Annotated in this window: 83 protein-coding genes; 64 read left to right on the top strand and 19 right to left on the bottom strand. The window is 72.8% G+C overall.

Annotation, left to right across the window (positions count from 1 at the left end):
• Positions 1 to 165 precede the first annotated feature (165 nt).
• Positions 166 to 654: a helix-turn-helix domain-containing protein gene (locus tag AB0B33_RS19705; RefSeq protein WP_003096372.1), complete on the bottom strand. Its 489-nt coding sequence runs from the start codon at positions 652 to 654 to the stop codon at positions 166 to 168.
• Positions 655 to 903: 249 nt separating this feature from the next.
• On the opposite strand from AB0B33_RS19705, the gene pyrR reads away from it, so the two are divergent.
• The 15 genes from pyrR (at position 904) to AB0B33_RS19630 (ending at position 17302) form a co-directional block, all read left to right on the top strand.
• Entirely contained in the window at positions 904 to 1506 is a 603-nt protein-coding gene (gene pyrR, locus AB0B33_RS19700) for a bifunctional pyr operon transcriptional regulator/uracil phosphoribosyltransferase PyrR (protein WP_247011650.1), read from the top strand.
• Positions 1503 to 2435 carry an aspartate carbamoyltransferase catalytic subunit gene (locus AB0B33_RS19695; protein WP_360773524.1) on the top strand — a complete coding sequence of 311 codons (933 nt, stop codon included), beginning with the start codon at positions 1503 to 1505 and terminating at the stop codon, positions 2433 to 2435. The genes pyrR and AB0B33_RS19695 overlap by 4 nt, the downstream gene beginning before the upstream one ends.
• Positions 2432 to 3718, top strand: a complete 1287-nt coding sequence (locus AB0B33_RS19690; protein WP_360773522.1) for a dihydroorotase — start codon at positions 2432 to 2434, stop codon at positions 3716 to 3718. Before AB0B33_RS19695 ends, AB0B33_RS19690 begins: the two co-directional genes overlap by 4 nt.
• Positions 3718 to 4212 carry a transporter gene (locus tag AB0B33_RS19685; protein ID WP_360773519.1) on the top strand — a complete coding sequence of 165 codons (495 nt, stop codon included), beginning with the start codon at positions 3718 to 3720 and terminating at the stop codon, positions 4210 to 4212. The genes AB0B33_RS19690 and AB0B33_RS19685 overlap by 1 nt, the downstream gene beginning before the upstream one ends.
• Complete coding sequence (carA, locus tag AB0B33_RS19680) at positions 4209 to 5330, top strand: glutamine-hydrolyzing carbamoyl-phosphate synthase small subunit (protein WP_247011644.1); 1122 nt, start codon at positions 4209 to 4211, stop codon at positions 5328 to 5330. Before AB0B33_RS19685 ends, carA begins: the two co-directional genes overlap by 4 nt.
• Positions 5327 to 6499 (top strand): AAA family ATPase, encoded by a 1173-nt coding sequence (locus tag AB0B33_RS19675; RefSeq protein ID WP_360773516.1) that lies wholly within the window; start codon positions 5327 to 5329, stop codon positions 6497 to 6499. Before carA ends, AB0B33_RS19675 begins: the two co-directional genes overlap by 4 nt.
• Positions 6496 to 7092, top strand: a complete 597-nt coding sequence (locus AB0B33_RS19670; protein ID WP_360773513.1) for a DUF4276 family protein — start codon at positions 6496 to 6498, stop codon at positions 7090 to 7092. Before AB0B33_RS19675 ends, AB0B33_RS19670 begins: the two co-directional genes overlap by 4 nt.
• On the top strand, positions 7092 to 10406 hold the full coding sequence (gene carB, locus AB0B33_RS19665; protein WP_360773511.1) for a carbamoyl-phosphate synthase large subunit: 3315 nt from the start codon (positions 7092 to 7094) through the stop codon (positions 10404 to 10406). Before AB0B33_RS19670 ends, carB begins: the two co-directional genes overlap by 1 nt.
• Positions 10403 to 11251: an orotidine-5'-phosphate decarboxylase gene (gene pyrF, locus AB0B33_RS19660; RefSeq protein ID WP_360773508.1), complete on the top strand. Its 849-nt coding sequence runs from the start codon at positions 10403 to 10405 to the stop codon at positions 11249 to 11251. The genes carB and pyrF overlap by 4 nt, the downstream gene beginning before the upstream one ends.
• A 107-nt stretch (positions 11252 to 11358) precedes the next feature.
• Complete coding sequence (gene mihF / locus AB0B33_RS19655) at positions 11359 to 11676, top strand: integration host factor, actinobacterial type (protein ID WP_013224622.1); 318 nt, start codon at positions 11359 to 11361, stop codon at positions 11674 to 11676.
• Positions 11673 to 12326, top strand: a complete 654-nt coding sequence (gmk, locus tag AB0B33_RS19650) for a guanylate kinase (protein WP_247011633.1) — start codon at positions 11673 to 11675, stop codon at positions 12324 to 12326. The genes mihF and gmk overlap by 4 nt, the downstream gene beginning before the upstream one ends.
• Positions 12323 to 12592, top strand: a complete 270-nt coding sequence (gene rpoZ / locus AB0B33_RS19645; protein ID WP_072480291.1) for a DNA-directed RNA polymerase subunit omega — start codon at positions 12323 to 12325, stop codon at positions 12590 to 12592. Before gmk ends, rpoZ begins: the two co-directional genes overlap by 4 nt.
• On the top strand, positions 12585 to 13805 hold the full coding sequence (gene coaBC, locus AB0B33_RS19640) for a bifunctional phosphopantothenoylcysteine decarboxylase/phosphopantothenate--cysteine ligase CoaBC (protein WP_247011631.1): 1221 nt from the start codon (positions 12585 to 12587) through the stop codon (positions 13803 to 13805). The genes rpoZ and coaBC overlap by 8 nt, the downstream gene beginning before the upstream one ends.
• A 93-nt stretch (positions 13806 to 13898) precedes the next feature.
• Positions 13899 to 15101 (top strand): methionine adenosyltransferase, encoded by a 1203-nt coding sequence (metK, locus tag AB0B33_RS19635; protein WP_247025206.1) that lies wholly within the window; start codon positions 13899 to 13901, stop codon positions 15099 to 15101.
• A gap of 104 nt (positions 15102 to 15205) precedes the next feature.
• A complete protein-coding gene (locus AB0B33_RS19630) occupies positions 15206 to 17302 on the top strand; it encodes a primosomal protein N' (RefSeq protein ID WP_360773503.1) in 2097 nt (698 codons plus the stop codon).
• Between the two features lie 232 nt (positions 17303 to 17534).
• Here the strand turns inward: AB0B33_RS19630 and AB0B33_RS19625 are convergent, their stop codons facing one another.
• The gene (locus tag AB0B33_RS19625) at positions 17535 to 17753 is read right to left on the bottom strand and encodes a hypothetical protein (RefSeq protein WP_360773500.1); all 219 of its coding nucleotides are present in this window, start codon (positions 17751 to 17753) and stop codon (positions 17535 to 17537) included.
• A gap of 107 nt (positions 17754 to 17860) precedes the next feature.
• Between AB0B33_RS19625 and AB0B33_RS19620 the strand changes: the two genes are divergently transcribed.
• From AB0B33_RS19620 to AB0B33_RS19515, 22 genes are all read left to right on the top strand, one after another.
• The gene (locus AB0B33_RS19620; protein WP_360773497.1) at positions 17861 to 18631 is read left to right on the top strand and encodes a response regulator transcription factor; all 771 of its coding nucleotides are present in this window, start codon (positions 17861 to 17863) and stop codon (positions 18629 to 18631) included.
• A 274-nt stretch (positions 18632 to 18905) separates the two neighbouring features.
• Entirely contained in the window at positions 18906 to 20369 is a 1464-nt protein-coding gene (locus tag AB0B33_RS19615; protein ID WP_360773494.1) for an FAD-dependent monooxygenase, read from the top strand.
• 23 nt (positions 20370 to 20392) lie between these two features.
• Positions 20393 to 20719 carry a TcmI family type II polyketide cyclase gene (locus AB0B33_RS19610; protein WP_247011622.1) on the top strand — a complete coding sequence of 109 codons (327 nt, stop codon included), beginning with the start codon at positions 20393 to 20395 and terminating at the stop codon, positions 20717 to 20719.
• Complete coding sequence (locus AB0B33_RS19605; protein ID WP_360773490.1) at positions 20716 to 21984, top strand: beta-ketoacyl-[acyl-carrier-protein] synthase family protein; 1269 nt, start codon at positions 20716 to 20718, stop codon at positions 21982 to 21984. The genes AB0B33_RS19610 and AB0B33_RS19605 overlap by 4 nt, the downstream gene beginning before the upstream one ends.
• A 59-nt stretch (positions 21985 to 22043) precedes the next feature.
• On the top strand, positions 22044 to 23252 hold the full coding sequence (locus AB0B33_RS19600; RefSeq protein ID WP_360773560.1) for a ketosynthase chain-length factor: 1209 nt from the start codon (positions 22044 to 22046) through the stop codon (positions 23250 to 23252).
• A 2-nt stretch (positions 23253 to 23254) separates the two neighbouring features.
• Entirely contained in the window at positions 23255 to 23515 is a 261-nt protein-coding gene (locus AB0B33_RS19595; protein ID WP_360773487.1) for an acyl carrier protein, read from the top strand.
• 31 nt (positions 23516 to 23546) lie between these two features.
• A complete protein-coding gene (locus AB0B33_RS19590; protein WP_247011619.1) occupies positions 23547 to 24332 on the top strand; it encodes an SDR family NAD(P)-dependent oxidoreductase in 786 nt (261 codons plus the stop codon).
• A 27-nt stretch (positions 24333 to 24359) separates the two neighbouring features.
• Positions 24360 to 25289 (top strand): aromatase/cyclase, encoded by a 930-nt coding sequence (locus tag AB0B33_RS19585; protein ID WP_360773484.1) that lies wholly within the window; start codon positions 24360 to 24362, stop codon positions 25287 to 25289.
• Positions 25286 to 27244, top strand: a complete 1959-nt coding sequence (locus tag AB0B33_RS19580; protein ID WP_360773481.1) for an SDR family oxidoreductase — start codon at positions 25286 to 25288, stop codon at positions 27242 to 27244. Before AB0B33_RS19585 ends, AB0B33_RS19580 begins: the two co-directional genes overlap by 4 nt.
• 5 nt (positions 27245 to 27249) lie before the next feature.
• Positions 27250 to 28443: an MFS transporter gene (locus AB0B33_RS19575; RefSeq protein ID WP_360773478.1), complete on the top strand. Its 1194-nt coding sequence runs from the start codon at positions 27250 to 27252 to the stop codon at positions 28441 to 28443.
• Complete coding sequence (locus AB0B33_RS19570) at positions 28440 to 29540, top strand: carboxyl transferase domain-containing protein (protein WP_360773475.1); 1101 nt, start codon at positions 28440 to 28442, stop codon at positions 29538 to 29540. The genes AB0B33_RS19575 and AB0B33_RS19570 overlap by 4 nt, the downstream gene beginning before the upstream one ends.
• Before the next feature lie 35 nt (positions 29541 to 29575).
• Positions 29576 to 30454 carry an NAD(P)H-binding protein gene (locus AB0B33_RS19565; RefSeq protein WP_360773472.1) on the top strand — a complete coding sequence of 293 codons (879 nt, stop codon included), beginning with the start codon at positions 29576 to 29578 and terminating at the stop codon, positions 30452 to 30454.
• A complete protein-coding gene (locus AB0B33_RS19560) occupies positions 30451 to 31098 on the top strand; it encodes a hypothetical protein (protein WP_360773469.1) in 648 nt (215 codons plus the stop codon). Before AB0B33_RS19565 ends, AB0B33_RS19560 begins: the two co-directional genes overlap by 4 nt.
• Position 31099: 1 nt before the next feature.
• Positions 31100 to 32320, top strand: a complete 1221-nt coding sequence (locus tag AB0B33_RS19555) for a cytochrome P450 (protein ID WP_247011611.1) — start codon at positions 31100 to 31102, stop codon at positions 32318 to 32320.
• Positions 32317 to 32538: a ferredoxin gene (locus tag AB0B33_RS19550; RefSeq protein WP_360773465.1), complete on the top strand. Its 222-nt coding sequence runs from the start codon at positions 32317 to 32319 to the stop codon at positions 32536 to 32538. Before AB0B33_RS19555 ends, AB0B33_RS19550 begins: the two co-directional genes overlap by 4 nt.
• On the top strand, positions 32535 to 33296 hold the full coding sequence (locus AB0B33_RS19545) for a methyltransferase domain-containing protein (protein WP_360773462.1): 762 nt from the start codon (positions 32535 to 32537) through the stop codon (positions 33294 to 33296). The genes AB0B33_RS19550 and AB0B33_RS19545 overlap by 4 nt, the downstream gene beginning before the upstream one ends.
• Positions 33293 to 34576 (top strand): nucleotide disphospho-sugar-binding domain-containing protein, encoded by a 1284-nt coding sequence (locus AB0B33_RS19540; RefSeq protein WP_360773459.1) that lies wholly within the window; start codon positions 33293 to 33295, stop codon positions 34574 to 34576. The genes AB0B33_RS19545 and AB0B33_RS19540 overlap by 4 nt, the downstream gene beginning before the upstream one ends.
• Entirely contained in the window at positions 34573 to 35553 is a 981-nt protein-coding gene (locus AB0B33_RS19535) for a Gfo/Idh/MocA family oxidoreductase (RefSeq protein ID WP_360773456.1), read from the top strand. The genes AB0B33_RS19540 and AB0B33_RS19535 overlap by 4 nt, the downstream gene beginning before the upstream one ends.
• A complete protein-coding gene (gene rfbB / locus AB0B33_RS19530) occupies positions 35553 to 36533 on the top strand; it encodes a dTDP-glucose 4,6-dehydratase (RefSeq protein WP_360773453.1) in 981 nt (326 codons plus the stop codon). The genes AB0B33_RS19535 and rfbB overlap by 1 nt, the downstream gene beginning before the upstream one ends.
• Positions 36534 to 36542: 9 nt before the next feature.
• Entirely contained in the window at positions 36543 to 37856 is a 1314-nt protein-coding gene (rfbH, locus tag AB0B33_RS19525; protein ID WP_360773450.1) for a lipopolysaccharide biosynthesis protein RfbH, read from the top strand.
• Positions 37853 to 38740: a glucose-1-phosphate thymidylyltransferase RfbA gene (rfbA, locus tag AB0B33_RS19520; RefSeq protein ID WP_247011604.1), complete on the top strand. Its 888-nt coding sequence runs from the start codon at positions 37853 to 37855 to the stop codon at positions 38738 to 38740. Before rfbH ends, rfbA begins: the two co-directional genes overlap by 4 nt.
• Positions 38741 to 38751: 11 nt before the next feature.
• Positions 38752 to 40071 (top strand): NDP-hexose 2,3-dehydratase family protein, encoded by a 1320-nt coding sequence (locus tag AB0B33_RS19515; RefSeq protein ID WP_360773447.1) that lies wholly within the window; start codon positions 38752 to 38754, stop codon positions 40069 to 40071.
• A 3-nt stretch (positions 40072 to 40074) separates the two neighbouring features.
• Here the strand turns inward: AB0B33_RS19515 and AB0B33_RS19510 are convergent, their stop codons facing one another.
• Positions 40075 to 40719 (bottom strand): TetR family transcriptional regulator, encoded by a 645-nt coding sequence (locus AB0B33_RS19510; protein WP_247011600.1) that lies wholly within the window; start codon positions 40717 to 40719, stop codon positions 40075 to 40077.
• A 102-nt stretch (positions 40720 to 40821) separates the two neighbouring features.
• On the opposite strand from AB0B33_RS19510, the gene AB0B33_RS19505 reads away from it, so the two are divergent.
• The 5 genes from AB0B33_RS19505 (at position 40822) to AB0B33_RS19485 (ending at position 46726) form a co-directional block, all read left to right on the top strand.
• Positions 40822 to 41433 (top strand): NAD(P)H-dependent oxidoreductase, encoded by a 612-nt coding sequence (locus AB0B33_RS19505; protein ID WP_247011598.1) that lies wholly within the window; start codon positions 40822 to 40824, stop codon positions 41431 to 41433.
• A complete protein-coding gene (locus AB0B33_RS19500) occupies positions 41430 to 42878 on the top strand; it encodes a DHA2 family efflux MFS transporter permease subunit (RefSeq protein ID WP_360773442.1) in 1449 nt (482 codons plus the stop codon). Before AB0B33_RS19505 ends, AB0B33_RS19500 begins: the two co-directional genes overlap by 4 nt.
• Complete coding sequence (locus tag AB0B33_RS19495; protein WP_247011594.1) at positions 42875 to 43645, top strand: HisA/HisF-related TIM barrel protein; 771 nt, start codon at positions 42875 to 42877, stop codon at positions 43643 to 43645. Before AB0B33_RS19500 ends, AB0B33_RS19495 begins: the two co-directional genes overlap by 4 nt.
• A 460-nt stretch (positions 43646 to 44105) precedes the next feature.
• Positions 44106 to 45341, top strand: a complete 1236-nt coding sequence (locus AB0B33_RS19490; RefSeq protein ID WP_360773439.1) for an MFS transporter — start codon at positions 44106 to 44108, stop codon at positions 45339 to 45341.
• Entirely contained in the window at positions 45338 to 46726 is a 1389-nt protein-coding gene (locus AB0B33_RS19485; protein WP_360773436.1) for a trehalose-6-phosphate synthase, read from the top strand. The genes AB0B33_RS19490 and AB0B33_RS19485 overlap by 4 nt, the downstream gene beginning before the upstream one ends.
• Before the next feature lie 43 nt (positions 46727 to 46769).
• On the opposite strand, the gene AB0B33_RS19480 is transcribed toward AB0B33_RS19485, so the two are convergent.
• Positions 46770 to 48143 (bottom strand): hypothetical protein, encoded by a 1374-nt coding sequence (locus AB0B33_RS19480; RefSeq protein ID WP_360773434.1) that lies wholly within the window; start codon positions 48141 to 48143, stop codon positions 46770 to 46772.
• A gap of 78 nt (positions 48144 to 48221) precedes the next feature.
• A complete protein-coding gene (locus tag AB0B33_RS19475; protein WP_360773431.1) occupies positions 48222 to 49037 on the bottom strand; it encodes a lysozyme in 816 nt (271 codons plus the stop codon).
• A 204-nt stretch (positions 49038 to 49241) separates the two neighbouring features.
• On the opposite strand from AB0B33_RS19475, the gene ggt reads away from it, so the two are divergent.
• The 4 genes from ggt (at position 49242) to AB0B33_RS19455 (ending at position 53973) form a co-directional block, all read left to right on the top strand.
• A complete protein-coding gene (gene ggt, locus AB0B33_RS19470; protein WP_360773429.1) occupies positions 49242 to 51041 on the top strand; it encodes a gamma-glutamyltransferase in 1800 nt (599 codons plus the stop codon).
• Between the two features lie 90 nt (positions 51042 to 51131).
• The gene (gene fmt / locus AB0B33_RS19465; protein WP_247011580.1) at positions 51132 to 52058 is read left to right on the top strand and encodes a methionyl-tRNA formyltransferase; all 927 of its coding nucleotides are present in this window, start codon (positions 51132 to 51134) and stop codon (positions 52056 to 52058) included.
• A complete protein-coding gene (locus AB0B33_RS19460; RefSeq protein WP_360773425.1) occupies positions 52055 to 53479 on the top strand; it encodes an RsmB/NOP family class I SAM-dependent RNA methyltransferase in 1425 nt (474 codons plus the stop codon). The genes fmt and AB0B33_RS19460 overlap by 4 nt, the downstream gene beginning before the upstream one ends.
• A complete protein-coding gene (locus tag AB0B33_RS19455; protein WP_360773422.1) occupies positions 53476 to 53973 on the top strand; it encodes a flavoprotein in 498 nt (165 codons plus the stop codon). Before AB0B33_RS19460 ends, AB0B33_RS19455 begins: the two co-directional genes overlap by 4 nt.
• Before the next feature lie 146 nt (positions 53974 to 54119).
• Here AB0B33_RS19455 and AB0B33_RS19450 read toward each other — a convergent pair whose 3' ends face one another.
• From AB0B33_RS19450 to AB0B33_RS19435, 4 genes are all read right to left on the bottom strand, one after another.
• Entirely contained in the window at positions 54120 to 55244 is a 1125-nt protein-coding gene (locus tag AB0B33_RS19450) for a serine hydrolase domain-containing protein (protein WP_360773419.1), read from the bottom strand.
• Positions 55245 to 55348: 104 nt separating this feature from the next.
• Positions 55349 to 56743, bottom strand: coding sequence for an alkaline phosphatase (gene phoA / locus AB0B33_RS19445; protein ID WP_360773416.1), 1395 nt, complete (start codon positions 56741 to 56743; stop codon positions 55349 to 55351).
• A 157-nt stretch (positions 56744 to 56900) separates the two neighbouring features.
• The gene (locus AB0B33_RS19440; RefSeq protein ID WP_360773413.1) at positions 56901 to 57560 is read right to left on the bottom strand and encodes a response regulator transcription factor; all 660 of its coding nucleotides are present in this window, start codon (positions 57558 to 57560) and stop codon (positions 56901 to 56903) included.
• Positions 57557 to 58756 carry a histidine kinase gene (locus AB0B33_RS19435; protein ID WP_360773411.1) on the bottom strand — a complete coding sequence of 400 codons (1200 nt, stop codon included), beginning with the start codon at positions 58754 to 58756 and terminating at the stop codon, positions 57557 to 57559. The genes AB0B33_RS19440 and AB0B33_RS19435 overlap by 4 nt, the downstream gene beginning before the upstream one ends.
• A 121-nt stretch (positions 58757 to 58877) precedes the next feature.
• Between AB0B33_RS19435 and rpe the strand changes: the two genes are divergently transcribed.
• From rpe to AB0B33_RS19410, 5 genes are all read left to right on the top strand, one after another.
• Entirely contained in the window at positions 58878 to 59549 is a 672-nt protein-coding gene (gene rpe / locus AB0B33_RS19430) for a ribulose-phosphate 3-epimerase (protein ID WP_360773557.1), read from the top strand.
• A gap of 80 nt (positions 59550 to 59629) precedes the next feature.
• Positions 59630 to 60259 (top strand): riboflavin synthase, encoded by a 630-nt coding sequence (locus AB0B33_RS19425; RefSeq protein WP_360773408.1) that lies wholly within the window; start codon positions 59630 to 59632, stop codon positions 60257 to 60259.
• The gene (locus AB0B33_RS19420) at positions 60256 to 61584 is read left to right on the top strand and encodes a bifunctional 3,4-dihydroxy-2-butanone-4-phosphate synthase/GTP cyclohydrolase II (protein WP_360773405.1); all 1329 of its coding nucleotides are present in this window, start codon (positions 60256 to 60258) and stop codon (positions 61582 to 61584) included. Before AB0B33_RS19425 ends, AB0B33_RS19420 begins: the two co-directional genes overlap by 4 nt.
• The gene (ribH, locus tag AB0B33_RS19415; RefSeq protein ID WP_360773402.1) at positions 61581 to 62087 is read left to right on the top strand and encodes a 6,7-dimethyl-8-ribityllumazine synthase; all 507 of its coding nucleotides are present in this window, start codon (positions 61581 to 61583) and stop codon (positions 62085 to 62087) included. The genes AB0B33_RS19420 and ribH overlap by 4 nt, the downstream gene beginning before the upstream one ends.
• Complete coding sequence (locus tag AB0B33_RS19410) at positions 62084 to 62527, top strand: PH domain-containing protein (RefSeq protein WP_360773400.1); 444 nt, start codon at positions 62084 to 62086, stop codon at positions 62525 to 62527. The genes ribH and AB0B33_RS19410 overlap by 4 nt, the downstream gene beginning before the upstream one ends.
• On the opposite strand, the gene AB0B33_RS19405 is transcribed toward AB0B33_RS19410, so the two are convergent.
• The 3 genes from AB0B33_RS19405 to AB0B33_RS19395 all read right to left on the bottom strand — a co-directional run bounded on the left by AB0B33_RS19405 (position 62524) and on the right by AB0B33_RS19395 (position 64773).
• Complete coding sequence (locus AB0B33_RS19405; RefSeq protein ID WP_360773397.1) at positions 62524 to 63165, bottom strand: precorrin-3B C(17)-methyltransferase; 642 nt, start codon at positions 63163 to 63165, stop codon at positions 62524 to 62526. The genes AB0B33_RS19410 and AB0B33_RS19405 overlap by 4 nt on opposite strands.
• A 42-nt stretch (positions 63166 to 63207) precedes the next feature.
• Positions 63208 to 63984 carry an exodeoxyribonuclease III gene (locus AB0B33_RS19400; RefSeq protein ID WP_360773394.1) on the bottom strand — a complete coding sequence of 259 codons (777 nt, stop codon included), beginning with the start codon at positions 63982 to 63984 and terminating at the stop codon, positions 63208 to 63210.
• A 66-nt stretch (positions 63985 to 64050) separates the two neighbouring features.
• Positions 64051 to 64773: a trypsin-like serine protease gene (locus tag AB0B33_RS19395; RefSeq protein ID WP_360773392.1), complete on the bottom strand. Its 723-nt coding sequence runs from the start codon at positions 64771 to 64773 to the stop codon at positions 64051 to 64053.
• 164 nt (positions 64774 to 64937) lie between these two features.
• Between AB0B33_RS19395 and uvrC the strand changes: the two genes are divergently transcribed.
• Genes uvrC through whiA form a run of 4 tightly spaced genes read left to right on the top strand, consistent with a single transcriptional unit; the run spans position 64938 to position 69779 of the window.
• Positions 64938 to 66893, top strand: coding sequence for an excinuclease ABC subunit UvrC (uvrC, locus tag AB0B33_RS19390; RefSeq protein ID WP_360773389.1), 1956 nt, complete (start codon positions 64938 to 64940; stop codon positions 66891 to 66893).
• 42 nt (positions 66894 to 66935) lie between these two features.
• A complete protein-coding gene (gene rapZ / locus AB0B33_RS19385; protein WP_003101350.1) occupies positions 66936 to 67793 on the top strand; it encodes an RNase adapter RapZ in 858 nt (285 codons plus the stop codon).
• Position 67794: 1 nt separating this feature from the next.
• Entirely contained in the window at positions 67795 to 68787 is a 993-nt protein-coding gene (gene yvcK / locus AB0B33_RS19380) for a uridine diphosphate-N-acetylglucosamine-binding protein YvcK (protein WP_360773386.1), read from the top strand.
• Positions 68787 to 69779, top strand: coding sequence for a DNA-binding protein WhiA (gene whiA / locus AB0B33_RS19375; RefSeq protein WP_247011552.1), 993 nt, complete (start codon positions 68787 to 68789; stop codon positions 69777 to 69779). Before yvcK ends, whiA begins: the two co-directional genes overlap by 1 nt.
• Positions 69780 to 69849: 70 nt before the next feature.
• Here whiA and AB0B33_RS19370 read toward each other — a convergent pair whose 3' ends face one another.
• Positions 69850 to 70368 (bottom strand): hypothetical protein, encoded by a 519-nt coding sequence (locus tag AB0B33_RS19370; RefSeq protein ID WP_360773383.1) that lies wholly within the window; start codon positions 70366 to 70368, stop codon positions 69850 to 69852.
• 137 nt (positions 70369 to 70505) lie between these two features.
• Here AB0B33_RS19370 and AB0B33_RS19365 point away from each other — a divergent pair, with 137 nt between their 5' ends.
• Positions 70506 to 71480, top strand: a complete 975-nt coding sequence (locus AB0B33_RS19365) for a glucosyl-3-phosphoglycerate synthase (protein ID WP_247011550.1) — start codon at positions 70506 to 70508, stop codon at positions 71478 to 71480.
• 3 nt (positions 71481 to 71483) lie between these two features.
• Here the strand turns inward: AB0B33_RS19365 and AB0B33_RS19360 are convergent, their stop codons facing one another.
• Entirely contained in the window at positions 71484 to 72344 is an 861-nt protein-coding gene (locus AB0B33_RS19360; RefSeq protein WP_360773380.1) for a sterol desaturase family protein, read from the bottom strand.
• 70 nt (positions 72345 to 72414) lie between these two features.
• On the opposite strand from AB0B33_RS19360, the gene AB0B33_RS19355 reads away from it, so the two are divergent.
• Positions 72415 to 73023, top strand: a complete 609-nt coding sequence (locus AB0B33_RS19355; RefSeq protein ID WP_360773377.1) for a TetR/AcrR family transcriptional regulator — start codon at positions 72415 to 72417, stop codon at positions 73021 to 73023.
• Between the two features lie 6 nt (positions 73024 to 73029).
• Here the strand turns inward: AB0B33_RS19355 and AB0B33_RS19350 are convergent, their stop codons facing one another.
• A complete protein-coding gene (locus AB0B33_RS19350; protein WP_360773374.1) occupies positions 73030 to 73341 on the bottom strand; it encodes a hypothetical protein in 312 nt (103 codons plus the stop codon).
• Positions 73342 to 73494: 153 nt separating this feature from the next.
• Here AB0B33_RS19350 and AB0B33_RS19345 point away from each other — a divergent pair, with 153 nt between their 5' ends.
• Positions 73495 to 73863: a hypothetical protein gene (locus AB0B33_RS19345; protein ID WP_360773371.1), complete on the top strand. Its 369-nt coding sequence runs from the start codon at positions 73495 to 73497 to the stop codon at positions 73861 to 73863.
• Positions 73864 to 73911: 48 nt separating this feature from the next.
• Here AB0B33_RS19345 and AB0B33_RS19340 read toward each other — a convergent pair whose 3' ends face one another.
• The 3 genes from AB0B33_RS19340 to AB0B33_RS19330 all read right to left on the bottom strand — a co-directional run bounded on the left by AB0B33_RS19340 (position 73912) and on the right by AB0B33_RS19330 (position 78050).
• Positions 73912 to 76476, bottom strand: a complete 2565-nt coding sequence (locus tag AB0B33_RS19340; protein ID WP_360773368.1) for a PQQ-dependent sugar dehydrogenase — start codon at positions 76474 to 76476, stop codon at positions 73912 to 73914.
• A gap of 279 nt (positions 76477 to 76755) precedes the next feature.
• Positions 76756 to 77574 (bottom strand): coproporphyrinogen III oxidase, encoded by an 819-nt coding sequence (locus AB0B33_RS19335; protein ID WP_360773366.1) that lies wholly within the window; start codon positions 77572 to 77574, stop codon positions 76756 to 76758.
• 38 nt (positions 77575 to 77612) lie between these two features.
• A complete protein-coding gene (locus tag AB0B33_RS19330; protein ID WP_360773363.1) occupies positions 77613 to 78050 on the bottom strand; it encodes a PPOX class F420-dependent oxidoreductase in 438 nt (145 codons plus the stop codon).
• Positions 78051 to 78136: 86 nt separating this feature from the next.
• Between AB0B33_RS19330 and AB0B33_RS19325 the strand changes: the two genes are divergently transcribed.
• Genes AB0B33_RS19325 through AB0B33_RS19305 form a run of 5 tightly spaced genes read left to right on the top strand, consistent with a single transcriptional unit; the run spans position 78137 to position 86011 of the window.
• On the top strand, positions 78137 to 79588 hold the full coding sequence (locus tag AB0B33_RS19325; protein WP_360773554.1) for a hypothetical protein: 1452 nt from the start codon (positions 78137 to 78139) through the stop codon (positions 79586 to 79588).
• Complete coding sequence (locus AB0B33_RS19320; protein WP_086860823.1) at positions 79588 to 80388, top strand: hypothetical protein; 801 nt, start codon at positions 79588 to 79590, stop codon at positions 80386 to 80388. Before AB0B33_RS19325 ends, AB0B33_RS19320 begins: the two co-directional genes overlap by 1 nt.
• 10 nt (positions 80389 to 80398) lie before the next feature.
• A complete protein-coding gene (locus AB0B33_RS19315; protein WP_360773360.1) occupies positions 80399 to 84859 on the top strand; it encodes a hypothetical protein in 4461 nt (1486 codons plus the stop codon).
• A gap of 37 nt (positions 84860 to 84896) precedes the next feature.
• Positions 84897 to 85688, top strand: coding sequence for a TIGR03620 family F420-dependent LLM class oxidoreductase (locus AB0B33_RS19310; RefSeq protein ID WP_360773357.1), 792 nt, complete (start codon positions 84897 to 84899; stop codon positions 85686 to 85688).
• On the top strand, positions 85685 to 86011 hold the full coding sequence (locus tag AB0B33_RS19305) for a transcriptional regulator (protein WP_360773355.1): 327 nt from the start codon (positions 85685 to 85687) through the stop codon (positions 86009 to 86011). Before AB0B33_RS19310 ends, AB0B33_RS19305 begins: the two co-directional genes overlap by 4 nt.
• Here the strand turns inward: AB0B33_RS19305 and AB0B33_RS19300 are convergent.
• Positions 85992 to 86636, bottom strand: a complete 645-nt coding sequence (locus AB0B33_RS19300; protein ID WP_360773353.1) for a LysE family translocator — start codon at positions 86634 to 86636, stop codon at positions 85992 to 85994. The two genes, AB0B33_RS19305 and AB0B33_RS19300, sit on opposite strands and share 20 nt — an antisense overlap.
• Positions 86637 to 86708: 72 nt before the next feature.
• Here AB0B33_RS19300 and AB0B33_RS19295 point away from each other — a divergent pair, with 72 nt between their 5' ends.
• Entirely contained in the window at positions 86709 to 87887 is a 1179-nt protein-coding gene (locus AB0B33_RS19295; protein WP_360773351.1) for a winged helix DNA-binding domain-containing protein, read from the top strand.
• Positions 87888 to 88172: the final 285 nt, after the last annotated feature.

Below are 88172 nucleotides of genomic sequence, written 5' to 3'. Positions count from 1 at the left end.
TTTTTTTTTTCGGTGTGTTGTTTGTTGGGGGGGGGGGGGGGCGCGGGGGGGGCGCCGCCCCCCCCCCCCCCCGCGGGGCGTGGGGGCTGCGCCCCCACAAGACACGGCGGAGCGAGGCTCGGCTCGCGCTTTCCGCGAGCAGGGCTCGCCCCCGAACGAGCCTGATCAGTCTTCCTTGGAGGGACGTGCCTCCGGCGGGAGCACGCCCCAGTCGATGAGCTGCTCGGTGAGCTCGCCCGGGGTCATGTCGTAGATGATCGCCAGGGACCGCAGGTCCTCGGTGCGGATCGAAAGCACCTTGCCGTTGTAGTCGCCGCGCTGGCTCTGGATCGTCGCCGCGTAGCGGGCCAGCGGGCCCACCTTTTCGGCCGGCAGCTGCTGCAGGCGTTCGAGGTTGATCACGATCTTGGTGGCGGGCTCGGCACCGGAGGGGACCCGGCCCTCGGGCAGCAGCTCGACCACCGGCACACCGTAGAAGTCGGCCAGCTCGGCCAGCTTCTGCACGGTGACGGCACGGTCGCCACGCTCGTACGAGCCGACGACGACGGCCTTCCAGCGCCCACCGGACTTCTGCTCGACCCCGTGCAGGGACAGGCCCTGCTGCTGGCGGATCCCGCGGAGCTTGGCCCCGAGCGCCTTGGCGTAATCGCCCATCTGGTCGTTCTCCGTTCTTCACCCCCCGACCGGTCGAGGTGACCGGTCCAGGGGACTCGCTGAGTCGAATACTCAGAGTAATGGTTACGCATTGTTGTCACCAGGTCAAGCAGAAGCTTGCCGCGAATCACGCCACACCACCCGGAAGACTGAGCAAAGTGCCTGCTACTGTCGGTGCGAAAGCCCCGACCAGCAGGGGAACAGACGTCCTTTAAGGACCCGTCCGGTGAGGCGGGGAAGGAGTCCGAAGTGTCGTCACGTCCGCGTGGCGCGGCTGGTTCGGCCGGGGAGCGCGAGCTCCTGACGGCCGGCGATGTCGCGCGCACGATCGCCCGAATGGCCCATCAGGTCATCGAAAAGACCGCGAACGGTGCGGAGAGCACTACCCCGCCCGTGTTGCTCGGGATCCCGTCCCGCGGCAGCCCGCTCGCCGTCCGGCTGGCCGACAAGATCGGCGAGTTCTCCGGGGTCCGCCCGCCGACCGGCGCCCTCGACGTCACCCTCTACCGGGACGACCTCCGCCGCCGCCCGCCGCGCGCGCTCGAACAGACGCAGCTGCCCGCCGACGGCATCGACGACCGGGTGGTGATCCTGGTCGACGACGTCCTCTTCTCCGGCCGCACCATCCGCGCCGCGCTCGATGCCCTCCGTGATCACGGCCGCCCCCGCGCGGTGCAGCTGGCCGTGCTGGTCGACCGCGGTCACCGCGAGCTGCCGATCCGCGCCGACTACGTGGGCAAGAACGTGCCGACCGCGCGCACCGAGGGCGTGTCCGTCCTGCTGGCCGAGATCGACGGCCGCGACGCGGTGCTGCTCCGCGCCGCGGCGGAAGCACCGGGAGAAGAGTCTTGAAGCACCTGCTCGCCACCGACGGGCTGGACCCGGCGCTGGCCACCGCCGTGCTCGACACCGCCGACGAGCTGAAGCACACGCTGCTCGGCCGCGAGGTCAAGAAGCTGCCGACGCTGCGCGGCCGCACGGTGATCACCTTGTTCTACGAAAACTCGACGCGCACGCGGGTCTCGTTCGAGATCGCCGGGAAGTGGATGAGCGCCGACGTGATCAACGTCTCCGCGTCCAGCTCCTCGGTCAACAAGGGCGAATCCCTGCGGGACACGGCGTTGACGCTGGCCGCCGCGGGCGCCGACTGCGTGATCGTCCGGCACCCCGCCAGCGGCGCCGCCCAGCGGCTCTCGGAGTGGCTGGCCGAGCCCGGCACGTCGGTGGTCAACGCCGGTGACGGCACCCACGAGCACCCGACGCAGGCGCTGCTCGACGCGGCGACCCTGCGGGAGCGCTTGGGTTCGCTGAAGGACCGCCGGATCGCGATCGTCGGGGACGTCCTGCACAGCCGCGTCGCCCGCTCGAACATCCACCTGCTCTCCGCGCTCGGCGCCGAGGTGGTGCTCGTCGCGCCGCCGACGTTGCTGCCTTACGGCGTGGAAAGCCTTCCGGTGACCGTTTCGCACGACCTGGACGCCGAGTTGCCCGCCGTCGACGCGGTCATGATGCTGCGGGTCCAGGCGGAACGGATGCACGGCGGGTTCTTCCCGAGCGCGCGCGAGTATTCGATCGCCTACGGCCTCTCGGAAAAGCGGCAGAAGCTGCTGCCCGGGCACGCGGTCGTTCTGCACCCCGGCCCGATGCTGCGCGGGATGGAGATCGCGAGCGCGGTCGCCGACTCCCCGGCCTCGGCCATCACCGAACAGGTCCGCAACGGCGTCCACGTGCGCATGGCGGTCCTCTACCACCTGCTGGCCAGTGAAGGAGCCGCCGCGTGAGCACCCTGATCAAGGGCGCCCGCCCCTACGGGGAGGGTGACCCGGTCGACGTCCTGATCGAGGACGGCGTGATCACCGCGATCGGCGCCGCCGACGTCCCCGAAGACGCCGAAATCGTCGAAGCGGGCGGGCAGGTGCTGCTGCCCGGCTTCGTCGACCTGCACACCCACCTGCGCGAACCGGGCCGCGAAGACACCGAGACGATCGAGACCGGCTCGGCCGCGGCGGCGCTCGGCGGCTACACCGCCGTGTTCGCCATGGCCAACACCGACCCGGTCGCCGACAACGCCGTGATCGTCGACCACGTGTGGCGGCGCGGGCAGGAGGTCGGCCTGGTCGACGTCCACCCGGTCGGCGCGGTCACCGTCGGGCTCAAGGGCGAGAAGCTCGCCGAGCTGGGCACGATGGCGAACTCGCAGGCGCGGGTGAAGGTGTTCTCCGACGACGGCCTCTGCGTCGCCGACCCGCTGCTCATGCGCCGGGCGCTGGAGTACTCGACCGCGCTCGACGTCGTCATCGCGCAGCACGCCGAAGAGCCGCGGCTGACCGTCGGCGCCCAGGCGCACGAAGGCGAGCGCGCGGCCCGGCTCGGCTACACCGGCTGGCCCGCCGCGGCGGAAGAGTCCATCGTGGCCCGAGACTGCCTCCTGGCGCGGCACGCGAACGCGCGGCTGCACGTCTGCCACGTGTCCACTTCGGGCACCGCGGACGTGCTGCGCTGGGCCAAGGACCGCGGCACGAAGGTGTCGGCCGAGGTCACGCCGCACCACCTGCTGCTGACCGACGAGCGCCTGGCCACCTACGACCCGGTCAACAAGGTGAACCCGCCGCTGCGCACGGAATCCGACGCGGAGAAGCTGCGGGCGGCGCTGGCCGACGGGACCATCGACTGCGTCGCCACCGACCACGCGCCGCACGCCGTGCAGGACAAGGACACCGAGTGGAGCGCGGCCCGGCCGGGCATGCTCGGGCTGCAGACCGCACTGTCCATCGTGGCCGAGACCATGGTCCGCACCGGGCTGCTCGACTGGCGCGGCGTCGCCCGCGTCATGAGCGAGCGGCCCGCCGAGATCGGGAACCTGGCCGGCCAGGGCCGCCCGATCGAGGTCGGCGAGCCGGCGAACCTGACGCTGGTCGACCCGGACGCCGAGTGGACGGTCCGGGGCGCGGAGCTGGCCAGCATCGCCGCCAACACCCCGTACGAGGGAATGCGGCTCCCCGGTGTGGTGACCGCGACGCTGCTGCGCGGGCGGCTGACGGCGCGGGACGGGAAGGTCTGCTGATGGAACGCCTTTGGCTGGTGCTGGCGATCGCCGCCTTCTTCCTGCTCTGCCTGTGGGGCATGTACGTGGGCTGGCGGCGCAAGGCGCGCGCGCAGAGCGTGCAGGTGCCGCCGTTCCCCGTCATTCCCGAGGAGCCGGGTGACGTCCTGCTGGAGTCCACCGGCGTCTACGTCGCCACGACGTTCGCGGGGGAGTGGCAGAACCGGGTCGTCACCCGCGGCGCGGGCCTGCGCACCGGCGCGGTCCTGCGGCTGCACGACGGCGGCGTCGCGGTCGAACGCGGCGGCGCGCCCGACTTCTGGATCCCGCGCGACGCGGTCACCGGGGTCCGGCGCGACGCGAAGATCGCCGGGAAGGTGATGGGCACGGACGCGCTGCTCGTCCTCACCTGGCGGGCCGGCGAAACCGAGGTCGACACCGGCTTCCGCGGCGACGACCTCGACGACTATCCACAGTGGATCGAACAGCTCAAGATCAAGGGAGGTGCCCAGTGAACGCGCGCGCTCAGGCCGCACTGGTGCTCGAAGACGGCCGGGTGTTCCGCGGCGCTGCCTACGGCGCGCGGGGGCGGACCCTCGGCGAGGCGGTGTTCTGCACCGGCATGACCGGCTACCAGGAGACATTGACCGACCCGTCCTACCACGGGCAGATCGTGGTGCAGACCGCGCCGCAGATCGGCAACACCGGCTGGAACGACGAGGACGACGAGTCCTCGAAGATCTGGGTCAACGGCTACGTCGTGCGCGACCCGGCCCGCACGCCGTCCAACTGGCGCTCGAAGCGCACGCTGGACGAGGAACTGGTCCGTCAGGGCGTGGTCGGCATCGCCGAGGTCGACACTCGCTCGCTGACCCGTCACCTGCGCGAGGCCGGCGCGATGCGCGCCGGGGTCTTCTCCGGCGACGCGCTGGGCACGGTCGACGAGATGGTCGCTTCGGTGCTCGCCGGCCCGAAGATGGCGGGCGCCGACCTGGCCGGCCAGGTCACCACGCCGAAGCCGTACGTGGTCTCGCCGTCCGGAGATGTTCGCTTCCGCGTGGTCGCGCTGGACCTGGGCATCAAGTCCAACACCCCGCGGCAGATGGTCAAGCGCGGCATCGAGGTGCACGTGCTGCCTTCGACGTCGACTTTGGACGAGCTGCTGGCGATCGAGCCGGACGGCGTGTTCCTGTCCAACGGCCCGGGCGACCCGGCCACGACGACGCACGCCACCGAGCTGACCAAGCAGGTCCTGGGCCGCGAGATCCCGCTGTTCGGCATCTGCTTCGGCAACCAGGTCCTCGGCCGCGCCCTCGGCCTCGGGACGTACAAGATGCGCTACGGCCACCGCGGCATCAACATCCCGGTGATCGACGTCGCCACGAAGTCCGTGGCGATCACGGCGCAGAACCACGGCTTCGCCCTCGAAGGCGAGCCGGGGCAGCGCTTCGAGTCACCCTTCGGCGCGGCCCAGGTCAGCCACTACTGCGCGAACGACGGCGCGGTCGAGGGCCTGCGGGCGTTCGACGTCCCGGCGTTCTCGGTCCAGTACCACCCCGAAGCCGCGGCCGGCCCGCACGACGCGGCCCCCCTGTTCGACGATTTCGTTTCGCTCATGGAGAAGCGGTCGTGACCCTCACGACCGGCATCGAGCGGCTCCGGATCCGGAACTACCGGGTGCTCCGGGACGTCGAGCTGCACGGTCTGACGCCGGTGACGGCGCTGCTCGGGCCGAACGGGAGTGGCAAGTCGACGGTCTTCGAGGTGCTGGACTTCCTCGCCGAGTCGTTCCGGGTCGGGTTGCGCTCGACTTGGGACCGGCGCGGTGGTGCTGCCGACATCGTCACCCACGGCGCAGCCGGGCCGGTCGAGATCGAGGTGACCTGTCGCGTCGGAGGTGCGACGGGTGAGTACCGGCTCGTCATCGAGCACGACAACGACGAGTTGGTTGTGGCCGAGGAGAAGCTGGCCTGGTGGCGGGAGGGTGCCGAGGCGCCTTCCGAGACCCTGGATCTTCGGCGTGGGGTCGGAGCGATCACCGGGATCGGTGCTATCGGGGCGCAGCTTTCGCTGGCTACCCCGGACCTGCTGGGCGTGAGTGTGGTCAGCCAGCTCGCCAACACGGCTGAAGTCGGTGAGTTCCACCGGTTCATCGCCGAGATCGGCTTGTCGGACCTGAATCTCGACGCGGTGCGCAACGGCGCGAAGGACGACAGGACGTCAATGCTCAAGCCGGACGGCCGCAACGTGGGAGCTTTCGTCCAACGCCTCCGCGACGGGTACCCCCGGGAGTGGGAGAGCATCCGGGCCTCGTTGCGGCGGTACGTCCCGGGCTTCGACGACATCGAGCCGTTCCAGCAGGGCAACGGCGCCTGGATCGTCCGCCTGCGCGAGCAGGGTTCGGAGGAGCTCGTCCCACCGGACAACATCTCCGACGGAACGCTGCAACTGCTCGGCTATTTGGTCTCGCTCCGGTCCGACACTTCGGTGCTGCTGGTCGAGGAGCCGGAGAAGCAGGTCCACCCGAAACTGCACTACCGGCTCGCCGAAGATGCGCGGCGCGCGGAGGCGGCTGGTCAGGTCATGATCGCCACGCACGCCCCCGAGTTCGTCGATGCTCTGCATCCCGACGAGGTCTGGATGCTGTTCCGTGACGAGTCCGGCTTCGCCCGGGCCAGGCGAGCGGCGGACATCCCTCAGCTGATGGCCATGGTCGACAGCGGAGGCCTGCTGGGAAGTCTCTGGACCGAGGGGTTCTTCGGCCTCGGTGATCCCCTCGACGGGCCGGGGCGGCCCCGGTGATCCACGTCGAGATCCTGGTGGAAGAGCAATCGGCGGAAGCAGCGTTGAAGACGTTGGTTCCGAAGATCGTCGGTGAGGACGTGTCCTTCGCCGTCCGGCGCTTTCAGGGCAAGCAGGACCTGCTCAAGCGGTTGCCCGGAATTCTGCGAGGGTTTGCGGCCCGGATTTCCTGGGAAGCGCTCCGGGTCGTCGTGCTCGTCGACCGGGACACCGAAGACTGCCGGGAACTCAAGCGCCACCTCGTCGAGGTGGGCGAGGAGGCGGGACTTCCGTCCGAGTTCATTCTGCACCGCGTGGTGATCGACGAACTGGAGTCCTGGTTCCTCGGCGACGTCCCTGCTCTGTGCGCGGCATACGACAAAGTGCCGAAGGACCTGGGCAAACAAGCACGCTACCGCGATCCCGACGACACCGGTAAGGCGTCACGCGCTCTGGAGGATCTTCTGCGATCCAAGGGATACCTCCGGGATCGCCTGCCGAAGGTGGCAGCGGCCGAAGCGATCGCGCCCCACATGGACATCGAGAACAACCGATCCAAAAGCTTTCAGGTCTTCCGCGACGGCTTGCGGCGCCTGGTGAAAGAAGGAAACTGATGCCGAAGAGGACGGACATCCAGCACGTGCTGGTGATCGGCTCCGGGCCGATCGTGATCGGGCAGGCCGCGGAGTTCGACTACTCCGGGACCCAGGCCTGCCGGGTGCTGCGCAGCGAAGGCCTGCGCGTTTCCCTGGTGAACTCGAACCCGGCCACCATCATGACCGACCCCGAGTTCGCCGACGCCACCTACATCGAGCCGGTGACGCCGGACTTCGTCGAGAAGGTCATCGCGGCGGAACGCCCGGACGCGATCCTGGCCACCCTCGGCGGGCAGACGGCGCTCAACTGCGCGGTCGCGCTGCACGAGCGCGGGGTGCTCGACAAGTACGGCGTCGAGCTGATCGGGGCCGACATCGACGCCATCCAGCGTGGTGAGGACCGGCAGAAGTTCAAGGACATCGTGCGCACCATCGGCGCCGAGGTCCCGCGCTCCCGCGTCTGCCACGACATGGACGAGGTCCGCGACACCGTCAAGGAGCTGGGGCTCCCCGTGGTGATCCGGCCGAGCTTCACCATGGGCGGGCTCGGGTCCGGCATGGCGCACACGCCCGAAGACCTCGAGCGGCTCGCCTCCACCGGGCTCACCGAATCCCCGGTCACCGAGGTGCTCATCGAGGAGAGCGTGCTCGGCTGGAAGGAGTACGAGCTCGAGCTGATGCGCGACAAGCACGACAACGTCGTGGTCGTTTGCTCGATCGAAAACGTCGACGCGATGGGCGTGCACACCGGCGACTCGGTCACCGTGGCGCCGACCATGACGCTCACCGACCGCGAGTACCAGGTGATGCGCGACGTCGGCATCGCCGTGCTGCGCGAGGTCGGCGTCGACACCGGTGGCTGCAACATCCAGTTCGCGATCAACCCCGAAGACGGCCGGATGGTCGTCATCGAGATGAACCCGCGGGTGTCGCGGAGCAGCGCCCTCGCCTCCAAGGCCACCGGCTTCCCGATCGCCAAGATCGCCGCGAAGCTCGCCATCGGCTACACCCTCGACGAGATCCAGAACGACATCACCGGCGAGACCCCGGCGGCGTTCGAGCCCACTTTGGACTACGTCGTCGTGAAGATCCCGCGGTTCGCCTTCGAGAAGTTCCCGGGCGCGGACCCGACGCTGACCACGACGATGAAGAGCGTCGGCGAGGCGATGTCGTTCGGGCGCAGCTTCCCCGAGGCGCTCGGCAAGGCGATGCGGTCGATCGAGACCAAGGCAACCGGCTTCTGGACGCTGCCCGACCCCGAAGGCGCCACCGTGGAGTCCACTTTGGACTCGCTGCGCACGCCGCACGAAGGCCGGCTGTACGAAGTGGAACGCGCGCTGCGGCTGGGTGCCAGCGTCCAGCAGGTGCACGAAGCGAGCGGCATCGACCCGTGGTTCGTCGACCAGATCGCCCTCATCGGCGAGGTCGGCGCCGAGGTGCGCGACGCACCCGTCCTCGACGGCGACCTGCTGCGCCGCGCCAAGCGCACCGGGCTGTCGGACCGCCAGATCGCCGCGCTGCGGCCGGAACTGGCCGGCGAGGACGGCGTCCGCGCGCTGCGGCACCGCCTCGGCGTGCGGCCGGTGTTCAAGACCGTCGACACCTGCGCGGCCGAGTTCGCCGCCAAGACGCCGTACCACTACTCGGCCTACGAGTCCGACCCCGACGCACCGTCCGAAGTGGCCGCGCAGAGCGACAAGCCGAAGGTGCTCATCCTCGGCTCGGGCCCGAACCGGATCGGCCAGGGCATCGAGTTCGACTACTCCTGCGTGCACGCGGCGATCGCGTTGCGGGAGGCCGGGTTCGAGGCCGTCATGGTCAACTGCAACCCGGAAACCGTGTCCACCGACTACGACACCTCGGACCGGCTGTACTTCGAGCCGCTGTCCTTCGAGGACGTCCTCGAGGTCGTGCACGCCGAGCAGGCGTCCGGCACGGTCGCCGGCGTCATCGTCCAGCTCGGCGGGCAGACCCCGCTGGGGCTGGCGAAGAAGCTCGCCGACGCCGGTGTCCCGGTGGTCGGGACGCCGCCCGAGGCCATCCACCTGGCCGAGGACCGCGGCGCGTTCGGCGAGGTGCTCACCGACGCCGGCCTGCCCGCGCCGCGCTACGGCACGGCGACGTCCTTCGAGGGCGCCAAGCGGATCGCCGACGAGATCGGCTACCCGGTGCTCGTCCGGCCGTCGTACGTCCTCGGCGGGCGCGGCATGGAGATCGTCTACGACGAGGAGACCCTGGCCGGCTACATCGGCCGCGCCACGGAGATCACCCCCGAGCACCCGGTGCTCGTCGACCGCTTCCTCGACGACGCCATCGAAATCGACGTCGACGCGCTGTTCGACGGCGAGGAGCTCTACCTCGGCGGCGTCATGGAGCACATCGAGGAAGCCGGGATCCACTCCGGTGACTCTTCGTGCGCGCTGCCGCCGATCACGCTCGGGCACACCGACCTGCAGGCCGTCCGCCGCTCCACCGAGGCGATCGCCCGGGGCGTCGGCGTCCGCGGGCTCCTGAACGTCCAGTACGCGCTCAAGGACGACGTTCTTTACGTCCTGGAGGCCAACCCGCGCGCGTCGCGGACGGTGCCGTTCGTGTCCAAGGCGACGGCGGTGCCGCTGGCGAAGGCGGCCGCGCTCGTCATGACCGGCTCGACGATCAAGGACCTGCGCCGCAGCGGGGTCCTGCCGGCCGAAGGCGACGGCGGGCAGATGCCCGCCGACTCACCGGTCGCGGTCAAGGAAGCGGTCCTGCCCTTCCACCGCTTCCGCACCCCCGAGGGCCACGGCGTGGATTCCTTGCTGGGCCCGGAGATGAAGTCCACCGGCGAGGTGATGGGCGTCGACGTCTCCTTCGGCAAGGCGTTCGCCAAGTCGCAGAGCGGCGCGTACGGCTCGCTGCCGACGTCCGGGCGCGTGTTCGTCTCGGTCGCCAACCGCGACAAGCGCTCGCTGGTGTTCCCGGTGAAGCGGCTGGCGGACCTCGGGTTCGAGATCCTCGCCACGTCCGGCACCGCGGAAGTGCTGCGGCGCAACGGGGTCGCGTGCACCGTGGTGCGCAAGCACTACGAGGGCTCGACCGAAGCCGAGCCGAACATCGTGGACGTCATCCTCGCGGGCGAAGTCGACATGGTGATCAACACCCCGTACGGCAACAGCGGTCCGCGCGTCGACGGCTACGAAATCCGCACCGCCGCGGTGTCGCGCGACATCCCGTGCGTGACGACCGTGCAGGGCGCCGCGGCGGCCGTGCACGGCATCGAGGCGCTCATCCGGGGCGACATCGGGGTCAAGTCGCTGCAGGAGCTGCAGGCGGCGCTGAAGGCGAAGTCGTGACGGCGGGGGAGCGGTTCGGGGCGCGGCTGGCCAAGGCCGTCGCGGCCCGCGGCCCGCTGTGCGCCGGCATCGACCCCCACCCGGGCCTCCTCGAGGCCTGGGGGCTCCCGGTGGACGCTTCGGGCCTGGAACGGTTCGCGCTGTCCGCCACGGAGGTGCTGGCGGCCCGCACGGCGATCGTGAAGCCGCAGTCGGCGTTCTTCGAAAGTTTCGGGGCCGCGGGTGTCCGCGTGCTGGAACGGGTGGTGGAAACCGCCCGGGACGCGGGCGCGCTGGTGCTCTTGGACGTCAAGCGCGGCGACATCGGCTCCACGATGGCGGCGTACACCGCGGCATACGTGGCCGACGGCGCCGCGATCGCGGCCGACGCCATCACCGTTTCGCCGTACCTCGGGTTCGGCTCGCTGGAGCAGTGCGCCGCCACGGCGGTCTCGGCGGGGCGCGGCATCTTCGTGCTTGCGCGAACTTCGAACCCCGAAGCGGCTTCGGTGCAGAACGCGAAGCTGCCGGACGGGCGCACGGTGGCGCAGGCGATCGTCGACTCCGTGGCGGTGCTCAACGACGGAGCGGAACCGCTCGGCGATGTCGGCGTGGTCGTCGGAGCCACCGTTTCGCCGGGGGAACTCGATCTCTCGCGGCTGAACGGTCCGGTGCTGGCACCCGGTTTCGGGGCCCAGGGAGCCACTGCGGCCGATTTGAAGGCCCTTTTCGGCCCGTCGCTGCCGGGTGTGCTGCCCGCGTCGTCCCGCGACATCCTGAAGCACGGTCCGGAGCAACAGGCTTTGCGCCAAGCGGTCGAACGGGTCGCCGAAGTGCTGGCCGACCCGCAGGAAAACGGCCAATAGCAGGGCCAGGAACCGGGTCCCACCAGGCACCCCCGCATTGTGGCCGGTGCTCACGGGTGGGTACCGTCGCGTCACCCACCCAGATTTGAGAACTACCGGAGGAAAACGTGGCACTTCCCCAGCTGACAGAGGAACAGCGCGCTGCGGCGCTGGAGAAGGCCGCCGCTGCTCGCAAGATCCGTGCTGAGCTGAAGGAGCGGCTGAAGCGGGGCGGTACCACTCTGGTCGACGTGCTGAAGCAGGCCGAGGAGAACGAAGTCCTCGGCAAGATGAAGGTTTCGGCTCTGCTCGAGGCCCTCCCGGGCGTCGGCAAGGTCCGCGCGCAGCAGACCATGGAACGACTGGAGATCGCCCCCAGCCGTCGCCTCCGCGGCCTCGGCGACCGGCAGCGCAAGGCGCTGCTGGCCGAGTTCAGCGGCGAGTGAACGGCGCCGGTCGTGACTACCCGGTGAACCGGGGCGCCGACCGCGGCAGTGAGCCGGTGACGGGGGACCTCCCCCGGCACCGGCTCACCGTCGTATCGGGGCCTTCGGGGGTCGGGAAGTCGAGTGTGGTGGGCGAGCTGCGGAAGCTGGAGCCCGATCTCTACTTCAGCGTCTCGGTGACCACGCGCAAGCCCCGCCCCGGCGAAGTCGAGGGCGCGCACTACCACTTCGTCGACCGCGCCGAGTTCGACGCGATGGTCGCCGAAGGCAGGCTCCTGGAGTGGGCCGAGTTCACCGGCAACTGCTACGGAACCCCCCGCGAACCGGTCGAGAAGGCCCTCGCCGAGGGCCGCCCGGCGATCCTGGAGATCGAGCTTCAGGGCGCCCGGCAGGTCCGCGCGGCGATGCCGGAGGCCCGGCTGGTGATGCTGATGCCGCCGTCCTGGGAAGAACTGGTCGGCAGGCTCACCGGGCGCGGCACCGAAAACGAGGCCGCCGTGCAGGCCCGGCTGGCCGAAGCGGAGCGCGAACTGGCGGCCGCGGGGGAGTTCGACCACCGCGTTGTCAACGCCGACGTGCGGGAGGCCGCGGAGCACTTGCTAAACTTGATAACCGATCAGTCTTCCGAAGATGCGGAGCACCACGCGTGACCAGCCAGGTAGCCTTGACCGAAGAGCTCGAGGGCATCACCAACCCCCCGATCGACGACCTGCTCGAAAAGGTCAGCTCGAAGTACGCGCTGGTGATCTACTCGGCCAAGCGCGCCCGCCAGATCAACGACTACTACGCCCAGCTGGGCGAGGGTCTCCTCGAGTACGTCGGCCCGCTCGTCGAGCCGGGCCCGCGCGAGAAGCCGCTCTCGATCGCGCTGCGCGAGATCCACGGCGGCCTGCTCGAGCACACCGAGGGTGAGTAAACCCCGCGTCGTCCTGGGCGTGGGCGGCGGCATCGCCGCCTACAAGGCCTGTGAGGTGCTGCGCGGGCTGACCGAATCCGGTCACGACGTCCGCGTGGTCCCCACCGAAGCCGCGCTGAACTTCGTCGGCGCGGCGACCTTCGAGGCCCTCTCGGGGCACCCGGTGCACACCGGCGTGTTCACCGAGGTCCCCGAGGTGCAGCACGTCCGCGTCGGCAAGGAAGCCGACCTCGTCCTGGTCGTCCCGGCCACGGCGAACCTGCTCGCCAAGGCCGCGCACGGTCTCGCGGACGACCTGCTGACGAACACCCTGCTCACCGCCCGGTGCCCGGTCGCCTTCTTCCCGGCGATGCACACGGAGATGTGGGAGCACCCCGCGACCCGCGCCAACGTCGCTCTGCTGCGCTCGCGCGGCACGATCGTCACCGAGCCCGACGCGGGCCGGCTGACCGGCGTCGACACCGGCAAGGGCCGGCTGGCGAACCCGGCCGAGATCGTCGACCTCGCCAAGCTGCTGCTGGCCCGCCCCGACGCCCTCCCGCGCGACCTCGAAGGGGTCCGCGTCGTGGTGTCCGCGGGCGGCACGCGCGAGCCGCTCGACCCGGTCCGGTACCTGGGCAACCGCTCGTCGGGCAAGCAGGGCTACGCGCTGGCCCGCGTCGCCGCCCAGCGCGGCGCCGACGTCACCCTGGTCACCGCGCACACCGTCGCGCTGCCGGACCCGGCGGGCGCGACCGTGCAGCACGTGTCGACCGCCGAGGAGCTGCGGCAGGCGGTGCACGCCGCGTCCCACTCCGCGGACGTCGTCGTGATGGCCGCCGCGGTCGCCGACTTCCGGCCCGCGAACCGGGCCGACGTCAAGATCAAGAAGTCCGACGACCAGCCGGACCCGGTCATCACCCTGGACCGCAACGCGGACATCCTGGCCGAACTGGTGCAGAACCGGCGTCCCGGCCAGGTCGTCGTCGGGTTCGCCGCGGAAACCGGCGACGAGCACGGCAGCGTCCTCGACCACGCCCGCGCGAAGCTCAAGCGCAAGGGTGCCGACCTGCTGGTCGTCAACGCGGTCGGCGACGGCAAGGCGTTCGGCACCGAGGACAACTCGGGCTGGCTCCTAGGGGCCGATTCCACTGAAAAACCCCTACCTCTTGTGCAGAAAGCGGAACTGGCGTCCATGGTGTGGGACGCTGTTGTGAGCTTCATGAAGCGTTGACCGTCCCTAGAGCGATAGTCAGTACGCTTGCACTGGTAAGGGGTGCCTAACTTTCCGGGCATCCGACGTCTAGGTGAGGAAGTGACGGCCACCGTGACCGCGTCTAGCAGCAGATTGTTCACCTCGGAGTCGGTGACCGAAGGGCACCCCGACAAGATTTGCGACGCCATCAGCGACTCGATCCTCGACGGTCTCCTGTCGAAGGACCCGCGCAGCCGCGTCGCGGTCGAGACCCTGATCACCACCGGCCAGGTGCACGTGGCCGGCGAGGTGACGACCGAGGCCTACGCCGACATCCCCACGATCGTCCGCGACGTCATCCTGAAGATCGGCTACGACTCCTCCGCCAAGGGGTTCGACGGCAACTCCTGCGGCGTCAACGTCGCGATCGGCTCGCAGTCGCCCGACATCGCCCAGGGCGTCGACACCGCGTACGAGTCGCGGGTCGAGTCCGACGAGGACGAGATCAACCGCCAGGGCGCCGGCGACCAGGGCCTGATGTTCGGCTACGCCTGCTCGGACACCCCCGAGCTGATGCCGCTGCCGATCGCGCTGGCCCACCGGCTCTCCAAGCGCCTGACCGCGGTCCGCAAGGACGGCGTGCTGCCCTACCTGCGCCCGGACGGCAAGACCCAGGTGACCATCGAGTACGCCGGCGACCAGCCGGTCCGCCTCGACACGGTCGTCGTGTCCTCGCAGCACGCCGACGGCATCGACCTCGAGCGGATGCTCAGCGTCGACGTCAAGGAGCACGTGGTCGGCCCCGAGCTCGAAGGCCTGGGCATCGACACGGCGAGCGCGCGCCTGCTGGTCAACCCGACCGGCCGGTTCGTCATCGGCGGCCCGATGGGCGACGCCGGCCTGACCGGCCGCAAGATCATCGTCGACACCTACGGCGGCATGGCCCGCCACGGTGGTGGCGCGTTCTCCGGCAAGGACCCGTCCAAGGTCGACCGCTCCGCCGCGTACGCGATGCGCTGGGTGGCCAAGAACGTCGTCGCCGCCGGGCTGGCGTCGCGCACCGAGGTCCAGGTCGCGTACGCGATCGGCAAGGCGGCCCCGGTCGGCCTGTTCGTCGAGACGTTCGGGACCGAGACGGTCGACCCGTCGAAGATCCAGCAGGCCATCACCGAGGTCTTCGACCTCCGGCCGGCGGCGATCATCCGCGATCTCGACCTGCTGCGCCCGATCTACGCCCCGACCGCGGCGTACGGCCACTTCGGCCGTCCCGAGCTGGGCCTCCCCTGGGAGAGCACGGCCCGCGCCGAGGCGCTGAAGGCCGCCGCGGGCGCCTGATCCCGTTGCCGTGAAGGGCACCCTCGAGGTCTTGACGGCCACGAGGGTGCCCTTCACGGCGTTCGGGGTCGGGGCTGTCGGAGGGGTCTGGTAGAGATCTCGGGGTGAGTAGTTCCGAGCCCGCCGCTCTCTGGGAGCTCCCGGAGAAGCCGTCTTCGCCGAAGGCGGCGCCCTCGCGCGCCCGGAAACCGCCGAAGCCGGGCGCGAAGGCCAAAGGCGCGCAGCAGCCCGCACCGGAGAAGCCGGTCGCGCGGATCGTCGTCGACATCCCGCTGGCGCACTTGGACCGCACCTTCGACTACCTCGTGCCGGAAAAGCTGCACGAGGCGGCCGTGCCGGGCTGCCGGGTGCGCGTCCGGTTCGCCGGCCAGCTGGTCGACGGCTACCTGATCGAACGCGGCGAGTCCAGCGAGTACGAACGGAAGCTGGCCTTCCTCGACCGCGTCACCTCGCCCGAGCCGGTGCTGCCGCCGTCGTTGCACGCGCTGTGCCGGGCGGTGGCCGACCGCTACGGCGGCACGCTGTCGGACGTCCTGCGGCTCGCGATCCCGCCCCGCCACGCGAAGGCCGAGGGCGAGCCGCCGCTCGCGCCCGCGGCGCCGCCGGACGCGCCGGACACCGAAGCCTGGGCGCGCTACCAGCGCGGCCCGGCGTTCCTGGAGGCCCTCGCCGAGGGCAAGCCCGCGAACGCCGTCTGGCAGGCCCTGCCGGGCGAAGACTGGCCGCGGCGGCTGGCCGAAGCCGCCGGTTCCGTGGCCGCGCGGGGCCGCGGCGCGGTGCTGGTGGTGCCGGACCACCGCGACCTGACCCGCGTGCACGACGCGTGCGCCGCACTGCTGGGCGAAGCCGCCGTCGTGGCGCTGATCGCCGGGCTCGGGCCCGCCGAGCGCTACCGGCGCTGGCTGGCGGTGCTGCGCGGCTCGGTGCGGGTGGTGGTCGGCACGCGCGCGGCGATGTTCGCGCCGGTCCACGACCCGGGCCTGTTCGTCGTCTGGGACGACGGCGACGACCTGCACCTCGACCAGCACGCGCCGTACCCGCACGTGCGGGACGTGCTGATGGACCGCGCGCACACGACGAAGTCGTCCCTGCTGGTCGGCGGCTTCGCCCGCACGGCCGAGGCCCAGCTCCTGGTCGAGTCCGGCTGGGCGCAGCCGGTCCTGGCCGACCGCGCGACCCTGCGGTCGGCCGCCCCGCGCGTCACGCCGGTCGGCGAGGACTTCGACGTCGCCCGCGACGAGGCCGCCCGGGTCGCGCGCCTGCCGGCGGTGGCGTTCGAGGCCGCGCGCCAGGCGTTCGCGGCGGGCCACCCGACGCTGGTCCAGGTACCGCGCCGCGGGTACGTCCCCGGCCTGGCCTGCGGTAACTGCCGCACGCCCGCGCACTGCCGCCGCTGCGCGGGTCCCCTGTCGCTGCCGGGCGGCTCGATCGACGGGCAGCCGAAGCCGCCGGCGTGCCGCTGGTGCGGCGTCCCGGAAACGGCGTTCCGCTGCCCGGCGTGCGGCTCGGTCCGGCTGCGGGCGGTGATCGTCGGCGCCAAGCGGACGGCGGAGGAACTCGGCCGCGCGTTCCCGGGCATCCCGGTCCGCACCTCGGGCGCGGCGGAGGTGCTGGCCTCGGTCCCGGGCAAGCCGGCCTTGGTGGTCTGCACGCCGGGAGCGGAACCGGTGGCCGAAGGCGGCTACGGCGCGGCGCTGCTGCTCGACGGCTGGGCCCTCCTCGGCCGCCAGGACCTGCGCGCGGGGGAGGAAACCCTGCGCCGCTGGATGGCCGCGGCCGCACTGGTCCGCCCGTCGGCCGAGGGCGGCCGCGTGGTCGTGGGCGCCGAGGCGGGCTTGCCGGTGGTCCAGGCGCTGGTCCGCTGGGACCCGGCCTGGCACGCGGGCCAGGAGCTGGCCGAACGCCGCGAGCTGGGCTTCCCGCCGTCGATGCGGATGGCGAGCGTGGAGGGGACCCCGGACGCGGTGGCCGGTCTGCTGGCCGACCTCCCGCTGCCGGAGTCGGGCGAGGTGCTGGGCCCGGTCCCGCTGGGCGAGGTGGACGAAGAGGGCAACGTGGAGCGGGAACGGGCGCTGGTCCGGGTGTCCCGCAGCGAGGGAAAGGCGCTCGCGGCCTCGATCCACGCCGCGGCGGCCCGGCGCGACGCCCGGAAGGCGACGGAACCGATCCGCATCCAGCTGGACCCCCTCGATCTCATCTGACGGACACGACCGCGGCGGATCCCGCGCGGGCCACGAATGTGCGCCGGCGCGGGCCGGCCCGCGGCTGCCGCGCGGAATCGGTGCCGCGCGGCCGAGGCCGCGTGTGGATGGCGACGATCGCGGCCGGGCCGCATCGCGGTGGCGACAACCGCGGCTGGGCCGCGCAGGCTGGGAATCGGCGCCGTACCGCGGGAACCTCTGCGTCCATTGTGGACTATCTATTCCACTGTCCTCAGTGGAATGTGATGGTGCCGACGTCACCTGATCGGCGGTTTGACGCGTCGAAGGTCTCGGTAGGGTCGGGATCGTCGGCGATCTTGGGGTGGCAGTGCTGGAAAACGATTGCTTCGACCGGCCGGGCCGGGTCACGCGGGGTCGGGTGATCGAAATCCGGATCGCGCATGATTTGCGCGCCGGACTGACGAAATCCTTGGCGCGCAACGGATTTCATTGTCGGTTCGATGGGATTTCCTTCGACTTGACAGCAGATGTCCGCCTGTTAGGCTGAGTAGGTACAACGAGCGTTGCGCGTGCGGTGCGTGCACGTTCGGGCGCCGGGTGTGCACATCGGGGTGCCACGACCGGCGGACTGGGGACGGCGGATGCCGGCCGGGTCGAGTGGTTCCACGGCCTTTCTGCGGGGGGTTGGTCATGCACGTGCTGGTGGTGGAAGACGACGAAAAAGGTGCGGCCGTCCTGGTTGACGGACTGCGCCGCTCCGGGCACGAGGCCACCGGGGTCTCGAGCGGGGCCGAAGCGCTCGAAAAACATTGGGACGCCGATCTGATCCTGCTCGATCTGGGCATTGCGGACATCGACGGATTCGAGGTGTGCCGCCGGATCAGAAATGCCAGGGACGCGCCGATCATCGCGTTCACCGAACGCGGGACCGAAGCCGACCGGGTGCTCGGGCTCCGGGCCGGTGCCGACGATTGCCTGGACAAACCGTGCGGTTTCTGGGAACTGATGGCACGCATCGAAGCGGTCACCAGAAGAGTGCGCGGCCGGGCCGGTTCGGACGGGTCGCTGGTCGTGCGCGGTCCGCTGCGGATCGACGCGACCACGCGGCGGGTGCGCCTCGGCGGCGCGTCCATCGAGATGACGCGCAAGGAGTTCGACCTGCTGTACCGCCTGGCCAGCGAGCCGGGCGTGGTGTTCTCCCGGCGACGGCTGATGGCCGAGATCTGGGGTGACCCGATGACGCACACGGCCGACACGAAGGTCAGCCGCACGATCGACACGCACGTCAGCGTGCTGCGCCGGAAGCTGGGCTCGAACCAGTGGATCCGCACCGTTCACGGCGTGGGGTTCTGCTTCACCGGAAACTGAAAGCGCATTCCCGCCCGAAGGCCGTCGCGGCTCGTCCGCGATGGCCTTTTCCCGTGTTACGCACCGATTTCTCCCGTGTTGCCGGTGAATTGCCGTCCCGCTGTCCGAGTTGACTTTTTCTTGTAGTTCTCCTGTCAGTCGCGTTCTTGACTGTCCGGGTCGTGCGCGCCGATACTTCGAATGCAGCCGCCAATGGCCGGATCCGCGAAATGGAAATCTTTCCGGTGTCCTTTTCGCACATTCGATTTTCCCGCGCTCGACCCGAGGAGGAGACATGGACGCGCCTGTCGTCATCGCCGGGGCCGGCCCCGCCGGTCTCATGCTGGCCGGCGAGCTGCGCCTGGCCGGGATCGGCGTGGTCGTGCTCGAACGGCTGCCCGCGCGCACCGGGGAATCACGCGGGCTCGGCTTCACCGCGCGGACCATGGAGGTCTTCGACCAGCGCGGCCTGCTCCGCCGCTTCGGTGAGGTCCAGACCAGTGACCAGGGGCACTTCGGCGGCATCCCGGTCGACTTCGGGCTGCTGGACGGCGCGCACCAGGCGGCGAAGACCATCCCGCAGTCGGCGACCGAAGCGGTCCTGGAGGCGTGGGCCGGCGAGCTCGGCGCCGACATCCGGCGCGGGCACGAGCTGACCGGGGTCCGCGACGACGGCGACGGCGTGGCGGTCACCGTGCGCGGCCCGGCCGGCGAGCACGTCCTGCGGGCCGGCTGGCTCGTGGGCTGCGACGGCGGCCGCAGCGCCGTGCGGAAGGCCGTCGGCTTCGACTTCCCCGGCACCGCCGCGACGCGCGAGATGTTCCTCGCCGACCTGCGCGGCGTCGAGCTGGAACCCCGCATGATCGGGGAAAGCCTGCCGGGCGGGATGGTGATGGTCGGGCCGCTGCCCGGGGGCGTCACCCGGATCATCGTCTGCGAACGGGACGCGCCACCGCGGCGGCGCACCGGGCCGCCGCCGTTCCACGAGGTCGCCGACGCGTGGAAGCGCATCACCGGCATCGACATCTCGGCCGCCGAACCGGTCTGGCTCAGCGCCTTCGGCGACGCGACCCGGCAGGTCACCGAATACCGGCGCGGCCGCGTCCTGCTCGCCGGCGACGCCGCGCACGTCCACCTCCCCGCGGGCGGGCAGGGCATGAACGCCGGCATCCAGGACGCGGTGAACCTCGGCTGGAAACTGGCCGCGGTCGTGCGCGGCACCGCGCGAGCGGACCTGCTGGACACCTACCACGGCGAACGGCACCCGGTCGGCGTCCGGCTGCTGATGAACACCCGGGCCCAGGGCCTGCTGTTCCTCAACGGCGCGGAAATGCAGCCGCTGCGCGACGTCCTCGCCGAGCTGACCGGCTACCCCGACGTCGCCCGGCACCTCGCCGCGATGGTCAGTGGCCTGGAGATCGCCTACGACGTCGGCGGGGGGAGCCACCCGTGGCTCGGGCGCCGGCTGCCGCGGCTGGAGCTCGACCGCGGCGGCCGCCCCTCGTCCACGGCGGAGCTGCTGCGCCCCGCGCGCGGCCTGCTGCTCGACTTCGCCGGCAACGCGGCGTTGCGCGACCGCGCGGCGCCCTGGGCCGGCCGGATCGACGTCGTCACCGCCCGTCCGGCCGCCGGGCGGGTCCCCGGCGCCACCACCGCGGTCCTGGTCCGCCCGGACGGCCACGTGGCCTGGGCGGCCCCGGGCACGCACGCCGACCTGCCGATGGCGCTCGAGCGCTGGTTCGGGCCGGCGCCCCGCTAGAGAACCGGAGAAGGAGACGCACGATGCACAGCACCCTGATCGTGGCCCGCATGCGCCCGGACGCGGACCAGGCGGTCGCCGAGCTGTTCGGCGAGTTCGACGCCGGCGAGATGCCCCACCGGATGGGGACCCGGCGACGCCAGCTGTTCAGCTACCGGGGGCTCTACTTCCACCTGCAGGACTTCGACGCCGAGGACGGCGGCGAACGGATCGAGACGGCGAAGGGCGATCCCCGGTTCGTCCGGATCAGCGAGGACCTCAAGCCGCACATCGCCGCCTACGACCCGGACACCTGGCGCTCGCCCAAGGACGCCATGGCGGAGTGCTTCTACCGCTGGAGCGCCGAGTGACGGCCCGGCGGGTGGTCGTCACCGGCGTCGGGGTCACCGCACCCGGCGGCGTCGGCGCCAAGGACTTCTGGAGCCTGCTCTCCGAAGGGCGGACCGCGACGCGGCGGATCAGCTTCTTCGACCCGTCGCCGTTCCGGTCCCAGGTGGCCGCGGAGATCGACTTCGACGCGGAGCTGCTCGGGCTGGGCCCGCAGGAGATCCGGCGGATGGACCGCGCGGCGCAGCTCGCGGTGGTCACCGCGCGGGAAGCGGCGGCCGACAGCGGGCTGGAGTTCGCCGGCCTGCCCCCGCACCGGGTCGGCGTGACGGTCGGCAGCGCGGTCGGCGCGACCACCGGGCTGGACCAGGAGTACCGGACCGTGTCCGACGGCGGCCGGCTGGAGCTCGTCGACCACGAGTACGCCGTGCCGCACCTGTACAACTACTTCGTCCCCAGCTCCTTCGCCGCGGAAGTGGCTTGGACGGTCGGGGCGGGCGGCCCGGTCTCGGTGGTGTCCACCGGCTGCACGTCCGGGCTCGACGCCGTCGGCCACGCGACCGAGCTGATCCGCGAAGGCAGCGCCGACGTCGTGCTGGCCGGCGCCACCGACGCGCCGATCAGCCCGATCACGGTCGCCTGCTTCGACGCGATCAAGGCGACCACCCCGCGCAACGACGACCCGGAGCACGCCTCACGGCCGTTCGACGGCACCCGCAACGGGTTCGTGCTCGGTGAGGGCTCCGCGATGTTCGTGCTGGAGGAGCTGGAAAGCGCTCGCCGCCGCGGCGCCCAGGTGTACGCCGAGGTGGCCGGGTTCGCTTCGCGGTGCAACGCCTACCACATGACCGGCCTGCGCCCGGACGGCCGCGAAATGGCCGAAGCGATCCGGGTGGCGCTCGGCGAAGCCCGGCTGGCCCCCGACGCGGTCGACTACGTCAACGCGCACGGCTCGGGCACCCGCCAGAACGACCGGCACGAAACGGCCGCGTTCAAGCTGAGCCTGGGGGAGCACGCGCACCGGGTCCCGATCAGCTCCGTGAAGTCGATGGTCGGCCACTCGCTCGGCGCGATCGGCTCGATCGAGGTCGCCGCCTCGGTGCTGGCGATGCGCGAGAACGTCGTGCCGCCGACGGCGAACCTGCACACCGCCGACCCCGAGTGCGACCTCGACTACGTCCCGGTGACCGCGCGCGAGCACCGGACCGACACCGTGCTCTCCGTCGGCAGCGGCTTCGGCGGCTTCCAGAGCGCGATCGTGCTGACCCGGCCCGGGGCGGCGGCGTGACCGCGGTCGAGGCGCGGCCGGCGCCCGGCGCGGCGGAGCACGCGGGCACCGGGCCGGTCGTGGTGACCGGGATCGGCGTCACGGCCCCGACCGGGCTGGGCGCGGGACGGCACTGGAGCGCCACCCGCGCCGGCGAGTCCGCGATCCGCCGGATCACCCGCTTCGACCCCGCCCGCTACCCGGCGCGGCTGGCCGGTCAGGTCACCGGGTTCGACCCGGCCGCGCACCTGCCGGGCCGGCTGCTGCCGCAGACCGACCTGATGACCCAGCTCGCGCTGGTGGCCGCCGACGAGGCGCTGGCCGACGCCGGCGTGAACCCGGACGAGCTGCCGTCGTTCAGCATGGGCGTGGTCACCGCGAGCTCGTCCGGCGGCTTCGAGTTCGGGCAGAACGAGCTGCGCAACCTGTGGTCCCGCGGTGGCAAGTACGTCAGCGCCTACCAGTCGTTCGCGTGGTTCTACGCCGTCAACAGCGGCCAGATCTCCATCCGGCACGGGATGCGCGGGCCCAGCGGCGTGGTGGTGAGCGACCAGGCGGGCGGCCTCGACGCCGTCGCGCAGGCCCGCCGCCAGATCCGCAAGGGCACCGGCCTGGTGGTCTCCGGCGGGATGGACGCGTCGATCTGCCCGTGGGGCTGGGCGGCGCAGCTGGCCGCGGGGACGCTGAGCACGAGCGACGACCCGCGGCGGGCCTACCTGCCCTTCGACACCGCGGCGGCCGGGCACGTGCCCGGCGAGGGCGGGGCGCTGCTGGTCCTGGAGCCGCTCGCGGCCGCCGAGGCCCGCGGAGCCGAGGTCTACGGCGAGATCGCCGGGCACGCGGCGACCTTCGACCCGCCGCCCGGCAGCGGCGGGGAACCCGGGCTGCGGCGGGCGATCGAGCTCGCGCTGGCCGACGCCGGCACCACCGCGGCCGAGGTCGACGTCGTGTTCGCCGACGCGGCCGCCGTTCCCGCGCTCGACCGCGCCGAGGCGGCGGCGATCCGCGCGGTGTTCGGCCCGCACGGCGTCCCGGTGACCGCGCCGAAGACGCTGACCGGGCGGCTCTGCTCCGGGGCGGCCGCGCTCGACCTCGCCACGGCGCTGCTTTCCCTGCGCCACGGCGTCCTCCCGCCGGCCACCGGGGTCCGCCCGGCCGCCGGGCTCGAACTCGACCTGGTCACCGAGGCCCGCCCGCGCCCGCTGCGGTCGGCGCTGGTCCTCGCCCGGGGCAACGGGTTCAACTCGGCGATGCTCGTCCGCACCGTCCACAGTGGAAAGAAAGGCTAGGCATGTCCGACACGGGATTCACCCTCGACGACCTGATGCGGATCCTGCGCGAGGGTTCGGGGGAGACCGAAGAACCGGCCGGCGATCCCGCCGGCGTCGAGTTCGCCGACCTGGGCTACGACTCGCTGGCGCTGCTGGAAACCGCCGGCCGGATCGAGCGCGAGTACGGCCTGACCCTCGACGAATCCGCACTGGCGGAGGCCACGACGCCGCGGGCGCTGGTCGAGCTGGTGAACGAGCACCTGGCGCGGGTCCGCGCCTGACCCGGCCACCCCCACGACGACGGGAGCAGGAATGACCGACCAGGAAGGCCGCACCGCGGTCGTCACCGGCGCCACGAGCGGGATCGGGCTCGCCGTGAGCAAGCTGCTGGCCCGCCGGGGCCTGCGCGTTTTCCTCGGCGCACGCACCGCCGAGAACGTCGCCACCACCGTGAAGGAGCTGCGCGACGCCGGCTTCGAAGCCGACGGGGCCGCGTGCGACGTGCGGTCCGGCGAGGACGTGACCGCGTTCGTGCGCGCCGCCGTCGACCGGTACGGCCCGGTCGGCGTGCTCGTCAACAACGCCGGCCGCCCCGGTGGCGGTGTCACCGCGGAGATCGCCGACGAGCTGTGGCTCGACGTCATCGAAACCAACCTCACCAGCGTGTTCCGGGTGACCCGCGAGGTCCTCACCACCGGCGGCATGGTGGCGGCCGGCCACGGCCGGATCGTCAACATCGCCTCCACCGCGGGAAAACAAGGCGTCGTGCTGGGCGCGCCGTACTCGGCGTCCAAGCACGGGGTCGTCGGGTTCACCAAGGCGCTCGGCAACGAGCTGGCCCCGGCCGGCATCACCGTCAACGCGGTCTGCCCCGGCTACGTGGAAACCCCGATGGCCGAACGGGTCCGGCAGGGTTACGCGGCCGCGTACGGGACGTCCGAGGACGAGGTGCTGAAGAAGTTCCAGGCCAAGATCCCGCTCGGCCGCTACTCGACGCCGGACGAGGTCGCGGGCCTCGTCGGCTACCTGGTGACCGACACCGCGGGCTCGATCACCGCGCAGGCGCTCAACGTCTGCGGCGGGCTCGGCAACTTCTGATCCGGCGAGCAGGACTGGAGGACGACCATGCGCGAAGCGGAACACGACATCCTCGTCGACGCGCCGGCGGACGAGGTCTACCGGCTCGTCGCGGAAGTGGCGAACTGGCCGCGGATCTTCCCGCCGACGGTCTTCGTCGACCACGTCGAGCGGGGCGAGAGCACCGAGCGGATCCGGATCTGGGCGACCGCCAACGGCGAGCCCAAGAACTGGACCTCGCGCCGCGAACTCGACCCCGCGGCCCGGCGGATTTCCTTCCACCAGGAGGTTTCCACGCCACCCGTCGCCGAAATGAGCGGCACGTGGATCGTCGAACCGGTGTCGGCGGCCACGGCGAAGGTGCGGCTCCTGCACGCCTACCGCGCGGTCGGCGACGACCCGGGCGGCCTGGCGTGGATCGACCGGGCGGTGGACACCAACAGCCGGTCGGAACTGGCCGCGCTCAAGCACAACGTCGAGCTGGTGACCAACCCCGAGCTGACGTTCTCGTTCACCGACACCGTCCGGATCGACGCCCCGGCCAAGGACGTGTACGACTTCGTCGACCAGGCCGGGCTATGGGCCGAGCGGCTGCCGCACGTCTCTTCGGTCGACCTGCGCGAGCCGAGCCCCGGATTGCAGGTGCTGCGGATGGACACCCGCGCGAAGGACGGTTCGGTGCACACCACCGAGTCGGTCCGGGTGTGCTTCCCGCACCACCGGATCGTCTACAAGCAGACCACGCTGCCCGCGCTGATGACGCTGCACACCGGCCGCTGGGACTTCGCCGAGGAGCCCGGTGGCGGCACGACGGCGTCGTCGGAGCACACCGTCGTGCTCAACACCGCGAACATCGCGAAGGTGCTCGGGGCCGACGCCGGGGTCGCCGAGGCCCGCGAGTTCGTCCGGACCGCGCTGAGCACCAACAGCCGGGCCACGCTCGGTTTCGCGAAGGACCACGCGGAAGCGCGGCCGTGACCCGCCCCGAGGCCGCCGACGTGCTCGTCGTCGGCGCCGGCCCGGCCGGTTTGCTGCTGGCGCACGACCTGAGCGCCGCCGGCGTCGCCGTGACCGTGCTGGAGCAGCGGACCGCGCCGCACACCGAGTCCCGCGCGTCGACGCTGCACGCCCGCACGATGGAGCTGTTCGCCGAACGCGGGCTGCTCGACGAGCTGGGACCCCCGCCACGCGGCGGGGCGGGCCACTTCGGCGGGCTCGGGCTCGACCTGACCGAGGCCGATCCGGAACACCCCTATGCGGGGCAGTGGAAAGCACCGCAGACGGAGGTCGAAGCCGTGCTCGCCCGGCGGGCGGTGGCGCGCGGCGCGGACCTGCGCCGCGGGCACCGGGTCACCGCGCTGACCGAGCACGGGACCCACGTCGAGGTGACCGCGACCGGACCGGCCGGCCAGGCCCGGTGGCGGGCCGCCTTCGTCGCCGGCTGCGACGGCGAGGACAGCACCGTGCGCCGGCTGGCCGGCATCGGCTTCCCGGGCCACGACGCGAATCGGGAGCTGCTGCGGGCCGACGTCCGCGGGATCGACGTGCCGGACCGGCGCTTCGAACGGCGCCCCGCCGGGCTCGCGATCGCCTCACGCGGGCCGGACGGGACGACCCGGCTCATGGTCCACGAATACCGCCGCGCCCCGCGCACTTCGCCGGGGGAGCCCGGGTTCGCCGAGTTCGCCGAGGTGTGGCGCCGCGTCACCGGCGAGGACGTCTCGCACGGCGAAGCCTTGTGGGTCAACGCCTTCGGGGACGTCCGGCGGCAGGCGGAGCGGTACCGCGCGGGCCGGATCGTGCTGGCCGGCGACGCGGCCCACGCGCAGCTCCCGGTCGGCGGCCAGGCGATCAACCTCGGCCTCCAGGACGCCGCGGAGCTCGCCCCGCGGCTGGCGGCCCAGTTCACCGGCGGGCCCGACGAGGCGCTGCTGGCGGGTTACCACGACGTCCGGCACGCGGTCGGGCGGCGCGCGCTCGCCGGCATCGAAGCCCAGGCGAACCTGCTGCTCGGCGGCCCGGAGGTCGAGGCGCTGCGCGAAGTGGTCGGGGAGCTGCTCGACCTCGGGCCGGTGCGCCGGCACCTCGCCGCGGCGATCAGCTCGCTCGACACCCCACGCCCGGCCGCGCGCCCCGGCGCCGGCCCCACCACCCCCAGGAGGACGGAAATGGCTCAGCTGAGCGGAAAGACCGCGCTGGTCACCGGGTCGAGCCGCGGCATCGGCCGCGCGACCGCCGAGCGGCTCGCCCGCGCCGGCGCGCTCGTCGCCGTGCACTACGCGGAAAACGAGGACGCGGCCGCCGAGGTCGTGGCCACCATCGAGGGCGACGGCGGACGGGCGTTCGCGGTGCGCGCCGACCTGGCCGCACCCGGCGGCGTCCACGAGCTGTTCCTCGCCCTCGAACTCGGGCTCAAGGAGCGCACCGGGAGCACCGACCTCGACATCCTGGTCAACAACGCCGGCGTGATGGGCGGGGTGGCCCCGGAGGAAATCACGCCCGAGCAGTTCGACCGGCTCTACGCGGTCAACGCCAAGGCGCCGTTCTTCCTCGTCCAGCGCGCCCTGCCGAACCTGCCCGACGGCGGCCGGATCGTGAACATCTCCTCGGGCCTGACCCGGTTCGCGAACCCGCAGGAGGTCGCGTACGCGATGACCAAGGGCGCGGTCGACCAGCTCACCCTGCACTTCGCCAAGCACCTCGGCCCGCGCGGGATCACCGTGAACAGCGTCGGGCCGGGCATCACCGACAACGGCTCGCCGGTCTTCCGCAACGCCGAAGTCGTCGCGCAGATGGCGTCGCTCTCGGCGTTCGGCCGGGTCGGGGAGACCGACGACGTCGCCGCGGTCGTCGAGTTCCTCGCCGGCCCCGGCGCCCGCTGGATCACCGGGTCCTACGTGGACGCCAGCGGCGGTACCCTGCTGGGCGGCTGAGGACCGTGGCGCAGACGGCAGGTCCGGTCCGCGCGGCCCCGCGGCCGCTGGTCTTCGTGCTCGCCGGGACGATGCTGCTCGACGCGCTCGAGGTGTCGGTGCTCGTGCCCGTGCTCCCGGCGCTGGCCGGGGCGTTCGGCGCCGGGCCGGGGCAGGCGCAGTGGCTGCTGACCGCGTTCGCCGCCGGGTTCGGGGCGGTGCTGCCCGCGGGCCCGTGGCTCGCGGCCCGGTTCGGCACGCGGCGGGTCTACCTGGCGGCGTTGCTCGCCTTCGCGGCCGCGTCCGTGGTCGCCGGCGTGACCGGCGACTTCGCGGTGCTCGTGGCGGCCCGGCTGGTCAAGGGCGCGTGCGCCGCGCTCACCGCGCCCGGCGGGCTGGCCGTGCTCACCGCCGCGGTCCCCGAGGGCGACCGGCAGCGGCGGGCGGTGGCGCTGTACGCGGCGTTCGGCGCGGCGGGCTTCACCACGGGCCTGCTGGTGTCGGGTGCGCTCGCCGGCGCCGGACTGCGGTGGGTGCTGCTGTTCCCGGCGCCGGTCGCGCTGGTCCTCGCCGGGCTCGCCGCCGCGGTGGTGCCCCCGGACGCGCCGCGGGCGCCGGTCGCGGCGTTCCCGCGGGGACTGGCGCGCAACGGCCCGTTCGCGCGGTCGGCGTTCGGCGCGGCGGCGCTCAACGGCACCTACCTGACGACCCTGCTGGTCACGACCTACGCGCTGCACGAACGCGGCTGGAGCCCGCTCGCCGTCGCCGCCGGCTGCCTGCCCGCGTGCCTGCCGGTCGCGCTGACCTCGCCGGTCACCGCGCGGCTGGTCGCGGCGATCGGCACCGCCCGGCTGATCGCCGCCGGCGCGGTGGCGGCCGCGGCGGGCTACGCCTGGCAGCTGCTGCCGCTGCCGGGGGACGGCTACCCGCGGCTGGCACCGACGCTGGTGCTGGCCGGTCTCGGGTTCGTCTTCGCCTTCGGCGCGCTCAACGTCCAGGCGGTGGCCGCGCTGCCGGCCGCGGCCCGGGCCAGGGCGGTCCCGGTCTACCAGAGCTGCGTGCAGTTCGGCGCGGTGGCCGTGGTGCTCGCGGGCGTGGCGGTGGCCGGCCTGGACGGTCCGGTGTGGACGGTCGTCACGGCGGTGGGGGGCGCGGGCGCGGCCGTCGCGCTCGCCGGGTGGCGGCGCGCGTCCGCGGAGTCTCGAGGAGGAAGCAGATGAGCCTGAACACGCTCGACCACCCCGGCGCACCGGCGCGCCGGCACGACCGGTGCCTGCTCACGGCCCGGGAACGGATCTCCCTGCTGCTGGACCCTGGCTCGTTCACCGAGCTCGACCGCGGCGACGGCGTGCTCACCGGGCGCGGCGAGGTCGAGGGCCGCCCGGTGCACCTGTGGGCGCACGACCTGCGCTTCGCCGGTGGCGCGCTGGGGGAGGCGTCCGCCGCGGGGATCCAGCGGCTGCTGGACACCGCGCTGGCCGAAGGCACCCCCGTCGTGGCGCTCGACGACTGCGCCGGGGTGCGGGAGGACGTCGCCGCGCCGGACGGCTACGGCGGCACGCTGCGCCGGGCGGCCGCCCTGGCGGGCACCGTCCCGCAGATCACCGTCCTGCTCGGGCCCTGCCCGGGCGGCACGTCCTACGGCGCGGCACTGGCCGACTTCGTCTTCGCCGTCCGCGGCGCCGCGGCCCCGGCCACGGCGCAGTTCGTGCACGACGACGAGCCGACGTGCCTGGAGGACGTCCGGCGGCTGCTGACCCTGCTGCCGCCCAACCGGAACGAACCGCCCCGCACCGAGCCGTCCGAAGACCCGCCGGAACGCCTGGTGCGCCACCGGTCCGCCCTCGACGTCGGCGACCTCATCGCGGAGGTCGTGGACGACGGCGACTGCGTGACCGTCGGGACCGGGCCGGGCACCCGGTGCGCGCTGGCCCGGATCGGCGGCCACGCGGTCGGCCTGGTGGCGGCGTGCGACCGCGCGGCGGGCGCCGGCGACGCCGCGCGGTTCGTCGGGTTCTGCGACACCTTCGGCATCCCCCTCGTCACGGTCGCGGACGTGCCGCCGGTCCGGCCGCACCCGGCGCTGCTGGCGGCGTACTGCGCGGCGACCACGCCCCGCATCTCGCTGCTGCTGCGACCGGCGGAAGCAGGCACCGGCCTGACGCTGGACTCCCGCCCGCTCGGCGCCGACGTCTGCCTGGCCTGGCGGCACGACGGACCGCGCCCGGCGGCCGACGAAGTGATCCAGCCCGCCCAGACCCGGCGGGTGCTGGTGCGGTGGCTCGCGGTGCTGCGCGCGCGGGCGGTGCCGCGGTGAAGCCCCCGGAAACCCCTTCAGGGAAAGGAAAAGCCGTGTCCGTGAAACCCCAGACCGTCCTGGTCGTCGGGCCCACCGGCAACGTCGGGCCGCACGCGCTGGCCCAGCTCCTCGAAGCCGGGGTGGCGGCCCGCGCGCTGGTGCCGCCCGGTGACCCGGCCGTGGCCCGGATCCCCGACGGCACCGAGGTCTTCGAAGGCGACCTGGCGGACCCCGAAAGCCTGGTGCCCGCGCTCGACGGCGTCACCGGCGTGTTCCTCATGTGGCCGTTCTTCACCCTCGACGTCAGCACCGCGCCCGCCGTGCTGGAGGTGATCAGCCGGTACACCGGGCGGGTCGTCTTCGTCTCCTCGATCGGTGTCCACATCGGACTGGAGCCGGTGGACAACAACTGCCACGCCTACCTCGAGCAGCAGATCGAGAAGGCCGGGCTGACGTGGACCTTCCTGCAGACCACCGGGTTCGCCTGCAACGCGCTCGGCTGGGCCGGCCAGCTCGGGGGCGGCGACGTCGTGCGGTTCCCCTACGGCGACGCCGTCCGGACGCCGGTCCACGAAGCCGACCTGGCCGCCGTCGGGGTCCGCGCGCTCACCGAGGACGGCCACGAGAACCGCCGCTACGTCGTGACCGGGCCCGAACCGCTCTCGCAGGCCGAACAGCTGCGGATCATCGGGGCGGCGGCCGGGCGCGAGCTCGCGTGGGCCGAGGTCGCCCACGACGCCGCGCGGCAGGCGATGGTCGGGGCCGGCTGGCCGCCCGCCTACGCCGACGGCGCGCTCGAGTACTTCGCGACCCTGGTCGAGGCGCCGGAGACGCGCACGGACACCGTCGCCGAGGTGCTCGGCAGGCCCGCCCGGACGTTCCGCGACTGGGCCGAAGAGCACGCGGACCGCTTCCGGCGCGGTGCGGCGTGACGACCGGCGACGAGGGGTTCGCCGGGTTCTGGGTGCTGTCGGCGGCGGACGCCGCGGCCGCGCGGCTCCTCTCCGCACAGCTCGACGACGAAATGCTGAGCCTGCGCGACGCGGCCGGGTTCCGGTCGGCGCGGCTGCACCTCGGCGTCGACGGGCGGACCGTGGTGCTCCGCCACGGCTGGCGCGGCGCCGCCGACCACGCGGCCTTCCGCGACGGGCCCTTCGCCCAGCGGCTGCGCGGGGTGGCCGGCCGGGCCGGCGTGCGCGCCCCGCGCTGCTACGGCGGCGAGCTCGTCGCCCGCATCGAAGGCCTGGACGCCGGTGCCGCGCCCGGGGTCGTCGTGCTGGCCGTCCGGCACGTCGGCGGCCGCCGCAGCGCCCTCGCGCTCACCGAGCTGCTGGAGCGCAGCGGGGACTGGAAGCGGGAGTTCCCGGGGTTCATCTCCGCGGACGCCGCGATCGGCCCCGACCACACCACGTTCGTCAACTATCCACAGTGGACCGATGTCGCCGCGTTCGACGCCTACATGGCGGATCCGCGCAACGCCGCGGGCCAGCCGGGGATCGCCCGGCTCGAAGCGGCCGAGCCCGTCATCGTGCGCTGCTCGGTCGTCGCCGAGGTGATCGCCGTGGAAAGGAGCTGAAATGACCACCCCCGCCGAAGCACCCCCGGCCGGGCTGTTCACCGCCGGCTACTACCAGGACCCGTACCCGACGCTCGCCCGGCTGCGCGAGCACGACCCCGTGCACGAGTTCCGCTTCCCGGTCGGGGACGTGCGCATGTGGCTGGTCACGCGCTACGACGACGTGCGCGCCCTGCTCGCCGACCCGCGCTTCTCCTCCGAGGGCGGCACCTGGGGCAATTCCGAGTTCCGCGAGGCCGGCCTGGTCAGCGGCGCGGGCAGCGTCCTCGAACGCGCGGTCACCGTGGTCGACCCGCCCGCGCACACGCGGCTGCGCCGGCTCGCGATGAGCGCGTTCACCACCCGCCGCGTCGAGCGGTGGCGGGACGAGCTCACCGGGCTGGTGGACCGGACCCTGGACCGCTGCGCCGCGCTCGGCACGTTCGACGTCATGGACGACTTCGCCGGCGTCGTCTCCTCGGAGATGCTCGGCGCCATCCTCGGCCTGCGGATCGAGCGCCACCGCGACCTGGTGGACGCGCTGACCCAGGCGTTCCCGTCGGACCCGGCGCTGATGGACCGGGTGCCCGCCGGGTTCGCGCGGATCTGCGAGTACGCCGAGGAACTCGTCGCCGAGAAGCGCCGCACGCCCGCCGACGACCTGACGTCCGCGCTGGTCGAGGCGTCCGAAGACGGCGACCGCCTCGACGAGCGCGAGCTGGTCGCGATGGTGGCGGCGATGATCATGGCGGGCAGCGACACCGTCCGCGCGTTCCTCGGCAACGCGGTGCTCGCGCTGCTGGACCACCCGGACCAGCGGGCGGCGCTGACCGGCGGCGCGGACACCACGGCCGCGGTGGAAGAACTGCTGCGCTACGAAGGCGCGCTGACCACCGCGCTGTTCCGGGTGACCACCGAAGACGTCGACTTCGCCGGCACCCGGCTGCCCGCCGGCTCGCCGGTGATCGCCGGGCTGCTCGCGGCGAACCGCGACCCGCGGCGGTTCCCCGACCCCGGACGGCTCGACCTGGCCCGGACCGGGCCGCGGCACGTCGGCTTCGGGCACGGCCTGCACAACTGCCTCGGCGCCGCGCTCGCCCGGCTGGAGATCGGGCTGTCGGTGACGGCGCTGTTCCGCCGGTTCCCCGGGCTGCGGCTCGCGACCGGGCGCGCGGACGTGCGCTACATCGAGAACTGGGCGATGCGGCGGCTGACCGCGCTCCCGGTGGACGCGGCGCGATGAGCGGGCCCGCCGTCCGCGTCGACCGGGCCCTGTGCTGCGGGTCCGGGTCGTGCGAGGTGATGGCGCCCGGGCTGTTCCGGGTCGGTGACGACGGGTTCGCCGTCTTCCGGCCCCCGGCGGCCGGGGCGTGGGACGCGCAACTGCTGGAGGACGTCGCCCGGTGCTGCCCCACCGGCGCGATCACGGTGCACGGGACCGACGAAGGGAGCGCCCGATGACCCAGGAGACCGAGCAGGCCGCCGACACCGAGCAGGTGATCGGCAGGCTGTGGGAACGCAACTACGACCCGGGGACCCGCGGGATGATCACCGGGCTCGGCATCCGCCCGGACTGGCGCTGCCTCGACCTCGGGGCCGGCCTCGGGTCGATGTCGCGCTGGCTGGCCGGGCAGGTCCCGCGGGGCTCGGTGCTCGCGCTCGACCGCGACACCACTGCCCTGGCCGGTGTTGCGGCGGACAACCTGACCGTGCGGCAGGCCGATCTGGCCGGAGCCGACTTCCCGGACGGCTCGTTCGACCTCGTGCTGGCCCGGGCGGTGCTGTCGTACCTGCCGGACCCGGAGGCGGTGCTCGACCGCGTGCACCGCTGGCTCGCGCCGGGCGGGTACCTCGTCGCCGAGGACTTCTACTTCATGCCGAGCGACGACTGCGCGACCCCGCTGGGCCGCCGGGTCGTCGAGGGCTACGCGAAGGCGGCCGCGGGCGCGGGCCTGGACTGGCGGCTCGCCCGCCGGCTGCCGTCGCTGCTCGCGCGCACCGGCTTCGAAGCCGTGGAGCAGACCGTCCGGCCGCTCGGGCCGGGGCAGGGTGAGGAGGAGAACGAGCTGATGCGGGCGCGGATGAACCTGCAGGGCGCGCCCCTGGTGGAAAACGGCCTGGTCTCCGCCGAAGACGTCGCCGAGTTCGTGGCGACGCTCGACCGGCCCGAGGTCCGGGACGTCACCACGCTGCTGTTTTCGGTGCGGGGGCGGCGATGAAGGTCCTCTTCTGCGCTCCTTCGGCGTTCGCGCACCTCAACCCGCTGGTGCCGCTGGCGGGCGCGCTGCAGGGCGCCGGCCACGAAGTCCGGGTGGCGACCCACCCGGAGATGACCGGCGCCGTGCGCGCGCTCGGCCTGACCGCGGTCGCGGCGGGGGAGTGGGACTTCCCCAAGGCCAACGCGCACGAGAGCGACGCGCTGTACGAGCGGGTGCTGGAGCTGATCGGCGACGAGGGCCGCGACCGCGCGCCCGGGCGGCCGCCGTCGAAGATGGTGCTGCGCGGGTTCCGCCGCTACTACGACCCGGAACCGCCGGGGGCGCGCGGGAACCTGCTCGCCGACGACCTGGTGGCGTTCGCCCTGCGGTGGCGCCCGGACCTGGTCGTCTGGGACTCGATCTCGTTCCCCGCCGCGATCGCGGCGCGGGTCTCCGGCGCCGCGCACGCCCGGGTGCTGTGGTCGGTGGACGACGTCGCGTGGCTGCGCGCCGTGCTCAACCGCGTCACCGCCCGCCCCGGCGCCCCGGCCGACCCGATGCTCGCGCACATGCGCCCGATGCTGGAGCGCTTCGGCGTCGAGTTCGGCGAAGACCTCCTGCTGGGCCAGTTCACCCTCGACGCCTACCCCGGCGTGCGGTTGCGCACGCCGGCGCCGGAGCTGCGGTACGTCCCGCTGCGGCCGGTGCCCTACACCGGCACGATGACCGTGCCGGACTGGCTGGACGACCCGGGCGGGCGCCCGCGGGTGGCGGTGTCGCTCGGGGCGGGCATCCGGAGCTTCTTCCCCGGCGGTACCAGCAAAGTCGCGGCCGAAGAGCTCTTCGAGGTCACCAGCGGGCTGGACGTCGAGGTCGTCGCGACGCTGAACGAGGCGCAGCTGGCGTCCGTCGGGCACGTGCCGGACCACGTCCGCGTCGTCGACTACCTGCCGCTGAACCTGCTGATGCCGACCTGCTCGGCGATCATCCACCACGGCGGGGGCGGGACGTTCGCGGCCGCCGTCGCGCACCGGGTGCCGCAGCTGGTCTGGAAGGAACGCAGCGTCTACTACGACGACATCGCCCGGCTCGTCGAAACGAGCGGGGCCGGCCTGGTCGTCGACGACGAGCCGTTCGCCGCGGACGTGGTGCGCAAGCAGCTCACCCGGATCATGACCGAGCCGTCGTTCGCCGCCGGTGCGGCCGAACTGCGGCGGGACGCGCTGGCCGTGCCCGCGCCCACCGAAGTCGTTCCCGTGCTGGAACGGCTGACCGCCGAGCACCGCGGGGTGACCCGGTGACGCCGGTCCGGCTCGGCGTGCTCGGCTGCGCGTCGATCGTCCGGCGCCGGATGCTGCCGGCGGTGGCGCGCCGCACCGAGGTCGAGCTGGTGGCCGTCGCGAGCCGGGACGAGACGAAGGCGAAGAGCGTCACCGCGGAGTTCGGCGGGGAAGCGGTCGAGGGGTACGAACAGCTGCTCGCCCGCGACGACCTCGACGCCGTCTACGTCCCGCTCCCGGCGGCCCTGCACGCGGAGTGGGTCGAGCGCGCGCTGCGGGCCGGCCTGCACGTGCTGTGCGAAAAGCCGTTGACCGGGACGCTGCCGGCCAGCCTGCGCCTGGTCCGCCTCGCCGAGGAGCGCGGGCTTTCGCTGGTCGAGAACTTCATGTTCGCCCGGCACGCCCAGCACGCCGTGGTGCGGGAGCTGGTGGCCGCGGGCGCGATCGGCGAGATCCGCAGCCTCACCGCGGAGTTCGCCTTCCCGCCCAAGCCCGCCGGCGACATGCGCTACACCGCGGCCGGCGGCGGCGCGCTCGTGGAGATCGGCGGCTACCCGCTGCGGACCGCGCTGATGCTGCTGGGCGACGACCTTTCGGTCGCCGGCGCGGTCGTGCGGCACAGCGCCGGGCACGGCGTCGACCTCTCCGGCGCCGCGCTGCTCACCGACCCGGCCGGCCGCACCGCCCACCTGACGTGGGGCATGGAGCACGCCTACCGGGCGAGCTACGAACTCTGGGGCGAGACCGGGCGGATCGTCGTGGAGTGGGCGTACACGCCGCCCGCCGGGCACCGCCCGGTGCTGCGGATCGAGACCCAGGACCGGATCGACCGGCGGACGCTGCCCGCCGACGACCAGTTCGGCAACGTGCTGGCCGAGTTCGCGCGGTCGGTGCGGACCGGCGTGCCCGGCGAGCTGGAAGGGCGGAACGTGCTGCGGCTGGCCGCGTTGTTCGACGAGGTCGCGGCGGCCGCGCGGGTGTGCGGGGCGGTGGGGTGATGCGGATCCTGGTCACCGGGGGAGCCGGGTTCATCGGCTCCGCCTACGTCCGCGGCCTGCTCGCCGGTGCCTACCCGGGCACGGACGGCGCGCGGGTCACCGTGCTCGACAACCTCGGCTACGCCGGCCGCCGCGACAACCTCCCGGCCGCGCACCCGCGGCTGGAGTTCGCCGAGGGCGACGTCCGGGACACCGCGCTGCTGGCCGCGCTCGTGCCCGGGCACGACCTGGTGGCGCACTTCGCCGCGGAGTCGCATGTGGACAGATCGCTGGCCGCGGCGGGCGACTTCCTGCGCACCAACGTGGAGGGCACCGGCGCGGTGCTGCAGGCGTGCGCCGACGCCCGCGTGGCCCGGGTCGTGCACGTGTCCACCGATGAGGTGTACGGCTCCATCGACGACGGCGCCTGGACCGAGGACTCGCCGCTGCTGCCGAATTCGCCGTACGCGGCGTCCAAGGCGGCGTCGGACCTGGTGGCGCGCGCGTACTGGCGCACCCACGGCCTCGACGTCTCGATCACGCGGTGCTGCAACAACTACGGGCCCCGCCAGCACCCCGAGAAGGTCATCCCGCTGTTCGTCACCAACCTGCTGCGGGACCGGCCCGTACCGCTCTACGGCGACGGGCGCAACGTGCGCGAATGGCTGCACGTCGACGACCACTGCCGCGCCGTGCACGCCGTGCTCACCGGCGGCCGCGCCGGCGCGGTGTACCACGTGGGCGGCGGGACCGGGCTGAGCAACCTGGAGCTCACCCGGCGGCTGCTCGAACTGTGCGGGGCCGGCGAGCGGCTGGTGCGCCGCGTGCCCGACCGCAAGGGGCACGACCGGCGCTACGCGCTGGACGACAGCCGCATCCGCACCGAGCTGGGCTGGGCCCCGCGCGTCCCGTTCGACACCGGGCTGGCCGCCACGGTCGCCTGGTACCGCGAAAACCCCGGCTGGTGGGCCGCTTCCGCGAGCCGCGCCGCCGCGCTGTGAGGAGGACGCATGACCGACCGCAGGACCTCGATCCTGGACGACGTCCGGGCCTACCACGCCGAAGCCGGAACCGGGCGGGGGTTCGTGCCCGGGGAAACCGAAATCTGGCCCTCCGGCGCCGTGCTGGACGCCGACGACCGCGTCGCGCTGGCCGCGGCCGCGCTCGACCTGAAGATCGCCGCCGGCGGGGCGTCGAGGACGTTCGAATCGCGCTTCGCCCGCAAACTCGGCCGCCGCAAGGCGCACCTGACCAACTCCGGCTCGTCGGCCAACCTGCTCGCGCTGTCCGCGCTCACCTCGCCGCAGCTCGGCGAGCGGCGGCTGCGCCCCGGTGACGAGGTGATCACCGTCGCCGCCGGGTTCCCGACGACGGTGAACCCGATCCTGCAGAACGGCCTGGTGCCGGTGTTCGTCGACATCGAGCTGGGCACCTACAACACCACGGCCGAGCGGGTCGCGGCCGCGGTGTCCGACCGCACCCGGGCGATCATGGTCGCGCACGCGCTCGGAAACCCTTTCGAGGCCACGGAAATCGCCCGGCTGGCCGAAGAGAAGGACCTGTTCCTCGTCGAGGACAACTGCGACGCCGTCGGCTCGACCTACGACGGGCGGCTCACCGGGACCTTCGGCGACCTCACCACCGTCAGCTTCTACCCGGCCCACCACCTCACCATGGGCGAAGGCGGCTGCGTGCTCACCGCGGACCTGGGCCTGGCCCGGATCGTGGAGTCCCTGCGCGACTGGGGCCGGGACTGCTGGTGCGAGCCGGGGGAGAGCAACAAGTGCCTCAAGCGGTTCGACTACCGGCTGGGCGACCTGCCGGCCGGCTACGACCACAAGTACATCTTTTCCCACGTCGGCTACAACCTGAAGACGACGGACCTGCAAGCCGCGCTGGGGCTTTCGCAGCTGGCGAAGCTCGACGAGTTCTGCGCGGCGCGGCGGCGGAACTGGCGGCGCCTGCGCGACGCCGTCGACGGGCTGCCGCACCTGCTGCTCCCGGAAGCGACCCCGCGCAGCGACCCGAGCTGGTTCGGGTTCGCGCTGACCGTCACGGCCGACGCGCCCTTCACCCGCGCGGAACTGGTGTCGTTCCTGGAAGAACGCAAGATCGGGACCCGGCGGCTGTTCGCGGGCAACCTCACCCGCCACCCCGCCTACCAGGGGCAGCACTACCGGGTTTCGGGCGAGCTGGCCAACAGCGACGTCGTCACCGAGAACACGTTCTGGGTCGGGGTGTACCCGGGGCTGACCGACGAGATGATCGACTACGTCTCGTCGTCGGTGAAGGACTTCGTCGGCGGACGGGCGGCGAAGCGGTGAAGGGCGTCATCCTGGCCGGCGGGACCGGCTCGCGGCTCGGCCCGGTCACGCAGGCGACGTCCAAGCAGCTGCTGCAGGTCTACGACAAGCCGATGATCTACTACCCGTTCTCGGTGCTCCAGCTCGCCGGGATCCACGACATCCTGCTCATCACCACCCCGGCCGACCGGCCCGCCTACGAGCGGCTGTTCGGCGACGGGAGCGCGCTGGGGATGACCATCTCCTACGCGGAGCAGGACCGGCCGCGCGGGATCGCGGACGCGTTCCGGCTCGGCGCCGCGCACATCGGGGACGAGCCGGTGGCGCTCATCCTCGGGGACAACATCTTCCACGGCCCGCGGTTCCCGACGATCCTGGCCGACGCGATCAAGAACCTCGACGGCTGCACGCTGTTCGGCTACCCGGTCGCCGACCCCGAGCGCTACGGCGTCGGGGAGGCCGACGAGACCGGGCGGCTGGTGTCGCTGGAGGAGAAGCCGGCGCGGCCGCGGTCGAACCGGGCGATCACCGGGTTGTACCTCTACGACAGCGAAGTCGTCTCGATCGCCGCGCGGCAGCGCCCGTCGGCGCGGGGCGAGCTGGAGATCACCGACGTCAACCGGGCCTACCTCGACCGCGGGCGCGCGACGCTGGTCGACCTGGGCCGCGGGTACGCCTGGCTGGACACCGGAACCCCGGACGCGATGGCCGAGGCGGCGAAGTACGTGCAGATCATCGAAAACCGCCAGGGCGTGCGGATCGCCTGCATCGAGGAGATCGCGCTGCGCATGGGGTTCATCGACGCGGCCGCGTGCCACCGGCTCGGCGCGGCGATGTCGGGCTCGGACTACGGGCGGTACGTCATGCAGATCGCCGAAGCGGCCGGCGCCCCGGCGCTCGCGTAGGGAGGGAAATCGTGTTGTTCCACGACATCGGGCAATGCCTGGACTGGCTCGCCGAGCGCGACCGGGCCCAGGACTTCACCGTCACCCGCACCCGGCTCGACCGGATGCCCGGCTGGGCGGTCGATCCCGTCACCGGCGACCTCGCCCACCGCAGCGGGCGGTTCTTCACCGTGGAGGGGCTGGCGATCGGCACCGACCACCGCGACGTCGAGGCGTGGACCCAGCCGATCATCGTGCAGCCCGAGATCGGCATCCTCGGCATCCTCACCCGCGAGATCGGCGGTGAACCGCATTACCTCATGCAGGCCAAGGTGGAACCGGGCAACGTCAACGGCGTCCAGCTCTCGCCGACCGTCCAGGCCACCAAGAGCAACTACACGCGCGTGCACCAGGGCAGCCCGGTGCCCTACCTCGACCACTTCCGCAGCCCGCGCCGCGGCCGGGTGGTCTTCGACTCGCTGCAGTCCGAGCAGGGCTCGTGGTTCCTGAGCAAGCGCAACCGCAACATGATCATCGAGGTGACCGAGGACGTGCCCGTGCGGCCCGGGTTCTGCTGGCTGACCCTGGCGCAGCTGGGCGAGCTGCTGCTGGCCGACAACGTGGTGAACATGGACGCCCGGACGGTGCTGTCCGGGCTGTCGTTCGCCGCCGGGGCGGCGCCGGGCCCGGCCCGCACGGCCGAACTCGTCAGCTGGTTCACCGAGGTCAAGGCGCGGTACCGGCTGAGCCGGACGCGCACGCCGCTGGCCGCGCTGCCGGACTGGGAGCGGGGGCCGCACGAGATCCGCCACCGCGAGGGACGGCACTTCTCGGTGATCGGCGTCGACGTCACCGCCGGGCACCGCGAGGTGAAGAGCTGGTCGCAGCCGATGATCGCGCCGCACGGGCGCGGGGTCGTCGCGTTCCTCGGCCGGCGGGTGGCGGGCCGGCTCGAGGTGCTGGTCCAGGCCCGCACGGAGGCGGGGACGCACGACGTCGTCGAGATGGCGCCGACGGTGCACTGCATCCCGGCCAACTACCCGGCCGGGGGCCGCCCGCGGTTCCTCGACGAGGTGCTCGCGGCACCGGCGTCCGCGCGGCTGCTCGACGTCGTCCACTCGGAGGAGGGCGGCCGGTTCCACCACGCGGAGAACCGGTACCTCGTCGTCGAAACCGAGCCGGGCGCCGACCTCGACGTCCCCGACGACTTCTGCTGGATGACCCCGGCCGAGCTCGCCGGGTTCGTCGGCCACGGCAGCTACGTCAACGTCGGCGCCCGGTGCCTGCTCGCGTGCCTGAACCTGGCCGCCGGTCCCGTCCTGGACGGCGCGCGCCCGCGCGTCGCCGCCTGAGGGTCAGGGGAGGTAGCCGTGCAGGAACACCCGGACGCCCGCGGTGGCGAGCTCGGCGATTTCGGCGGCGGGGACGGGGATCGCGCCGTGGTAGCTGCGGCTGTCCACCTCCGCCGCCGCGAGCAGCGACAGGTGGAACGCGGCGCGCTCGGGGTCCTCCACGCGCAGCAGGCCGCGCTCGGCCAGCTGCCGCAGCCGCGCCGCGAGCTCCGCCTGGACGCGGTGCGGGCCGGCCTGCTGCCAGGCCGCCAGCACCGCGGGCGGGAGGTGGCCGGCCTCGGCCCGGATCTGCTGCACGAGCGCGAAGTGGTCGGCGAACTCCGGGTTCGGCCGGGCCCAGGCGACGGCGAACGCGGTGAGCGCCGCCTCGACGTCGGTGACGGCGCCGAAGTGGCTCTCGAGCAGGGCGAGCTGGGCCTCGGCGACCTCGGTCGCGCTGGTCTGGATGACCTCCTGGAACAGCCGCGCCTTGTCGCCGAAGTGGTTGTACAGGGTGCGCGTGGAGACGTCCGCCGCGGCGGCGATCGCGTCGATGCTCGCCCGGCTGTAGCCCTCGCGGGCGAAGGTGACCCGGGCGCCGTCGAGGATCGCGCGGCGCTTGTCGCTGGAGCGCTGGGGGCGGCGCGCCGCCGCTTCGGTGCTGTTCATGCGCTGATCCTAACCGATGTACAACGCCCGTTGCATCGGTAAAGTACAACGTGTACTGTACTTGGCGAAGCCTCCCGAGTATCCGCAGCAGAAGGAGTCACCATGACCCGGATCGCCGTCATCACCGGCAGCACCCGGCCGCGCCGCCGCGCGGCCCTGGTCGCCGCCTGGGTGCTCGAGGTCGCCGAACGGCACGCCGGCTCGGGCGACGTCAGTTTCGAAATCGTCGACCTGGCCGACTTCGACCTGCCGCTGCTCGACGAGCCGGTACCGGCGGCGATCGGCGACTACGCGAACGAGCACACGCGGCGCTGGGCGCGCGTCATCGACGGGTTCGACGGTTTCGTCTTCGTCACCCCGGAGTACAACCACTCGTACCCGGCCGCGCTGAAGAACGCGATCGACTACCTCTTCGCCGAGTGGGGCGACAAGGCGGCCGGGTTCGTCAGCTACGGCCTGCACGGCGGCATCCGCGCCGTCGAGCACCTGCGGGCCGCGGTGTCCGAGGTCAAGCTCGCGGACGTGCGCTCGTGCGTGGCGCTGTCGCTCTTCGCCGACTTCAAGATCACCGACATGACGCAGCCGGGCGAGTTCGCGCCCGGCGACCACCAGGAGCCGACGCTCACCCGGATGATCGACGAGGTCGTGGCCTGGTCGACGGCGCTGGCCCCGCTGCGCGCGGGCCGGGCGGCGGCGGGAGAGGTGCCGGCGTGACCCGCGCGGACGCGCCCGCCGCACCGGCCACGGGTGACCGCATCGGCTGGCCGGTCTGGCGGCTCGCGCTGGTCATCGTGTTCGGGGCGTTCGCGTCCGGGCTCGACGCTTCGCTGACCAACATCGGCCTGGACACCATCGGCGACGACCTGCACGCCGGGCTCGCCGAGGTGCAGTGGGTCGCGACCGCCTACATCGTCGCGCTCGCCGTTTCGCTGCCGCTGTGCGGCTGGCTGGGCCGCCGGCTCGGCCCGGGGCGGCTCTGGCTGATGGCCCTGGTGGCCTTCACCATCGCCTCCGGGCTGTGCGCGGCCGCGCCCGACGTCGGCTGGCTCATCGCCCTGCGCGTCGTCCAGGGCCTGGCCGCGGGCCTGATGGTCCCGGCGGGCCAGACGATCATCGGCCAGGCGGTCGGCGCCGCGCGGCTGGGCCGGGTGATGTCGACGCTCGGCATCGCCGCGGCGCTGGCCCCGACGCTCGGCCCGGTGGTCGGCGGCCTGGTGCTGCACGCGCTGTCGTGGGAGTGGCTGTTCCTGATCAACCTGCCCATCGGCGCGATCGGCCTGCTGCTCGGCCTCCGCTACGTCCCCCGCGGCGAACGCGGCGGCGCAACCCCGCTCGACTGGTGGGGTTTCGTGTGGATCGGCGGCGGCCTCCCGCTGCTGGTGTACGCGCTGACGGCGTGGAGTTCGGCGGGCACGATGGCGGCCTGGCCGGTGCTCGCGCCGCTCGTGCTCGGCGTCGCGGGCCTGACGGTGTTCGTCCTGCGCACCCGGCGCCGGGCGAACCCGCTGATGGACCTCGGGCTCTACCGGCGTCCGGTGTACGTCGCGGCCAGCGGCGCGGCCGTGTTCAGCGGCGCCCTGATGTTCGGCGCGGCGCTGGTTTTCCCGCTGTACTTCGAGATCCTGCACCACGACGGCGTGATCGGCACCGGCCTGCGGATGCTCGCGCTCGGCATCGGCACGGCGGTCGCGCTGCCGCTCACCGGCCGGCTGACCGACCGCTACGGCGGCGGCCTGGTCGCGACGTGGGGCAGCGTGGCCGCGCTCGCGACGACGATCGCGTTCCTCTTCGTCGGCGCCGACGCGAACGCCGACCCGGTGCTGATCGAGGTCCTGCTGGTGCTGCTCGGCGCGTCGGTCGCGGCGACCGCGGTCCCGCCCGGGATCGCGGCCTACCAGACGGTGCACCCGGACCAGCTCCCCGACGCCACCACGCAGGTGAACATCGTCCAGCGCATCGGCGGCGCCCTCGGCGGCTCGCTGTACACGGTCACCATCGCCAACGGTCTCGAGGCAGGCGAAGAGCACGCGTTCCGCGGGGTGTTCTGGTGGCTGACCGGCTCGGCCGTGCTCGCGTTGATCTGTTCGCAATGGCTCCGCATCACCCTCCACCGCGCCCGCACCACCCGTGAACCGCTGGAAAGGACGGACGAACAGTGACCATTCCGCACATCGGCGTCGTCGCCGACGAACCGTGGCTGAAGATCGGCGCCCGCGAGTTCCGCTCGAGGATCCTCGTGGGGATCGAGCAGTACGACTCGGTCCCGCTCGTCCGAGACGTCCTCAACGCGGCGGGCGCGGACGTCTTCATCACCACCGTGGACCCGGACAACCGCCGTTCGAGCCTGCTGCTGATGGACCTGGCCGACGAGCTGCCGCTCGACGACTTCACGTGGATCGGCACGACGTCGTTCGCCCGCACCAAGGAAAGTGCGTTGCGCAGCGCCAGAATCCTGCGCGATTCGCTGGGTATCGAGATCCTGAAGCTGGACGTGCGCGGCGACGACAACACGCCGGACAACGCGGGCACCGTCGAGGCGGCCCGCGAACTGCGGGCCGAGGGGATGGAACTGCTGCCGTTCATCCTGCCGGACCTGGCCACCGCCCGCGCCCTGGAGGAGGCGGGCTGCGCGGCACTGCGCGTGATGGCGTCCCCGGTCGCTTCGGGCCGCGGGATCGCGAACCCGGCGGCGATCCGGGAGCTGATCGAGCAGATCGGCATCCCGGTGGTCGTCGAGGGCGGGATCGGCAGCGCACGGCACGTCGCGGAGGCGATGGAGCTGGGAGCGTCGGCAACGCTGGTGAACACGGCCTTGGTCCGCGCGGAGTCCCCGCTGCTGATGGCGGCGGCCATGCGCCAGGCGGCGTTGGCCGGGCTGCTGTCGTACGAGTCCGGCCCGATGCCGGAGGTAGCAGCCGCGGTCTGACCCGGTGCGGCTTGCGCCGGCCCTGCCGCGGCTGCCGGTGCTGCACCAACCCGAGGCAGACAGCGGAAATCGCCGCCACGCTCCGGCGCGGCGGGTGACGCCCGTCGGTTCGCAAGTTCCGGCCGGGGTCGCAAGTCGTTGCCGCGCTTCGAGTGTGGTCGCCGGCGCCGCCCGGGTGCGGTTCGCAAGTCCCGGCAGGACCGCAAGTCGTTGCCACACCTGGTGCCGGGCCACCCGGTCCGCCACCACGAACTCGCTGCCGCACCTCACCGTGTGGCAGCCGGAAGTCGCCGCCGCGGGTTGGCGTGGCGGCGCTACAACCGGCGCGGCTGCTGAAGCCGCGCTTGGTGCCGGGCCACCCGGTCCGTCACCACGAACTCGCTGCCGCACCTCACCGTGTGGCAGCCGGAAGTCGCCGCCGCGGGTTGGCGTGGCGGTTCGGGGAAACGAGGGGGAAGCTTTGTCGTCGGAAGTCCCGGTGCAGCCGCACCGGCCGGTCCCGCCACCACCGCGGGGCACCGCCGCGGTCCCGGCCCTGGTGGCGCTCGCCACCGCGGTCGGCAGTACCGGGCTCGCGGCGGGCGGCACGGCCGGTCCGTTGCTGGCCACCGCGATGACCGGGTCGGCCGCGGCGGCCGGGCTTCCGGTCGCGATGAACCTCGCCGGCCAGGCCGGCGCCGCCATCCTGATCTCGCGGCTGGCTTCCCAGGGCCGCCGCGGTCCCGGGTTGGCGGCCGGGTTCGCCGTCGGCGCGGCCGGCGCCGCGCTGGTCGTGCCGGCCGGCGCGAGCGGCAGCTTCCCCCTCGTTCTCCTCGGGAGCGTCCTGCTGGGTGCCGCCAACGCGGCGGTCTTCCTGGCACGGTACGCAGCGGCCGCGGTGGTTCCCCCGGACCGCCGCGGCCGCGCCCTGGGGCGGGTGCTGTCCGCGACCGCCGTCGGCGCCGTCGTCAGCCCGGTCCTGCTGGGCCCCGGCGCGGTGCTGGCCGCGCACGCCGGCCTCGTCCGCGAGTCCGGCGCGTACCTGGTGGCCATCGTGGCCTTCGGGGCCGCGGCCCTCGCGTTCGCCGCGCTGTCCCGCGCCGGTCTCTCCGGCGGACGTCCGGAAGGCGCCGAGACCGGGGGTGTCCTGCGGGCCCTGCGCTCGTCCCGCGCGTGGCCGGCGATCTCCGCGCTCGCGCTGACGAACTTCGCCATGGTCGGCGTCATGACCGTGGCGCCGGTCCACCTGAGCGCGGGCGGTGACGGCCTGACCGCCGTCGGGCTCGTGGTCGCACTGCACGTCGTGTGCATGTTCGGCCCGTCCGCGGTCACCGGCGCGCTCGCCGACCGGTTCGACCCGGTGTACCTCATCGCGGCCGGCGGCGTGTTCCTGTTCGGCGCCGGCGTGCTCGGCGCCATGGCCGGCGAGCACGACCCCGTGGTGATGACGCTCCACCTCGTCCTCGTCGGACTGGGCTGGAACGGCGGCGTGGTCGGCGGCAGCGCCTTGCTCGGCGCGACCGCGTCCCCCGGACTGCGCACCCACCTCGAAGGAATCGGCGAGGCGGCGATGGGGCTGGCGGCCGTGGTGGCCGCACCCCTGGCCGGCGTCGTCTCGGCGATCGGCGGTTACCGCGGCCTGGCCGCGGGGCTCGGCGTCTTCGCCGCCGCCGGTCTGGCCCTCACCTGCACGCGCGCCAGGAGGCGACCTTCATGAGGATTCTGACCTGCAGCAACAGTTGCCCGCGCTGGGACGACGGGGTGCTCGCGCCCCGCTCGCCCGGCGGTCTCGCGCCGATGCTCGTCGCGCTGCTCGAACAGCACGGCGGGCATTGGATCTTCACCGCGCCGCCCGACCGGCCGGACGCGCCGGACACCGTGCGGATCGGCGAGGACGTCTTCCTGCACCCGATCGAGCCCGGGGAAGACCTGCGGCGCAAGCACTACGACGAAATCTCCATCCGGCTCCTGCTCGGCCTGCTGCACTACATGCACGACACCTCGGCCCAGCCGGTGTTCGACGACGCCCTGTGGGCCGCCTGGGCGGGCTACGAGGAGGTCAACCGCACCTACGCCAAGCGGCTCGCCGAGCTGGCCGCGGGCGGCGAGGACACGCTCGTCCTGCTGAACGACCCGCACCTGATGCTGGTCCCGGAGTTCTTCACCGCGGAGCAGCCCGTCCGCGGCAAGCTCACCTACTTCCTCGGCACACCCTGGTGCGAGCCGGACTACTTCGCGCTCATCCCGCGCCGCATCCGCGTCCGGCTCCTGACCAGCCTGCTGCGCTGCGACGTCGTGGGCTTCCACGCGACCCGGTGGGCCGACGCGTTCCTGCGCTGCTGCGCCCGGTACGTGCCGGGCGCCGTCGTCGACGGGCGGAGCGTGCGCCTCGGCGGGCACCGGACGGAGCTCGTCGCGACGCCGTTCCCCCTCGACACCGCCACGATCGACCGCATGACCGGCGAAGCCGCGATGAAGCGGTGGCGCACCCGGCTGGCGCGGTGGTCGCACGGGCGCCGGATCATGCTGCGCGCCGACCGGCTGGACCTGTGGAAGAACCTGCCCCGCGGGTTCCGCGCCTACGAGCTGCTGCTCGAACGCCGTCCGGAGCTCGCGGCGGAGTGCTGGTTCGCCGCGGTCGTGACGACGCCGAGCCGCGCCGCCGGCCGCCACCGCGCCCACGCGGAGGAAACGGAGGAGATCGTGCACCGGATCAACGCCCGGTTCGCGACCGGCGGCCGGGAGGCGGTTTCACTGATCCGCCCGGCCGCGGACGACGACTCCCGCCACTGCGTCCTGGCCGGCCTGAGCATGAGCGACGCGGCGGTGGTCAACTCGACCTACGACGGCCTCAACCTCTTCGCCAAGGAGGCCGCGTACCTACTGCCGGACGACGCGACACTGCTGCTGTCGGAGAACGCCGGCGTGATCGAGGGCCTCGGCCGCTTCGCCGTCGGGATCGACCCGTTCGACCTGACGGCGACCGCCGAAGCAATGGAGGCGGCCTTGACCCGGCCGGGGTCATCGCTGCGCAGCGAGCGCCGCGCGGCCCTGCGCGAGGAGACCGTGGCCGGCTGGGTGAAGGGTGTTTTCGGGCTCTGACCGGAGCCGGGAACGCGCACGTGGCGCGTTCCCGGCCCGGCCGTCAGCCGGTCGCCAGTCCGGTCCGGCGGCCCACCACCGTGCCCGGCAAGGATTCCAGCGCCGCTCGCGGGGATTCCGCTGCCGGCTGCAGCCGGATTCCCGCGTCCGGGCCGCTCGCCGCCGCGGTCGTCAGCGCGATCACCTGGGCCGCGATCGCCTGCCGGCGGGACTCGAACGCCGGGTCGGTCAGCGCTGCCGGATCGGCCGGCTGGCCCAGTACCGGCGTGTGCAGGTGCCCGCCCGCCACCGACGTCAGGCCCAGTCCCAGCCGGACCCGATTGGCTCGGAACATCGATTCGTTGGACAGGTAGTTCCCGCCGCCGCCCGAAGCCGCGATTTCGCCGGGGGCCGGGGCGTCCGAACGGCACACCGGCGTCCCTTCGCCCGGGTGCGAAGAGTCCGGCCACACGCAGAACGCCTGGTTGAAGTTCACCGGGTACGCACCCGGCACCGCGAGCATCCGCGCGTACGGCAGCGTCGTCTCGATGAACTGGACGTCCGGTTGCGGCCAGCCCGCGGCCGGCGGGACGCCGCCCGTCACCGAAGCGTTGTCGTTGTCCGGGAAGCCGCCGCGCCAGGCGCCCGCCCAGCGTTCGACGTCGAAGCGGCCCGGGCGGCCCTGGCTGATCGTCAGGACCACGTCCGGGCGCCGCGCGCGGTCTCGCAGCGCCGAGCCGTAGGCCGCTTCGACGATGCCCTGGTCGAAGTAGCCCCACACCACCGGGAAACTCACGGCTTGGACCACCGCGGGGCCCGAAGGGGTGTCGAGGACGCGGCCGTCGAGCTGCAGCGCCGACGCGCCGGCGGGGTTCGAAATCGAGAGGCCCCGCCCGTCCAGCTGGAACGGGTCGAACCCGCTCACCATGACCCGCCGCGTTGTGCCGAGCGGGAAGCGGACGTCGTCGAGGCCTCGGGAGCCGCGGTCGAACGCCGTGAGCAAGGCCGCCCGGTCCGGCACCCCGAACGCCGGCCGCCATTGCCGGATCGCGCTGCTCAGCTGCAACCGTGCCCAGTACAGCGGCCGGTCGTCGAAGCGGTCGAGGGTGCCCAGGCCGGGACGGCGGCCCTGCGCCCGGTCGACGGCCGTCCGCCACAGCCGGTCGCCGGCCCGCGTGACCAGGCGCTCGGCCCGACGCGGGGTGCGCGCCGCACAGAGGTCGTGCTTCACCTCGGCGACGAGCGGGTCGAGCCCGGCCAGCCGCACGAGTTCGGGTCCGGCGGCGGGACCACCCGCGGGCAGGGAAGCGGTCAGCCGCTGTTCCTCGACGGTCAGCGGAACACCGGCGTCGAAGCAGCCGGGCGCGGCGGTGGCGACGGCCGGGAACGCGAAGAGCGGGACGGCGGCGAGCAGGGGGAGCAGGGCGGTCAGGCGCACGGGGTTCCCTCCACGGCGTGGGTGACGCGGCCGAGTCTTCCGCGACCGCGCCACCCGCGTAACCCCGGTAAGTCGGGATCAGCCGGTCGCCAGCACCTTCAGGCGCGAAATGTCCGCGCTGAAGCTGTCCTGGTCGATCGGCGAGGAGCTGTACTGCCAGAACGTGTAGAAGCCCCAGTTGTACGGCAGCGTGCCCGCCGAAGACGCGTACCGAGCCACCCACAGCGGGTTCGTCGAGCTGAAGTCGCCGGTGTTGCCGGTGCACTGGCTCCACCAGCTCGTCGCCGTGTAGATCACCGGCCAGCGGGTCGTCTTCGCGTGGTACTCGTCGCTGAACGCCTTGATCCACGCGACCATCTGCGCGGGGGTCTTGCCGTAGCAGGCGTTGTTCGGGCCCCACTCGATGTCGAGCGTGCCGGGCAGCGTCTTGCCGTCCTTCGACCAGCCGCCGCCGTGGGCGACGAAGTAGTCGGCCTGCGCCGCGCCGCCCGAGGTGTCCGGGCGGCCGTAGTGGTACGCGCCGCGGATCATGCCGACGTTGTAGGAACCCGTGTACTGCTGGCTGAAGTACGCGTTCGTGTAGCCGGTGCCCTCGGTCGCCTTGACGTAGGCGAACTTCTTGCCCGCGCTCCAGTACGACGCCCAGTTGACGTTCCCCTGGTAAGCGCTTACATCGATGCCGGGGACGCTCGCGTCCACCGACGCCGGGGCCAGGCCGGCCGGGGCGACCCCGTCGTGGGCGCGGATCGCCGCGCCCATCTCGTGGTTGCCGGTGGCGTCTTGCCGGGGGAGCGGCGGCGAAGCCTCGGCGCCGGTGGCGGTCGCGACCAGCAGGGAGGTCGAGACCGCGAGTGCGGCGCCGAGCAGGCGGCGCCACCGTCGTGGTGCAGTCATGGTGAGTTGTTCCTTCCGGTTGCCCTCGCTGTGCGCGGTGTGCAGGCCGCGCCGCACGATTCTGTTACAGCGAGGACGGCAACGTCACTGCTCCATGTGATTTAATTTCCGGAACCCCTGAACTGTGTGAAAAGCTGACGAAACGGGTGTATCGGCCCCGTTGGCGTCTTGTAGGCAGGGGAGCCAGGGGGCAGACTCGCCCGCATGCCCGCGCTCAGATGCCGCCGAACCCTCGTCATCGCCGCTGCCGCCGCGCTCGTCACCACCGTCGCGAGCGGGCCCGCCACCGCGGCCACGCCCACCCCCAAGTCGCCGGTCGCCGTCGGCTTCGGCGGGGCCGTGGCCAGCATCGACGCCGACGCCACCGCGATCGGCACCCAGGTCCTGCGCGACGGCGGCAACGCCGTCGACGCGGCCGTCGCGGTCGCCGCCGCGCTCGGGGTCACCGACCCGTTCTCCGCCGGCGTCGGCGGGGGCGGCTTCTTCGTCTACTACGACGCCAAGACGCACCGCGTGCACACTTTGGACGGCCGCGAGACGGCGCCGAAGACCGCGGACGCGAACCTGTTCGTCGAGAACGGTCAGCCGCTGCCGTTCAACGACGCCGTCACCAGCGGGCTCAGCGTCGGGGTGCCGGGCACGCCGGCGACCTGGTCCGAAGCGCTGCGCAAGTGGGGGACGCGCTCGCTGGCGAGGTCGCTGAAGCCCGCCGAGAACCTCGCGCGGAACGGCTTCGTCGTCGACTCGACGTTCCAGACGCAGATCGCGAACAACGCGGCGCGGTTCTCGGCGTTCCCGTCGACGCGCTCGCTGTACCTGCCGGACGGCGCCCCGCCGGCCCCCGGGACGGTCTTCCGCAACCCCGACCTCGCGGCGACGTACGCGCAGCTCGAACGCCAGGGCGTCGGCGCGCTGTACCGCGGCCCGATCGGCGCGGACATCGCGAAGACCGTGCAGAAGCCGCCGGTCGACCCGGCCTCGACGCTGAACGTCCGGCCCGGCAAGCTCACCACCGGCGACCTGGCCGCCTACGAAGCGATCGAGCGCCGCCCGACGCAGACCGGCTACCACGGACTCGACGTCTACGGCATGCCGGCGCCGTCGTCCGGCGGGCTGACCGTCGCCGAGGCGCTCAACATCCTCGAGAACTTCGACCTGAAGCACGCGAGCAAGGCCGACTACCTGCAGTACTTCCTGGAGTCGACCCGGTTCGCCTTCGCCGACCGCAACCGCTGGATCGGCGACCCGGCGTTCGTCGACGTCCCGGCGCGCGAACTGCTCAGCCAGCGTTTCGCCGACACGCGGGCCTGCCTGATCTCGAAGGACAAGGCGGCCACCAGCCCGGTCGCCCCGGCCGACCCGCGCCACCCGGCGCCGTGCGCCGCGGGTGCCGCCGCCGCGCCGACGCCGTACGAGGGCGAGAACACCACCCACCTGACGGTCGCCGACAAGTGGGGCAACGTCGTCGCGTACACGCTGACGATCGAGCAGGAGGGCGGCAGCGGCATCGTCGTGCCGGGCCGCGGGTTCCTGCTCAACAACGAGCTGACCGACTTCTCGTTCACGCCGGTGACGCCGGGCGTCCCCGACCCGAACCTGCCGGGCCCGGGCAAGCGCCCGCGCTCGTCGATGGCCCCGACGATCGTCCTCGACCACGGCCGCCCGCTCTTCGCGACGGGCTCCCCGGGTGGCGCGTCGATCATCACGACGGTCCTGCAGGTGATCCTCGGCCGCCTGGACCGGGGGTTGTCCCTGGAGGACGCGATCGCGGCCCCGCGGGCATCGCAGCGCAACTCGGCGGCCGCCCAGGTCGAGCAGGCGTTCCTGGACCAGCCCGAGACGGCGGCGCTGCGCGCTCGCGGCCAGGGCTTCTCGACGGCCCCGGCGGAGATCGGCGCGGCCACGGGAGTGGAGCACCTGCGCGACGGCCGCTGGCTGGCCGCGGCGGAACCGGTCCGGCGCGGCATCGGCGCGGCACAGGTGGTGTGGCCCGCGCACTGGTAGGGCGCGAGCGCGCCGGGAACATCGGGGCCTTCTAGACTCGGCCCCGATGTTCCAGCCACCTGAAACCCCGCTCCCGCCGGGGGTGGGCCGATGAAGCTCGTCTTCGCCGGCACTCCCGAACCGGCGGTCCCCGCGCTGCGCGCGCTGCTCGACTCCGGGCGGCACGAGGTCGTCGCGGTCGTCACCCGTCCCGATGCGCAGGCCGGCCGCGGCCGCCGGGTCGTGCGGTCGCCCGTCGGCGCGCTCGCCGACGAGCACGGCATCGAGGTCCTCACGCCCGCCCGCGCCGGTGATCCCGCCTTCCTCGCGCGGCTCACCGAGCTCGCGCCGGACGCCTGCCCGGTCGTCGCCTACGGGGCGTTGCTGCCGCAGGCCGCCCTCGACATCCCGCGGCTCGGCTGGGTGAACCTGCACTTCTCGCTGCTGCCCGCGTGGCGCGGCGCCGCGCCGGTCCAGGCCGCGATCCGGGCCGGCGACGAGATCACCGGGGCCTCGACGTTCCGGATCGTCAAGGAGCTGGACGCGGGCCCGGTCTACGGCGTCGTCACCGAGGCCATCGGCGCCACCGACACGGCGGGCGGCCTGCTCGGGCGGCTCGCGGAGTCCGGGGCGAAGCTGCTGCTGTCCACCATGGACGGTCTCGCCGACGGCAGCCTGGTCGCGCGCGAGCAGCCCGCCGAGGGCCTCAGCTACGCGCCGAAGGTGACGGTCGAGGACGCGCGCGTGTCCTTCGCCGACCCGGCCTCGGCGGTCGACCGGCAGATCCGGTCGGTCACGCCGGACCCGGGCGCGTGGGCGGAGTTCCGCGGCGAGCGCTTCAAGCTCGGCCCGGTCACGGTGCTCGACGAGCCCGGCCCGCCGCCGGGCGAGATCGTCGTCGAGCGCAAACGGGTGCTGGTCGGGACGGCGACGAAGCCGCTGCGGCTCGGCGACGTCCAGGCACCCGGCAAGAAACGGATGGCGGCCACCGACTGGGCGCGCGGTACGAGGATCGACCAGGGAGAGCGCCTCCGGTGAACGACAACAGGGAACGACGTCCGTCACGGCCGCAGCGGGGCCGCCCGGCGCCGCGCAAGGAAGGCCCGCGCCGCCCGCCGTCGGTGGACCCGGCCCGGCAGGCCGCGTTCGACGTCCTCGCGGCCGTGCGGACCAAGGACGCCTACGCCAACCTCGTCCTGCCGGACCTGCTGCGCGAGCGGCGGATCACCGGCCGCGACGCGGCGCTGGCCACCGAACTCGCGTACGGCGCTTCGCGCGCCCAGGGGCTGCTCGACGCCGTCATCGAGTCGTGCGCGGAGCGGCCGCTCTCGCAGACCGACCCCGCGGTGCTCGACGCGCTGCGCCTCGGCGTCTACCAGCTGCTGCGCACGCGCATCCCCGAGCACGCCGCCGTGACGTCCACTGTGGATCTCGTGCGCGCGGAAGGGGGTTCGTGGGCAACGGGTTTCGCGAACGCCGTCATGCGCAAGGTGTCCGAAAAGGACGAAGCGGCGTGGCTCGACGAGCTCGCGCCGGACGACGCGGCCGACCCGATCGGGGCCTACGCGCTGCGGACCGCGCACCCGCGCTGGATCGCCCGCTCGTTCGCCGAAGCGCTGGGCGACAAGGGCGCCGGCCTCAAGGCCGCGCTCGAAGCCGACGACGCGCGGCCCGAGGTGCACCTCGTCGCCCGTCCCGGCGAGATCAGCGCCGACGAGCTGGCCGCGATCACCGGCGGCGACCCGGCGCCGTACTCGCCCTACGGCGTCCACCTGCCCGCGGGCGCCGGCGACCCGGCCGGCATGGAGCCGGTCCGCGAGCGGCTCGCGGCGGTCCAGGACGAGGGCAGCCAGCTCTGCGCGATCGCCGCGACGAAGGTGCCCGTCGAAGGCACCGACGAGCGCTGGCTCGACCTGTGCGCGGGCCCCGGCGGCAAGGCCGCGCTGCTCGGCGCGCTGGCGGCGCTGAGCGGGGCCACCGTGGACGCTGTCGAGATCGCGCCGCACCGCGCGAAGCTCGTCGAGAAGGCCACGAGCGGGCTGCCGGTGAAGGTGCACGTCGCCGACGGGCGCGAGAGCGGCCTGGAGCCGGGCTACGACCGGATCCTCGTCGACGCGCCGTGCAGCGGCCTCGGCGCCCTGCGGCGGCGGCCGGAAGCACGCTGGCGGCGTCAGCCGTCCGACGTCGCCGACCTGACGAAGCTGCAGGGCGAGCTGATCAACGCGGCCTACGCCCTGCTGCGGCCCGGCGGCGCGCTGACGTACGTCGTCTGCTCGCCGCACCTCGCCGAGACCGAAGGCGTGCTGACGGAGACGGCGCGCCGGCTGAAGGCCGAGGTGCTGGACGCGCGCGGGTTGTTCCCGGGCGTCCCGGAGCTCGGCGACGGCCCGTACGTCCAGCTGTGGCCGCACCGCCACGGCACGGACGCGATGTTCTGCGGCGTGCTGCGCAAACCGTGAGAACCCTCGGCCTGGTGGCCGGCTCGTGCGGCGGACTGGACGTCCGGTTCGCCGCCGAGCTGGCCCGCCCCGCCGCGGAGCGCGGCTGGCGGACGGCAATTACGTTGACGCCGACCGCGATGAGCTGGCTGGAGTCCGCGGGCGCACTCGACGAGGTCGCGGCATGCTCCGACCTGCCGATCCGCAGCGTCTCCCGCCTCCCGGGCGAGCCGCGGCCGCACCCGGACCCGGAGGTGTTCCTGTTCGCCCCGGCGTCGGCCAACTCGGTGGCGAAGCTGGCGCTGGGCATCGCGGACAACCAGGCCCTGACGGTGCTGGGCGACGTGCTGGGCGCGCCGGGGACCACGATCGTGGTGGCGTACCAGATCCAGGAGACCCGGGTCCACCACCCGGCGTGGCAGCGCCACCTCGACACCCTGTCGGAAGCCGGGGCGACGCTGCACCGGCTGGACGTCCGGCGGCCTTGGACCGAGGCGCTCGACCTGTTGCCTTGAGTGCCGCACGGGTTCCGGCGAGGCGGCGCCGGGCTGGGCGGCGGCCGGGTTCTCGCCGCGCCGGTGCCGGACACGGGAGCGCAGCCGCGGGGGCGCCCCCCACTTTCCACGCTACCGGTCACCACCGACAGTTCCGGCCCGCCGGGCTACGAGCACACCGCCGCGTCCATCGCCGCCAGGAGGTGGCCGCTCGTCTCCGCCGGGGTCGGGTTCTCGTTCAGCACCACCGTTGCCCGGCGTCCGCCCGGACCCACGCCCGCCAGGTTCGTGAAGCCGATGATCCCGCCTTCGTGCCCCCAGAACTGCCCGCACGACACCGGAATGCTCCCCAGCCCCAGCCCGTACCGCGCGCCCGGGACCCCCAGCTCGGCCGGGACCGTGCGGCGCATCTCCGTCAGCTCGGCCGGGCGCAGCAACCGCCCGCCCAGCAAGGCACCGTAGAACCGGTCCAGGTCGGCCGGGGTGCTCACCAGGCCACCCGCCGCGCCCGCGATCGTCGCGTCGAAGTCGCTGAAGTCCACCAGCCGACCGGCGATCGACGCGTAGCCGACCGGGTGCGGCGATGGCAGCTTCTCGTCGCCGCGGCGGGGCAGGTACGTCTCGCGCAAGCCGAGCGGCCGGGTGATGCGGTGCGCGATCGAGGTCTCCAGCGGCTGCCCCGTGACGCGCTCGACGAGCATCCCCGCAACGATGTAGTTCGTGTTCGAGTACGACCACCCGGTGCCCGGCGGGAACAGCGCCGGGTGCTTCAGGGCCATCGCCACCAGCTCGGCCGGCTCGGCGCCGCGGTGGCGCAGCGCCTCCGGGTCCGACAGGTCGAGGTCGTCGGTGTAGTTGTAGAGCCCGCTCGTGTGCTGGAGCAGCTGCCGCACGGTGATCCGGTGGTCCGGCAGCAACCCGGGCAGGTACTGCGAAACCGGCGCGTCCAGCTTCACCCGGCCCTCGCCCACGAGCTGCAGCACGACCGTCGCCACGAACGTCTTCGTGACGCTGCCCGCGCGGAAGGAACCGTTGCGCGGGAACGGTTTCCCGGTGGTGACGTCGCCGGTGCCGCTGCGCGTGACCCGCGTCCGGGCGCCGTCCTGGACCACCGCCGCCGCGCCCGGGACGCCGTCCTGGCCGGTCAGGACGTCCAAGCTCGCCTGCACCGGCGAGCCGGTCACCGGTGACCCGGCCACCGGTGACCCGGCCGCGAGCGCCGGTGCCGCCGTCGTGGCCGCGAGCAGGGCGGCGAGCGTGCCGGCCGTGATGATCCGCAAAGACTTCCGCATGAGAAAACCCCCTGGTGTCTCGGTGTTCCCCACGCTAGGGAGCCGGGACGCCAGGGGGCATGGGGCAGGCCGCCGGAACGGACCGGGGGCCTGCCCCACCACGCTCAGCGCAGCTTCAGGGCCCGCTTCAGGGTCCCGAAGAGGTCGGTCTGGTTGGTCAGCCCGACGATGTTGGCCGCCTGCGGGCCGAGACCCGCGATGCGCACCTGGGTACCGGTGTGCGACTGCGAGCCGCCGGTCTCCGCGGTGCCGTAGGCCAGCGTCATGTTCGCGCCCTCGTTGGTGACGAGCGTCGCGGTCAGGCCCGGGGTGGCCGTCGGCTCGACGATCTGGCTGCTGTGGCCGTGGTCGGCGGTCACCAGCACCAGGGTGTCGGGGTGGCTGCGGGCGAACGCCGTGCCCGCCGCGATCGCCGCGTCGAAGTCGACCGTCTCGCCGATCTGGCCGCACGGGTCGGCCGCGTGGTCCTGCTTGTCGATGCTCGCGCCCTCGACCTGGAGGAAGAAGCCCTTGTCCGCACGGCGGTCGTCGAGCAGCTCGAGCGCCTTGCGGGTCTGGTCGGCCAGCTTCGGCTGGGTCTTGGGCAGGTTCGCGTTCGTGGCGCAGCGGGTAGGCGCGGTGCCGCCGTGGACGGCCGCCGGGCCGGTCCAGTTGACCGGCATGTTGCCCTCGGCGAACAGGCCGAGGACCGGCTTGCCCTTCGCCGCCTTCGCCAGGTCGGCCGCGGTGTTCACGACGTTGTAGCCGGCCGCCTTGGCCTGCTCCAGCACGGTCTTGCCCTTGAACTTCCCGGCCGTCACCGGCTGGTTGAAGTACTTCGCGCCGCCGCCCAGCAGGACGTCGGGGCGGGTCTGCACCAGCTGCTCGGAGATCGAGCCGAGGCCGCCGTTCTCCTTGGCGTTCTTCGCGCACTTCGCGGTCGTCTCGACCGGGCCCTTGCAGTCGCGGTTGACGACGTGCGAGCCGAGCACGGCCGGGGTCGCGTCCTGGACCTCGGCGGTGGTGACGTCGCCGGTGCGCAGGCCGTTGCGCTTGGCGATCTCGAGGATCGTCGGGACGTCGTTGCCGTACGCGTCGACGGAGATCGCGCCGTTGTAGGTCTTGGTGCCGGTGGCCCAGCCGGTGCCGGACGCGGCCGAGTCGGTCACGTAGTTCGGCTTGGCCGGGTTGTTCTGCTCCACGGCGTACGTCGTGTAGTCGCCGGTGAGCGGCAGCTCGTCCATCGCGAGCCGGCCGGCGGCGCCGCGCTCGTAGTTGCGGGCGGCGGTGATCTCCGACTGACCCATGCCGTCGCCGATGAACAGGATCACGTTGCGGGCGTGCCCGCCCTGGATCGCCGAACGGACGTCGTTCGTGCGGTCACCGGTGCCGGCGGACGAGCGCGCGTCGGCGTTGTCGGAGCCGTTGGTGGCCAGGGCGACGGGGGCGGCGGCGACCAGCGCGGCGCCGAGTGCGCCCGCGACCAGCCACCGGCGGCGGCCGGCGAACAGCGAAGCCATGTTTCTCCTCATTGGGGGACTTCGGGAGGTAAGCGCCCGGATTCCGGACACGTGCTATTAGTCCTTCTGCATGTGTGGTGCGCAGGGACTGGGGGTGACGCCCGGGTGTCCGCTGGCCGAACTCCTGACTTCCCGCGGGTGACCGGGAGCACGTCGGTTATTGACCGGCGAGGTGTCCCGGCCGCACGACGCCCGATTCGTACGCTATGACCACCGCTTGGCTGCGGTTGCCGGCGCCGAGCTTGCCGAAGATGTTGCCCACGTGGGTCTTCACGGTCTCCAGGCTGATCACCAGCGCCGCCGCGATGTCCTGGTTGGACAGTCCGCCGGCGATCAGCCGGAGCACCTCGGCTTCGCGCCGGGTGAGCGTTTTCGCCGCCCGCGCGTGCTTCCCGCCCGGCGCCCGCGCGGTCACCAGCCGCCGGATCGCCTCGGGGAACAGCAGCGAGTCCCCGGCGGCGACGGTCCGGACGGCGTGCGCGATCTCCTCCTTGCGCGCCCGCTTCAGCAGGAACCCGCTGGCCCCGGCCAGCAGCGCTTCGTGGACGTAGTCGTCGTTGTCGAACGTCGTGACGACGAGGATCTTCGGCGGGTCGTCGAGCGCGGCGAGCACCTGCCGGGTGGCTTCGATGCCGTCGGTGCCGGGCATCCGGACGTCCATCAGCACGACGTCCGGGCGGCTCCGGCGCACCGCGGGCAGCACTTCGGCGCCGTCGGCCGCTTCGCCGACCACGGGCAGGCCCTGCTGCTCCAGCAGCGCCCGCAACCCGGTGCGGACCAGCGGTTCGTCGTCGGCGAGCAGCACCGTCGGCGTCATGCGCCGGCCCGCAGCGGGATGGTCGCGCGCAGCCGCCACCGCTCGCCGTCCGGGCCCGCGGCCAGCTCGCCGCGCAGGGCTTCGACGCGCTCGGCCAGCCCGGTCAGCCCGCGCCGCCCGGTCCGCGGCCGATCGACGGCCAGCGCGTTCACCACGGCGATGGCGAGCTGCTCCGGCCCGGCCTCGACCCGGACGTCGACCGCGCCCGGACCGGCGTGGCGCAGGGCGTTCGTCAGGCCCTCCTGGACGATCCGGTAGCCCTCCCGCGACACCGCGGCCGGCAGCGCGGTGACCGGCCCGGCGACCGCCAGCCGGACGTCGAGCCCGGCTTCGCGGGCGCGCACGGCGAGGACGTCGACCTCGGCCAGCGTGCGCTGCGGCTCCTTCGCCGCGGGCTCGTCGCGGAGCAGGCCCAGCACGTGGTCGAGGTCCTCCAGCGCGCTGCGGGAAGCTTCTTCGATCGTGCCGAGTGCGCGCCGCGCCTGCGCCGGGTCGGTCTCGACCAGCCCGGCCGCGGCGGCCGCCTGGATCGTCGACGTCGTGAGCGTGTGCCCGATCGAGTCGTGCAGCTCGCGGGCCAGCCGGTTGCGCTGGGCGAGCACGGCGGCCTGGCGTTCGGCGAGCACCGCGCGCTCGGTGTCCGACGGCCCGAGCAGCGCCTCGGCACCGGCCCGGAAGGCGCGGGTGGCGCCCGCGACCAGCACGATCGCGCCGGCGAGCAGCACGACGCCGAAGGGGACCGACCAGGCGCCGAGCGGGACGTCGTCCCAGAACAGGCTGATCCGGTCCTGGCCGCCGGCCAGCCAGACCGCGGGCACGAGCAACCCCAGCGCGAAGAACGCGAGCACGGTGAGCAGCACGCCGCTCAGCAGCGTGTGCAGGGCGAGCCACAGGCCCGAGCGCAGCCGCGAACCGGCGTCGGGACGCCCGGCCGGGGCGGGGACGGCGGTGCCGAGCAGGACGTTCGCCAGCCCGATGCCGAGGCGCCGCACCGGCCCCAGCAGGCCCAGCAGCCCCGTGAGCACCGCGATGGCGATCAGGGCGAGCAGGGCCCGTACTCGTGAATCGGTTTCGACGGACACCGCCGCGGCGAAGGCGAAGGGGGACACCGGCACCATGAGGAGGGCGCCCGCGACGGCGAACGGCAGGCTTCGGTAGCTGCCGATCCGCGCGAGGGACGGGAAGAATCCGGACATGCGGCGAGCCTAGGGCGGCCGGAGTGGCGCACACCTCCCTCCGCGGAGCCAGATCCTGGTCACAACCGGTTAGCGACCGTTAGCAGCGGCCTCCTACACTCGGGACGTGGCAGACCGACCCCTGATCGCCCCCAGCATCCTGTCCGCGGACTTCGCCCGGCTCGGCGAGGAGATCGCCGCCGTCGCGAGCGGCGGGGAGACCCGTGCCGACTGGGTCCACGTCGACGTGATGGACGCGCACTTCGTGCCCAACCTGACCCTCGGCCTCCCCGTCGTGAAAGCGCTGCTGAAGAGCACCGACGTGCCGATCGACTGCCACCTGATGATCGACGACCCGGACCGCTGGGCGATCGGCTACGCCGAGGCCGGCGCCTACAACGTCACCGTGCACGCCGAAGCCGCGAAGGACCCGATCGCGCTCGCGAAGAACCTGCGTGCCGCCGGGGCGAAGGCCGGCCTGTCGCTCAAGCCGGGTACCGCGCTCGAACCGTGGCTCGATGCGCTCAAGCACTACGACACGCTGCTCGTGATGTCGGTCGAGCCGGGCTTCGGCGGGCAGTCGTTCATCGCCGACGTCCTGGAGAAGGTCCGCACCGCGCGGCGGCTGGTCGACACCGGGCACCTGAAGCTGGTCGTCGAGATCGACGGCGGCATCAACGCGGACACGATCGAGCAGGCCGCGGAGGCGGGCGTCGACTGCTTCGTCGCCGGGTCCGCCGTCTACGGCGCCGGCGACCCGGGCAAAGCGGTCGCCGCGCTGCGCGAGCAGGCGGCCCGGGGCCGGGCGGGCTGACCCACCCGGGCGGCACCGGAGAAGCCACCGGGCCGCGGCGGGTGTTGGATGGGGAGCAGCGGCGCACAAGGAGGCAGGACGTGTTCACCGGCATTGTCGAGGAGATCGGCGAGGTCACCTCGGTCGAGCAGCTGACCAACGCGGCGCGGCTGCGGGTCCGCGGCCCGCTGGTGACCAGCGACGCCGCGCACGGCGACTCCATCGCGGTCAGCGGCGTGTGCCTGACCGTCGTCGAGGTGGGGGACGGCGAGTTCACCGTCGACGTCGTCAACGAGACGCTGCAGCGCTCGAGCCTGGCCAAGGTCGCGGTCGGCGACCGGGTCAACCTGGAGCGCGCGACCCCGGCGGGCGGGCGGCTCGGCGGGCACATCATGCAGGGCCACGTCGACGGGACCGGGGTCTTCCTGGGCCGTGACGGCAACGGCGTCACGACGTTCGCGCTGCCGGGGCACCTGTCCCGGTACGTGGTCGAGAAGGGCTCGATCGCGGTCGACGGCATCTCGCTGACGGTCGCGGCGATCAGCGCCGACCAGTTCGCGGTGGCCCTGATCCCGACCACCCTCGAGGCGACCACGCTCGGCGGGCGCGAAGCGGGCGACCTGGTCAACCTCGAAGTCGACGTGGTCGCGAAGTACGTGGAGAAGCTGGCCGAGGCGCACATCCGCGACCAGGTGCACAATCGGGACGGCGGCACGGAGGAGCGGTCATGAGTGAGACGAGTGCGGCAGAGCCCGAGGCGGGCTGGACCCCGTGCGGCACCGGCGCGGTGTTCGACGCCGACGCCATCGAGCGGGCCATCGCGGACATCGCGGCGGGCCGCGCGGTCGTCGTGGTCGACGACGAAGACCGCGAAAACGAGGGCGACCTCATCTTCGCCGCCGAAAAGGCGACGCCGGAGCTGCTGGCCTTCATGGTCCGCTACACCTCGGGGTACGTCTGCGTGGCGCTGACCGAGTCCGAAGCGGACCGGCTGGACCTGCCGCCGATGTACCACACCAACCAGGACGCGCGGGGCACCGCGTACAGCGTCACGGTCGACGCCGCCGACGGCATCACCACCGGCATCTCGGCCGCCGACCGCGCGCACACGATCCGCCTGCTGGCCGACCCGGCGTCGACGGCGAAGGACTTCCGCCGCCCCGGCCACGTCGTCCCGCTGCGCGCCAAGGAAGGCGGCGTGCTGCGCCGCCCCGGGCACACCGAGGCGTCGGTCGACCTGGCCCGGCTGGCCGGGCTCGCGCCGGCGGGCGTCCTCTGCGAGATCGTGTCGCAGAAGGACGAAGGCGACATGGCGCGCCGCGACGAGCTCGAGGTGTTCGCGGCCGACCACGACCTGGCGATCATCACGATCGCCGACCTGATCGCCTACCGCCGGCGCACCGAGAAGCAGGTCGAGCGCGTCGCCGAGGCGCGCATCCCGCTGTCCGCGGGCACGTTCCGCGCGGTCGGCTACGACTCGCTCCTGGACGGCATCGAGCACGTCGCGTTCGTCTACGGCGAGATCGGCGACGGCCAGGACATCCTGGTGCGCGTGCACTCCGAGTGCCTGACCGGCGACGTCTTCGGCTCGCTGCGCTGCGACTGCGGCCCGCAGCTGGAAGCGGCACTGGAAGCGGTGGCCGCCGAAGGCCGCGGCGTCGTGCTCTACATCCGCGGCCACGAGGGCCGCGGCATCGGGCTGCTGCACAAGCTGCAGGCCTACCAGCTGCAGGACGACGGCGCGGACACGGTGGACGCGAACCTCGCCCTCGGCGTCCCGGCCGACGCCCGCGACTACGGCACCGGCGCGCAGATCCTGTGCGACCTCGGCGTCCGCACCATGCGGCTGCTGTCGAACAACCCGGCCAAGCGGATCGGCCTCGAGGGGTACGGCCTGCGCGTCACCGGGCGCGTGCCGCTGCCGATCTCGCCGAACCCGGAGAACCTGCGCTACCTGCGGACCAAGCGCGACCGGATGGGGCACGACCTGGCCCAGCTGGAGCACTACGACCAGGTCGGCGCGGGCACCGAGCACGCGGATGGAGGACCACAGTGAGCGGCGACGGCCGTCCCGACGTTTCGCCGGACCTGACCGGCTGCAAGTCCCTCAAGCTCGGCATCGTGGCGACCCGCTGGAACGCGGACATCACCGACGTCCTGCTGGAGCGCGCCCTGTTCGCGGCGCGCGAGGCGGAGCTGGAGGAGGACCCGACGGTGGTCCACGTCGCGGGCGCGGTCGAGCTCCCGGTGGTGGCGCAGGCACTGGCCCGCAACCACGACGCGGTGGTCGCACTGGGCGTGGTCATCCGCGGCGGCACCCCCCACTTCGAGTACGTGTGCGACGCGGTGACGGCAGGCCTGACCCGCGTGGCCCTGGACGAGAGCACGGCGGTCGGCAACGGCGTCCTGACGTGCGACACGCACGAGCAGGCGGTGGACCGCTCGGGCCGGCCGGGCGCCAAGGAGGACAAGGGCTACGAGGCGACGGTGGCCGCCTTGGACACGGCGCACGTGCTGAAGAGCCTGCGCCAGCCGTGGACCGAGCGGGGTTTCGTGTGACCGTGAAGACTCTCCTCGTGATCCGCCCCCGCCGCGCACTGATCATGTGCAGCGTCCTGGCGATGGCCCTGCTGGCGGTGTTCGTGGTGGTGGCGGTGTTGCTGCGCAACGGCGACACGGGCGTCCACTTCCAGCGCTCCGACCAGGCGGCGATGATCGGCATCGGCATCCTGCTGGCGTGCGGGGTGATGCTGTTCGCGATCGCGAGGGTCCGCGCGGACGAGGAGGGCATCGAGGTCCGCAACGTGGTGATGACCCGGCGGTTCGCGTGGAGCGAGGTGCTGTCGGTGAGCTTCCCGGATGGCGCGTCGTGGGCGCGGTTGGAGCTGCCGGACGACGAGTACCACGCGGTGATGGCGGTGCAGGCGGTCGATCGTGACCGTGCGGTGGAGGCGGTCCGTGCGTTGCGGAAGCTGCACCGCGCGGCCACCGGCGGCTAGCCGCCCCTGATCTGACGGGCCAGTTCGCGAGCGCGCTGCTCGGTGAACTTGCCGGTGATCTGGGTGGTGCCGTCGAGGATCGCGACCTGGATGTTCGGCGCCGACAGCACCTGGCTGTCCACGACGAACGCGACCTGCTGGTTGAGGTTCTTGCTCGTGAAGTCGGCCCAGGTCTTCGTGCCCGCCGACTTGAACGTGAGGTTCACGACCCATTGCCCGCGCTGCTGGTCGTAGCCGGCCGTCGCGTCGGCCACTTCGCTCCCGGGGAGGAACTCGGGCTCGAGGACGTAGGCCGTGTCGTCGGTCTGCCCGCAGGTGACCAGCGGCAGGGAACGATCGTCGTGGCCCGCCAGCGGGTCGGGCCTGCCGGGCGTGCAGTCGATCGCCTGCACGGCGGCGGTCTGCTGGGCCGCGTCCCAGCTTTGCCGGGCCGCCTGCGAGAGCGGCGCGCCGGTTCCCGTGCCGCCGATCCGCGAAGCGTAGGCCACGACCTTGCGGAACCCCGCCGGCTTCGGACCGCTGACCGGCGCGGCCGATGACGGCGCCGCCGGGGCGGGCACGGCCTGGCCGGCGACGACGGCGCCGCACCCGGCCGAGGTCAGCAGAGCGAAGGCCGAAAGGAACACCGCGAAGCGCATGAGCCCCAAGTCGGCGGCGCGGCCTCGCCTGTTACGCCCGGCTCAGAGGTCCAGGTCGACCACGATCGGCGCGTGGTCGGACGGCCCCTTCCCCTTCCGCATGTCCCGGTCCACGTAGGAATCCGTCACCGCGTCGGTGAACGCCGCGTTCCCGTACACCAGGTCGATCCGCATGCCCTTGTTGTTCGGGAAGTTCCCCGCCCGGTAGTCCCAGTACGTGAACGGGTGGTCGTACTTCAACGGCCGCGGGAACACGTCCGACAACCCCAGCTTCCGCAGCCGCGCCAAGGCCTCGCGCTCCGGCGGTGTCACGTGCGTCGACTCGGCGAACACCGCGATGTCCCACACGTCCGCATCCGTCGGCGCGACATTGAAGTCACCCAGAACCGCGAAGGGCTCGGAAGAAAGCTCCGAAGAAACGAGAGACCGCAACGCCTCCAGCCACTCCAGCTTGTACGCGTAGTGCGGGTTGTCCGGCTCCCGCCCGTTGGGCACGTACACCGACCACACCCGCACCCCACCGCACGTGGCGCCGACGGCCCGCGCCTCCGCGGCGCCGTCGAACGAAGGTTCACCGGGCAGCCCGCGCACGACGTCCGACAACCCCACGCGCGACACGATCCCGACGCCGTTCCAGCGCCCCAGCCCGTACGCGGCGACCTCGTACCCCAGCGCCTCGACCTCGGCGGCGGGGAACTTCTCCGTCGTGTTCTTCAGTTCTTGCAGGCACAGCACGTCCGGTGCCGTCCGCTCCAGGAACTCCAGCACGCGCGGCAGGCGGGGGACGATGGAGTTCACGTTCCACGTGGCGATCCGCATGCCCGCGAGCATCCCACACGCCACCGACGAAACCGGGGCGGCGCGAGACCGCGCCGCCCCGGGAACTCACACGCCCGCGGTCGTCCGGATCCAGGAGCGGCTCGAAGCCACGCTGGCGTAGTTGTTCGTGCCGCGCGTGTTGGTGCCGCTCTGGTTCTGGACCGTCGACGCGACGCCGACCTGCACGCCGCCCGACACCTCGGGGCCGCCCGAGTCGCCCTTCCACGCCGAGCCGTTGATGCCGACGCTCTGGATCGCGCGGCCGCCGTAGGCGTCCGTCGAACGGCCGGTCACCTGGACGTTCGCCGTCTTGAGGGCCGAGGCCGGCGGGCCGGTCGGGGTGGTGCGGCCCCAGCCGTAGAGCTGGTTGGTGCTGCCCGTGGACGGGTCCGCGCTGCCCAGCTTGATCGGCGCCGCGCTCGTCGCCGACGCCAGGTGCAGCAGCGCGATGTCGCCGTTCGGGGACTCGTACTTCCCGTCGACGGCGATCTGCGTGCCCGAGAACAGCGTGTTGCTGCCGACCTTGACGTGCATGCCCGAGCCGTCCTGGTCGAGGCAGTGCACGGCGGTCATCACCCAGCGCGCGGCGATGACCGTGCCGGAGCAGTTGAAGCCCTCGAAGTCGCGGCCCGGGGTGTTGACGTACACCTGGGCGCCCCACGAGACGGTGGGGGCGGTCGTGCCGCCGACGATGTTCGGCTGGACGCCGGCGGTGGCGACGGCGCCACCCGCGAGGGTCAGCGCGACGGCGGCCGCCGAAGCGGCGCCCAGAACACGGAGAGAGCTCACGGTGGTGATCCTTTCGGAAGAGCCCGGAACAGGCTGGTCGGAAAGTAACCACCGCGTCACCCGGGGGGACACCGACGAAGGTCGGAAGCGGACGAACACCCTACTTCCGACGGGGCCGCCGGGGGCGTGCGAAAACTGTCGGTGCCGCCCCATAGTCTTGACCCGTGGCTGACCCGACCACCTACCGTCCCTCGCCGGGGAGCATCCCGGATGCCCCTGGCGTGTACAAATTCCGCGACGCGACCAGGCGGGTCATCTACGTCGGCAAGGCGAAAAGCCTCCGCAGCAGGCTGAACTCCTACTTCGCCGATCTCTCCGGCCTGCACCCGCGCACGCGCCAGATGGTCACCACGGCCGCGAGCGTCGAGTGGACCGTGGTCACCACCGAGGTCGAGGCGCTCCAGCTCGAGTACAACTGGATCAAGGAGTTCGACCCCCGGTTCAACGTCCGCTACCGCGACGACAAGAGCTACCCGATGCTCGCGGTGACGCTGAGCGAGGAGTTCCCCCGCCTGCACGTCTACCGCGGCGCGCGCAAGAAGGGCGTCCGGTACTTCGGCCCGTACGCGCACGCGTGGGCCATCCGCGAAACGCTCGACTTGCTGTTGCGCGTGTTCCCGGCCCGCACCTGCTCGGCCGGGGTGTTCCGGCGCCACGGCCAGATCGGCCGCCCGTGCCTGCTCGGTTACATCGACAAGTGCTCGGCGCCGTGCGTCGGGCGCGTCTCGGCCGGCGAGCACCGCGACATCGTCGAGGACTTCTGCGACTTCCTGGCCGGCAAGACCGACGTCATGATCAAGCGGCTCGAAACCGAGATGGCCGCCGCGTCCGAGGAGCTGGAGTTCGAGCGCGCCGCCCGCCTGCGCGACGACCTGGGCGCGCTGCGCCGGGCCATGGAGAAGCAGGCCGTGGTGCTCGGCGACGGCACGGACGCCGACGTCGTCGCGTTCGCCCACGACGACCTCGAAGCCGCGGTCCAGGTCTTCCACGTGCGCGGCGGCCGGGTCCGCGGCCAGCGCGGCTGGGTGATCGACAAGGCCGAGGAGATGGACGTCCCGGCGCTGGTCGACCACTTCCTCACCCAGTTCTACGGCGACGAAGCCGAGCTGGACGCCCGCGACGACGTCGACGCCGGGCCGGTGGTCCCGCGCGAGGTGCTGGTCCCGGAGCTGCCCGCGGACGCCGAGGCGGTCGCGGAGTGGCTGAGCGGGCTGCGCGGCTCGCGGGTCCAGCTGCGGGTGCCGCAGCGCGGCGACAAGAAGGCGCTGGCGGAGACCGTGCAGCGCAACGCGGGGGAGGCGTTCACCCAGCACAAGCTGCGCCGCGCGGGCGACCTGACGGCCCGCTCGGCGGCGTTGACCGAGCTGCAGGAGTTCCTGGCGCTCGACACCGCGCCGCTGCGCATCGAGTGCATCGACATCAGCCACATCCAGGGCAGCGACGTCGTGGCGTCGCTGGTCGTGTTCGAGGACGGGCTGGCGCGCAAGTCCGAGTACCGCCGCTTCGCGCTGCGCGAGGCGGCCGAAGAGGGTGACGTCGCTTCGATCGCCGAGGTCGTGCGCCGCCGCTTCTACCGCTACCTCAAGGAAACGGCGGAGGAGACGAGCAAGCCCGGCCTCGACCCGGAGACCGGGCGGCCGAAGAAGTTCGCCTACCCGCCGAACCTGCTGGTCGTCGACGGCGCGGGCCCGCAGGCGACCGCGGCCGCCGACGTGCTGGCCGAGCTGGGGATCACCGACATCGCCGTGGTGGGGCTGGCGAAGCGGCTCGAAGAGGTGTGGCTGCCGGCGGACCCGGACCCGGTGATCCTGCCGCGCACGTCGGAGGGGCTGTACCTGCTGCAGCGGCTGCGCGACGAGGCCCACCGGTTCGCCATCGCCTACCACCGCGAGAAGCGCTCCAAGCGCCTGCAGACGTCCGAATTGGACAGTGTGCCGGGGTTGGGGCAGGCTCGCCGGACCGCGCTGATCAAGCACTTCGGCTCGGTGAAGAAGCTCAAGCAGGCCAGGATCGAAGAGATCGAGGCGGTGCCCGGCTTCGGCAGGCGCACCGCGGAGGCCGTGGTCGCCGCGCTGGCCGGGGAGTCCGGCGCGAGCAACGGCACGAAAGCAGGGGAGTAGGGAAACACAGTGAGTGCGCAAGAGGAGATCCGCGGGTCCGGCATGGAGGTCGCGGTCGTGTCCGGGTTGTCCGGGGCGGGCCGCAGCACCGCGGCCAAGTGCCTGGAGGACCTGGGCTGGTTCGTCGTCGACAACCTGCCCCCGGAACTGATCGCCACCATGGTCGAGCTGGGCGCGCAGGCGCGCGGCGCGATCACGAAGGTGGCCGTCGTCATGGACGTGCGCTCGCGCGCGTTCACCGACGACCTCGCCTCGGTCATCAAGGACCTGGACGCCCGGGGCTACAAGCCGCGCGTGCTGTTCCTGGAGGCGACCGACGCCGTGCTGGTGCGGCGGTTCGAGGCCGTCCGCCGCGGCCACCCGATGCAGGGTGACGGCCGGCTCGCCGACGGCATCACGGCGGAGCGGACGCTGCTGGAGCCGCTGCGCGAGGAAGCCGACCTGGTGCTCGACACGTCCTCGCTGTCGGTGCACGACCTGCGCGCCAAGATCGAGGACGCGTTCGGCTCCGAGGCGAGCACCCAGACCCGGGTCACCGTGCTGTCCTTCGGCTACAAGTACGGCCTGCCGATGGACGCCGACCTGGTGATGGACGTCCGGTTCCTGCCGAACCCGTTCTGGATCCCGGAGCTGCGCGAGCACACGGGCCTCGACGGCGAGGTCCGCAACTACGTCCTCTCGCAGGAGGGCGCCGAGGAGTTCCTCGACCGCTACCACCAGCTGCTGCGGCTGATCGGCGCCGGCTACAAGCGCGAGGGCAAGCGGTACCTGACGCTGGCCGTCGGCTGCACCGGCGGCAAGCACCGCAGCGTGGCGCTGTCCGTGGAGCTCGCCCAGCGTCTGTCCAAAGAGGACGGAATGGCCGTGAAGGTGGTGCACCGCGACCTTGGTCGTGAATAACGTGCGCGCGGTCGCCCTCGGGGGCGGCCACGGGCTGCACGCCACGCTGTCCGCGGTGCGCCGGGTGACCCCCGACGTCACCGCGATCGTGACCGTGGCCGACGACGGCGGATCGTCCGGCCGGCTGCGGCGCGAACTCGGGCTGCTGCCGCCGGGCGACCTCCGGCAGGCCTTCGCGGCCTTCGCCGCGGAGGACGGCGGAACGCTGTGGGCGGAGGTCTTCCAGCACCGCTTCGGCGGCGACGGCGCACTGGCCGGGCACGCGGTGGGGAACCTGCTGCTCGCCGGGCTGTTCGAGGTGCTCGGCGACCCGGTCGCCGCGCTCGACGAAGCCCGGCGCCTGATGGGCGTCTCGGGCCGGGTGCTGCCGATGTCGCCCGAGCCGCTGGAGATCGAGGGCGAGGTCAGCGGCCTCGACAGCGAAGACCCGTCGGCGCTGCGCCGGATCCGCGGCCAGGTCGCGGTGGCTTCGACCCCGGGGCAGGTGCGGCGGGTCAGCCTGCGCACGCCGGGCACCTCCGCGCGGCCGCCGGTGGCGTGCGAGGAAGCGGTCGAAGCGGTGCTCGCCGCCGACGTCGTCTTCCTCGGGCCGGGCTCGTGGTTCACGAGCGTTTTACCGCACCTGCTCGTGCCGGGGCTGCACGACGCGCTGGTGCGCACGACCGCCACGAAGGCGATCGTCCTCAACCTTGTCCCCCAGCCGGGGGAAACCGCGGGATTCTCTCCCGAGCGGCACCTGGACGTACTCTCCGAGCACGCGCCCCTGCTGCGGGTCGACGCGGTGATCGCGGACCGCGATTCCGTGCCCGACCCGGCGAATCTCCGGCGCGCGGCGGCCCGGCTGGGCGCGCGGGCCCACCTGGGGGCGGTGGCCGACCCGGAAGTGGCGGGACGGCATGATCCTGATGCGCTCGCGCGGTGCATGCGGGAGGCTCTCGGTCTCGGCAGGGGCGGGGAGCACGGGGGAGGAGCGAAAGGCAGGGAGGGGCAGTAATGGCGATGACCGCCGCGGTGAAGGACGAACTGAGCCGGCTGGAGATCACGAAGATCGGGCCGCGCCGGGCGGAGGTCGCGTCGCTGCTTCGCTTCGCCGGCGGGCTGCACATCGTGGCCGGCCGGGTGGTCGTGGAGGCGGAGCTGGACACCGGTTCGGTGGCGCGACGGCTGCGCAAGGAGATCCACGAGCTGTACGGGCACCATTCGGACGTCCACGTGATCACCGCCAGCGGGGGGCTGCGCAAGGGCACGCGGTACGTCGTGCGCGTGGTGAAGGACGGCGAGGGACTGGCCCGCCAGACCGGGCTGATCGACCAGCGGGGCCGCCCGGTGCGCGGGCTGCCCGCGGCCGTGGTGTCCGGGGGAGTGGCGGACGCGGAAGCGGCGTGGCGGGGCGCGTTCCTCGCGCACGGTTCGCTGACCGAACCGGGCCGCTCGTCCTCGCTCGAGGTGACGTGCCCGGGTCCGGAGGCGGCGCTGGCCCTGGTGGGCGCGGCGCGCCGGATGGGCATCCAGGCGAAGTCGCGCGAGGTCCGCGGCGCGGACCGGGTGGTCGTCCGCGACGGCGACGCGATCGGCGCGCTGCTGACCCGCCTGGGCGCGCACACGAGCGTCCTGCAGTGGGAAGAGCGCCGGATGCGCCGCGAGGTCCGCGCGACGGCGAACCGCCTGGCCAACTTCGACGACGCGAACCTGCGCCGTTCGGCCCGCGCGGCCGTGGCGGCGGCGGCCCGCGTGGAGCGCGCGCTGGAGATCCTCGGCGAGACGGCCCCGGACCACCTGCTGGCGGCGGGCCGGCTGCGCCTGTCGAACCGGCAGGCGTCGCTGGAGGAGCTGGGCCAGCTGTCGGAGCCGCAGATGACGAAGGACGCGGTCGCCGGCCGCATCCGCCGCCTGCTGGCGATGGCGGACAAGCGGGCGAAGGACCTGAGCATCCCGGACACCGAGTCCGCGGTCACCCCGGAGATGCTCGAAGAAGAAGACGCCTGACCCGGGCTTCGAGCGCCCCAATGTGGCGTTAGGTGCGTCGGATGCACCGAACGCCCCATCGGGGCGCGGGTCAGCTGCCGTCGGTGGGGTGGCGGCCGGCGGCGTGCCGCGCGTTCCAGGCCTGCCGCATCGACTCGTGGCGGGCGCTGTTCTGCGCGTCGCGGCGGGCCTGCCAGACCGACGGGGTCAGGCGGCGGGTCACCAGCAGTTCGCCGGGCGCGTAGTCGTTGCCGCTGCTGCCGACCTCGAGGCCGGCCGCGGTCAGGATCTTCCGCATCGCCTCGCTCATCGCCGTGTCGATCTCGCGGAACAGCCGCGAGAACGCGGCGGCTTCGGCCCCTTCGCGGTGCGGGTCGTCGCCCCAGGCCTGCTGGCCCAGGTCCGCGAGCACGGTGTGCTCCCGCCACTCGACCAGCACGCCGCGCAGGTCCGGCACGTCGACCGACACCAGGGCGCCGGCCACGCCGACCGGGCGCTCGCCGGGACCGACCGGCAACCCGGCCGCGGCCAGTTCCGCCTGGACGATCCCCAAGAGCGCGTCGAGCCGGTAGCGCCGTTCCGGGTCGTGCCCGATGGATTCTTCGGTCATGGTCCTCCCCTTTGCGAACGGCGGCAGCGTACGCGGTTAACGAGAACCGCGATCTCGTAACACCGCGGTAGCGCCGGGGAGCGGTGCCCGAAACGCGGCGCCCCGAACCTCGGAAGCGACCGAGGGAAGGGGAAAGCATGCGCAACGCACGCCTGCAGGTGTCGCCTGAGGTCGGCACCTGGCTCGACCGCCGCAGCAGCAAGGCCGGGGACCGGACGTTCGCGGAGCTGGTCGCGGCGAAACGCGGCACCACCGTCTCCGTCGTCATCCCGGCGCGGAACGAAGAAGCCACCGTCGGCGCGATCGTCGGCGCCATCCGCGCCGAGCTCGCGGGCACGCTGGTCGACGAGATCCTCGTCGTCGACAGCCATTCGACCGACGCCACCGCCGAAGTCGCCGCCGCCGCGGGGGCCGACGTCGTCGCGCAGGACGCCGTCTTCCCCGGGCTCGGCGGCCTGCCGGGCAAGGGCGAGGCGCTCTGGAAGGGGGTCGCGGCGACCACCGGCGACCTCGTCGTCTTCGTCGACGGCGATCTGCACGACTTCACCACCGACTACGTCACCGGGCTGCTCGGCCCGCTGCTCACCGACCCGTCGGTCGCCTACGTCAAGGGCTTCTACCACCGCCCGCTCGGTGCCGAAGCCGACGGTGGCGGCCGCGTCACCGAGCTCGTCGCGCGGCCGCTGCTCAACATGTTCTGGCCGGAGCTGGCCGGCTTCGTGCAGCCCCTCGCGGGCGAGTACGCCGGCCGCCGCGAGGTGCTGGAGAGCATCCCGTTCGTCGTAAACTACGGCGTCGAGATCGGGCACCTCATCGACCTGCTGGAGCTGCGTGGCCTCGACGCGCTCGCCCAGGTCGACCTCGGCCACCGCGTCCACCGGCACCAGAGCACGCAGGCGCTGGGCCGGATGTCCGGGCAGATCATGCAGACGCTGTTCGACCGCTTGCAGCGCTACGACCGCCTGGTCACCGCGGTCCCGCCCGCGGCGATCCTCGCCCAGTTCCAGCGGGGCTCGTCGGACAGCGGGGTCGAGCGCGAACTCGTCCTGACCGACGTGACCTCGCCGCAGCGGCCACCGCTGAACAGCCTCGCGCTGCGGCACACGGCGTAGGCCTCAGACGGGTACGTGTTCGGGCTGCCACCCGGGCGGCCCGAACACGTACCCCGCGCGCTCGCGCCAGGTCCGGGCGGCGCGCAGGTCGCGCAGGATCGAGCCGTACTCGTGGAAGCCGACCTTGAGCAGGTGGTACGTGCCGATGTTCGTCGTCAGCCCGTACGTCGGCCGCTTCCCTTCGGGCACGAAGCTGCCGAAGAGCCGATCCCAGATGATCAGGATGCCGCCGTAGTTGGCGTCGAGGTATTCGGCGTCGCTGCCGTGGTGGACGCGGTGGTGCGACGGCGTGTTGAAGACGTACTCGAACCAGCGAGGCAGCTTGCCGACCTTCTCGGTGTGCACGAAGAACTGGTAGACGAGGTCGATCGAGAGGCCGGTCAGGATCATCCACGGCGGGATCCCGCACAGCGCCAGCACCGACCAGAACGGCAGCTGGAAGTACGGGGTCCACTTCTGGCGCAGCGCCGTCGAGAAGTTGTAGTGCTCGCTGGAGTGGTGCACCTGGTGCCCGGCCCACAGCAGCCGCACGCGGTGGCTGGCGCGGTGGTAGGCGTAGAAGACCAGCTCCTGGCCGAGCAGCATGAGCACCCACGTCCACCAGTCGCGCGGGTCCAGCCGCACCGGCGCCAGCTCGAAAAGCGCCGCGAAGACGAAGAGCATCACGAGCCGGAACAGCGCGTTGACGCCGACCGCGACGGTGCCCATCAGCATGCTCGTGCGGGTGTCGGCGACGCTGTAGCCGACCACGTTGTCGTCGTGCCCCAGCACGTGCACCGCGACGACCTCGATCGCCACGAACAGCAGGAACACCGGGGTCGCGAACAACACGGGGTCGCGCAGGTGCGCCAGGAACTCGGCCACGTCGCCTCCTAGTAGCTGACCATGCGGTAACTTACCCAAGGGTCACTTTACGCACGGTAGGCTCTCGGGCGTGACGGAGTCAAGGGCGGTCGGGACCAAGGGCATGCCGCGCGAAGAGCGCGAGGCCCAGCTCGTCGTGGCCGGCACGGAGGAGTTCGGCCGGGCCGGGTACGCGGGCGCGTCGATGGTCGAGATCGCGCGCCGCGTCGGGGTCACGAAGCCGTTGCTGTACCAGTACTTCGGCTCGAAGGACGGCCTCTACCTCGCCTGCCTGCACCGCGCCGGCGACCGGCTCACCGAGGGCGTCGCGACGACCATGGCGGGCGGCGGCGAGCCCGAGAAGATGCCGCTGAAGGTGCTGGCCGCGATCTTCACGACGTTCGACCACGACCGCTACGCGTGGCGCCTGCTGCGCGACGCGACGGTCCCGGCGACGGGCGACATCGCCACCGCGGCGGCGGACTACCGGCGCCGCCTGGACGCCTTCGCGCTCGTGGGCGCGACCGAGCTGATGACCTCACGCGGCCTGGCCGACCCGGCGGACATCGAAGCCATCGCCCAGGTCTGGACCGGCGTGGTCGACTCCCTGATCAGCTGGTGGATCGATCGCCCGGACGAGGACGCGACGGCGATGACGGTGCGCTGCGCCCGCATCATGGGTGGTTTGTTCGGCTGGTGACCCGGTTCAGGGCGGGACCGGCTTGGACGCCGGCGGCGGGCCCGGGAGGGAGGGCTGCCTGCTGCGGTTCCGGCCCGCAGGCTCGTCGTCGGGCGGCTCGCTCTCGTGCACCTCGGCGGTGAACCCGACCTCGCCGGTGTGCAGCCCGGTGAGCAGGAACAACGTTCCCGCCACGGCGGCCCCGCACAGCCCGTTGTGCTGGCCGGCGAAGCACGCCGAGAGATCGCCTTCGAACGGCTCCCCGCCGGCGCTGTGGACGTAGATCTGTCCATAGTGGACTGAACCCTCGCCGTGAACCACGGTTCGCATGCCGGTCATCAGGGCAGGGGACACCGACAGTTCTCGTTTACGCCTTTTGTCCGTTATTCTCGCCACGGAGAGTGGTGTTTCCAGATTGCCTTCCCGAACGGCGTAGCGAAACGGGCGCCGTTCGCGATTAATCAGGGAAGCCGTCCCGTCGAGAGGTGCCCGATGCCCGAACCCGCCACTCCCGTCCCGGCCGATCCCCGCCTCGCCGCGCGGTTCACCGAGGACCTGCTCGACGGCTGCCGGGTCCTGGCCAAGGACTACGGCTACCGGCCCGCCCAGTTCGAGCGGATGGTGATCGAGCACGGCGGCGTCGAAGCGGCCCGCCTGCTGCTGCGCGGCGCCGGCACCGCCGGCGGGTTCACCGTGCTCTGGGAGAAGAACCAGCTCGGCCGCAGCTCCGAGGCGACCATGCTCCGCACCGAATATTCGGAGCTCTTCACCTCGGACGAGCTCCTGCTCGCCCGGCGGCGGCTGGAGGAACACGGCTTCGACGTCGACGCCCACCTGCGCAGCCTCGCCGAACAGGGGTGAGCGCGGCAGGGGTGACCGGCGCCGCTCCGGTCACCCCTGCCGCGGCTTCTAGGCGGCCGCGCTGGACTTGCCGCGCAGCGCCACGTTCGCCGTCGACGCGCCCTTGATCGCCGCCTCGATCTGGGCCATCGTCGAGGACGACGTCAGGCCGGGGACCGTCGCGGTGTTCAGGGCGTAGAGCGTGAACGCGTACGGGTGGCTGGAGCCGCCCGGGCAGGGGCCGAAGTACTTCTGCGCGTTCGCCCCGCTGCCCATCGCCTTCTGCTTCGCGCCACCCTGGTCCGGGACGGTGTAGCCCGCCCCGAGCCCCTCCGGCAGCGACCGGGCCGACGCCGGCACGTCCCAGATCGCCCAGTGCAGCTTGTTCCCGCTGTTCGCGGTGTCGGCGAAGACGACCGCGTAGCCCTTGGCGCCCTCGGCGGCACCCCACGTCAGCGGCGGCGACGGGTCCTGGCCCGCCGTCCCGTCCCCGGCGCAGGTGTACTTGCCCGGGATGGTGGCGTTGTCGGCGAACGCGGAGCTCGTCAGCTTGAAGGCGCCCGGGGTGGTGCCGCCCGGGAACTTCAGCCGCACGATGACGTTGTCCAGCACCGACGGCGTGCCGCCGTTCTTGTCGTTGTTCGTCGAGGTCAGCCACAGCCCGCCGTCCGGGGTCTTCGTGACCGAGCGGAGGCGGCCCCAGCGGCCGGAGAACAGCGTGGACACCGTGCCGATGCCCGTGCCCGCCGCGTTGATCTGCGTCGCGAACATCTGCTCACCGGTGACGCCGGCGATGTAGATCCAGTCGTTGACGATCTCCAGCCCGCTCGGCCCGGCCTGCGAAGTCGGCCACGTCTTCTTCGGGGCGATGAAGCCGCTGCAACTGCCCTGCGTGCCTTCGCAGCTCGGCCAGCCGAAGTTGCCGCCCTTCTGGATCAGGTTGAGCTCGTCCTGGCTGCTCTCGCCGAACTCCGCCGCCCACAGCTGGCCGCGGGAGTCCCAGGCCAGGCCCTGCGGGTTGCGGTGGCCGTAGCTCCAGACGTACCGGGCGTTGCCGCCGGTGGCGTAGAACGGGTTGTCACCCGGCGCGGAGCCGTCCGGGTTGAGCCGGAGGATCTTCCCGTTGAGCGAGCTCTTGTTCTGCGCGTTGTCGCTGTTCTTCGCGTCGCCGACGGTGGCGTACAGCTTGCCGTCCGGGCCGAACTTGATCCGGCCGCCGTTGTGGTAGCGGTTCTTCGCGATCCCGGTCAGCACCGGCGTCGACGTCGAGGACAGCGTGGTGCCGTCGTAGGTCATCTTCACGATCCGGTTGTCCCCGGATGCCGTGTGGTACAGGTAGATCGCGTGGTCGCTCGCCCAGTTCGGCGAGACCGCCAGGCCGAGCAGGCCGCCTTCGCCGTTGGTGCCGACCGCGCCCGGCACCTTGCCCAGCGTGGTCTTCTGGCCGGACGGCGTCACCAGCAGGAGCTCGAAGCGGTCCCGCTCGGTCACCAGCGCGTTGCCGTTCGGCAGGAAGCCCACCGACCAGCCGAGGTCGACCTTCGCGATGTCCTTGTCGTACTCCGGGATGCCCCCTGCGCCGCCCGGAGCGGACGTCTTGGCGGTGACCGCGTTGCTCGCCGCGGAGCTGTTGCCGTCGGGGTCGCGCGCCTTGACCGTGAACGTGTAGGAGGTGCTCGGGTTCAGGTTCGTCACGGTCGTGCCGAGCGACGTCGTGGTCGCGACCTTCGTGGCGCCCTGGAAGACGTCGTACCCGGCGACCGTGCCGCCGTTGTCGGTGGAAGCGTTCCACGCCAGGGAAACGCTGTTCGCGGTGACGCCGGTGGAGCGCAGGTTGCCCGGCACGGTCGGCGGGGTGGTGTCGTCGCTCGGCGGCGTGGTGAAGGTGACCACGTTGCTCTGCTGCGATGGGTTGCCCGCCGCGTCGAACGCGCCGGCCGAGATGTCGTAGGCGGTGTTCGGGGTCAGGTTGGTCACCGTCGCCGACGTCGTGTTCCCGTCGACGGTCTTGAGGATGTTGCCACCGCGGTTGATCTCGTAGCGCACGACGCCGACGTTGTCGGTCGCGGCGGTCCAGGAGAATGTCGCGGCGGTGGGGAGGATGTCGCTCGCCTTGAGGTTCGACGGCGGCGTCGGCGGTTCGCTGTCGGCCGGCGCGGTGAAGGTGTCGGTGAGCTTGTCCGCGTTCGGGCCGCCGTTGGCGGTGGTCGCGGTGGTGCGGATCTTGTTGACGCCGGCGGTCAGCTGCACGTTCGCGGTGACGGTCTGCCACGTCGTCCACGCGCCGGTGCCGGGGAAGTCGACGGTGCCCTTGTCGCCGCCGTCGACGGTGAGCTTCACCGGCCGGTTGTCGGCGGTTCCGTTGGCGTAGCGGAAGGTCAGGGTGTGCGTGCCCGCCTGGGCGGCGTTCACGGAGTATTCGACGTAACTGCCTGTGACGTTGTCGAAGTTGACGAACCCGGTGCCGGAGTACCCGGCGTGGTTCGACTCGACGGCGCCCTGGGAGATCACGGCGGATTCGGACTCGTAGCCGGTGTCCGCGGCGAAAGCGCTTACCGGGCTGAGCGCGGTGAGGCCGAGCGCCGCGGCTGCGGTACCGGCCAGTACCACGCGCCACGGGGGACGGGGTGCCACTGGGAGCCTCCTGCGTGGGTCGGGGGACAGGGGGTGACCGGGGCGGAGTGGTTCGGCGGACCACCGGCGGTAAATAGTTAGGAAAGTTTCCTATCTATGGGACAGATCTCACACCCTCCGAGCGGGCCGTGTCAATACTCGAGGCGGGCGCTCACCCATGGTGAACAAGGGTTTCCCGCTCACCGGGGCGCTTTCCCCCGCATCGGGACCGGACGTCATGAAAGGGTCGTTCACCGCGTCCGGCGTCATGAAAGAGTCGTTCATGACGTCCGGGCCGGGTCAGCTCGCGGCGACCGCGGTCTCGGCCGCCCAGTCCCGCGGCACCAGGAACGCCGCCAGCTCCGCCTCCGCGCTGCCGGGTTCCGGCGTGCAGCCCGTCTCCCACCGCGCCAGCGGGGGCAGCGTCATCAGAACGGCCTCGGCGTCCGCCGCCGTCGCGTCGTGGACCAGGGCGGACTCCACGTAGCGGCCGCGGCGGTGCAGCTGCCACTGGCGTTCGCGGTCGCCGTGCGGGCGGTCCTTGCGGCGCCGCACGATCGGGAGGTAGGCCGGGACGAGGGTGGCGATGCCCGCCGCGGTGAACGCGGCCGCGCGGCGCCAGCCGTCCGGGCCCGGGGGCCGCAGGTGGTCGAACGCGATGCCGCCGATCCCGCGGGGCTCGTCGTGGTGGGGCAGCCGGAAGAGGTCGTCGCAGGTGCGTTTCGCCTGCGCGTGGAAAGCCGGGTCGAGCGTGTCGCAGTAGTTCTTGAGCGTCCGGTGGAAGTGCGCCGCGTCCTCGGCGAAGCCGTAGCAGGGCATGAGGTCGACCGCGCCGCCGAACCACCACGAGCCCGCGTACTCGCAGTACCGGAACCGCGCGTGGAACGCCGGGACGTACGGGTTGCGCGGGTGGAGCACGACGGTCAGCCCGAGGGTCTCGCCGCGGTCGGCCGCGACGACGCAGGCCCGCTCGAACACCGCGCCGTTCTCCAGCAGCCGCGCCCCGTCCGACCGGCTGAAGCGCGCACCGCCGTCCAGGCGTTCGAGCTCGGCGACCAGCTCCCGCTGCCCGGCCCGCACCATCGCCCTGACGGCGTCGCGTCTGTCCCCTGAAGGCATGCCCCCACCCCCGGGAGCAGATTACCAGCGAACGGCGTTCACCCGGCGATCTCGGCCCGCGCGATCACCTTGGTGATCTTCGCCCGGACCAGGGCCTCTTCGGGAACGGCGTTGCGCTTTCCGTACTCCTCGGCCCGCTCGGCGCCCATGTACCGGGCGCCGAGGCGGGTCGCCCAGTCGAGCGTCTCGGCGTGGTCGTGGGTCAGCCGCGCCTCGGCGGTGAACTGCACGTACGAGTACGGCGGCTGCTGGTCGTCGACGACGAGGGAGATCCGCCCGTCCCGGGTGATGGCCTTGCCCTTGAGGGTCTCGGTGCCGGTGTTGAAGATCAGCTCGTCGCCGTCCGGGCCCTCGTTCAGCAGGAACCAGATCGGTGCGACGATCGGGGCGCCGTTGGCGCGGACCACGGCGAGCTTGCCCGTCCGGGTGCCTTCGGAGGCGAACTTCCACCACTCATCACGGCTCATCTCACGCATGTGAGCGACGTTAGCCCGTCACCCGCGCGTGCGCAGAGGGTGGCCGACTAGCCTGGCCTGCTGTGCGAGACGACGACCGGGCGGCGATGGGACTGGCCGACGAGGGGCTGACCCGTCGGCTCAAAGCGCTGGCCTGCACCGCGCCGCTGCACGACCTGGACGCGCGCAAGGCGAAGCTCGACTGGGCCGACGCCACGATCTACCAGATGGCGGAGATCGCGCTGCACACGATCGACCAGGTCACCATCGCGATGGACTTCGACACCGGCGCCGGCCACGACGAGGTCATCGACCGGCTGCTGCCCTTCATCGCGCAGCAGGCGCCGTCGCGGATGCCCGAAGAGCACGTCCGGGTGGCCAAGTGGGTGCTCGACAACCTGATCAACGTCGGCACCACCGAGCGCGGCTTCCGGCGCGTCTACGGCTCGATGGGCCCGGGCGGCTACCAGCGCCGCCAGTTCGACTTCAAGCTGCTCGTCGAGCTGGCCGCCCGCGACGGCGAGGTCTACCTGCGCGCCACCGACGAGGCCATCAACGTCCTCGTCGGCGCCCTCGACACCGACGTCGAGTCCGCGCAGATCGCCGCCGAGGTCAAGCTCGAGAACCTCATCAACCGCGGCCGGCTGGCCGACGCGAAGCTGGCCGCCGAGCAGGCCCGCTACCGGACCGTCCAGTACGGCGAGACCCTGCGCGCGAAGCTCGACGCGACCCGCCGCGACGTCCGGTCGGTCGACTGGGAGCGCGAGGTCCCGGAGCTGCTCGACAGCGCGCTGAGCCACATCGAAGCCCGGTTCCGCGCCGAGAACGCCATCCTCAAGAACATCACCACCGCCCGCGACGAGACCGAGGACCTCGACCGCAAGCGCCGCGCCGCCGAGCTCGTCGACATCGTCGGCGACTGCATCCGCCGCCACACGCGCCTGCAGTCCCGCCTCGCCGACGCGGGCGCGGTGTTCCGCGCCGAACAGGACCGCCAGCAGTTCTCCGGGCCGCCGCAGCGCGCCACCCTCGACCTCTTCGGCCAGCTCCTGGTGCCCACCCTCGGCCTGCCGCTGGCCGACGCCGTCGCCCCCGCCGAGCACTTCTTCCACGCCGTCGCCGGGATCACCCCGCCGGTCGTACCGTCGCTGTCGTCGCTGGTCTCGCTGCTGCTGCGGCCCGCGCCCGAGCGCGACCAGCTGATCGGCGAGGTCCCCGAGCCCGAGCTCATGCCCGCCGACCTCACCGACAAGTTCGGCGACGACGTCTGGCGCGCCGCCGACGAGCTCCTCGACCTGCCCGAAGTGCCGCGCCGGCTGTCCGGGCTGCTCGAAGAGGCCCGCCGCGGCCGCCAGCCCGGGCTCGCCGCCCTGGTCGCGCTGCGCGCCGTGCACGCATACAGTCCCGGGGTCGGCGCGGCCCGCCGCCAGGGGGACCGCACGGTGCTGCTCGCCGTCGACGACGGCACCCTGCTCGACGACCCGGACTTCGGCGGCGCCGACCTGCTCCTGTCCACCGCCGCCGTAGAGCGGGCCGACGAAGAAGAGGAAGTCGCGTAATGGCGCTGTCCCACAGCAGCGTGGACGCCGAAGCCGCGGCCCGGCTGGTCGCCTTCGGCATGCGGCCGAAGCAGCTGCCCGCGCGTGACGTCGTCTACGGCGACCTCGTGCGCCGCTACGGCGAGGACAACGCGTTCAAGGCGCTCACCCACGCCGTCGCCGCCGGGCTCGGCCTGATGGTGCTGGAGGTCAACCAGCAGGCGGGCGCGGTCCTCGCGGCCACCGACGAGTCCGTCTTCGAGATCAAGATGGACTCCTACGCCCGCCAGGCCAAGATCCGCGAGCGCCGCGAGACCGAGAAGGTGCTGCACGGCCTGATCCACCTCGCCACCGCGGCGCTGGGCTACCCGCGGCCCGACGACCTCGCCAACGACACCTACATCGGCCGCGTGAGCGTCGAGCAGGTCGACGCGATGGTCCGCGAAGCCGCCCGCATGCTCGACGAACGCGCCGCGGCGGCCGAGGCCAACAACGACCCGCTGGCCGACGCGCCCGAGCTGGAACAGGCGTGGCGCGCCTACGCCCGCCGCCCGGCCGCGGCCGCCACCAAGGACGGGCGCCTGGCCGCCGACACCACCCGCGGCATGGTCAGCCGCGCCCTGCGCTTCCTCGCCGACCAGGGCTTCCTGGTCCCGGTGAGCGACGAGCAGGGCGGCACCTACCGGACCACGCCGCGCTACCAGATCCAGGTCCGCGAGCTCGCCGCGGACGCCGCCTTCGACGACTTGCTCGCGCTCGACGTCGTCGCGGTCGCGAACGCCGGGGGCACGCTGCGCGCGGCGTCTTCGGACACGCTGTAGAGGGGAATCGATGTACGAGCTTTCGCGGGTCCGCCTGCATTCGGTGGGCCCGGCGGGTGCCCGCTACCAGGACGTCGTGCTCGACTTCAGCGGCGTCGGCGCCAAGATCACCGCGCCGCAGCAGGACGCGCTGTTCAGCGCGGGCATCCACGCGACCGGGCCGGCCGAGCTGCGCCGCCCGTCGCCGGCGAGCGTGCTGTTCCTGGAGAACGGCGGCGGCAAGTCCGTCCTCATCAAGCTGATCTTTTCGGTGATGCTGCCCGGGCGCCGCCAGGTCGTCGGCACCACGAGCACGAAGGTGCTCGAGAAGTTCGTCGCCGCCAAGGACGTTTCGCACGTCGTGCTGGAGTGGCTGCACGTCGAGAGCGGGCACCGGATCATCACCGGCAAGGTCTCCGAATGGCGCGGGCACGTCGTGTCCGCCGACTCCGAGAACCTCGTCGACTCCTGGTACTGCTTCCGCCCGACGCCGGCGCTGGGCCTGGACTCGCTGCCGATGACGCAGGAGGGCCGGCTGCTCACCATGTCCGGCTTCCACGACAAGCTCACCGCCGCGCAGCTGGCCGAGCCCGAGCTGGAACTGTCCTGGACCCGCCGCCACCACGAGTGGACCGGCCGCCTGGACGGCCTCGGCCTCGACACCGAACTGTTCCGCTACCAGCGCGCGATGAACGCCGGCGAAGGCGAAGCGGCGGACGCGTTCGCCTTCGGCACCGACGACGCGTTCGTCGAGTTCCTGTTGCGCGCGGTCGTTTCCGAGGACGAGCCGAAGGACCTCGCCGAGGTCGTCGCCACCTACTCGCACAACCTGGCGCAACGCGGGGATCTGCTGTCCGAGCGGGACTTCGTGGCGGGCGCCCTGGAGCTGCTGGGGCCGCTGGCCGCCGAAGAGGGCGTCGCCGCGGAGTCGCGGAAGATCGCCGCTTCGGCGAAGGCGGACATGGCCGAGCTGGCCGGGCGCGTCGTCGCGCGCAACGAACTCGAGAACGCGCGGCTGTCCGGGCTCGAAGACCACGTCACCGAGGTCAAGTCCGCGGAGAAGCTCGCCGAGGGCGACCACCGGCGGCTCGCCGCGGCTGTCACGGAACTGCGCCGCCTGGTCGCCGTGCTGCGCCTGGACGAGGCCCAGGAGGTCCGCAAGCGCGCCGACGCCGAGCTGGCCGCGGCGAAGACCGAGGCGGAGGCCTGGCGCGAGACCGCGACCGTGCTCAACCAGCTGAACGCGGCCCGCAAGGCGAAGGACCTGCGCGAGCTCGTCGGCAACCGGGAAGAGAAGGCGCGCCCGGCGCTGCGGGCGCGCAACGACGCCGCTTCGGCGCTCGCGCGCGGGTTGCACGCGCTGGCGCAGGACGCCCAGCGCCAGGCGGACAAGGCCGAGGCGCACGCGGGCGCGTTGCGCGCCGAAGCCGAGAAGGCCCAGACCGAACGCGACGAAGCCGCCAACCTCGCGGCCGCCCGCCGGGCCGAGGCACGCGGGCTGACCACGCGGATCACGGAGCTGCGCGAAGAGGTCCAGAACGCCGTCCGCGCCGGGCTGCTGCCCTCGGGCGCCGACGTCGCCGAGGCTTCGCGGACCGCTCGGTCGGCGGCCGAGCAGGCCACTGCGGACCTGACCCGGCGCGAACAGGAACTCGACCGCGTCGCGGCCGACCTCCAGGCGGCGCAACGGGCCGTCAACGAGGCCCACCAGCTCGCGGGCACCACCCAGGACCGCTTCGAGCGGGCCACCGAGGACCTCGACCGGGCGCACCGCCGCACGGACGCTCTGGCTGCCGAGGGCCGACTGGTCGAGCTGCTCGGCGCGGACGACGTCGCCCTCGAAAGCGACCTGCCGGTGCTGCTGGAGCGGCTGCGCGAGGCGAGCGCGGCCGTCGAGAAGGAGCAGACCGCGCTGCGGATGGAGGAGTCCGCCGACGAGCGCGCGCTGTCCGCGCTGGGGTCGGGCGGGCTGCTGCCGCCGCCGGAAGACGTCCAGGCCGCCCTCGACGCCTTGGAAGAAGCGAGGATCACGGCGTGGTCCGGCTGGCGCTACCTGTCCAAACTGGACGCCGGGCGCCGCGCCGAGGTGCTGGAGACCCTGCCGCAGCTGGTTTCGGGTGTCCTGCTCAACGACGCCGCGCACGTGGACCGCGCTCGCGAGGTGCTCACGAAGCGGCGGCTGCTGCCGTCCGCGACGATCGCCGTCGGCACCACGGACGCGGTGCAAGCCGCCGCGCCCGCCGCGTCCGGCGTCGAGTTCCTCGTGCCGCCGAACCCCGCGATGTACGACGAAGAAGCCGCCGACGCCGAGCGCGAAGCCGTGGCGCGCCGGCACACCGAACGGCAGCGGCGGCTGGAAGCGCTGTCCGCCAAGCTGTCCGCGGACGGCGCGCTGACCTGGAAGCTCACCACCTGGCGCGAGGACTACCCGCCCGGCGCCGTCGCGACGCTGGCCGAGCAGGCGCAGGCGGCCCGGTCCGCCCGGGAGACCGCGCGCACCGCGCTGGAGCAGGCGGACGCGGAATTCGCGCGGCTGAGCGAAAAAGCGGCGTCGCTGCGGGAACGCGTCCCCGAGCTGCGGGCGGCTGCGGCCGAGGCGGAGGAACGGGCCCGGCGGCTGGGCGAGCTGGGCGCCCGCAGCGCCCGCATCGCGGAGTGGACCGAAGACGTCGAGCGCGCGACCGAGATCGCCGAGCGCGCCGACCTCCAGGCCTCCGACGCGGCGGGCAAGGCCGCGCGGCTGCGCGAGCAGGCGGGGGAGGAGCAGCGCACCGCCGACGGGCACCGCCGCACCGCGACCACCGCGCGGGCGGAGCTGGCCGAGGTGCCGGGCGCGGCCGAAGCGGCGGACGGCCCGGTGCCGTCCGAGCCGGTCGACGCGCTGCGCCGGACCTACCTGTCGGCGTCCGAGTCGTACGCGAAGGTCGAGGTCGGCAGCGACCTGCGGGCCGAGCTGGAGCAGGCCGAATCCGCGGAAGCGGCCGCGGGCTCGGCGGTCGAGTCGCTCGACGCGGCCGTCCGGGCACGCGCGGCGGAACTGCTGGAGACGCCCGACGGCTCCGACGCCTCGGCCCGCGCGGCCGCACTGGCACGCGCCCGCCGCGTCGTCGACGGGTGCGAGGACGAGCGCACCGAAGCCATCGGGCTCGTCTCGACGCGGCGCGCGGAGCTGGACTCGCTGCCGGCGCAGACCGGCGCCACGGGGGAGAAGCCCCGCGACATCGAGCACGGCCTGGAGCTGATCGACGCGGCCGGGCTGGAGGCGTCCGCGGCGGCCCGCAAGTGGGAAGAGCTGCAGGAACGCCGGGCCGCGGCGGAAGCGACGCTGGAATCGGCGAAGAATTCGGCGTCCGGCTTCTCGCTGCTCGCGGAGTCGATGGCGCACCTGGTCACCGACACCGACGCGGCCGCTTACGACGGCGACGTCGAGACCGCGCGCGCCCAGCACACCCGGCTGAACGCCACGTTCACCGACGCCCAGGAAGCCGCCGACGCGGGCGACCGGCGGGTGCGCGCGGCCGCCGACCAGCTCGCGCAGTACGCGACGGAGAAGCGGTTCGAGAAGCTGAGCACGCCGGTGCGCCAGCAGGTCATCTCGGTCAAGCGCGACCAGCTCCCGGCGCACGCGGCCGAGTGGGCCGAGGCGCTGCGGCCGCGGCTGCGGTCGCTCACCGACGACCTCGCGCAGATCGACCGGCACCGCGGCGGCATCATCACGCGCCTGCAGGGCATGGTCGACGGCGCGCTCCGCACGCTGCGCTCGGCCCAGCGCGTTTCGCGGCTGCCCGACGGCCTCGGCGACTGGTCCGGGCAGGAGTTCCTGCGCATCCGGTTCACCGAACTGGAGGACAACGCACTCACCGAGAAGCTCGGCGAGGTCGTCGACGAGGCCGCCGTCGGCAAGACCGCGGACGGCCGCGACGTCAAGCGCGACGGGCTTTCCCTGGTGCTGCGCGGGGTCCGGGCCGCGGCGCCCAAGGGCTTCCGCGTCGACATGCTCAAGCCGGACTCGGTGCTGCGGACCGAACGCCAGCGCGTCTCGGAGATCCGAGACGTCTTCTCCGGCGGCCAGCAGCTGACCGCGGCGATCATCCTGTACTGCACCCTGGCGGCGTTGCGCGCGAACAACCGCGGCAAGGCCCGCAACCGCCACTCGGGCGTGCTGTTCCTGGACAACCCGATCGGCCGCGCGTCCGCCGGGTACCTCCTGGAACTGCAGCGAGCGGTGGCCGAAGCGCTGGGCGTCCAGCTGATCTACACGACGGGCCTGTTCGACGCGGGCGCGCTGTCAGAGTTCCCGCTGATCGTGCGGCTGCGCAACGACGCCGACCTGCGCGCGGGCCGGAAGTACCTGTCGGTGGACTCGACGGTCCGGACTTCCCTGGACGACCTGGGCGACCCGGACGGCGTCGCGCGGCTCTCGGCGACGCGGATGTTCACGCGGCCGGCCGAGGCCGCCGAGGATTCCGCCGACGACGAACAGAGCGCGTGACGGGAACATCCCGCGGCGCCCGGTGGTTCCCCCGCGCATGACGAAGCTGGGGCCGCTGGGGGCCACCCACACCGCACTGGACACCGACGCCGCCGTGGCGACCGCGGCCGAGCTGGAGGAACTGGGCTACGCCACGCTGTGGCTGGCCGGCGGGCAGGGCAACAACCTGCCGCGCATCGCCGAGGTCGTCCGCGGGACTTCGCGGGTCCAGGTGGCGAGCGGGATCCTGTCGGTCGACCGCGTCCCGGCCGCCGCGGTGGCCTCGGCGTACGCGGACCTGCCCGCCGGCCGGTTCGTCGTCGGCCTCGGCGGGGCGCACGGGGCGCGTCCGCTGGCGGCGCTGAACGACTACCTCGACGAGATCGAGGACGTCGTGCCGCCGTCCGCGCGGATCCTTTCGGCGCTCGGGCCGCGGATGCTCGGCCTGGCGCGAGACCGCGCTTCCGGCGCGTACCCGTACCTGGTGACGACGGACTACGTCGCTTCGGCGCGGGAGATCCTCGGCGCGGGCCCGCAGCTGTCGGTGCTGCTGAACGTGGTGGCGGAGACCGACGTCGCCGCCGTCCGCGAGACCGTCCGGGGTGGGTCGCTGAAGTTCCTGGCCGGGATGCCGGGCTACGCGGCCAACCTCCGGCGGATGGGGTTCTCCGACACCGACGTCGCGGAGCTGTCGGACCGGCTGGTCGACGGCGTCACCGTGTGGGGCGACTTCGACGCCGTGGTGGCGCGGCTGCGGGAGTTCCGGGCCGCGGGGGCGGACCAGGTCGTCGTCCCGCTCGACGGCCTGCCGCGGGAGTGGTGGCCGGGCCTGGCGGAGGCGATCCGGTGAGCACGGCCCGGGCCCGGGGGCTCTCGCACGCGCCCCCGGCGGAGGTTTCGCTGCAGGAGGCGCTGGCCGCGGTCGCCGATCCGGTGCGCCGCAGCATCCTGCGCGAGCTGGCGGCCGTGCCGGAGTGGACGAAGGCGTGCGGCACGTTCGACCTGCCGGTGGCGAAGGCGACCCGCAGCCACCACTTCGCGGTGCTGCGCGCGGCGGGCCTGATCGAGCAGCGCGACGACGGGCCGCGGCGGCTGAACCGCTTGCGGCGTCCCGAATTCGACGCGGCTTTCCCGGGGTTGCTGGACCTGGTGCTCAGTCACCCCGGCCGGTGAACGCCAGCCCGGTGCCGAGGCCGATCATGACGAGGCCACCGGTGCCGCCGACGGCCTCCAGCCGCCGCGGCGAGCGGGCGAACCAGGCGCGCGCGGTGCCGGCGACCAGCGCCCACGCGCTGTCGGTGGCCAGCGCGATCGCCGGCAGGCAGAGCCCGAGGACCAGCATCTGCGCGGGCACGGACCCGGCCGCGGGGTCGACGAACTGGGGGAGCAGCGCCGCCAGGAAAACGATCGACTTAGGGTTCGCGAAGCCGACGACGAAGCCGTCGCGCAGGACGGTGAGGACGCGCCCGGGGGTGGCGCGCACCTTCGCGGCCATCGCGTCGGACAGCTTGCGGCGGTGCCGGACGGCCTGGATCCCCAGGTAGACGAGGTAGACCGCACCGGCGATCTTGATCCCGGTGAAGACCGCGGCGGACGTCGTCACGAGCGCGCCGAGCCCGAACGCGACGGCGACGACCTGCGTGTACACGCCCACGGAGTTGCCCAGGACGGTCAGCAGCGCGTCGCGGCGCCCCACGGTGAGCGCGCGGCTGATGGTGAACAGCACGCTCGGCCCGGGGACCACGACCATGAGGAACGTCAGCGCGGCGAACGCCGCCAAGTGCGCACCGGAGACCATGGCGCGAGGCTATCCCCCTGGTCGTAGGGGTGACCAGACGTTTTTGTCGGTGCGCGCTGGTAGGAAGAGCGGGTGCCTCCGAAGATCAGCACCGAACAGCGCCGGGCCCGCCTGGGGACCCGCCACCACCTCGCCACGCCCGCCCCCACGGTGGCGGAGGCGGTGACGGGGATCGTCGCCCTGCACGCGACCGACCCGGCGACCGTCCACCTGTCGGCGTGCGCGCGGCTCGCGTCCCCGGCGATTTCCCTGGTGGAGCAGGCGTTGTACACCGACCGGACGCTGTTGCGGCTGCTCGGCATGCGCCGCACGGTGTTCGTGACGGACCTCGAGACGGCGGCGCTCGTGCAGGCCGCGTGCACCGCGGACATCGAGGTCAAGCAGCGGAAATTGTTGGAGCAGCACCTCGGGCAGCAGGGCCACCCGGAAAACGTGCCGGAGCCGGGGAAGTGGCTGGCTTCGGTCGAGGCTTCGGTGGAGGAGGCACTGCGCGCGCGTGGCTCGGCGACGGCGCAGCAGCTGAGCGAGGACGAGCCCCGGCTGCGCCAGCAGCTGCTGATGGCGGCGGGCAAGCCGTACGAAGCGATCGGCAACGTGACGAGCCGCGTGTTGTTCCTGCTGGCAGCGGCCGGCCGCATCGTGCGCGGGCGGCCGCGGGGGAGCTGGATCAGCACGCAGTACGTCTGGCACCCGATGGATTCCTGGGCGCCCGGGCTGCGCGCGTGGGACGCGGAGGCGGCGCGCACCGAGCTGGCCCGCCGCTGGCTGCAGGCGTACGGCCCGGCCCCGATCACCGACCTGAGGTGGTGGACGGGCTGGACGGCGGGGCAGACGAAGAAGGCACTGGCCGGGTTGTCGCCGGTGGAGGTGGACATCGAGGGAGCCACGGGGATCGCGCTGCCGGACGACCTGGAGCCGGTGCCTTCGCCGCCACCGTGGGTGGCGTTCTTGCCGGCCCTGGACCCGACGCCGATGGGCTGGCAGGAGCGGGACTGGTTCCTGGGCCCGCACCGAGCGGCACTGTTCGACCGCAGCGGCAACATCGGCCCGACGATCTGGTCTTCGGGCCGGGTCGTGGGCGGATGGGCCCAGCGCCCGTCGGGGGAGATCGCGTACCGGTTGCTGGAGGACGTGGGAGGAGAAGTGACGGCGGCGGTCGAGGCGGAGGCGGCGCGCTGTGAGGGATGGTTCGGCGAGGTGCGGACGGTGCCCCGGTTCCGGACACCGCTGGAACGGGAGCTGTCGGCATAGCGCGGCGGGCTCGCGCCCGCGCTCGCCACCACCCCGTGCGCCTGCTGGGACTGGTGCCCGCGGCTCGGTCGACTTCCGCTGGCCGCCACCTCGTGCGGCTGTCGGGGTTGGTGCCCGCGCTTGCGGCTTTGGTCGGCTCCGGCTGGCCACCACGCCGAGCGGCTGTTGGGGTTGGTGCCTGCGCTTGCGGCTTGGTCGGCTCCGGCTGGCCACCACGCCGTGCGGCTGTTGGGGTTGGTGCCCGCGCTCGCGACTTGATCGGCTCCTGTTGCCGCCACCTCGTGC

It is taken from the genome of Amycolatopsis sp. NPDC049159 (genome assembly GCF_040648295.1).
In the GTDB taxonomy this organism is placed as follows: Bacteria; Actinomycetota; Actinomycetes; order Mycobacteriales; family Pseudonocardiaceae; genus Amycolatopsis; species Amycolatopsis pretoriensis_A.
The sequence above is the reverse complement of the archived record's forward strand: the minus strand, read 5'-3'. Positions and strand labels throughout refer to the sequence as shown.

Bases quoted from the DNA above. Each gene is read 5' to 3' on its own strand.
- AB0B33_RS19705 (WP_003096372.1), bottom strand. From the start codon at position 654: ATGGGCGATTACGCCAAGGCGCTCGGGGCCAAGCTCCGCGGGATCCGC.
- AB0B33_RS19685 (WP_360773519.1), top strand. From the start codon at position 3,718: ATGGAACGCCTTTGGCTGGTGCTGGCGATCGCCGCCTTCTTCCTGCTC.
- carB (WP_360773511.1), top strand. From the start codon at position 7,092: ATGCCGAAGAGGACGGACATCCAGCACGTGCTGGTGATCGGCTCCGGG.
- AB0B33_RS19625 (WP_360773500.1), bottom strand. From the start codon at position 17,753: ATGAAATCCGTTGCGCGCCAAGGATTTCGTCAGTCCGGCGCGCAAATC.
- AB0B33_RS19615 (WP_360773494.1), top strand. From the start codon at position 18,906: ATGGACGCGCCTGTCGTCATCGCCGGGGCCGGCCCCGCCGGTCTCATG.
- AB0B33_RS19610 (WP_247011622.1), top strand. From the start codon at position 20,393: ATGCACAGCACCCTGATCGTGGCCCGCATGCGCCCGGACGCGGACCAG.
- AB0B33_RS19595 (WP_360773487.1), top strand. From the start codon at position 23,255: ATGTCCGACACGGGATTCACCCTCGACGACCTGATGCGGATCCTGCGC.
- AB0B33_RS19590 (WP_247011619.1), top strand. From the start codon at position 23,547: ATGACCGACCAGGAAGGCCGCACCGCGGTCGTCACCGGCGCCACGAGC.
- AB0B33_RS19585 (WP_360773484.1), top strand. From the start codon at position 24,360: ATGCGCGAAGCGGAACACGACATCCTCGTCGACGCGCCGGCGGACGAG.
- AB0B33_RS19570 (WP_360773475.1), top strand. From the start codon at position 28,440: ATGAGCCTGAACACGCTCGACCACCCCGGCGCACCGGCGCGCCGGCAC.
- AB0B33_RS19555 (WP_247011611.1), top strand. From the start codon at position 31,100: ATGACCACCCCCGCCGAAGCACCCCCGGCCGGGCTGTTCACCGCCGGC.
- AB0B33_RS19550 (WP_360773465.1), top strand. From the start codon at position 32,317: ATGAGCGGGCCCGCCGTCCGCGTCGACCGGGCCCTGTGCTGCGGGTCC.
- AB0B33_RS19545 (WP_360773462.1), top strand. From the start codon at position 32,535: ATGACCCAGGAGACCGAGCAGGCCGCCGACACCGAGCAGGTGATCGGC.
- AB0B33_RS19540 (WP_360773459.1), top strand. From the start codon at position 33,293: ATGAAGGTCCTCTTCTGCGCTCCTTCGGCGTTCGCGCACCTCAACCCG.
- rfbB (WP_360773453.1), top strand. From the start codon at position 35,553: ATGCGGATCCTGGTCACCGGGGGAGCCGGGTTCATCGGCTCCGCCTAC.
- rfbH (WP_360773450.1), top strand. From the start codon at position 36,543: ATGACCGACCGCAGGACCTCGATCCTGGACGACGTCCGGGCCTACCAC.
- AB0B33_RS19510 (WP_247011600.1), bottom strand. From the start codon at position 40,719: ATGAACAGCACCGAAGCGGCGGCGCGCCGCCCCCAGCGCTCCAGCGAC.
- AB0B33_RS19505 (WP_247011598.1), top strand. From the start codon at position 40,822: ATGACCCGGATCGCCGTCATCACCGGCAGCACCCGGCCGCGCCGCCGC.
- AB0B33_RS19485 (WP_360773436.1), top strand. From the start codon at position 45,338: ATGAGGATTCTGACCTGCAGCAACAGTTGCCCGCGCTGGGACGACGGG.
- AB0B33_RS19475 (WP_360773431.1), bottom strand. From the start codon at position 49,037: ATGACTGCACCACGACGGTGGCGCCGCCTGCTCGGCGCCGCACTCGCG.
- ggt (WP_360773429.1), top strand. From the start codon at position 49,242: ATGCCCGCGCTCAGATGCCGCCGAACCCTCGTCATCGCCGCTGCCGCC.
- fmt (WP_247011580.1), top strand. From the start codon at position 51,132: ATGAAGCTCGTCTTCGCCGGCACTCCCGAACCGGCGGTCCCCGCGCTG.
- AB0B33_RS19450 (WP_360773419.1), bottom strand. From the start codon at position 55,244: ATGCGGAAGTCTTTGCGGATCATCACGGCCGGCACGCTCGCCGCCCTG.
- phoA (WP_360773416.1), bottom strand. From the start codon at position 56,743: ATGGCTTCGCTGTTCGCCGGCCGCCGCCGGTGGCTGGTCGCGGGCGCA.
- AB0B33_RS19440 (WP_360773413.1), bottom strand. From the start codon at position 57,560: ATGACGCCGACGGTGCTGCTCGCCGACGACGAACCGCTGGTCCGCACC.
- AB0B33_RS19435 (WP_360773411.1), bottom strand. From the start codon at position 58,756: ATGTCCGGATTCTTCCCGTCCCTCGCGCGGATCGGCAGCTACCGAAGC.
- AB0B33_RS19420 (WP_360773405.1), top strand. From the start codon at position 60,256: ATGAGTGAGACGAGTGCGGCAGAGCCCGAGGCGGGCTGGACCCCGTGC.
- AB0B33_RS19405 (WP_360773397.1), bottom strand. From the start codon at position 63,165: ATGCGCTTCGCGGTGTTCCTTTCGGCCTTCGCTCTGCTGACCTCGGCC.
- AB0B33_RS19400 (WP_360773394.1), bottom strand. From the start codon at position 63,984: ATGCGGATCGCCACGTGGAACGTGAACTCCATCGTCCCCCGCCTGCCG.
- rapZ (WP_003101350.1), top strand. From the start codon at position 66,936: ATGGAGGTCGCGGTCGTGTCCGGGTTGTCCGGGGCGGGCCGCAGCACC.
- whiA (WP_247011552.1), top strand. From the start codon at position 68,787: ATGGCGATGACCGCCGCGGTGAAGGACGAACTGAGCCGGCTGGAGATC.
- AB0B33_RS19370 (WP_360773383.1), bottom strand. From the start codon at position 70,368: ATGACCGAAGAATCCATCGGGCACGACCCGGAACGGCGCTACCGGCTC.
- AB0B33_RS19365 (WP_247011550.1), top strand. From the start codon at position 70,506: ATGCGCAACGCACGCCTGCAGGTGTCGCCTGAGGTCGGCACCTGGCTC.
- AB0B33_RS19350 (WP_360773374.1), bottom strand. From the start codon at position 73,341: ATGACCGGCATGCGAACCGTGGTTCACGGCGAGGGTTCAGTCCACTAT.
- AB0B33_RS19345 (WP_360773371.1), top strand. From the start codon at position 73,495: ATGCCCGAACCCGCCACTCCCGTCCCGGCCGATCCCCGCCTCGCCGCG.
- AB0B33_RS19335 (WP_360773366.1), bottom strand. From the start codon at position 77,574: ATGCCTTCAGGGGACAGACGCGACGCCGTCAGGGCGATGGTGCGGGCC.
- AB0B33_RS19330 (WP_360773363.1), bottom strand. From the start codon at position 78,050: ATGCGTGAGATGAGCCGTGATGAGTGGTGGAAGTTCGCCTCCGAAGGC.
- AB0B33_RS19325 (WP_360773554.1), top strand. From the start codon at position 78,137: ATGGGACTGGCCGACGAGGGGCTGACCCGTCGGCTCAAAGCGCTGGCC.
- AB0B33_RS19320 (WP_086860823.1), top strand. From the start codon at position 79,588: ATGGCGCTGTCCCACAGCAGCGTGGACGCCGAAGCCGCGGCCCGGCTG.
- AB0B33_RS19315 (WP_360773360.1), top strand. From the start codon at position 80,399: ATGTACGAGCTTTCGCGGGTCCGCCTGCATTCGGTGGGCCCGGCGGGT.
- AB0B33_RS19310 (WP_360773357.1), top strand. From the start codon at position 84,897: ATGACGAAGCTGGGGCCGCTGGGGGCCACCCACACCGCACTGGACACC.
- AB0B33_RS19300 (WP_360773353.1), bottom strand. From the start codon at position 86,636: ATGGTCTCCGGTGCGCACTTGGCGGCGTTCGCCGCGCTGACGTTCCTC.